128 protein-coding genes, 1 tRNA gene, 2 pseudogenes and 2 riboswitches (2 of these 133 only partly in view) are annotated in these 115,343 nt (G+C 36.6%); of the genes and pseudogenes, 102 read left to right on the plus strand and 29 right to left on the minus strand.

Annotated elements, in window-relative coordinates:
• The 17 genes from yqfD to PLX19_RS01830 form a co-directional block, all read left to right on the plus strand.
• Positions 1-316: the final stretch of a sporulation protein YqfD gene (yqfD, locus tag PLX19_RS01750; protein WP_272186792.1), read on the plus strand. It extends 884 nt beyond the left edge of the window; the window shows 316 of its 1,200 coding nt (coding positions 885-1,200); the start codon falls outside the window, past its left edge; its stop codon occupies positions 314-316.
• A 7-nt stretch (positions 317-323) separates the two neighbouring features.
• Complete coding sequence (locus PLX19_RS01755) at positions 324-1,283, plus strand: PhoH family protein (protein WP_272186793.1); 960 nt, start codon at positions 324-326, stop codon at positions 1,281-1,283.
• A gap of 312 nt (positions 1,284-1,595) precedes the next feature.
• Positions 1,596-3,743 carry an HD family phosphohydrolase gene (locus PLX19_RS01760; RefSeq protein WP_272186794.1) on the plus strand — a complete coding sequence of 716 codons (2,148 nt, stop codon included), beginning with the start codon at positions 1,596-1,598 and terminating at the stop codon, positions 3,741-3,743.
• Complete coding sequence (gene ybeY, locus PLX19_RS01765) at positions 3,744-4,214, plus strand: rRNA maturation RNase YbeY (protein ID WP_272186795.1); 471 nt, start codon at positions 3,744-3,746, stop codon at positions 4,212-4,214.
• Positions 4,211-4,564: a diacylglycerol kinase family protein gene (locus tag PLX19_RS01770; protein WP_272186796.1), complete on the plus strand. Its 354-nt coding sequence runs from the start codon at positions 4,211-4,213 to the stop codon at positions 4,562-4,564. Before ybeY ends, PLX19_RS01770 begins: the two co-directional genes overlap by 4 nt.
• A gap of 55 nt (positions 4,565-4,619) precedes the next feature.
• Positions 4,620-5,018 (plus strand): cytidine deaminase, encoded by a 399-nt coding sequence (locus PLX19_RS01775; RefSeq protein ID WP_272186797.1) that lies wholly within the window; start codon positions 4,620-4,622, stop codon positions 5,016-5,018.
• Entirely contained in the window at positions 5,011-5,919 is a 909-nt protein-coding gene (gene era, locus PLX19_RS01780) for a GTPase Era (RefSeq protein WP_272186798.1), read from the plus strand. The genes PLX19_RS01775 and era overlap by 8 nt, the downstream gene beginning before the upstream one ends.
• Before the next feature lie 151 nt (positions 5,920-6,070).
• Positions 6,071-6,214: a YqzL family protein gene (locus tag PLX19_RS01785; protein ID WP_020062253.1), complete on the plus strand. Its 144-nt coding sequence runs from the start codon at positions 6,071-6,073 to the stop codon at positions 6,212-6,214.
• Between the two features lie 33 nt (positions 6,215-6,247).
• On the plus strand, positions 6,248-6,994 hold the full coding sequence (gene recO, locus PLX19_RS01790) for a DNA repair protein RecO (protein ID WP_272186799.1): 747 nt from the start codon (positions 6,248-6,250) through the stop codon (positions 6,992-6,994).
• A gap of 105 nt (positions 6,995-7,099) precedes the next feature.
• Entirely contained in the window at positions 7,100-7,732 is a 633-nt protein-coding gene (locus PLX19_RS01795) for a helix-turn-helix transcriptional regulator (RefSeq protein WP_272186997.1), read from the plus strand.
• A gap of 29 nt (positions 7,733-7,761) precedes the next feature.
• On the plus strand, positions 7,762-8,574 hold the full coding sequence (locus tag PLX19_RS01800; RefSeq protein WP_242222918.1) for a pyruvate, water dikinase regulatory protein: 813 nt from the start codon (positions 7,762-7,764) through the stop codon (positions 8,572-8,574).
• Positions 8,575-9,098: 524 nt separating this feature from the next.
• Entirely contained in the window at positions 9,099-9,557 is a 459-nt protein-coding gene (locus PLX19_RS01805; protein ID WP_272186800.1) for a YaiI/YqxD family protein, read from the plus strand.
• A gap of 38 nt (positions 9,558-9,595) precedes the next feature.
• Positions 9,596-11,392, plus strand: coding sequence for a DNA primase (gene dnaG / locus PLX19_RS01810; RefSeq protein ID WP_272186801.1), 1,797 nt, complete (start codon positions 9,596-9,598; stop codon positions 11,390-11,392).
• A 59-nt stretch (positions 11,393-11,451) separates the two neighbouring features.
• Complete coding sequence (rpoD, locus tag PLX19_RS01815; protein ID WP_272186802.1) at positions 11,452-12,573, plus strand: RNA polymerase sigma factor RpoD; 1,122 nt, start codon at positions 11,452-11,454, stop codon at positions 12,571-12,573.
• Between the two features lie 385 nt (positions 12,574-12,958).
• Complete coding sequence (gene cccA, locus PLX19_RS01820) at positions 12,959-13,318, plus strand: cytochrome c550 (RefSeq protein WP_272186803.1); 360 nt, start codon at positions 12,959-12,961, stop codon at positions 13,316-13,318.
• Between the two features lie 176 nt (positions 13,319-13,494).
• On the plus strand, positions 13,495-14,202 hold the full coding sequence (locus tag PLX19_RS01825) for a tRNA (adenine(22)-N(1))-methyltransferase (RefSeq protein WP_272186804.1): 708 nt from the start codon (positions 13,495-13,497) through the stop codon (positions 14,200-14,202).
• On the plus strand, positions 14,199-15,320 hold the full coding sequence (locus PLX19_RS01830) for a Nif3-like dinuclear metal center hexameric protein (protein ID WP_272186805.1): 1,122 nt from the start codon (positions 14,199-14,201) through the stop codon (positions 15,318-15,320). The genes PLX19_RS01825 and PLX19_RS01830 overlap by 4 nt, the downstream gene beginning before the upstream one ends.
• 100 nt (positions 15,321-15,420) lie before the next feature.
• Here PLX19_RS01830 and PLX19_RS01835 read toward each other — a convergent pair whose 3' ends face one another.
• Positions 15,421-16,362 carry a 4-hydroxy-3-methylbut-2-enyl diphosphate reductase gene (locus PLX19_RS01835; protein WP_272186806.1) on the minus strand — a complete coding sequence of 314 codons (942 nt, stop codon included), beginning with the start codon at positions 16,360-16,362 and terminating at the stop codon, positions 15,421-15,423.
• 91 nt (positions 16,363-16,453) lie between these two features.
• Entirely contained in the window at positions 16,454-17,092 is a 639-nt protein-coding gene (gene vrrA, locus PLX19_RS01840) for a VrrA/YqfQ family protein (RefSeq protein WP_272186807.1), read from the minus strand.
• A 444-nt stretch (positions 17,093-17,536) separates the two neighbouring features.
• Here vrrA and PLX19_RS01845 point away from each other — a divergent pair, with 444 nt between their 5' ends.
• Together PLX19_RS01845 and PLX19_RS01850 are read left to right on the plus strand one after the other, a co-directional pair.
• The gene (locus PLX19_RS01845; protein ID WP_272186808.1) at positions 17,537-18,847 is read left to right on the plus strand and encodes a DEAD/DEAH box helicase; all 1,311 of its coding nucleotides are present in this window, start codon (positions 17,537-17,539) and stop codon (positions 18,845-18,847) included.
• Positions 18,848-18,945: 98 nt separating this feature from the next.
• Positions 18,946-19,842 (plus strand): deoxyribonuclease IV, encoded by an 897-nt coding sequence (locus tag PLX19_RS01850; protein ID WP_272186809.1) that lies wholly within the window; start codon positions 18,946-18,948, stop codon positions 19,840-19,842.
• A 215-nt stretch (positions 19,843-20,057) separates the two neighbouring features.
• On the opposite strand, the gene PLX19_RS01855 is transcribed toward PLX19_RS01850, so the two are convergent.
• Complete coding sequence (locus PLX19_RS01855) at positions 20,058-20,312, minus strand: DUF2624 domain-containing protein (protein ID WP_272186810.1); 255 nt, start codon at positions 20,310-20,312, stop codon at positions 20,058-20,060.
• A 144-nt stretch (positions 20,313-20,456) separates the two neighbouring features.
• Here PLX19_RS01855 and PLX19_RS01860 point away from each other — a divergent pair, with 144 nt between their 5' ends.
• The 4 genes from PLX19_RS01860 (at position 20,457) to PLX19_RS01875 (ending at position 23,524) form a co-directional block, all read left to right on the plus strand.
• Positions 20,457-21,335 carry a YitT family protein gene (locus tag PLX19_RS01860; protein ID WP_272186811.1) on the plus strand — a complete coding sequence of 293 codons (879 nt, stop codon included), beginning with the start codon at positions 20,457-20,459 and terminating at the stop codon, positions 21,333-21,335.
• Between the two features lie 158 nt (positions 21,336-21,493).
• Entirely contained in the window at positions 21,494-22,267 is a 774-nt protein-coding gene (locus PLX19_RS01865) for a metal ABC transporter ATP-binding protein (protein ID WP_272186812.1), read from the plus strand.
• On the plus strand, positions 22,264-23,097 hold the full coding sequence (locus PLX19_RS01870) for a metal ABC transporter permease (protein ID WP_272186813.1): 834 nt from the start codon (positions 22,264-22,266) through the stop codon (positions 23,095-23,097). The genes PLX19_RS01865 and PLX19_RS01870 overlap by 4 nt, the downstream gene beginning before the upstream one ends.
• Before the next feature lie 13 nt (positions 23,098-23,110).
• Positions 23,111-23,524 (plus strand): Fur family transcriptional regulator, encoded by a 414-nt coding sequence (locus tag PLX19_RS01875; protein ID WP_098914927.1) that lies wholly within the window; start codon positions 23,111-23,113, stop codon positions 23,522-23,524.
• 52 nt (positions 23,525-23,576) lie between these two features.
• Here the strand turns inward: PLX19_RS01875 and ispG are convergent, their stop codons facing one another.
• From ispG to PLX19_RS01890, 3 genes are all read right to left on the minus strand, one after another.
• Complete coding sequence (ispG, locus tag PLX19_RS01880) at positions 23,577-24,668, minus strand: flavodoxin-dependent (E)-4-hydroxy-3-methylbut-2-enyl-diphosphate synthase (RefSeq protein WP_020062652.1); 1,092 nt, start codon at positions 24,666-24,668, stop codon at positions 23,577-23,579.
• Positions 24,669-24,930: 262 nt separating this feature from the next.
• Positions 24,931-25,272, minus strand: a complete 342-nt coding sequence (locus tag PLX19_RS01885) for a hypothetical protein (protein ID WP_272186814.1) — start codon at positions 25,270-25,272, stop codon at positions 24,931-24,933.
• Positions 25,273-25,337: 65 nt separating this feature from the next.
• The gene (locus tag PLX19_RS01890) at positions 25,338-26,105 is read right to left on the minus strand and encodes a DUF1189 domain-containing protein (RefSeq protein WP_272186815.1); all 768 of its coding nucleotides are present in this window, start codon (positions 26,103-26,105) and stop codon (positions 25,338-25,340) included.
• A gap of 211 nt (positions 26,106-26,316) precedes the next feature.
• Here PLX19_RS01890 and PLX19_RS01895 point away from each other — a divergent pair.
• From PLX19_RS01895 to PLX19_RS01965, 15 genes are all read left to right on the plus strand, one after another.
• Positions 26,317-26,390 (plus strand) — tRNA-Ile (locus PLX19_RS01895).
• A gap of 224 nt (positions 26,391-26,614) precedes the next feature.
• Positions 26,615-27,226, plus strand: coding sequence for a superoxide dismutase [Mn] (gene sodA, locus PLX19_RS01900; RefSeq protein WP_272186816.1), 612 nt, complete (start codon positions 26,615-26,617; stop codon positions 27,224-27,226).
• Positions 27,227-27,416: 190 nt separating this feature from the next.
• Positions 27,417-28,694, plus strand: a complete 1,278-nt coding sequence (locus PLX19_RS01905) for an MFS transporter (protein WP_272186817.1) — start codon at positions 27,417-27,419, stop codon at positions 28,692-28,694.
• Positions 28,695-28,802: 108 nt separating this feature from the next.
• Positions 28,803-30,947: a peptidoglycan D,D-transpeptidase FtsI family protein gene (locus PLX19_RS01910; RefSeq protein ID WP_272186818.1), complete on the plus strand. Its 2,145-nt coding sequence runs from the start codon at positions 28,803-28,805 to the stop codon at positions 30,945-30,947.
• A 405-nt stretch (positions 30,948-31,352) separates the two neighbouring features.
• Positions 31,353-32,246, plus strand: coding sequence for a PstS family phosphate ABC transporter substrate-binding protein (locus tag PLX19_RS01915; RefSeq protein WP_272186998.1), 894 nt, complete (start codon positions 31,353-31,355; stop codon positions 32,244-32,246).
• 27 nt (positions 32,247-32,273) lie between these two features.
• On the plus strand, positions 32,274-33,224 hold the full coding sequence (gene pstC, locus PLX19_RS01920; protein ID WP_272186819.1) for a phosphate ABC transporter permease subunit PstC: 951 nt from the start codon (positions 32,274-32,276) through the stop codon (positions 33,222-33,224).
• 1 nt (position 33,225) lies between these two features.
• Positions 33,226-34,092, plus strand: a complete 867-nt coding sequence (gene pstA, locus PLX19_RS01925; protein ID WP_272186820.1) for a phosphate ABC transporter permease PstA — start codon at positions 33,226-33,228, stop codon at positions 34,090-34,092.
• A gap of 29 nt (positions 34,093-34,121) precedes the next feature.
• Positions 34,122-34,937, plus strand: coding sequence for a phosphate ABC transporter ATP-binding protein (pstB, locus tag PLX19_RS01930; protein ID WP_272186821.1), 816 nt, complete (start codon positions 34,122-34,124; stop codon positions 34,935-34,937).
• 65 nt (positions 34,938-35,002) lie between these two features.
• Positions 35,003-35,659, plus strand: coding sequence for a phosphate signaling complex protein PhoU (gene phoU / locus PLX19_RS01935; protein WP_272186822.1), 657 nt, complete (start codon positions 35,003-35,005; stop codon positions 35,657-35,659).
• A 341-nt stretch (positions 35,660-36,000) separates the two neighbouring features.
• Positions 36,001-37,191, plus strand: a complete 1,191-nt coding sequence (locus PLX19_RS01940; protein WP_272186823.1) for a glycosyltransferase family 4 protein — start codon at positions 36,001-36,003, stop codon at positions 37,189-37,191.
• 6 nt (positions 37,192-37,197) lie between these two features.
• On the plus strand, positions 37,198-39,555 hold the full coding sequence (locus tag PLX19_RS01945) for a sugar phosphate nucleotidyltransferase (RefSeq protein ID WP_272186824.1): 2,358 nt from the start codon (positions 37,198-37,200) through the stop codon (positions 39,553-39,555).
• A 70-nt stretch (positions 39,556-39,625) separates the two neighbouring features.
• Complete coding sequence (gene rpmG, locus PLX19_RS01950) at positions 39,626-39,775, plus strand: 50S ribosomal protein L33 (protein WP_012095458.1); 150 nt, start codon at positions 39,626-39,628, stop codon at positions 39,773-39,775.
• A gap of 51 nt (positions 39,776-39,826) precedes the next feature.
• Positions 39,827-40,396 (plus strand): 5-formyltetrahydrofolate cyclo-ligase, encoded by a 570-nt coding sequence (locus PLX19_RS01955; RefSeq protein ID WP_272186827.1) that lies wholly within the window; start codon positions 39,827-39,829, stop codon positions 40,394-40,396.
• Positions 40,397-40,509: 113 nt separating this feature from the next.
• Positions 40,510-40,701, plus strand: a complete 192-nt coding sequence (locus PLX19_RS01960) for a YqgQ family protein (RefSeq protein WP_272186828.1) — start codon at positions 40,510-40,512, stop codon at positions 40,699-40,701.
• 188 nt (positions 40,702-40,889) lie between these two features.
• Positions 40,890-41,867, plus strand: a complete 978-nt coding sequence (locus PLX19_RS01965) for an ROK family glucokinase (protein WP_272186829.1) — start codon at positions 40,890-40,892, stop codon at positions 41,865-41,867.
• Positions 41,868-41,979: 112 nt separating this feature from the next.
• Here the strand turns inward: PLX19_RS01965 and PLX19_RS01970 are convergent, their stop codons facing one another.
• Positions 41,980-42,153: a DUF2759 domain-containing protein gene (locus PLX19_RS01970; protein ID WP_272186830.1), complete on the minus strand. Its 174-nt coding sequence runs from the start codon at positions 42,151-42,153 to the stop codon at positions 41,980-41,982.
• A 268-nt stretch (positions 42,154-42,421) separates the two neighbouring features.
• Between PLX19_RS01970 and PLX19_RS01975 the strand changes: the two genes are divergently transcribed.
• Positions 42,422-43,051, plus strand: coding sequence for an MBL fold metallo-hydrolase (locus PLX19_RS01975; protein ID WP_272186831.1), 630 nt, complete (start codon positions 42,422-42,424; stop codon positions 43,049-43,051).
• Positions 43,052-43,062: 11 nt separating this feature from the next.
• Entirely contained in the window at positions 43,063-44,178 is a 1,116-nt protein-coding gene (locus PLX19_RS01980) for a class I SAM-dependent methyltransferase (protein ID WP_272186832.1), read from the plus strand.
• A gap of 208 nt (positions 44,179-44,386) precedes the next feature.
• Here the strand turns inward: PLX19_RS01980 and PLX19_RS01985 are convergent, their stop codons facing one another.
• Positions 44,387-44,677, minus strand: a complete 291-nt coding sequence (locus PLX19_RS01985) for an ArsR/SmtB family transcription factor (RefSeq protein ID WP_272186833.1) — start codon at positions 44,675-44,677, stop codon at positions 44,387-44,389.
• A 355-nt stretch (positions 44,678-45,032) separates the two neighbouring features.
• On the opposite strand from PLX19_RS01985, the gene PLX19_RS01990 reads away from it, so the two are divergent.
• Both PLX19_RS01990 and PLX19_RS01995 read left to right on the plus strand, forming a co-directional pair.
• Positions 45,033-45,878, plus strand: a complete 846-nt coding sequence (locus tag PLX19_RS01990) for an MBL fold metallo-hydrolase (RefSeq protein ID WP_272186834.1) — start codon at positions 45,033-45,035, stop codon at positions 45,876-45,878.
• Positions 45,879-45,890: 12 nt separating this feature from the next.
• Positions 45,891-46,670, plus strand: coding sequence for a class I SAM-dependent methyltransferase (locus PLX19_RS01995; RefSeq protein ID WP_272186835.1), 780 nt, complete (start codon positions 45,891-45,893; stop codon positions 46,668-46,670).
• A 607-nt stretch (positions 46,671-47,277) separates the two neighbouring features.
• Here PLX19_RS01995 and metC read toward each other — a convergent pair.
• Both metC and PLX19_RS02005 read right to left on the minus strand, forming a co-directional pair.
• The gene (gene metC, locus PLX19_RS02000; RefSeq protein ID WP_272186836.1) at positions 47,278-48,441 is read right to left on the minus strand and encodes a cystathionine beta-lyase; all 1,164 of its coding nucleotides are present in this window, start codon (positions 48,439-48,441) and stop codon (positions 47,278-47,280) included.
• On the minus strand, positions 48,438-49,550 hold the full coding sequence (locus PLX19_RS02005; protein WP_272186837.1) for a methionine biosynthesis PLP-dependent protein: 1,113 nt from the start codon (positions 49,548-49,550) through the stop codon (positions 48,438-48,440). The genes metC and PLX19_RS02005 overlap by 4 nt, the downstream gene beginning before the upstream one ends.
• 74 nt (positions 49,551-49,624) lie before the next feature.
• Positions 49,625-49,744: riboswitch (SAM riboswitch) on the minus strand.
• Positions 49,745-49,945: 201 nt separating this feature from the next.
• Positions 49,946-50,056, plus strand: a riboswitch (SAM riboswitch).
• A gap of 72 nt (positions 50,057-50,128) precedes the next feature.
• Between PLX19_RS02005 and PLX19_RS02010 the strand changes: the two genes are divergently transcribed.
• The 3 genes from PLX19_RS02010 to PLX19_RS02020 are packed head-to-tail and all read left to right on the plus strand — an operon-like array spanning position 50,129 to position 56,455.
• Positions 50,129-51,964, plus strand: a complete 1,836-nt coding sequence (locus PLX19_RS02010; protein WP_272186838.1) for a bifunctional homocysteine S-methyltransferase/methylenetetrahydrofolate reductase — start codon at positions 50,129-50,131, stop codon at positions 51,962-51,964.
• On the plus strand, positions 51,961-55,362 hold the full coding sequence (gene metH, locus PLX19_RS02015; protein WP_272186839.1) for a methionine synthase: 3,402 nt from the start codon (positions 51,961-51,963) through the stop codon (positions 55,360-55,362). The genes PLX19_RS02010 and metH overlap by 4 nt, the downstream gene beginning before the upstream one ends.
• A gap of 34 nt (positions 55,363-55,396) precedes the next feature.
• Complete coding sequence (locus PLX19_RS02020; RefSeq protein WP_272186840.1) at positions 55,397-56,455, plus strand: undecaprenyldiphospho-muramoylpentapeptide beta-N-acetylglucosaminyltransferase; 1,059 nt, start codon at positions 55,397-55,399, stop codon at positions 56,453-56,455.
• 55 nt (positions 56,456-56,510) lie between these two features.
• Here PLX19_RS02020 and PLX19_RS02025 read toward each other — a convergent pair whose 3' ends face one another.
• Positions 56,511-57,059: a DUF3916 domain-containing protein gene (locus PLX19_RS02025; protein WP_334313753.1), complete on the minus strand. Its 549-nt coding sequence runs from the start codon at positions 57,057-57,059 to the stop codon at positions 56,511-56,513.
• Between the two features lie 212 nt (positions 57,060-57,271).
• Here PLX19_RS02025 and PLX19_RS02030 point away from each other — a divergent pair, with 212 nt between their 5' ends.
• The 5 genes from PLX19_RS02030 (at position 57,272) to PLX19_RS02050 (ending at position 61,389) form a co-directional block, all read left to right on the plus strand.
• The gene (locus PLX19_RS02030; protein ID WP_272186842.1) at positions 57,272-58,999 is read left to right on the plus strand and encodes a DUF2339 domain-containing protein; all 1,728 of its coding nucleotides are present in this window, start codon (positions 57,272-57,274) and stop codon (positions 58,997-58,999) included.
• A gap of 267 nt (positions 59,000-59,266) precedes the next feature.
• Complete coding sequence (locus PLX19_RS02035; protein WP_272186843.1) at positions 59,267-59,470, plus strand: DUF3966 domain-containing protein; 204 nt, start codon at positions 59,267-59,269, stop codon at positions 59,468-59,470.
• Between the two features lie 57 nt (positions 59,471-59,527).
• Positions 59,528-59,905, plus strand: a complete 378-nt coding sequence (locus PLX19_RS02040) for a nucleoside 2-deoxyribosyltransferase (RefSeq protein WP_272186844.1) — start codon at positions 59,528-59,530, stop codon at positions 59,903-59,905.
• Complete coding sequence (locus PLX19_RS02045; protein WP_272186999.1) at positions 59,905-60,882, plus strand: HD domain-containing protein; 978 nt, start codon at positions 59,905-59,907, stop codon at positions 60,880-60,882. The genes PLX19_RS02040 and PLX19_RS02045 overlap by 1 nt, the downstream gene beginning before the upstream one ends.
• A 15-nt stretch (positions 60,883-60,897) precedes the next feature.
• On the plus strand, positions 60,898-61,389 hold the full coding sequence (locus PLX19_RS02050) for a hypothetical protein (RefSeq protein ID WP_272186845.1): 492 nt from the start codon (positions 60,898-60,900) through the stop codon (positions 61,387-61,389).
• Between the two features lie 90 nt (positions 61,390-61,479).
• Here PLX19_RS02050 and PLX19_RS02055 read toward each other — a convergent pair whose 3' ends face one another.
• Positions 61,480-61,803, minus strand: a complete 324-nt coding sequence (locus PLX19_RS02055; protein WP_272186846.1) for a hypothetical protein — start codon at positions 61,801-61,803, stop codon at positions 61,480-61,482.
• A gap of 340 nt (positions 61,804-62,143) precedes the next feature.
• Between PLX19_RS02055 and PLX19_RS02060 the strand changes: the two genes are divergently transcribed.
• On the plus strand, positions 62,144-62,359 hold the full coding sequence (locus PLX19_RS02060) for a DUF3912 family protein (RefSeq protein ID WP_272187000.1): 216 nt from the start codon (positions 62,144-62,146) through the stop codon (positions 62,357-62,359).
• 209 nt (positions 62,360-62,568) lie between these two features.
• Here PLX19_RS02060 and PLX19_RS02065 read toward each other — a convergent pair whose 3' ends face one another.
• From PLX19_RS02065 to PLX19_RS02075, 3 genes are all read right to left on the minus strand, one after another.
• Positions 62,569-63,963 (minus strand): L-cystine transporter, encoded by a 1,395-nt coding sequence (locus PLX19_RS02065; protein WP_272186848.1) that lies wholly within the window; start codon positions 63,961-63,963, stop codon positions 62,569-62,571.
• 106 nt (positions 63,964-64,069) lie between these two features.
• On the minus strand, positions 64,070-64,312 hold the full coding sequence (locus PLX19_RS02070) for a DUF2626 domain-containing protein (protein WP_035429676.1): 243 nt from the start codon (positions 64,310-64,312) through the stop codon (positions 64,070-64,072).
• A gap of 114 nt (positions 64,313-64,426) precedes the next feature.
• The gene (locus PLX19_RS02075; RefSeq protein ID WP_272186849.1) at positions 64,427-65,125 is read right to left on the minus strand and encodes a helix-turn-helix transcriptional regulator; all 699 of its coding nucleotides are present in this window, start codon (positions 65,123-65,125) and stop codon (positions 64,427-64,429) included.
• Positions 65,126-65,340: 215 nt separating this feature from the next.
• Here PLX19_RS02075 and comGA point away from each other — a divergent pair, with 215 nt between their 5' ends.
• The 9 genes from comGA to PLX19_RS02120 are packed head-to-tail and all read left to right on the plus strand — an operon-like array spanning position 65,341 to position 70,004.
• Positions 65,341-66,384 (plus strand): competence type IV pilus ATPase ComGA, encoded by a 1,044-nt coding sequence (comGA, locus tag PLX19_RS02080; protein WP_272186850.1) that lies wholly within the window; start codon positions 65,341-65,343, stop codon positions 66,382-66,384.
• A complete protein-coding gene (comGB, locus tag PLX19_RS02085) occupies positions 66,371-67,411 on the plus strand; it encodes a competence type IV pilus assembly protein ComGB (protein ID WP_272187001.1) in 1,041 nt (346 codons plus the stop codon). The genes comGA and comGB overlap by 14 nt, the downstream gene beginning before the upstream one ends.
• 12 nt (positions 67,412-67,423) lie before the next feature.
• Entirely contained in the window at positions 67,424-67,729 is a 306-nt protein-coding gene (comGC, locus tag PLX19_RS02090; RefSeq protein ID WP_020061630.1) for a competence type IV pilus major pilin ComGC, read from the plus strand.
• On the plus strand, positions 67,726-68,160 hold the full coding sequence (comGD, locus tag PLX19_RS02095; RefSeq protein ID WP_272186852.1) for a competence type IV pilus minor pilin ComGD: 435 nt from the start codon (positions 67,726-67,728) through the stop codon (positions 68,158-68,160). The genes comGC and comGD overlap by 4 nt, the downstream gene beginning before the upstream one ends.
• Complete coding sequence (locus tag PLX19_RS02100) at positions 68,150-68,467, plus strand: type II secretion system protein (RefSeq protein WP_272186853.1); 318 nt, start codon at positions 68,150-68,152, stop codon at positions 68,465-68,467. Before comGD ends, PLX19_RS02100 begins: the two co-directional genes overlap by 11 nt.
• Complete coding sequence (gene comGF, locus PLX19_RS02105; protein WP_272187002.1) at positions 68,439-68,894, plus strand: competence type IV pilus minor pilin ComGF; 456 nt, start codon at positions 68,439-68,441, stop codon at positions 68,892-68,894. The genes PLX19_RS02100 and comGF overlap by 29 nt, the downstream gene beginning before the upstream one ends.
• Complete coding sequence (comGG, locus tag PLX19_RS02110; RefSeq protein WP_272186854.1) at positions 68,891-69,268, plus strand: competence type IV pilus minor pilin ComGG; 378 nt, start codon at positions 68,891-68,893, stop codon at positions 69,266-69,268. Before comGF ends, comGG begins: the two co-directional genes overlap by 4 nt.
• Before the next feature lies 1 nt (position 69,269).
• Positions 69,270-69,767 (plus strand): shikimate kinase, encoded by a 498-nt coding sequence (locus PLX19_RS02115; protein WP_272186855.1) that lies wholly within the window; start codon positions 69,270-69,272, stop codon positions 69,765-69,767.
• 36 nt (positions 69,768-69,803) lie between these two features.
• Entirely contained in the window at positions 69,804-70,004 is a 201-nt protein-coding gene (locus PLX19_RS02120) for a YqzE family protein (protein WP_272186856.1), read from the plus strand.
• Between the two features lie 250 nt (positions 70,005-70,254).
• Here the strand turns inward: PLX19_RS02120 and PLX19_RS02125 are convergent, their stop codons facing one another.
• On the minus strand, positions 70,255-70,878 hold the full coding sequence (locus tag PLX19_RS02125) for a VC0807 family protein (RefSeq protein ID WP_272186857.1): 624 nt from the start codon (positions 70,876-70,878) through the stop codon (positions 70,255-70,257).
• A gap of 233 nt (positions 70,879-71,111) precedes the next feature.
• On the opposite strand from PLX19_RS02125, the gene PLX19_RS02130 reads away from it, so the two are divergent.
• Entirely contained in the window at positions 71,112-71,342 is a 231-nt protein-coding gene (locus PLX19_RS02130; protein WP_272186858.1) for a hypothetical protein, read from the plus strand.
• 92 nt (positions 71,343-71,434) lie between these two features.
• The gene (locus PLX19_RS02135) at positions 71,435-71,581 is read left to right on the plus strand and encodes a hypothetical protein (RefSeq protein ID WP_090996252.1); all 147 of its coding nucleotides are present in this window, start codon (positions 71,435-71,437) and stop codon (positions 71,579-71,581) included.
• Between the two features lie 51 nt (positions 71,582-71,632).
• Here the strand turns inward: PLX19_RS02135 and PLX19_RS02140 are convergent, their stop codons facing one another.
• Together PLX19_RS02140 and PLX19_RS02145 are read right to left on the minus strand one after the other, a co-directional pair.
• Entirely contained in the window at positions 71,633-72,427 is a 795-nt protein-coding gene (locus PLX19_RS02140) for a YqhG family protein (RefSeq protein WP_272186860.1), read from the minus strand.
• Entirely contained in the window at positions 72,414-74,096 is a 1,683-nt protein-coding gene (locus PLX19_RS02145; protein WP_272186861.1) for a DEAD/DEAH box helicase, read from the minus strand. Before PLX19_RS02145 ends, PLX19_RS02140 begins: the two co-directional genes overlap by 14 nt.
• A 259-nt stretch (positions 74,097-74,355) precedes the next feature.
• On the opposite strand from PLX19_RS02145, the gene gcvT reads away from it, so the two are divergent.
• From gcvT to PLX19_RS02180, 7 genes and pseudogenes are all read left to right on the plus strand, one after another.
• Positions 74,356-75,456: a glycine cleavage system aminomethyltransferase GcvT gene (gene gcvT, locus PLX19_RS02150; RefSeq protein WP_272186862.1), complete on the plus strand. Its 1,101-nt coding sequence runs from the start codon at positions 74,356-74,358 to the stop codon at positions 75,454-75,456.
• Positions 75,457-75,476: 20 nt separating this feature from the next.
• Positions 75,477-76,820, plus strand: coding sequence for an aminomethyl-transferring glycine dehydrogenase subunit GcvPA (gcvPA, locus tag PLX19_RS02155; RefSeq protein ID WP_272186863.1), 1,344 nt, complete (start codon positions 75,477-75,479; stop codon positions 76,818-76,820).
• Complete coding sequence (gcvPB, locus tag PLX19_RS02160) at positions 76,817-78,292, plus strand: aminomethyl-transferring glycine dehydrogenase subunit 2 (protein ID WP_272186864.1); 1,476 nt, start codon at positions 76,817-76,819, stop codon at positions 78,290-78,292. Before gcvPA ends, gcvPB begins: the two co-directional genes overlap by 4 nt.
• A 271-nt stretch (positions 78,293-78,563) precedes the next feature.
• A complete protein-coding gene (locus tag PLX19_RS02165) occupies positions 78,564-78,788 on the plus strand; it encodes a DUF3929 family protein (RefSeq protein WP_098914792.1) in 225 nt (74 codons plus the stop codon).
• A 58-nt stretch (positions 78,789-78,846) separates the two neighbouring features.
• A complete protein-coding gene (locus PLX19_RS02170; RefSeq protein ID WP_020061612.1) occupies positions 78,847-79,038 on the plus strand; it encodes a hypothetical protein in 192 nt (63 codons plus the stop codon).
• A 111-nt stretch (positions 79,039-79,149) separates the two neighbouring features.
• A pseudogene (locus tag PLX19_RS02175) lies at positions 79,150-79,529 on the plus strand (GntR family transcriptional regulator).
• Positions 79,526-79,666, plus strand: coding sequence for a hypothetical protein (locus PLX19_RS02180; RefSeq protein WP_272186865.1), 141 nt, complete (start codon positions 79,526-79,528; stop codon positions 79,664-79,666). The pseudogene PLX19_RS02175 and the gene PLX19_RS02180 overlap by 4 nt, the downstream one beginning before the upstream one ends.
• A gap of 192 nt (positions 79,667-79,858) precedes the next feature.
• Here the strand turns inward: PLX19_RS02180 and PLX19_RS02185 are convergent, their stop codons facing one another.
• From PLX19_RS02185 to PLX19_RS02205, 5 genes are all read right to left on the minus strand, one after another.
• Complete coding sequence (locus PLX19_RS02185; RefSeq protein ID WP_272187003.1) at positions 79,859-80,092, minus strand: DUF3975 family protein; 234 nt, start codon at positions 80,090-80,092, stop codon at positions 79,859-79,861.
• Positions 80,093-80,131: 39 nt separating this feature from the next.
• Positions 80,132-80,446 (minus strand): DMT family transporter, encoded by a 315-nt coding sequence (locus PLX19_RS02190; protein ID WP_272186866.1) that lies wholly within the window; start codon positions 80,444-80,446, stop codon positions 80,132-80,134.
• A gap of 1 nt (position 80,447) precedes the next feature.
• Positions 80,448-80,780, minus strand: a complete 333-nt coding sequence (locus tag PLX19_RS02195; protein WP_272186867.1) for a DMT family transporter — start codon at positions 80,778-80,780, stop codon at positions 80,448-80,450.
• A 68-nt stretch (positions 80,781-80,848) separates the two neighbouring features.
• A complete protein-coding gene (locus PLX19_RS02200) occupies positions 80,849-81,430 on the minus strand; it encodes a TetR/AcrR family transcriptional regulator (protein ID WP_272186868.1) in 582 nt (193 codons plus the stop codon).
• 101 nt (positions 81,431-81,531) lie between these two features.
• Positions 81,532-82,509 carry a LacI family DNA-binding transcriptional regulator gene (locus PLX19_RS02205; RefSeq protein ID WP_272186869.1) on the minus strand — a complete coding sequence of 326 codons (978 nt, stop codon included), beginning with the start codon at positions 82,507-82,509 and terminating at the stop codon, positions 81,532-81,534.
• A 248-nt stretch (positions 82,510-82,757) separates the two neighbouring features.
• Between PLX19_RS02205 and PLX19_RS02210 the strand changes: the two genes are divergently transcribed.
• Positions 82,758-83,342, plus strand: coding sequence for a DNA polymerase III subunit delta (locus PLX19_RS02210; RefSeq protein ID WP_272186870.1), 585 nt, complete (start codon positions 82,758-82,760; stop codon positions 83,340-83,342).
• Between the two features lie 31 nt (positions 83,343-83,373).
• Here PLX19_RS02210 and PLX19_RS02215 read toward each other — a convergent pair whose 3' ends face one another.
• On the minus strand, positions 83,374-83,763 hold the full coding sequence (locus tag PLX19_RS02215) for a rhodanese-like domain-containing protein (protein WP_272186871.1): 390 nt from the start codon (positions 83,761-83,763) through the stop codon (positions 83,374-83,376).
• Between the two features lie 167 nt (positions 83,764-83,930).
• Between PLX19_RS02215 and PLX19_RS02220 the strand changes: the two genes are divergently transcribed.
• Entirely contained in the window at positions 83,931-84,767 is an 837-nt protein-coding gene (locus PLX19_RS02220; protein ID WP_272187004.1) for a lipoate--protein ligase family protein, read from the plus strand.
• Positions 84,768-84,838: 71 nt separating this feature from the next.
• On the opposite strand, the gene PLX19_RS02225 is transcribed toward PLX19_RS02220, so the two are convergent.
• Positions 84,839-85,687 carry a hypothetical protein gene (locus PLX19_RS02225; protein ID WP_272186873.1) on the minus strand — a complete coding sequence of 283 codons (849 nt, stop codon included), beginning with the start codon at positions 85,685-85,687 and terminating at the stop codon, positions 84,839-84,841.
• Positions 85,688-86,215: 528 nt separating this feature from the next.
• Here PLX19_RS02225 and mntR point away from each other — a divergent pair.
• Positions 86,216-86,644, plus strand: coding sequence for a transcriptional regulator MntR (mntR, locus tag PLX19_RS02235; RefSeq protein WP_272186874.1), 429 nt, complete (start codon positions 86,216-86,218; stop codon positions 86,642-86,644).
• 39 nt (positions 86,645-86,683) lie between these two features.
• Here mntR and PLX19_RS02240 read toward each other — a convergent pair whose 3' ends face one another.
• Together PLX19_RS02240 and PLX19_RS02245 are read right to left on the minus strand one after the other, a co-directional pair.
• Positions 86,684-87,088, minus strand: a complete 405-nt coding sequence (locus PLX19_RS02240; protein WP_272186875.1) for an SA1362 family protein — start codon at positions 87,086-87,088, stop codon at positions 86,684-86,686.
• Between the two features lie 81 nt (positions 87,089-87,169).
• On the minus strand, positions 87,170-88,093 hold the full coding sequence (locus tag PLX19_RS02245; protein ID WP_272186877.1) for a DUF1385 domain-containing protein: 924 nt from the start codon (positions 88,091-88,093) through the stop codon (positions 87,170-87,172).
• A 239-nt stretch (positions 88,094-88,332) separates the two neighbouring features.
• Between PLX19_RS02245 and PLX19_RS02250 the strand changes: the two genes are divergently transcribed.
• Genes PLX19_RS02250 through efp form a run of 4 tightly spaced genes read left to right on the plus strand, consistent with a single transcriptional unit; the run spans position 88,333 to position 90,953 of the window.
• Positions 88,333-88,818, plus strand: a complete 486-nt coding sequence (locus PLX19_RS02250; protein WP_272186878.1) for a YqhR family membrane protein — start codon at positions 88,333-88,335, stop codon at positions 88,816-88,818.
• 51 nt (positions 88,819-88,869) lie between these two features.
• Entirely contained in the window at positions 88,870-89,310 is a 441-nt protein-coding gene (gene aroQ, locus PLX19_RS02255; RefSeq protein WP_272186879.1) for a type II 3-dehydroquinate dehydratase, read from the plus strand.
• A 3-nt stretch (positions 89,311-89,313) separates the two neighbouring features.
• Positions 89,314-90,375, plus strand: coding sequence for a Xaa-Pro dipeptidase (gene pepQ / locus PLX19_RS02260; protein WP_272186880.1), 1,062 nt, complete (start codon positions 89,314-89,316; stop codon positions 90,373-90,375).
• Between the two features lie 20 nt (positions 90,376-90,395).
• Positions 90,396-90,953: an elongation factor P gene (gene efp / locus PLX19_RS02265; protein WP_272186881.1), complete on the plus strand. Its 558-nt coding sequence runs from the start codon at positions 90,396-90,398 to the stop codon at positions 90,951-90,953.
• Between the two features lie 143 nt (positions 90,954-91,096).
• Here the strand turns inward: efp and PLX19_RS02270 are convergent, their stop codons facing one another.
• Positions 91,097-91,417, minus strand: coding sequence for a hypothetical protein (locus PLX19_RS02270; RefSeq protein WP_272186882.1), 321 nt, complete (start codon positions 91,415-91,417; stop codon positions 91,097-91,099).
• A 199-nt stretch (positions 91,418-91,616) separates the two neighbouring features.
• Here PLX19_RS02270 and PLX19_RS02275 point away from each other — a divergent pair, with 199 nt between their 5' ends.
• Genes PLX19_RS02275 through PLX19_RS02315 form a run of 9 tightly spaced genes read left to right on the plus strand, consistent with a single transcriptional unit; the run spans position 91,617 to position 97,005 of the window.
• Positions 91,617-91,898: a YqhV family protein gene (locus PLX19_RS02275; RefSeq protein WP_035429538.1), complete on the plus strand. Its 282-nt coding sequence runs from the start codon at positions 91,617-91,619 to the stop codon at positions 91,896-91,898.
• A 21-nt stretch (positions 91,899-91,919) separates the two neighbouring features.
• Positions 91,920-92,843: a stage III sporulation protein AA gene (gene spoIIIAA, locus PLX19_RS02280; protein ID WP_272186883.1), complete on the plus strand. Its 924-nt coding sequence runs from the start codon at positions 91,920-91,922 to the stop codon at positions 92,841-92,843.
• On the plus strand, positions 92,840-93,355 hold the full coding sequence (gene spoIIIAB, locus PLX19_RS02285; RefSeq protein WP_272186884.1) for a stage III sporulation protein SpoIIIAB: 516 nt from the start codon (positions 92,840-92,842) through the stop codon (positions 93,353-93,355). Before spoIIIAA ends, spoIIIAB begins: the two co-directional genes overlap by 4 nt.
• A 12-nt stretch (positions 93,356-93,367) precedes the next feature.
• A complete protein-coding gene (gene spoIIIAC / locus PLX19_RS02290) occupies positions 93,368-93,571 on the plus strand; it encodes a stage III sporulation protein AC (protein WP_272186885.1) in 204 nt (67 codons plus the stop codon).
• Between the two features lie 20 nt (positions 93,572-93,591).
• Positions 93,592-93,978 (plus strand): stage III sporulation protein AD, encoded by a 387-nt coding sequence (gene spoIIIAD, locus PLX19_RS02295; protein ID WP_081625659.1) that lies wholly within the window; start codon positions 93,592-93,594, stop codon positions 93,976-93,978.
• An 11-nt stretch (positions 93,979-93,989) separates the two neighbouring features.
• Entirely contained in the window at positions 93,990-95,162 is a 1,173-nt protein-coding gene (spoIIIAE, locus tag PLX19_RS02300) for a stage III sporulation protein AE (protein ID WP_272187005.1), read from the plus strand.
• Positions 95,163-95,174: 12 nt separating this feature from the next.
• Positions 95,175-95,804: a stage III sporulation protein AF gene (gene spoIIIAF, locus PLX19_RS02305; RefSeq protein ID WP_272186886.1), complete on the plus strand. Its 630-nt coding sequence runs from the start codon at positions 95,175-95,177 to the stop codon at positions 95,802-95,804.
• The gene (gene spoIIIAG, locus PLX19_RS02310; protein ID WP_272186887.1) at positions 95,797-96,435 is read left to right on the plus strand and encodes a stage III sporulation protein AG; all 639 of its coding nucleotides are present in this window, start codon (positions 95,797-95,799) and stop codon (positions 96,433-96,435) included. Before spoIIIAF ends, spoIIIAG begins: the two co-directional genes overlap by 8 nt.
• A 12-nt stretch (positions 96,436-96,447) precedes the next feature.
• The gene (locus PLX19_RS02315; RefSeq protein WP_272186888.1) at positions 96,448-97,005 is read left to right on the plus strand and encodes a SpoIIIAH-like family protein; all 558 of its coding nucleotides are present in this window, start codon (positions 96,448-96,450) and stop codon (positions 97,003-97,005) included.
• 4 nt (positions 97,006-97,009) lie between these two features.
• On the opposite strand, the gene PLX19_RS02320 is transcribed toward PLX19_RS02315, so the two are convergent.
• A complete protein-coding gene (locus PLX19_RS02320) occupies positions 97,010-97,222 on the minus strand; it encodes a DNA recombination protein RecO (protein WP_272186889.1) in 213 nt (70 codons plus the stop codon).
• Positions 97,223-97,985: 763 nt separating this feature from the next.
• On the opposite strand from PLX19_RS02320, the gene accB reads away from it, so the two are divergent.
• The 17 genes and pseudogenes from accB to PLX19_RS02405 form a co-directional block, all read left to right on the plus strand.
• Positions 97,986-98,462 (plus strand): acetyl-CoA carboxylase biotin carboxyl carrier protein, encoded by a 477-nt coding sequence (gene accB / locus PLX19_RS02325; protein ID WP_272186890.1) that lies wholly within the window; start codon positions 97,986-97,988, stop codon positions 98,460-98,462.
• Between the two features lie 17 nt (positions 98,463-98,479).
• Positions 98,480-99,832: an acetyl-CoA carboxylase biotin carboxylase subunit gene (gene accC / locus PLX19_RS02330; protein ID WP_035429950.1), complete on the plus strand. Its 1,353-nt coding sequence runs from the start codon at positions 98,480-98,482 to the stop codon at positions 99,830-99,832.
• A gap of 22 nt (positions 99,833-99,854) precedes the next feature.
• Entirely contained in the window at positions 99,855-100,247 is a 393-nt protein-coding gene (locus PLX19_RS02335; RefSeq protein WP_272186891.1) for an Asp23/Gls24 family envelope stress response protein, read from the plus strand.
• Positions 100,248-100,593: 346 nt separating this feature from the next.
• Positions 100,594-100,977, plus strand: coding sequence for a transcription antitermination factor NusB (gene nusB, locus PLX19_RS02340; RefSeq protein WP_272186892.1), 384 nt, complete (start codon positions 100,594-100,596; stop codon positions 100,975-100,977).
• A 181-nt stretch (positions 100,978-101,158) separates the two neighbouring features.
• The gene (gene folD, locus PLX19_RS02345) at positions 101,159-102,019 is read left to right on the plus strand and encodes a bifunctional methylenetetrahydrofolate dehydrogenase/methenyltetrahydrofolate cyclohydrolase FolD (RefSeq protein ID WP_272186893.1); all 861 of its coding nucleotides are present in this window, start codon (positions 101,159-101,161) and stop codon (positions 102,017-102,019) included.
• A 27-nt stretch (positions 102,020-102,046) separates the two neighbouring features.
• Positions 102,047-103,405, plus strand: coding sequence for an exodeoxyribonuclease VII large subunit (xseA, locus tag PLX19_RS02350; protein WP_272186894.1), 1,359 nt, complete (start codon positions 102,047-102,049; stop codon positions 103,403-103,405).
• The gene (locus tag PLX19_RS02355) at positions 103,395-103,625 is read left to right on the plus strand and encodes an exodeoxyribonuclease VII small subunit (protein ID WP_098914750.1); all 231 of its coding nucleotides are present in this window, start codon (positions 103,395-103,397) and stop codon (positions 103,623-103,625) included. The genes xseA and PLX19_RS02355 overlap by 11 nt, the downstream gene beginning before the upstream one ends.
• Positions 103,625-104,518: a polyprenyl synthetase family protein gene (locus PLX19_RS02360; RefSeq protein ID WP_272186895.1), complete on the plus strand. Its 894-nt coding sequence runs from the start codon at positions 103,625-103,627 to the stop codon at positions 104,516-104,518. The genes PLX19_RS02355 and PLX19_RS02360 overlap by 1 nt, the downstream gene beginning before the upstream one ends.
• A 306-nt stretch (positions 104,519-104,824) precedes the next feature.
• Complete coding sequence (dxs, locus tag PLX19_RS02365; protein WP_272186896.1) at positions 104,825-106,717, plus strand: 1-deoxy-D-xylulose-5-phosphate synthase; 1,893 nt, start codon at positions 104,825-104,827, stop codon at positions 106,715-106,717.
• Between the two features lie 3 nt (positions 106,718-106,720).
• A complete protein-coding gene (locus PLX19_RS02370; RefSeq protein ID WP_272186897.1) occupies positions 106,721-107,560 on the plus strand; it encodes a TlyA family RNA methyltransferase in 840 nt (279 codons plus the stop codon).
• Positions 107,561-107,715: 155 nt separating this feature from the next.
• Complete coding sequence (argR, locus tag PLX19_RS02375; RefSeq protein WP_028411221.1) at positions 107,716-108,165, plus strand: arginine repressor ArgR; 450 nt, start codon at positions 107,716-107,718, stop codon at positions 108,163-108,165.
• A 279-nt stretch (positions 108,166-108,444) separates the two neighbouring features.
• Entirely contained in the window at positions 108,445-110,184 is a 1,740-nt protein-coding gene (gene recN / locus PLX19_RS02380; RefSeq protein WP_272186898.1) for a DNA repair protein RecN, read from the plus strand.
• Between the two features lie 119 nt (positions 110,185-110,303).
• On the plus strand, positions 110,304-111,605 hold the full coding sequence (spoIVB, locus tag PLX19_RS02385; RefSeq protein ID WP_272186899.1) for a SpoIVB peptidase: 1,302 nt from the start codon (positions 110,304-110,306) through the stop codon (positions 111,603-111,605).
• 344 nt (positions 111,606-111,949) lie between these two features.
• Positions 111,950-112,744 carry a sporulation transcription factor Spo0A gene (spo0A, locus tag PLX19_RS02390; protein ID WP_272186900.1) on the plus strand — a complete coding sequence of 265 codons (795 nt, stop codon included), beginning with the start codon at positions 111,950-111,952 and terminating at the stop codon, positions 112,742-112,744.
• Positions 112,745-112,901: 157 nt separating this feature from the next.
• Positions 112,902-113,878, plus strand: a pseudogene (locus PLX19_RS02395) (tyrosine-type recombinase/integrase).
• Positions 113,879-114,039: 161 nt separating this feature from the next.
• A complete protein-coding gene (locus tag PLX19_RS02400) occupies positions 114,040-114,930 on the plus strand; it encodes a hypothetical protein (RefSeq protein WP_272186901.1) in 891 nt (296 codons plus the stop codon).
• 125 nt (positions 114,931-115,055) lie between these two features.
• Positions 115,056-115,343: the 5' portion of a hypothetical protein gene (locus PLX19_RS02405; protein WP_272186902.1), read on the plus strand. Its footprint extends 117 nt past the window's final position; only the first 288 of its 405 coding nucleotides appear in the window; its start codon is at positions 115,056-115,058; its stop codon lies off the right edge, out of view.

Consider the following 115,343-nt stretch of genomic DNA (forward strand, 5'->3'; position numbering starts at 1 on the left):
GTCTAAAGCTGAGACAGTAAGACATGATGTGAAATTGCTTGGTTTTACACTGCCGATTGCTTATGAGAAAGCGATTGTACGTGAAGAGGAAGAAGCAAACCGTGAATATACAGAAAAACAGGCAATGACGGTGGCGGAGGAAATGGGGCAAAAAGAATTAAAGAAAAAATTGGATGAACGTGCTATGATTATAGGGAAGAAAGTTTTGCATAAACAGGTTGAGAATGGAAATTTAAAATTATTGATGCATTATACAGTGATTGAGAATATTGCAGAGGCTCAACCGATATCTGAATCCGATATTCAAGGAGATTGAGTAATTAATGGCTGAACAATTAGTAGAGATGAATCAACAATTGGAAAACCATAATGAAGCAATTGCTTTGTTTGGAGTAAATGATGCACATTTAAAGATAATTGAGAATGAACTTGAGGTATCGATTGTTACGAGAGGTGAATCTGTTCGTGTTTCCGGAACGAATGAAGCGGTAGCTCTTGTTGAAGGGATATTACAACAACTTCTAGTTGTTATTCGTAAGGGTATATCGATTTCTGAGCGTGATGTAGCCTATGCGATTCAACTTGGACGTCAAGGGAACCTGGCTCATTTTGAAAAGTTATATGAAGAGGAGATTTTTAAAACAGCAAAAGGTAAGTCTATCCGTGTGAAAACAATGGGACAAAGGCAATATATTTATGCCATTAAGAAAAATGACATTGTATTTGGCATGGGACCGGCGGGTACTGGTAAAACATATTTAGCTGTAGTAATGGCTGTTCGAACATTAAAAAATGGTTATGTGAAAAAAATTATTTTAACAAGACCTGCTGTGGAAGCTGGAGAAAGTCTCGGGTTTTTACCTGGGGATTTGAAAGAAAAGGTGGATCCATATTTACGACCTCTTTATGATGCTCTTCATGATGTGCTTGGACAAGAGCATACGCAAAGAATGATGGAACGCGGTATCATTGAAGTAGCTCCGTTAGCGTACATGAGAGGGCGTACACTCGATGACGCATTTGTGATTTTAGATGAGGCGCAAAATACAACGGGTGCACAAATTAAAATGTTTTTAACACGCCTTGGATTTGGCTCAAAAATGGTTGTAACGGGAGACCCATCTCAGATTGATTTGCCAAAAGGTGTGAAATCAGGTCTCTCTATTGCAGCAAATGTGTTAGACCGTGTGTCTGGTCTTTCGTTTATTAAACTTGAGCAGTCAGATGTTGTTCGTCACCCACTCGTACAGCGTATTATTGAAGCATATGATAAAATGGAATGATCCTGCTTGTAAGGATCATTTCTTTTTATCCAGAATGGAAGTCTCACTGTATCTCGCTCAAACGGTTGGTAGCAGCAGAACAAAGAAGTAAGAACAAACCGACTGTAAGAGCCCGATTGGCTCAACTAACCTTCAAGAGAAGAGCACTCTAGAAGGAAGTTTCACTGCATATTTTTTATAGATATTGTGAACAGGTTGGCTAATGCTTTGTTTTTTATTATCATAAATAAAGGGAAGGGCATTTGTCCTTGTGTTTAAATATGTGAAAAGAGAGTTTCACTTAATATTCGGAGAGGAGAAGGTATTGTAATTATGTCAAGGTTTCAAGAAGTTGCTAAGTGGTTTCGTAATTTACAGCATTCGAAAAAACTGAGCTGGATTTCTTATATTTTAATAGGGGCAGTGTTGTTTTTTGCACTGATGAATAATGTAAAACCGGAACAACTCGATATCAAAATGTTATCTATTTCCAAAAAAACAATTCATTCTCCTATAAAAATTGAAGATAAAGTAACGACAGAAAAGAAAAAGAGAGAAGCGGCTCAAAAGGTTGAAGATCAGTATACATATCGAAGCGGATATAAGCAAAACCGGATTGAGGTTGTGAACTCAGTATTTGATGCAATTAAAGAGGTGGATGCAGAGTCAAATGCAACCGCTTCGGCGCCAGAAGGACAACATAAATTATCGGCGGCAGAAAGATTGGACAAGTTAAAAAAGAAACTTCCAACAGAGTTAACGAAAAGCTTGTCTGATCAAGTGTTATTACAATTTTTAGGTGCGACAGAAGATCAGCTTCTTATAGCGAGGGAATCAACTGTTACAGCTGTTAATAGTCTAATGAGCTCTCACATTAAAATGAATGAAGTAGATCAGTTTAAAGACCGCATTACTAACGATTTAAAAAATGTATCTGTCAGCAATGAATTGAAACAAGCAATTACTGCGCTTGGGCAGTATGCGATTATACCGAACTATTTTTATGATTCGAATGCAACGAAAGAAAGAAAGCAAATGGCAATCGATCAAGTAGCTCCTGTTTACATTTTGCAAGGTCAAATTCTTGTAAAAGAAGGAGAGACAATTACAAGAGAAGCATATGAACAATTAAAGTTAGTAGGGTTATTGGATCAAAGTAATTCGTTTCAACCGTATTTGGGACTAGCAATCTTTATTGGGGTTCTTTTATTTTTTATGCATAAGCAATTTGGTGCATTTTTAAAGCAGAGAAGAGAGGACAAGCCATATATTTTAGCTTATACAACAATTGTCGCTATTACAGTTGTTTTAATGAAAATTATTAGTTTGTTTCAAAAGTTAGAATATGTCGGTATTGCTTATATTGCTCCAGTTGCAATGGGAACTATATTAGTCAAACTGATGATTGGTGATCGATTTGTTTTTATCACAAGTGTGATTTTTTCGGTGTGTGGCAGCATTTTATTTAATGAAGGTGTAACGAGTACACTAAATTATGCAGTCGGAATTTATGTGTTGCTTAGCTCGCTTTCGGTTAGTATTTTCTTACGAGAAAAACATCGTCGCACAATGCTGCTGCAAGTTGGGATACTTGTATCGATTTTAAATGTTGTTGTATTAGCAGCTTTATTGCTACTGCGTAACGGAAACTTTTCGGCAATTGAGATTGGAACACATTTATTAATGGCAGCAGCGTCTGGGATTATTTCATCTATTTTAGCGATGGGGATATTGCCGTATTTAGAAAGTGGCCTTGGTCTTGTCTCTAGCATGAAATTAATAGAGTTGGCAAGTCCGAACCATCCGTTGCTTCGTAAAATTCTGTTAGAAGCACCAGGAACGTATCATCATAGTGTTATGGTTGCTAATTTATCGGAAGCAGCATGTGAAGCTGTGGGAGCGAATGGTGTGCTAGCGCGCGTGGGAGCATATTATCACGATATTGGAAAAACGGTGCAGCCGCATTTCTTTATTGAAAATCAAATGGGCATAGCAAATCCTCATGATCGGTTAGATCCTGAAACAAGTAGAGATATTATTATCGCTCATGTTACAAATGGAGTGAAAATGTTAGAAGAACATTATATTCCGCAAGAGATTATTGATATTGCGGCCCAGCATCATGGAACGACTTTGTTAAAATATTTCTATTACAAAGCAATGCAAGAAGATAAAGAGAAATATACAGAAGAAATGTTTCGTTATCCAGGGCCAAAAGCAACATCTAAAGAATCGGCAATTGTTGGAATTGCTGATAGTGTAGAAGCGGCAGTTCGTTCGATGAATGCACCAACACCTGAACAAATTGATCATCTTGTTCGCAGCATTATTAAAGATCGTTTACAAGATGGCCAATTCAGTGAATGTAATTTAACATTTAAAGAACTGCAAATTGTCGAGAAAACATTATGTGAAACATTAAATGGGATCTTCCACTCTCGGATTAAGTATCCAAAATTAACAGAAGAAAAGGTGAAATAAATGGGATTAATAATTGACTTTTTTGATGAAACAGAAGAAGTGAAAGAAGAGTATGTCGAGCTGATTCAACAATTAGTTGAAAAAGCTGCAGAGATAGAATCTGTAGAGGATGGAGCTGAGCTTTCGGTTACATTTGTTAATAATGAACGTATTCAAGAAATTAACCGTGAATATCGTGATAAAGATCAGCCAACAGACGTAATTTCTTTTGCGATGGAAGATATGGGAGAAGGAGAAATGGAAATTGTCGGTGTAGAAATGCCACGCATGTTAGGGGATATTATTATTTCTATTCCGAGAGCGAAAGAGCAGGCTGAAGAATATGGCCATTCTTTTGATCGTGAACTTGGTTTTTTAGCGGTGCACGGCTTTTTACATTTGCTTGGCTACGATCATATGACGGAAGAAGAAGAGAAGGTTATGTTTGGAAAGCAAAAAGAAGTTCTTGCTGCATTTGGATTAACTAGATGAAAAAAGGAAAACTTATAAACAGTTTTCGCTATGCGTTTGCTGGTATTTTCTTTTGTCTTCGCTATGAACGAAATGTACAAATTCATTGTTTAGCAGCGTGTGTTGTTAGTTTTTTCGGTTTTTATTTTCATGTTACAAAAACAGAATGGCTCATTTTGATTTTGACTATTGGTATTGTATTTGCACTAGAAATTGTGAATACAGCAGTGGAAAAAGCCGTTGATTTAGTAACAATGGATGTGAAGCCACTTGCTAAAATAGCAAAAGATGCAGCGGCAGGTGCAGTATTAGTTTTCTCGATTATCGCTGTTGTAATTGGCGCTATTATCTTTGGACCGTATATGATATAGTTGCATTCCAAAGATTTTTATCTTTTCATATTGTGAATGGAAAGGAAGAGAAACAATGAACAACAATGAATTAATTCAAGAAGCGATTGAAGCGCGTAAACAAGCATATGTACCATATTCTAAATTTCAAGTAGGTGCTGCTCTGTTAACGACAGACGGGAAAGTATACCGTGGTTGTAATGTTGAGAATGCATCATATGGTTTATGTAATTGTGCGGAAAGAACAGCGCTATTTAAAGCGATTTCTGAAGGAAGTACAGAATTTACTGCAATTGCAGTTGTGGCAGATACAAAGCGTCCGGTACCTCCATGTGGAGCGTGTCGTCAAGTTATGGTAGAATTGTGTAAGTCAAATACAAAAGTATACTTGACAAATTTACATGGTGACATACAAGAAACAACAGTAGGAGAATTGTTACCAGGAGCATTTTTAGCGGAGGATTTACATGAATAGAGAAGGTTTTAAATCAGGTTTTGTCTCTATTATTGGGAGACCAAACGTTGGGAAATCAACATTTTTAAATCGAATTATCGGTCAAAAGATTGCGATTATGAGTGATAAACCACAAACAACACGTAATAAAATTCAAGGTGTGTACACAGAAAATGATGCGCAAGTCGTATTTATTGATACACCAGGTATACATAAACCAAAGCATAAGCTTGGCGATTTTATGGTTAAAATGGCACAAACGACAATAAAAGAAGTAGATATTGTTCTATTTATGGTCAACGCAGAAGAAGGCTTTGGACGCGGTGAAGAGTTTATCATCGAAAAATTACAAGAAACGAAGCAACCGGTATTTTTAGTTATTAATAAAATCGATCAAGTCCATCCAGAAGAGCTTCTGGGACTGATTGATCGATATCGTACGTTATATAATTTTGCTGAAATTGTGCCGATTTCAGCATTACAAGGAAATAATATTGATGCGTTAATCGGAGCAATTAAAAAGTATTTACCAGAAGGTCCTCAGTATTATCCAGAAAATCAAGTAACGGATCATCCAGAACGCTTTATCATTGCGGAACTAATTCGTGAAAAAGTATTGCATTTAACACGTGAGGAAGTGCCACATTCTGTTGCCGTAGTTATTGATGCAATTCAAAAGCGTGAAGGCGGAGCGATTTACGTTAATGCCACAATTATTGTAGAACGTCCATCACAAAAAGGAATTGTAATTGGAAAACAAGGTAAGATGTTAAAAGAAGTTGGAAAAAGAGCGCGTCTTGATGTGGAGTCGCTTCTTGGTTCAAGAGTATTTTTAGAACTGTGGGTAAAAGTGCAGAAAGATTGGCGCAACAAAATGTCCCAGTTACGTGATCTTGGCTTCCGTGAAGATGAATATCTATAAAGTGAAATGTTTTTACTGCTCGCAAATTGCGGGATAAAAGCTGTATAATTTAGAAAAATTTTTCTCACATGAAAATGAACAAAATGGGTCATTTTAATAGCAAAGAAAGAAATTGGATTACATGAACGCTCACTGAGAAAGGTGGATTCTTATGTTAGATTTTACCTGGAAATTTTTCTCGAAAACAGGAAGCATTGAAACATATCTTCTTTTGAAGGAAATGGAAAAAAATGTAGAAGATGAAATGCAACAGCATGAAGAAATACAAGTAGAGCTAGATTCTCCAATTTCCTAACCCATTTTGTTCGAACCTTGGATGGTGACGAACATGTTTCAAAAAATTGAGGGAATAGTCATTCGAACGATTGATTATGGAGAAACAAACAAAATTGTAACTATATTTTCTCGTGAATTAGGGAAAGTTAGTGCGATGGCAAGAGGTGCTAAAAAGCCTAAAAGTAGATTGTCATCCGTTTCTCAATTATTAACTCATGGCCATTTTCTTATTCAAATGGGTTCTGGTTTAGGAACATTGCAGCAAGGTGAGATTATTTCTTCTATGAGAGAAATTCGTGAAGATTTATTTTTAACTGCTTATGCGTCATTTATTGTTGAGTTGACTGATAAAGCGACAGAAGAGAAAAAACATAATCCGTATTTATTCGAAATGTTATATCAAACGTTGCATTATATGGGCGAAGGGGTTGACCCGGAAATTTTAGCATTAATCTATCAAACGAAGATGCTGCCAGTTCTAGGGCTTAACCCATACTTTGATACATGCGCAATTTGTCACCAGTCAACAGACTTTGTCGCCTTCTCTGTTAGGGAAGGCGGCTTTCTGTGTAAACATCACGCTGAGCAAGATCCGTACCGTATTTCAATTAGCGAAGCTATTCACAAGCTGCTTAGATTATTTTATCATTTCGATTTAGCCCGTCTGGGAAATGTCTCTGTGAAAGCAGAAACAAAAAAACAAATGCGCACAGTATTGAATATGTATTATGATGAATACTGTGGGATATATTTGAAATCAAGACGTTTTTTAGATCAACTTGATAAATTTCAAATATAAAGGACCATATTCGGGTCCTTTTTACATACTTTCTTTTTCGAATGATATATTTAGTATATAATATTTAAGAGATAGTATAACTTTTTTCGTTTTGTAATGAAGGTGGTGATTATCATAGAACTGAATAAGCGCCAAGAACATATCATTCAGATTGTAAAAGACAACGGTCCAATTACAGGAGAAGCGATTGCTGAGCAATTAAATTTAACGAGAGCAACGCTTAGACCAGACTTGGCTATTTTAACGATGGCTGGCTATTTAGAAGCGCGTCCTCGTGTTGGGTATTTTTACACTGGAAAAACAGGTGGACAACTGCTTTCAGAAGCAGTTAAAAAGATTGTCGTACAAGATTATCAATCTAGGCCAGTTGTGGTTGATAAAAATGTTTCGGTATATGATGCGATTTGTACAATGTTTTTAGAAGATGTCGGTACTTTATTTATCGTTGATCAAAATACATTGTTAGTCGGTGTTGTTTCTCGAAAAGATTTGTTAAGAGCAAGCTTAGGAAAGCAGGATTTAGCGTCATTACCGGTAAATATTATTATGACAAGAATGCCGAATGTTACGATGTGTCGTAAGGAAGATAGCTTGTATGATGTTGCAATGGATTTAATAGAAAAGCAAATTGATTCTGTTCCGGTTGTAAAAGATACGAAACAGGGATTAGAAGTTGTTGGTCGAATTACAAAAACCAATATTACGCGTGCATTCGTTGATTTTGTGAATCATGAGTAAAGGCAATTCGTTTAAAGTGAGGTAATGCAATGAATAGTAAAATCGTATATGTCGTGTCTGATTCAGTTGGAGAAACAGCCGATTTAGTTGTTCGGGCGGCTATGGGACAATTTCCATTTGCGCCGGATATTAGACGTGTGCCGTATGTAGAAGATACAGGGACGTTAAAAGAAGTTATTTCTATTGCCAAAAGTAATAATGCTCTTATTTGTTTTACATTAGTAAAGCCTGATATGAGAAAATATTTACGAGAAGAAGCGGCAAAAGAAGGCGTAGAAGTTTACGATATTATCGGTCCTCTTATCGATCAAATTGAAGGTATAACAAAACAAACTCCAAGATATGAGCCAGGGGTTGTACGAAAGCTGGATGAAGAGTATTTCAAAAAAATTGAGGCAATTGAATTTGCTGTAAAGTACGACGATGGTAGAGATTCACGAGGTCTTTTAAAAGCAGATATTGTATTAATTGGAATTTCTCGTACATCGAAAACACCGCTTTCGCAATATTTAGCACATAATAAGCGATTAAAGGTTGCTAACGTTCCGCTCGTACCGGAAGTGGATCCGCCAGAAGAATTATATCATGTACCGAAAGAAAAATGTTTTGGGTTAAAAATAACGCCTGATAAATTAAATCATATCCGCAAAGAACGTTTAAAATCTCTTGGATTAAGTGATGGAGCAAATTATGCAAACATTGAACGTATTAAAGAAGAGATTAAACACTTTGAACGGGTTGTAAGTAAAATAGGTTGCCCGGTTATTGATGTATCGAATAAGGCAATTGAAGAAACGGCAAATATTATTGTGAATGCAGTGCAAAACCAAAAAATGTTTTAGCACATTTACCAAAGGTGAATGTGCTTTTTTCACTCCACTATAAAGTGAAACTTTAATCAGTGGGGGGCCATTCCCCACTGATTATTAGCCCTCACCAATCGGACCTTTACGGGCAGTTTATCTACCACCTAACTTCTTAAGAAAAGCGGAAGCGGCTCGCTCAGAATTGTAGGGCGCCCACGCACCCGACAGAGAGGCACTTTTTGCCTCGCCCGAGGGGGCGAAACGACCGGAGATTCTAGCCGCTAGAGCTGGGCAGTGTTTTCGCTGAATTTTGAGGTGGATTATTACTGCCCACGAATAGCGGGATAAAAATTAAAAGGACATGTAGCTAAGTTTAGGAAAATGTATTATAATAAAAAATTGTGATAAAAACATTCATTTTACGTTTAGACTTCAATTTTTCAGAATAAACTAGTGATAGGTTTTGTAAAGGACATGCTTTTACGTAAAATCGACAAAAATCTGAACAAGAAAACGCACAATGTGGAAGGATTCACAGAAGGGATGTAGAATAGAGAAATATGCAAAACATCACTCGAATTTATGTTGATGCAGATGCATGTCCAGTGAAGGAAGAAATTATGCACGTCGGTGCAAAATTTCATGTCGATATTTGGTTTATCGCATCCTACGCCCATCAGTCAAGAAGTCAGAAGGGAAATTGGGTATATGTAGATTCTGCGCAAGACGAGGTAGACTTTTATATCTATCAGCGTGCAAAAGCAGGAAATCTCGTTATCACACAGGATATGGGACTTGCTGGTCTTCTTGTCAAAAAAGGAGTATATGTATTATCTCCGCGTGGCACAATTGTGACCGATGAGCATATGGATACAATTTTATATAGTCGATACGTATCTGCGAAGTTACGCAGACAAGGAACCTTTACGAAAGGGCCAAAAGCGTTTTCTAAACATGATCGACAATATTTTTTGGCAAATTTAGAAAAAATATTGTCGAATTATAAAGGAATCCTTTAATTTGTATCGAATACAAAATACGACACGGAGATGGAGTTATGGGGAACAGAATTCCCGAAGAAGTTGTAGAACAAATTCGAACATCATCTGATATTGTTGAAGTGATTGGTGAATATGTACAGCTTAAAAAACAAGGTCGAAATTATTTTGGACTTTGTCCTTTCCATGGCGAAAACTCACCATCGTTTTCTGTTTCCGCTGATAAGCAAATTTTTCATTGCTTCGGATGTGGAGAAGGGGGAAATGTTTTTTCCTTCTTAATGAAAATAGATGGACTGGCTTTTGTGGAAGCTGTGCAAAAATTAGGTGAGCGAAATGGTATTCCTGTTGCTAACTTTACATCAGAACTAGAGCAAACACAAAATATATCTGATGATAGCACGATTATGTTGCAAGCTCATGAGCTTTTGAAAAAGTATTATCATCATCTCTTAGTAAATACAGAAGAAGGAAAACAGCCGCTTGCGTATTTATTAGAGCGAGGTATTACAAAAGAAATGATTGCAAAGTTTGAAATTGGATATGCCACTCCTGCTTGGGATGCAGCGGCAAAAATCTTACAAAAACGAGGTTTTTCACTTGCTGTTATGGAACGAGCCGGATTACTTGTTCGCAGTGAGAAAGATGGTAGTTATCATGATCGTTTTCGCGGACGAGTTATGTTTCCAATTCATACACTGCAAGGAAAAGTAGCAGCTTTTAGTGGACGGGCATTAGGTGATGATACTCCTAAGTATTTAAATAGTCCAGAGACACCTATTTTTCATAAAAGCAAGTTGCTATATAACTTTCATCAAGCAAGGTCATTTATTAGAAAACGAGGACAAGTTCTTCTCTTTGAAGGATATGCGGATGTTTTAGCTGCTGTGAAAAGTGGGATTGAAGAATCTGTTGCTACGATGGGAACGGCTTTAACTGAGGAACAGGCAAAGCTTTTGCGGCGCAATGTTGAAACTGTTGTTCTTTGCTATGATGGTGATAAAGCAGGACAAGAAGCAACAATGAAAGCAGGACAATTGTTATTGCAAACCGGTTGCGAAGTGAAAGTTGTCTCTATGCCAGATAAATTAGACCCTGACGAGTATGTACAGCGTTATGGTACAACAGCGTTTCAAAAACTTGTACAAGCGAGTATAAGTTTTGTTGGATTTAAAATAAATTATCTTCGTTTAGGGAAAAATTTGCAAGATGAGTCTGGAAAAGAAGCTTATGTGAAAAGTGTTTTAAAAGAGTTAGCGTCATTGCAAGATGCAATGCAAGCGGAATCGTATTTGAAGGCATTGTCACAGGAATTTGCTTACTCAATGGAAACACTGCTGGGGCAATTGCACCAATATCGCAAAGAACAAAAGGTACAGCAAAAACAGACAAAGCCAATTGCACAGCCTTCTCAAATTGTTCATGTGAAACCGAAATTTTCTGGTTTTGAAAGAGCGGAAAGAGAGCTTATTTATCACATGTTGCAGAGTGAAGATATCGCTTTTCGTATCGAACCTCATATAGAAGATTTTCATACTGAAGAACATAAAGGGATTTTATATGAGCTATACGCATATTATGAAAAGGGAAATGAACCGTCAGTCGCAAACTTTCTAAGTTGGCTTTCTGATGAAAAGCTGAAAAATATTGTAACTAATATTTCAACAGATCAAATGATTAATCCTGAGTTCTCAGAAGAATTGCTTCATGGCAATGTAGACGCGCTGCGTCGGCAGAAGCAAAAGTTAAAGAAAATGGAAAATATCTTTATGCTGAAGCAAATGGAAAAAGAAGATCATTTAGCAGCAGCACGATTTTTCCAAGAATATTTGCAAAAACGAAAAGCAAGAAAATAGCTTTTTGTATAAAAACTTACTATAATCATTGTTTGTATCTCGCGTAAGGAGGGGAACAAATGGCTGATAAACCAGCTCGTTCTAAACAAATTGAAACTGATGTAACACTTGAGCAAGTGAAAGAGCAACTCACAGAGCTCGGAAAAAAACGTGGCGTTCTTACATATGAAGAGATTGCGGAACGCATGAGCGGATTTGATATTGAATCCGACCAAATGGATGAATATTATGAATATTTAGGTGAACAAGGAATCGATCTAGTTGGCGACAGCGATGAAGATCCAAACACTCGTCAATTAGCCAAAGCTGAAGAAGAGTTTGACTTAAATGATTTAAGTGTACCGCCAGGTGTAAAAATTAATGATCCTGTTCGTATGTACTTAAAAGAAATCGGTCGTGTTGACTTACTATCTGCTGAAGAAGAAATTGCTCTTGCAAAACGTATTGAAGAAGGCGATGAAGAAGCGAAACGCCGCCTTGCAGAAGCAAACTTACGTCTAGTTGTAAGTATTGCAAAACGTTATGTTGGCCGCGGTATGCTTTTCTTAGACTTAATTCAAGAAGGGAATATGGGTCTAATTAAAGCAGTTGAAAAGTTTGATTACCGCAAAGGGTATAAATTTAGTACGTATGCAACGTGGTGGATTCGTCAAGCCATTACACGTGCAATTGCGGACCAAGCAAGAACAATTCGTATACCAGTTCATATGGTTGAAACAATTAATAAATTAATTCGTGTTCAACGTCAATTATTACAAGATTTAGGTCGTGAGCCATCTCCAGAAGAAATTGGTGAAGAAATGGATCTTGCTCCTGAAAAAGTACGCGAAATCTTAAAGATTGCACAAGAGCCTGTATCTCTTGAAACGCCAATTGGTGAAGAGGATGACTCTCATTTAGGCGATTTTATTGAAGACCAAGAAGCAACATCTCCTGCAGATCATGCAGCATATGAATTATTAAAAGAACAATTAGAAGATGTACTAGATACATTAACAGATCGTGAAGAAAATGTTCTTCGTCTTCGTTTTGGTTTAGACGATGGACGAACTCGTACGCTTGAAGAAGTTGGGAAAGTATTCGGCGTTACGAGAGAGCGTATTCGTCAAATTGAAGCAAAAGCGCTTCGTAAATTAAGACACCCAAGCCGTAGCAAACGTTTGAAAGATTTCTTAGAATAGAGCTTTGTGTAAAGTTTACTTCATTAATGTGAAGTAAACTTTTTTCTTTTGTTAATTTTTGTTAAGATTTATTTATCAGTAGCAATTACAATTCTTGTAATTTATTTTACAGAATTGTCTTTTGATTTGCAAATAGTCATTTTTCGATTTTTCGATTAATTTCGTGTATTCTTAACAAAAAAATATGGAGAATGTAACTGTTTATGATGAGAAAAGTGGATATTTAGCAAAAAATTACGTGAATTTGTAGCGGAGTAATTAATTGAATATACAGAATCTTTTTGATTTATTGTAGTTTGGTCTTTTCTGGTAGAGTGTTTTCAAGTACAATAGAAATGACTGAATCATCAAACTATTAGGGGATGTAGAGGGGGAGAAGGGAAAAATGAAGCGTAATCCGTTAATTCCATTTGCTCTTATTGCTGTATTGGGAATAATTATTATGTTTGTATTTTCATTTCAAGGCATGCATAAATCAAAGGAACTAGCTGATGCGAAGAAAAACGGGGGAAAAACGACACAAACAGCAGCAAAGCCAGAAGAGATTGTAAAACAGAGTTGTACAAGTTGTCATGGCGATCAATTGCAGGGAGCAGTTGGTCCTAATTTACAAAAAGTTGGCGGTAAGCTATCGAAAGATCAAATTCAAGAAGTGATTGTAAAAGGAAAAGGAAATATGCCACCAGGTATTATTCCAGCGGATCAAGCATCTAAAGTAGCGGATTGGTTATCAAAGAAAAAATAATAGTGGATTACATAGTAGCTCTTTACGCCTAAGTAAAGAGCTTTTTTATTTGCTTAACCATTGAATTTAAAAATAAATGGTTTATAAGCGGAGTAAAATGATTTATCTACTTGCAATTACAACTATAAATTCTTTATCATGGAGACAGACTGAAAGAGAAGGAGTAATTGAAATAAATGAATGAAGTAAAGCTTTCAAAACGATTAGAAGAAGTGGCACTTGAAATTCCAGCAGGTTCCACTGTTGCAGATATTGGTTCGGATCATGCTTATTTACCTTGCTATACAATTTTACATCATATTGCCGTGCAGGCAGTAGCAGGAGAAGTTGTAGAAGGTCCATTTCGTTCTGCGCAAGCTACAGTAGCAGAATGTGGATTGCAAGATAAAGTGAGCGTACGTAAAGGAAATGGTTTAGAAGTCATTACGCCAGGCGAAGTAGATGTAATTACAATTGCAGGTATGGGTGGTGCGTTAATTCGTGATATTTTAGAAAATGGAAAAGAGAAGCTGAAGGGCGTAACTCGTTTGATTCTACAGCCAAACATTGCTGCACATCATATTCGTGAATGGTTTATTGAGAATGGTTGGGAATTAATAAAAGAAAAAATTGTAAAAGAAGACGGAAAGATATACGAAATTTTAGTAGGAGAACTGGGCGATGTTCTAGCACCCTACAAGGAGAAAAAAGAAGAAGCTTTATTCATGGGACCATTTTTAATGAAGGAGAAAAATGAAGTGTTTGTAGAAAAATGGGAAAGTGAACGAAAAAACTTTGAAAATATTTGTAAGCAATTAGAACGTGCAACAGAAACAGAAGAGGCAAAAGCGAAGCGTGCAGAAGTGTTAGAGAAAATCCGTATGATTGAGGAGATTTTATCGTGAGTAAAATACCTAATGGATACGAAATCATTTCTTTGTTTGAAAGTATGTACCCGAAACATTTAGCAGTCGAAGGTGATAAAGTTGGATTGCAGATTGGTGCATTAAATAAACCAGTAGAGAATGTGTTAATTGCGCTTGATGTAACAGAAGAAGTTGTACAAGAAGCAATTGAAAAAGGGGTAAATTTAATTATTGCTCATCATCCGCTTATTTTTAATCCGCTTAAAGCGATACATACAGAGCAAGCGTACGGGCGTATTATTGAAATGTGTATAAAAAACGATATTGCAGTTTATGCTGCTCATACAAATGTTGATATCGCAAAAGGTGGTGTGAACGATTTGTTAGCAGATGCATTAGGATTGCAGGAAACAGAGGTGCTTGTTTCTACTTATACGGAAGAAATGAAAAAGCTAGTTGTATTTGTTCCTTCTTCGCATGCAGAAACAGTACGTCAAGCAATCGGTGATGCAGGAGCAGGGTATATCGGGAATTATAGTCATTGTACGTTTAATAGTAAAGGCAAGGGTATATTTTTGCCACAAGAAGGCACAAATCCGTATATCGGAGAGGCTGGGCGTTTAGAACAGGTAGAAGAAGTTCGGATTGAAACGATTATTCCGGCGTCGTTGCAACGTAAAATCATGAAGGCAATGCTTGGCGCGCACCCATATGAAGAAGTAGCATACGATATTTATCCGTTAGAAAACAAAGGTGAAACGTTGGGGCTTGGGAAAATTGGATACTTGCCACAAGAAATGACATTACAACAATTTGCGGAACATGTGAAACAATCCCTTGAGGTAAAGGGAGCTCGTGTTGTTGGTAACTTACAGCAAACAGTGAAGAAAATAGCAGTACTTGGCGGAGACGGAAATAAGTATATAAAGCAAGCGAAGTTTAAAGGGGCAGACGTATATGTAACGGGAGATATGTATTATCACGTTGCGCATGATGCGATGATGCTCGGATTAAATATCGTAGACCCAGGGCATAACGTGGAAAAAGTAATGAAAAAAGGTGTGCAAAAACAATTACAAGAAAAAGTGGATGAGAAAAAATTTACTGCGCGTATTCATGCTTCCGAATTACATACAGATCCGTTTACATTTGTATAGAATGAAAAAAGTAAAATCCGTTATCTTATGAGATAACGGATTTGCTTATATCAGCTTGTTATTTGCAGGCAATAAAACCTTCAATGATGAAAGTTTTACTTTATTTTGCTTTAACTTTTGGTAAGATTTTTTGTAATGGTACGTTTCTTTTACGCTCCCACGTTGCAGGATTTGTTGGATCGTACTGTTCAAAGAATGCAATTACTTCTTTTGTAATAGGCGTTGGTGTAGAAGCACCCGCTGTAATAGCGACTGTTTCTACGCCTTGTAGCCATTCTAATTGAATCTCACTTACATCGGCAACGCGGTATGCCTTTGTACTAGCAATTTCTTCAGATACTTGTGCAAGGCGGTTAGAGTTATTACTTTTTGGGTCACCAACGACAATTGTTAAATCAGCAACATTTGCTTGTTTTGCAACGGCTTCTTGGCGCACTTGCGTAGCAAGACAAATTTCTTTATGGAACTCTGCTGTTGGAAATTTTTCTTGAATTTTCTCCATAATATGTTGAACATCCCATTGACTCATCGTTGTTTGGTTTGTAACTAAAATCTTATCTGTTGGAATGGTAAGTGCTTCAAGATCTGCATCTTTCTCGATAAGATGGACAATATCTGGAGCAATCCCGACTGCACCTTCAGGCTCAGGATGTCCTTTTTTACCGATATAAATAATATGGTAGCCTTCTTCTTTCTTTGCTTCAATTAAGTCGTGTGTTTTTGTAACGTCAGGGCATGTTGCGTCAATTGTAGTTAAGCCCTTTTCCTTAGCGCGTTGTTTTACTTCTGGAGATACACCGTGAGCTGTGAAAATAACAGTTCCAGACTCAATTTGTTCCAAAATATCTAAGCGGCTTGGGCCATCAAGCGTAATGATGCCATCTTCTTCAAATGCATCTGTTACGTGTTTGTTGTGGACAATCATGCCTAAAATATAAATTGGCCGTGGTAATGTTTTATCGAGCGCTGCATTGCGCGCAATAACCATCGCGTCTACAACGCCGTAGCAATAGCCGCGAGGAGAAATTTTAACGATTTTCATGTAATTAATCCGCTCCTTTAAAAAAGGATTTGTTTTTATAAAGCTAATCCTTTTCATTATAAAGGAGAAGAAAGCAGATGACAAAGAAATGTTACACGTATAGCTTTGGTTTAGGAGTGGTAGAGTGTACGTTTTCTACTGCTGCCTCATCTTCAATTATAATGTTAGGAGCGGGTGGTTTTCCTGTAATAGGTATTTCTTGAGATGGAGTGGAAGGGGAGGCTTCGACTACTTCTGTTTGTTTTTCCTCAGTGCTTTTTTCAGGTGAAAGTATTTTCATGATGCTAGGAATGTTGCGAACAATTGGACCATATTGCTGCACGACTGGTCCAAAGGACTGGGCCATTTGGACAACTTTTTCAACGTTACTTATCATTCCAGTGGGATTTGAAATAAAGTTTGTGAAAAATCCGCCTATTCCACTAGATGCGCTTCCTCCTCGTGTTTCATCTTCTGCCATCATCTGAGGCTGCATCATTTGTTGTTGCTGATTTGGGCGGTGCATATATGGTTGATTCTGCTGGTATGGTGTATTTGGGTATGTTTCTAATTGTCTATAAGGGGGCATCATATACATATAATCTGCAGCGGGATTGCGTTTTTGAAACAATTTTGCAAGAAGTCCTTTTTTTCTAGGCATCATCGGTTGCATGCCTTGCGTCGGGTACATTGTATGAGGATATGGAGACTGAGTGTACATTTGTTGATAGGGAGGAGATTTCATGTACATTAGGAAATCCTCCTTTCTTCAATTAGGTAATATACACTACAATATGCAGTGGAGAGAAAGAAGGTTAGTTTTTCCGTTGAAATGCTAAACTATAGATAAACAAATTGAAAAACAACATAAAAAACCCTCTTTTTTTTAGGCGGGCGAGAGCATCTGGCCATGCATAGAAGCGGTCATGGTGTATTTTGCATAGCAGCGACTTATAAAGAAAAGCGGAGCCGACTGTTTAGGTCTGTTGGCTAAGGTTCTTTCACACAGAAGGTGTTTTTTTACCTTCTTGTGTGGAAGGTTCTTAGACATGAGGGCCTAGGAGGCAGAGCTGGACAAAGATGTTGGAAAATGAAAATGAATATATATAAAGATAGATTTTACGGATAGATTTCGATATAATGGTAACTTGACTGATTAATGAACGCAGTAGAAATAAGAAAGAAGGTGGAATGTATGACATTGCAAACATTTACACAATATGATTTTCAACCGTTTTTAATAGATGCAATTCGTGAATTACGTTTTTCAGAACCAACAGAAATTCAACAAAAGATTTTTCCAGTTGTGAAAAAGGGAGTTAGTATTATCGGACAATCACAAACAGGATCTGGAAAAACGCATGCGTATTTACTTCCAACATTAAATCGTATTGATGCAACTAGAGAAGAAGTACAACTTGTAATTACAGCTCCGACTCGTGAGTTAGCGCAGCAAATTTATGAAGAAATCGTAAAGTTAACAAAGTTTTGTGAAGAAGACAAAATGATTACAGCCCGTTGTTTTATCGGTGGAACAGATAAACAACGTTCAATTGAAAAGTTGAAGAAACAACCACATGTTGTGGTGGGAACACCAGGACGTATTAAAGATTTAGTGGAAGAGCAAGCGTTATTTGTACATACGGCTTCTGCGATTGTTGTCGATGAAGCAGATTTAATGCTTGATATGGGCTTTATTCATGATGTGGATAAAATTGCAGCACGTATGCCTAAAAATTTACAAATGCTCGTTTTCTCAGCGACAATTCCGCAAAAGTTAAAACCATTTATGAAGAAATATATGGAAAATCCGGAGCATATTCATATTAATCCAAAGCAAATAGCAGCGATTAATCTGGAACATCACCTTATTCCGTCAAGGCACCGTAATAAAGTTGAACTTGTAAAAAATCTGTTACTGCAATATCAGCCGTATTTAGCAATCGTTTTTACGAATACAAAGAAAATGGCTGATGAAGTAGCTGATGGTTTAACGGAGCGTGGCTTGAAAGTTGGTCGTATTCACGGTGATTTATCACCACGTGATCGTAAGAAAATGATGAAACAAATCCGTGATTTAGAATTTCAATATATTGTAGCGACAGATTTAGCTGCACGTGGTATTGATATTGAAGGGATTAGCCATGTTATTAACTACGAAATTCCTTCTGATTTAGATTTCTTTATTCACCGTGTGGGTCGAACAGCGCGTGCTGGATATTCTGGTATTGCAGCAACCATTTATGACCAAGCGAATGAAGAAGCATTAGATACATTAGAAAAGCAACGTCATATTGAATTCAAGCATGTGGACTTGCGTGCAGGGGAATGGGTTGAATTGGGACCTCGTCGCCGCCGTCAAAGCCGTAAGAAACCAAATGATGTATTGGATTCTATGGCGCAAAAAGTTGTGAAAAAACCCAAAAAAGTAAAGCCGAATTATAAGAAAAAGCTTGAATGGGAACGCGAAAAAATTAAGAAGAAATATAACAAAAAGAAAAGATAAGGGACTTCCTTATCTTTTTTTTACGAGAAAGTTAACAGTGTCAGATTTCTACAAATTATGCTATCATTATAGCTATTGCATTTATAAGAGGTGATTACATGTTGAAAATTGGATCTCACGTTTCGATGAGCGGAAAGAAAATGTTATTAGCAGCAAGTGAAGAAGCTGTGTCATACGGTGCAACAACGTTTATGATATATACAGGGGCACCGCAAAATACGCGAAGAAAACCGATTGAAGAGTTAAATATAGAAGCTGGCCGTAAACATATGGAATTGCACGGAATTGAAGAAATCATTGTTCATGCACCGTATATCATTAACATCGGTAACACAACGAAACCTGAAACATTCCAACTAGGTGTTGATTTTCTCCGCATGGAAATTGAAAGAACATCAGCATTAGGCGTTGCAAAGCAAATTGTACTCCATCCAGGGGCTCATGTTGGAGCAGGAACGGATGCAGGAATCCAAAAAATTATTGAAGGATTAAATGAAGCATTAACAACCGATCAAACAGTGAACATTGCGCTAGAAACAATGGCTGGAAAAGGAACAGAGTGTGGACGAAGCTTTGACGAGCTTGCGAGAATTATTGATGGTGTAACACATAACGAGAAATTATCAGTTTGCTTCGATACATGTCATACGCATGATGCTGGCTATGATATCGTTAATGATTTTGATGGTGTTTTAAACGAGTTTGATAAAATTATAGGTATTGATCGTTTGCAAGTATTGCACATTAATGATAGCAAGAATGAGCGCGGCGCTAGAAAAGACCGTCATGAAAATATCGGTTTCGGTCATATTGGTTATAAAACGTTACATCACATTGTACATCATCCCCAATTACAGCATGTACCAAAAATTCTTGAAACACCATATGTAGGTGAGGATAAAAACGATAAAAAGCCGCCGTATAAATTTGAAATTGAAATGTTGAAAAATGGTGTGTTTGATGAAGAGGTTCTTCAGAAAATTAAAGGACAATAAAAAAGGGGAGCATCCCCTTTTTTTATTTTATCCCGTTATTCATGGGCAGTCATCCCCTGCTTTAAGATTAAGAGAGAAGTGTTGTCCAGTTCCAGTGGCTAGAATGGTTGGCCTTCCTGCGAGGTAAAAAGTACCCCCATGTCAGGAGCCCTCCCATTCTGAGAGAGCCACTTCCACTTTTCTAAAGAAGATGGTTGGAGGATCTGATAGAAGTTTCACTTTATTAGTTTTTGAAATAGAGTATTAATTTGTTGTGCGGTAGCGGGAGAAGTGACCTTTGCAATTTGTTTTAAAAGTTGTAATCTTTCTTGGTCATCATAAATATTAATTTGTTTTCCTTGAATTAATGTGACAATTTTGTCTGCTTGTTCGTTTGTAATGGACACCCCGTATTCTGCACTATATTTTAATAATTCCTTAGAAGTCATATTGTTTAATTTTTTATTTACAAACTGTTGAATGAGGTTCATGTTGCTCCCTCCTTTATTTTGTCCTCATATCCGAATATATGTAAAATATGCTTGTGTATATTCCAAAGCAGGCAGTTTTCTCATTAAAAAAGGGAGGGTATGTTATAATAAAGGGGAAAATATATAGATACTTGAGGAGGTAGTATGGCAAAACAACAGCATAAAAAAGAAAGTATAATTCATCTTGTGTATCGTCTTGTTATGATTGTCATAGGTGCTGGCTGTGCAGCAGTTGCACTTGAGCTATTTTTAATTCCAAACAAAATTATTGATGGTGGTATTATCGGTGTTTCCCTCATATTAGATTTCCTTACACCAAATATTTGGTGGCTAAGCTTTTCCACTTTAGTTGTGATCCTCAATTTACCGTTTATGTACTCAGGTTATAAGCAAATCGGAAAAACATTTATGTTATCTTCTGTTTTTGCAGTTATATGTTTAGCTTTGATTGAATCAACATTACATTCCCTTCAGCCTTTTACGACAGAGCCAATTTTAGCGACCGTTTTTGGAGGTTTAATTTTAGGTATTGGTGTTGGGCTTGTGATTAGACATGGTGGTTCATTGGATGGCGCGGAAATTCTAGGTATTTTACTAACAAAGAAATTACCGTTTTCTGTCGGTGAATTTGTTATGTTTATGAATATTTTCGTTTTTGCTTGGGCGGCAGTTGTATTTGGCGTAGAACAAGCAATGTATTCTGTCATGACATACTATATTGCCTTTAAAACGATTGATACGGTTATCCAAGGTTTAGATGAAACGAAAGCAGTAATTATTGTTTCAGACCATTATGAAGAGGTGTCAAACGCAATTTTACATCGACTTGGCCGCGGAACAACGAAATTAATTGGAAAAGGTGGCTATACGGATAAAGAAAAAGAAGTGATTTATGCAGTTATTACTCGTTTAGAGGTAACGAAGCTAAAATCGATTGTTCATGAAGTAGATGAAAATGCTTTTATTACCATTATGAATACACAGGAAACAAAAGGTGCAAAATTTAAATCAGCAATTCACTAAAAGCGGAGAGATTTTCTCTGCTTTTTGCTATACTAGATAAGTTATCTAAAATGAAAGGTATATTTTAGGGCAGATTGGTTTACAACTCGTAATGAGCTATAATATAATTTAAACAGAAATAAATCGGAATCATTCTGAATTAAAATAGGTGAGGTATGATGAATTATATATTAGAAATCGAGAATTTAACCTTTCGTTATGAAGAGCGAAATGTGTTAGAGGACATTCACTTGCAAGTTCCTAAAGGAGCTTTTTTAGGTTTAGTAGGACCGAATGGATCAGGAAAATCTACATTATTGAAATGTATATTAGGGATTTTAAAACCGAAACAAGGAACGATTCGGTTGTTTGGTATGGATAGTAAAAAATTTAAAGATTGGAATAAAATTGGCTATGTCTCCCAAAAGGCAAATAGTTTCAACTCTGGATTCCCAGCCACTGTATTTGAAGTTGTTTCGATGGGACTCGTTTCTAAGAAAGGCTTGTTTCGCTTTTTAACAAAGATGGATAAAGCGAAAGTGACAAAAGCGATTGCTGATGTTGGAATGAGTGAGTTTATGAACCGGAATATTGGTGAGCTTTCTGGTGGGCAACAACAACGTGTTTTTATTGCACGTGCGCTTGTAAGTGATCCAGAGTTATTAATTTTGGATGAGCCTACTGTCGGTATTGATGTAAAGAATGTAGAAAGTTTTTATGAAATGCTAGAACATTTAAATAAGCGTTTAGAGATTACACTTATTCTTGTCACTCATGATATGGGAGCTGTGACAGAGAAAGTTACACATGTTGCTTGTTTAAATCAGCGTCTTCATTTCCACGGAAATGTCGATGCGTTCCAAAAGTTAGAAGATGCTGAAATGTCATTATTATATGGTTATCATGTTCATCGTTTAGAGCATGATCACGAGCATCACGGGGGGATACGATGATACAGGATTTTTTGCAATATGACTTTTTACGCAATTCTTTATATGCTGGAATTTTAATAGGACTTGTTGCCCCGATGCTTGGTGTTTTTGTTGTCATTCGTCGTTTATCGTTGATTGCGGATGCATTAAGTCACGTTACGCTATCAGGTATTGCAGCCAGTTTATTATTAGAAAAAACCGTATTTACGGGCGGTTTTTTAAATCCACTATATATGGGGATGATATTTTCTATTGGTGGCGCTCTGCTTATTGAAAAATTAAGAACGGTATATAAACATTTTCAAGAACTAGCAATTCCTATTATTATGTCAGCGGGTATTGGGATTGGTGTAATTTTCATTTCTCTTGCTAATGGGTTTAATACAGATTTATTTAGTTATTTATTTGGTAGTGTAAGTGCAGTTACAAGTAGTGATTTACTTATTATTGGATTCGTTGCTGTAATTGTAGTGGCTGTCATTATATTATTATATAAAGAACTGTTTTTATTATCTTTTGATGAAGAATACGCTGTAGCGACAGGTTTACGCGCAAAATGGATTCACTTTATTTTTATTATTTTAGTTGCACTCGTTATTGCGATTTCAATGCGTGTTGTTGGTATTCTTCTCGTTTCATCGTTAATGACATTACCAGTTGCAGCAAGTATTCGAATTGCGAAAGGTTTTAAACAAACAATCTTTTTCTCCATTGTGTTTGGTGAGATTGCAGTAGTCGGAGGCATGTTAGCTTCTTATCAACTTGACCTTGCTCCAGGTGGTACAATTGTTGTATTATCAGTTCTTATTTTAATCGGTGCAATCTTATGGAAGAAGAAAAAAACTGCGTAAAGTAGGGATAACTATGAATCTTACAGAAGCTTTACACCTTATGAAAGAGAAGGGTTATAAACATACTGGAAAAAGGGAAGACATGTTGCGTTTGTTTGCCAATCATAATAAATATTTAACGGCAAGAGATGTTTTAGCTAATATGAAAGGTGATTATCCGGGACTTAGTTTTGATACCATTTATCGCAACTTAACCCTGTTTGTAGAAATCGGTATTTTAGAACAGACAGAGCTAAATGGTGAAAAACATTTTCGCTTCAAATGTTCTACTATAGAACATCATCACCATTTTATCTGTTTAGATTGTGGAGGAACGAAGGAAATTACATCGTGTCCAATGGAATTTATGAATAAAGACTTTACAGGATATGAAGTAACGGGACATAAATTTGAAATATATGGACGCTGTCCGAAATGTGCACAATAAAAAGCTTGTCAGTTTTCAAACTGACAAGCTTTTTTATTAGCAGCTTTACATTTTATTTTTCTTGCTTTGCTGCGTATTCTTCTGCGATTTTATCAATTTCTTTCTTTAACTCTTCCACCATGGTTTCTTCTGGTACTTTACGTACAATTTCACCTTTGCGGAAGAGAAGACCTTCTCCGCGTGCTCCAGCAATCCCGATATCTGCTTCACGCGCTTCACCAGGGCCGTTTACTGCGCAGCCAAGGACAGCAACTTTAATCGGTGCCTTAATTTTTGAAATATATTCTTCTACTTCATTTGCAATGCTAATTAAGTCAATTTCAATACGTCCGCAAGTTGGACAAGAAATCAATGTAGCGGCATTAGAAGCAAGTCCAAATGATTTTAATAGCTCACGCGCTACTTTTACTTCTTCAACTGGGTCTGCACTTAATGAGATACGTAACGTATTACCGATACCTTTGCTTAAGATTGCACCAAGACCAGCTGCACTTTTTACAGTTCCAGCAAATAAAGTTCCAGATTCTGTAATGCCAAGGTGTAATGGATAATTGAAAGCACGAGATGCTTTTTCGTACGCTTCAATCGCCAAATTCACATCAGAGGCTTTCATCGATACGATGATGTCATGAAAATCTAGATCTTCTAAAATTTTAATGTGATGCAATGCACTTTCTACCATACCATCAGCGGTTGGATATCCATATTTTTCTAGAATATGACGTTCTAATGAACCAGCGTTTACACCGATGCGGATTGGAATACCGCGTTCTTTCGCAGCATTTACAACTGCTTCAACTTTATGACGACGACCGATATTTCCTGGGTTGATACGAACTTTGTCAATACCGCCTTCAATTGCTTTTAATGCTAGACGATAGTCAAAGTGAATATCAGCAACAAGAGGTATATTAATTTGTTTTTTAATATCTGCAATTGCATTTGCAGCGCGCTCATCGGGAACGGCTACACGAACAATTTGACAGCCCGCCTCTTCTAAACGCTTAATTTCAGCAACTGTTGCTTCTACATCATGAGTTTTCGTTGTTGTCATGCTTTGTATAATTAATTCATTATTACCGCCAATTGTTAAATTTCCAACTTTAACAGGGCGTGTTTTTGTACGATGAGTTATTTCATTCACGAATAGATCGCTCTCCTTATAAAAGAAGTTTCTTATTTTGTAGACAAACACATTTATATTGTATGCAGTATTTGTCAAGTGAAGCCAAATGTCTATATAAATCCATTTTGATTTTTCAACATATGAGTTGCTTCTATGCATGGGCCAGATGTTCTCGTCCGACTAAAAAAGGACTGTTGTTTTTTCAATTTGTATTTATATAGCTTCACTTTTACTATTGTATCAGCGCCTTACTGCAATTGACAAGGATTATGTGATGTTATTACGGATAGAGGGGGAATTTGTATTTTTTTCCGACTTGTAATTTTGCTGGCGAATCGTTTTGATTTAAGTCTTTGAAGTCTGTAACAATTTTTTCGATAGAAGGGATTTTTTTCTTATTAATTTCTTCTGTAATAGAGAGAACGGTATCGCCTGTTTTTACTTCAATGACTTTATATTTTGTTAGTGATGTATTTCCTTTTTGTTTATCATTTGAAACTTTAGCTGAAGTTTCTTTTGTTTTGGAATATGTATGAAGCAACGGTAACGTGCCAATTGTCATATCATAGTATAAGACGTAACCGAGAACAAGTAGTAACAAGACAGTGCCAAGCCTTCTCATATTTTTCCACTCCTTTGTAGAGAAATATATGCTTGTCCAAAAAAAAAATGCCTTGAAGGCATTTTTTAAAGTGAATTTTTTTCTTTTGGTTTTGGCACTTCTTTTATTGTTAAGTAAAGAACGATGAGAACAACAACAATGAATATAAATAATGAGAATGGAACATGCACTTTTAATAGGTCCATAATCATAAAGAATATAGTTGGGATTGTATAACTATAGGCAGTTAATGTCCAAACTTGTTTGTAAGATAATTTACGTTCTCCGCTTATTGCAGAGCCGATAAATGCCAATAGCGTAACACCAAGAAATGTAATAAATAGTTCGAATAAGTAAATAAAGATCCCAATTAAGAATATAGCAACTGGTAAGATGTTATCAACGAATGAGACGAATTCTTGGATATCTTTCTTTTCAATAGTTGTATTTCCAAAATCACTATATGGGAAGGATTGTGTTTGTTGTTGTGCCGTTGAAACCATTTTATCTTTTAAAATGAATATACCATCGCGGTTTGGATAAGCTTTTGTGTCTGCTCTGTTTGGATCAAATACAAAAATAAAATCTGTTTCATCTTTTACAATTGGTTTGCTAATGTCTGCGTGAAGTTCACCATTTTCAATTTTAAAATCAGGCACATCTTTTTCGACAGAGCGATCGATTAAATGAACGCCCTCTTGAATGAAATTTCCAAATAAAATCGTTTTTGGAATGGTAGCAAGCAGGCAGAGTAACATTATGTAAAGAATTGTCTTTCCGATTTTTTGAAAACGAAAAAGAGCCATTTCTTTTGGTGCGTATAAGCTTTTAAACAGTTGTATAAATATGGACATGCATTCACTTCCTTCTTTAAATATATTGATTCATAATCTCATTGTAACGTATGTTTTTAAGGAATCACAAGATATATCATGTCGTATGTCAAAATACAATTGACACATTTCTTTTTACTATGGTAAATTTATCTTACATTTTTACATATAATTATCCATTCCATCGTAGTTGAACTGGCTAGAGCATATAGTTGATCACTGCTGTACTTACGGACCCTTAGCTCAGCTGGTTAGAGCAGACGGCTCATAACCGTCCGGTCGTAGGTTCGAGTCCTACAGGGTCCATATCCATTTCGCATATTGATATATGGCGGATAAGCTTCCTTGTAGAAGGGAGCTTTTTTTTACGAAATGTATGAGCATTTCGTTTGAAAAGAAATGGGAAATTTGCTACTTTAATGTTAGCGAGGCAATACGCTAAATTTGTTTTCACCCTTATGTAATTAGGGTAAAATGGATTTGTATGCCAAGTCATTATCGGCAATACATACAATGGGAGGAATATAACAATGGCGAAACATGAATTACCAAATTTACCTTATGCGTATGATGCATTAGAACCTCATTTTGACAAAGAAACTATGAACATCCATCATACAAAACATCACAACACATATGTAACAAACTTAAATGCTGCATTAGAAGGACATGCGGAATTAGCAGAAAAAAGCATTGAAGAGTTAGTTGCAAACCTAAACGAAGTGCCAGAAGCAATTCGTACAGCAGTACGCAATAACGGTGGTGGACATGCAAACCACTCTTTATTCTGGACAATCCTTTCTCCAAATGGCGGCGGACAACCAGTAGGTGAACTTGCAGGTGCGATTGAAGCGAAATTTGGTAGCTTCGATGCATTTAAAGAAGAGTTTGCAAAAGCAGGCGCAACTCGTTTTGGATCTGGTTGGGCATGGCTAGTTGTAAACAATGGTGAATTAGAAGTAACAAGCACACCAAACCAAGACACTCCATTAATGGAAGGAAAAACTCCAGTTTTAGGATTAGACGTTTGGGAGCATGCATACTACTTACATTACCAAAACCGTCGTCCTGACTACATCAATGCTTTCTGGAGCGTTGTAGATTGGAATGCGGTTGAAAAACGTTACCAAGATGCAAAATAATTATAATTGTAAAAACTAGGGGATATTTCTCCTAGTTTTTTTGTTTGCTCTTTTTCTCGGGTGCGGATCGGCTTACCTCAATGCTAGTGAGAAAACTGCTTACTAATGAAAGTTTCACTTTCCGTTTTTCTTCTTTACATAATTGTGACCTTCTTTGGAAGACTAGAACATGAAGTAAAGGAGAGTTTATATGAAATGGAAACATTTAGTTGGCGATGTTGAGGTGAATCGTGATTTAGTTTTATTACTCATAATTGGCGGGTTATATACGTTGGCCATTTCGTTGTCTAATACGTTTGTTAATATTTATTTATGGAAGCAAACGAAGGATTTTATGAATATTGGCTTTTATAATTTAGCAAGCGTTGTTTTACAGCCGCTAACTTTTCTTGTTGCTGGAAAACTAGCGAAACGAGTAGATCGTACGATTTTACTTCGCATCGGTGTAACAACATTAGCTGTTTTTTTTATTGTTGTATTACTGACGGGAACGAATGCTTCGCAGCATATTTTACTTATTGGTGGCATACTTGGGATAGGATATGGATTTTACTGGCTCTCATTTAATTTGTTAACATTTGAAATTACAGAGCCGGAGACACGTGACTTTTTTAACGGATTTCTCGGACTGCTTACCTCATTTTCAGGTATGATTGGTCCAATTGCATCTGGGTTTATCATTTCACGTATGGAAAAGTGGAATGGGTATACGTTCGTTTTTTTCCTATCTTTAACCTTATTTACCATTGCAATCGTTGTCAGTTTTTTTCTGACAAAACGTGAATGTGAAGGACGTTACGAAATTGTTGAAGTAATGAAAGAGAGAAAAAATAATAAAAACTGGGGAAGAATTACGCTTGCTCATTTCTTTCAAGGGCTTAGAGAAGGGACATTTATATTTGTTATTTCTGTATATGTGTATATGGCTTCCGGTAGTGAATTAGCACTGGGGAAATATGGACTTGTAAATTCCGCTGTTTCTTTCATTTGCTATTATATAGTAGCGCGCGTATTGAAAAAGGAATGGCGAAAACAAGCCATTTTACTCGGTGGAATTATTTTATATGCAGTTGTATTTTTAGTTGTCTTTCATGTCACGTATGCGAAATTACTTATTTATGCAGCTTGTATTGCCATAGCGTATCCAATTCTTCTTGTTCCATATGGTTCAATGACATATGATATAATAGGCAGAGCTAAACAAGCAAAGGAGCGGCGAGTAGAATATATTGTTGTTCGTGAACTATGGCTAAACGGAGGAAGAATTTGTTCGGTTTTAAGTTTTTTACTAGCTGTTTCATTATTTCCGGCAGAAAAAAGCTTGCCTATCTTATTATTAATATTAGGTGCTGGACATTTGCTTATCTATTTTGCGATTCGAAATGTCAAATATGATGATGAAAAAGTATGCCATGCAGGACTTGCAGCTGTACAAACGACGCAAAATACAACAGAAGGAGAAGGTTAACTTCTGCGGCATTTTATGTTAAAATGGTAAAACATATATGACAGTAGCGAGGACACCTGAAGAAGGTGTCCCTTTCCGCTTACAAAGCTGTTGGCAGAGGGGGTCCGTATGAGTAAGAAAAAGAAAAAGAAGAAAACCCACGTTCCATTTCGGTTAAACGTGTTGTTTTTCTGTGTGTTTTTACTGTTTTCAACAGTAATTGTCAAATTAGGTATGATACAGATTGTCCATGGTGAAGATTATAAAAATGAAGTAAACAGGAAGGAAAACTTAACGGTAAGTACCCCTGTTCCGCGCGGGAAGATTTTTGACAGGTATGGCCGTGCAGTAGTGGATAATACACCACTTCGAACGATTACGTATACAAGAACGAAGGAATCAAAACCTGAAGAACGTTTAGAAACAGCAAAACAACTTGCAAAGCTGCTTGATGTACCGACAGATAAATTGACGGAGCGAGATAAAAAAGATTTTTGGATTCTGTTAAATGAAAAACGGGCAAAAGCGAAAATTACGAAAAAAGATGACGCTGATTTTAAAGCGAAAAAAATTACTGATAAACAATTGGCACAACGTCAGCTTGATCGTATTACAGAAGCAGAATTAAATGAATTAACTTCTCAAGATTTAGAAGTGTTAGCCATTAAGAGTAAGATGGAAGGCGGCTATGCAATGACGCCGCAAATTATTAAGAAAGATGTTACACCTGAAGAATATGCTGTAGTTAGTGAGAATTTAGCGAAACTTTCAGGGGTAGACACTACAGTTGATTGGGATCGTCACTATGCTTATGGAGATATGTTCCGCACTGTACTTGGCGGTGTAACAAGCTCTGATGAAGGATTACCGCGAGAGAATATCGACTATTATTTAGTTCGTGATTACAACCGAAATGATCGCGTCGGAAAAAGTTATCTTGAGCAGCAATATGAAGATGTATTGCACGGTACGAAAGCACAAGTGAAAAATATTACGGACCAAAAGGGAAATATTCTTGAGACTGTCTATCTTTCTAAAGGAGAAAGTGGAAAGAATGTAAATTTGACCATTGATATGGAGCTACAAAAGAAAGTTGAACAAATTATTGAAGAAGAAATGAAAGCAGCAAAGGCTTCAGGCTCAGCGGAGTATATGGACCGTGCGTTTGTTGTGATGATGAATCCGAAAAACGGAGAAATCTTATCAATGGCTGGTAAACAGTTTGGGGAAGAAAATGGACAAAGAGTTATAAAAGATTATGCACTTGGCACGATGACGAGTGCATATGAAATGGGTTCGGCTGTAAAAGGGGCGACTCTTTTGACTGGATATCAAACAGAAGCTATTAAACCGGAGCAAGTACTTGTCGATGAACCACTTGTATTTAAAGGTACGAAAGTGAAAAAATCGTGGACTGGATCGGGAATGGGACCAATTAATGACTTAACTGCCTTGCAGCGATCTTCAAACGTATATATGTTTAAAACTGCAATGGAAATTGCTGATGCTCCGTATGTGCCGAATGGTACATTAAACATTAAACAAAAAGCTTTTGATACAATGCGTTATAACTTTAGTCAATTGGGTCTTGGAGTACCAACGGGAATAGATTTACCAAATGAAATGGCAGGAGTAAAAGGAAACGCAGTAAGAGAACCTGGTAAGTTACTCGATTTAGCAATCGGACAGTTTGATACGTATACACCGCTGCAATTGGTGCAATATGTGTCAACAATTGCTAACGGTGGTTATCGTATGAAACCACAGGTTGTAAAAGAAATTCGCACTCCGACTTCAAAACCTGAAGAGTTAGGAAAAGTAGTGGAGTCGGTGGAGCCGGTTGTTTTAAATCGAGTAGATATGAAAGATGAGTACATTAACCGCGTTCAAGAGGGCTTTAAAATGGTAATGCAAACACCACAAGGAACAGGCTATGGAACAGGTTATCCTAATGGTTTTGCTGGTGCGACATATGATCCGGCAGGAAAAACAGGAACTGCACAAGCGTCTTATGCTGGTCCAAATGCAAAAGAAGTAAGAGCAAAGTTAGGTGATAGAGACATATATAACTTAACGATGGTTGGATATGCACCGGCATCTGATCCGGAAGTTGCCTTCTCTGTTGTTGTTCCGTGGCTTACCGATGATCACAACCCAGTAAGTAAAAGAATTGCACGCCGAATTACGGACGCATATTTCGATTTGAAAAAGCAAGAAGCAAACGGAAATACTGGAACATTAGAAGATACGAAGAAAACAACAAATGAAGAATAAAAATGTGTAAGATTGGCACACTATCTGTGAAGATAGTGTGCTTTTTTATATATATGTCGCATATAGTGATGATAGAAGTGTACAAGCCTAAAGGAACATTATATACAGTGTTTACTTTCAAAAGGAGGGATGGAGAATAGCGCGTAAATACGTGTATATATATCCGTTTTGTTGTAACGTTGCACGAGACAGGAAAAGGCCCTGACCGTTTCTATGCATGGCCAGATGTTCTCGCGCATTTAAAAAGAAAAGGGTTTATCTTTCGATTTTTTAACTTATATTTACAAAACTTTTACAAACTATTAAAACCGCATTAATAGTTCAACATTATTCTTATATATGTACTCCTGTTAGCAGGAGGCTCCTAGGAGGAAATATTACGTGAAACGTAATAGAGCAAACACCATGGTTTTTATCATAGCACTGTTTTGTTTATCTGTTCATACGTTACCTGCTTCCGCCGCTAGTATGGTAGGAGAAGTACAAATGGATGGATCTTCTACAATTTTTCCAATTATGGAGGCTGTAGCAGAAGAGTATACGAAGCGAGAACCTCATGTGAAACTTTCTATTGGTATATCTGGAACGGGAGGCGGATTTCATCGTTTTGGAAAAGGAGAAGTGGATATAACAAATGCTTCTCGGCCAATGAAATGGGAGGAAGAACAGCTTGCTAAGAAGCACCATATTACGTATACACCATTTCAAATTGCTTATGACGGTCTTACGCTTATTGTGAATCGTGAGAATACGTGGACAGATAATCTTACAATAGAAGAATTACAAACGGTATGGAGTGAAAGTGAAACGCCGAAAAAATGGTCGCAAATTCATCCGAAATGGCCGCATGAAACGATACAATTTTACGCACCAGGCATAGATTCTGGTACGTACGATTATTTTCAAAGTGTAGTGTTGCAACAAAAGCGGATTACAAAAACAGTTACATTATCCGAAGATGACAATGTTTTAATAAGAGGTGTTATGAGTAATAAACACGCAATTGCCTTTGTTGGCTATGCTTATTATGCTGCGAATCGTGACAAAGTAAAGGCCGTAAAAATTAACGGTATTTCTCCGGCGAAAAAAACAATACAATCTGGGGAATATAAGCCGTTGTCTAGGCCGCTTTATGTATATGTAAATAACGCTTCTATCCGCGCAAACAATAGTGTGGCAAACTATGTATCTTTTATGATGAAGCATGCTGGAGAGCTTGTAGAAGAGATTGGATATGTGAAGTTGCCGCAATATAAATATAATGAACAGCTGCAAATGTTAACAGAAATGCAAAAATAATGTCAAGATGGAAAGGGGTTTTCATCTTTGGCTCGTAATAAAAAGGGTCATGTTACGATTTCTGTTCAACATTTGATTGAAAGAAATACAGGCAAGCGAAAGAAAGCACAGCGAATCAATCAAATGGTTCCTTTTGTGTTACGAATAATCGCCAGTATCTCTATTATTACAACAATGGGGATTATTATAACTTTGGCAAATGAAACATTTATGTTTTTTGAAAGAGTATCAATAATTTCCTTTTTTACAGAAAAAGAATGGCTTCCTTTTTTTGAAAATCCTAAGTTTGGTATTTTGCCGCTAATATATGGAACGATGCTTGTTACTGGTATTGCCATGATTGTTGCAATTCCGATTGGATTGGGCTGTGCGGTGTTTTTAAGTGAATATGCGTCTAATGCATCAAGAAAGGTGTTAAAACCCGCATTAGAGCTATTGGCAGGGATTCCAACAATTGTATACGGTTTTTTTGCTTTAACAGTTGTCACCCCTATTTTGCAGCGCATCGTTCCAGATTTACAGTTTTTTAACGCACTTAGTCCAGGGATTGTAATTGGTATTATGATGATTCCGACGATTGCATCTCTTAGTGAAGATGCGATGCGAGCTGTTCCTCATAAAGCGCGAGAGGCTTCTTTTGCAATTGGCGCCACTCGTTTTGAAACGACAAAGCACATCGTGTTACCAGCTGCCTTTACTGGAGTGTTAGCGGCAATTGTGCTAGCTGCTTCAAGAGCGGTTGGAGAAACGATGATTGTCGTCATTGCAGGTGGTTCGACGCCAAGCTTAGCGTTAGATCCGACACAATCTATACAGACGCTAACAGCGTATATTGTGCAAGTTAGCTTAGGAGATGCTCCTTATGGAACAATGACCTATTACAGCATGTACGCTGTCGGAGCGACGCTATTTATGTTTACGTTGATTATGAATATGATTGCACAGCGTATTATGCGTCGTTTTAAGGGGGCAACATAATATGCGAATGCTAAATGAGCGAAACATAGAAGAACATATGCCTCCGCGCTTTTGGAAAGATCGTGTATATAAAACCGTATTTCGCATAGCGATGTTATTTTCACTTTGTATATTGTTTTTTTTACTATACCAAATTTTCCAACAAGGAATAACATATATTTCATTAGATTTTTTAATTCGTTTTGCATCGCGAAATCCAGAGCAAGCTGGGATTGCAGCGGCTTTATCGGGAACGATTTTATTTATGAGTGTTGTCGCTCCTACCTCGTTTTTATTTGGAGTAGGAACAGCCCTTTATTTAGAATACTATGCAAAACAATCATGGTTTACAAAAATAATTGAGGTCAACATTCAAACGTTGGCAGGAGTACCATCAGTTGTGTTTGGGTTATTAGGATTAACAATGTTTGTATATGGCTTACAGTTAGGTGAAAGTATATTGGCAGCGGCATTAACGATGAGCCTGCTCGTCTTGCCAACGGTTGTTGTTGCGGCGCAAGAAGCACTGCGCTCTGTACCCAAATCGTTGCTAGAAGCTTCTTATGGAGTGGGGGCGACGAAGTGGCAAACGATGTACCATGTTGTGATTAGAGCAGCAATGCCAGGGATTTTAACAGGTTGTATTTTAGCGTTGTCTCGAGCGATTGGAGAAGCGGCCCCGCTACTTGTCATTGGGGCACTTGCTTTTGCAAACTATGTACCGCTTGATGTAATGGATAGATTTACAGTTTTACCAATTCAAATCTTTAATTGGATGAATAGGCCGCAAGAGGAGTTTCAACATGTAGCAGCAGCTGGAATTATTGTGTTACTCGTACTGCTATTGTTTATCAATACTTTTGCAATATGGCTGCGAAATCGTAAGTAAGAAGGACTGGATGAAAGGGGATTTTCAAAATGGTATCTACAGTAGTAAAAGTTCAGGTGAAAAATGAAGAAAAGGCAGAACCGCAAACAAAAAAAGTTGTATTTGATACGAAAAATTTAAACTTATGGTATGGGGAAGACCATGCGTTAAAAGACATAAATTTAAGCATTCATGAAAATGAAGTGACAGCGATTATTGGACCGAGTGGGTGCGGAAAATCTACGTATTTAAAAACATTAAATCGTATGGTTGAGCTAGTGCCAATTGTCCGGACAACAGGGGTAATTGAGTATCGTGACCGCAATATTTTTGATAAATCTTATCCTGTTGAAGAACTGCGTACGCATGTTGGAATGGTATTCCAGAAGCCAAATCCATTTCCAAAATCAATCTATGAAAATGTTGCGTATGGTCCGAAAATTCATGGTATTCGAGATAAGAAAACGTTGGATGAAATTGTTGAGAAAAGTTTGCGCGGTGCGGCGATTTGGGATGAATTGAAAGATAGATTACATGATAATGCATACGGATTATCCGGTGGACAGCAGCAACGTTTATGTATTGCGCGTTGCTTAGCGATTGAACCAGATGTCATTTTAATGGATGAACCAACATCAGCATTAGATCCAATTTCTACATTAAAAGTGGAAGAGTTAATTCAGGAGTTAAAGAAAGATTTCAGTATTGTAATTGTTACGCATAATATGCAACAAGCAGCTCGTATTTCTGATAAAACAGCTTTCTTCTTAAGCGGAGAAGTTGTGGAATATACAGATACAAATAAGTTATTTACAACTCCAACTGATAAACGAACAGAAGATTATATTACAGGGCGCTTCGGTTAAGCGTATTTGTTTGAGGCCTTGTCTTATACGGAAGTACGTGTGGAACGAATGAAGGAGGAAACAACATGGTACGCGAACAATTTCAATATGACTTACAATCATTACAGCAAAAAGTTATTGAACTAGGTGAATTAGCAAAACAAGCTCTTGAAATTGCAATGGAAGGATTGCGTACAAGAGATGTAGAGAAAGCAATTGAGGTAATCGATGGTGATTACCGTATGGATAATTTGGAAGAAGAAATTAATGATTTTGCCTTAATGCTCATTACGAAACAACAACCTGTTGCTAGTGATTTACGAAGAATTTTTGTTTCGATTAAAACGGCAACAGATTTAGAACGTATTGCAGATCATGCGGTAAATATTGCTAAGTCAACTATTCGTCTTGGAGAAAAAGAGCTTCCAGTTTCATTACAAAGCCTTGAAAATATGTTTAAAATTGCATTAGATATGTTGCAAAATGTGATTCAAGCTTATGGAGAAGAAAACTTAACATATGCGAAAAAGATTGCTGAGATGGATGATGAAGTTGATGAACTGTATGGAAAATCAATTCGTGAATTTATTTCTTCTATTCCAAATAAGCCGGAGTCCATTGGACAAATTACACAACTATCGTTTATTGCCCGCTATATTGAACGAGTAGCAGATCACGGTACAAATATTGCAGAAAATGTTTTTTATCTTGTAAAAGGAAAGCATTATTTGTTAAATGAATAAGGTGAAACTTCCAGCAGTGGGTGCCTTACTGTCCGCTGATGCGGGATGAAATTTATTACGAGAGGAATGCAAAAGCATTCCTCTTTTTTTAGTCAAAATATGACGAAAAAGTACCATTGTTACTTTCTTATTGCAATGATAATATGGATTATAATGGAATTATTAGAAAACGCTTACTTTTGAGTGGGATGTCCCGCTCTGTCGGCTGGTAAGAATTACGGGCAAAGAGAAAAACAAACCATCCGTAAGAACCCGATTGGTTCAACTAACCTTTCATGAGAAAGGCGTTCATGAAAGGAAGTTTCACTTTAGTCTTCTATATGAAGAGAAAAGAGGGATGTATGGAGCCTTTGCGTATTTTAATGTTGGCATGGGAATATCCCCCGATGATGGTAGGTGGTCTTGGAAGGCATGTGTATGAATTATCACGGGCTCTTGCGCGTAATGGACATGATGTGCATGTAGTAACGATACACGAAGAGCAATGTACGATATATGAAAAGGTACACGATGTACATGTACATCGTGTTGCAGTTGATTATCGCGAAAAGTACCATTTTTATGAGTGGATTGCTCAGTTAAACAAGTCTATGCTTGCTCATGCACAAGAACTATGTAAAGTTTACGCGTTTGATGTGATTCACGCTCATGATTGGCTTGTTGCTATTTGTGCAATGGATTTGCAAAAGCAGCAACAATTGTCTCTCGTCACAACGGTTCATGCAACAGAACGTGGACGAAATAGTGGGATTTATACATCATTGCAATGGAAAATACATATGCATGAAAAAGAACTAGTAAAAGAATCTAATGTTGTGATTGTTTGTAGTCAATTTATGAAAGGTGAAGTTGTGCGGGATTTCGAAGTAAATAGTGAAGCTGTTATTGTGCATCCTAATGGAATTGATCAATATTTTTTCCATGCGGTTACGCCTTCGCTAGAAATCACAAATTATTATAATTTAGTGAATCGATTGGTTGTATTTTCAATTGGCCGTATTGTGAATGAGAAGGGATTCTATACCATTATTGAGGCGGCACCGCATATTATTGAGCGGTACCCGCAGATTTTATTCATTATTGCAGGTCAAGGAACCATGTTAGAGCAATATCGTGCAGCTGTACAGGGGATGGGACTGCAACATTCTATCCATTTTCTCGGTCATATTACAGAAGAAGAGCAGCGCGCATTTCTTCAAAGGTGTGATGTATTATTAATTCCAAGCTTGTATGAACCTTTTGGGATTGTTGCATTAGAAGGGATGCTCGCAAAGAGGCCAGTTTTAGTTTCGCGTGTGGGCGGTCTGCAAGAGATCATTGTAGATGGTGTGAATGGATTTCAAATGCAACCAGGTTGTTCGCAAAGTTTGAGTGAGAAATTAATATGGGTTATAGAACAGCCGAAAATTTCTCAACGCGTCGCGAATAAAGGATATGAAGATGTTCTTGTTCACTATAATTGGGGTGAAATTGCAAGAACAACTGCACAGACGTATGAAAAAGCAGTTCAACATCATAAATGTGGAGGTTGAATGCCGATGAAGGGGGTTATTTTAGCTGGAGGGAAAGGAGTGCGTTTACGCCCGTTAACATGCAACCTTCCAAAACCCATGTTACCCCTACTACAAAAACCAGTGATGGAATACAGTATTGAACTATTGAAACAGCATGGTATTTGTGAAATTGCTATTACTGTTCAATATATGAGTTCTGTTATTCAAAATTATTTTGGTGATGGTAGTAAATGGGGAGTGAAAATACATTACTTTGAAGATACTCCCCCTCTTGGTACAGCGGGGAGTGTAAAACAAGCAGAGAAGTTTTTAGATGAGCCATTTGTTGTAATTAGCGGAGATGCGCTAACAGATTTTCATCTATCGAAAGGAATTGATTTTCATAATAGTCATAATGGGATCGTTACGATGTTTGTTAAAGAAGTAGTTAATCCATCATCGTATGGATTAGTTGTTACAAATCAGCATCAGGAAATTATTAAATATATTGAAAAACCTAGTTGGAATGAGGTAATTTCCAATACAGTAAACACAGGTATTTATATTATGGACCCCGACATTTTTTCTTATATTACACCTCGTACGTTTTTTGACTTTAGTCATCATGTATTTCCTTTATTAGAAAACAAAGAAGCAATGTATGGATATGTAGCAGAGGGATATTGGCTTGATATTGGAACGTTTACACAATATCGCCAAGCTCAATTTGACTTGCTTACAAAGAAAGTTCATGTACCTATTCCATATACAGAAGTGTTGCCAATGGTATGGATTGGAGAAGATGTAACAATTGAAAAAGGAACAAAGATACACGGCCCTGCTTTTATTGGTGAGGGAACAACTGTGCAAACAGGAGTTACTATTGAGCCGTATTCTATTATTGGTAAGCATAGCGTAATTTCTGCGTATACTCGTCTTCAAAAAAGTATTTTACTCGCTCATACGTATGTAGGAAAGCGATGTGAATTAATCGGGACCACAATTGGAGCCAGTACAATTATTGAAGATGGAGTTACTTTATTTGAAAAGAGTGTTGTAGCTGATCATTGTCGAATTGGTCAAAATGCTGTGATTAAGACGAAAGGGAAAGTATGGCCAGAGAAAGTGGTTGAGAGTAGTGCAATTATTGCTTCATCTGGAATTACAGAACATGAAAATATTTCGTGTTTTTTGCAGAAAAGTCGTATATGCGGCAGAAGTAATTTAGATATTACGCCACAAGTTGTTGTAAAATTGGCGATGGCATATGGTTCTTTATTATCAGAAGGAGAAAGTTTGTTGATTGGCAGCAGTACACATGCAGAAGTGCAAATGTTTAAACATATTTTTTTACATGCTGTTCATACAGTGGGAGTGCATACAATGGAATGCCAAGACATGAATGAATCTTGCTTCCGATATGCAACTGGGCAAACAAATGTCGTTGGAGGAGTGTTTTTTTGTAAGGGAAAAGATGAGAAACTTATGATTCAATTTTATAATGAAGAAGGAATGGCATTAACATATAAAAAGCAAAAAGAGATAGAAAATTTGTATATGGCAGAGTCATTTCGTTATGTCGATAGTAAAAAAATTGGGGATAACGAAATCATAGATGTTTGTTCAGAAGCGTATATTGAATCTACTTTGCAATTCATAGATATCCCTGTTATAAAAAGACAACATTTTCACCTTCTTATAAATAAGCCAGATGAACTATTTCAGCCTTTGCTATTTTCTTTTTTACTGGAAATTGGCTGCACAGTAACGTGGATGTATGCTGCAGAGCAAAAAGAACATATTAAGTCATTAATGAAATCAAGCAGAGCAGATATGGCGATTCTATTTCAAGAACAAGGAAATACATTTGAATTATATGATGCTTACGGGAATATTTATAAAAATACAAATTGCGAAGAAATGGATATTCCTAATTTATTATTTGAAAAAGATAAAGGTTTCTACCCATTAGCATTAAAATTAGGAGAATGTTATCTTCTTTTTTATATGCATAATGAAAGTAAGAAATTATTTCAAATGAGATGGCAGCAAGATATTTTATTTCGAGTTGGTAAATTATTGGAGTTAATTGTTCTTCAAGGGAAAACATTGCCAGCAATGTTAGAACAATATCCACCACTATACTTATTATGTGATGAAGTAGTTTGTTCATGGAATGAGAAAGGAAAAGTGTTAGGAATGCTGCTGCGAGACCGGGCACAGCGAGAGTTTGAAGTATTAGAAGGAATTAAATTTACACATGCAGAAGAAGAGTGGTCTTATGTTGTTTCAGATGTAAATCAACCAAAATTTCTCGTGTATTCTCATGCAAGAAATCCAGTCATAGCAAAGGAAAATATGGATACACTTATAGAAAAAATTAGACAATATCAAAAGGTGTAGAATTTTTGTTTTAAAAGTGGTATTATGGTATAGTCTGATTTAAGTTATTAGTGACTGGAGGGAAATAAGAATGCGTGTGAATATTACTCTAGCATGTACAGAATGCGGAGATCGTAACTATATCTCTAAGAAAAACAAACGTAACAACGCTGAGCGTCTTGAGCTTAAAAAATATTGCAAGCGTGACAAGAAGTCTACGTTACACCGCGAAACAAAGTAAGCAGTAGGGATATTTTCCTACTGTTTCTTTTGTATATAGGGGGAATTTATGGTGAAAGAAGAGAAAAAAAGATTACGAACAGAAATATTAGAGCGTATGAATGCTTTATCAGAAGAACAGTATACGACTTTATCAGAAAAAATTGCAGATTCCCTATATAAACAACAAGAATGGATTGAGGCGAAAACAATTGGGATTACTCTTTCTATGGAGCGTGAAGTAAATACATATACAATTATTAAAAAAGCATGGGAAGAAGGAAAAGTAATTGTTGTTCCAAAATGTAATCGTGAAACGAGAACAATGACATTTCGTCAAATTACAAGTTTTAAACAATTAGAAACCGTTTATATGAATTTACGAGAGCCCGCTCCGTCTATGACAGAAGAAGTATTAACAGAGGAGATCGATTTACTTGTCGTACCAGGTGTTGCCTTTACAAGAAAAGGCGAGCGTGTAGGATATGGCGGAGGATATTACGATCGTTATCTTGTGAACTATAAAGGGAAAGCGCTATCATTGGTTTTTGATTTTCAAATGGTTGCTCATATCCCAGTTGAACCATTTGATAAAACTGTACATAAAATTATTACAGAAAAAGAAACATTTTCTATTTTATAACCTATATAGATAAATTAGAAATTGACGATTCTTTTTTATGTTTATTATAATAAATTATGTGAACGTTTTCTTATTATGTTTTTATAGTAAGTAGACATTTAGAGGGTGAAAAAATGAAAACTATTTATGATATTCAGCAATTATTAAAGCAATTTGGAACGATTATTTATACAGGAGATCGTGTTGCGGATTTGCAATTAATGGAAGATGAGCTTCGTGAATTATATAAATCACAGCTTATTGAGCCGAAAGAGTATCAGATGGCTTTATTTTTATTGAAGCAAGAAATTCAAAAAGCGACATAAAAACTCTTTCTTTTTAGAGGAGGACAAGAGCGTCTGGTCATGCATCGAAGTGGTCAGGGCCTTTTCCTGCCACATGCGAGGTTTAAAACAAAGGGAGCAAGCGAGTACAGGTGATTGTGTATTCTGCATAGCAGTAATTTATATGTTGAAATTTCTATTGAAGAAATAGAGGGAAGAAGGAGAACAATATGGAAGAGAAATGGTTGGTTGGTGTTGATCTTGGTGGAACAACAACTAAATTGGCATTTATTAATATTTATGGTGAGTTTATACATAAGTGGGAAATCCCAACAAATACAAGTGAACAAGGAAAACATATTACACTTGATATTGCAAAAGCAATTGATAAAAAGTTACAAGAACTAGGTGAACTAAAAAGTAAGTTGGCTGGAATTGGAATGGGTGCTCCGGGGCCTGTTCATGGTGCTTCTGGAATGATTTATGAAGCAGTAAACTTAGGATGGAAAAACTATCCTCTTAAAGATTTATTAGAAGTAGAAACTGGTTTGCCAGTTGTTGTTGATAATGATGCGAATATTGCAGCACTTGGAGAGATGTGGAAGGGTGCTGGAGAAGGATCAAAAGATATAATTTGTATGACGCTTGGGACGGGCGTTGGTGGCGGTGTTATCATAAATGGTGAGGTCGTCCATGGTGTAAGCGGAGCAGGTGGTGAAATTGGTCATATTACAGTTGTAACAGAAAATGGCTTTGCTTGTAACTGTGGGAAATCAGGATGCTTAGAAACTGTTTCTTCTGCAACTGGTATTGTACGGGTTGCGATGCAAAAACTGCAGGAAACGGATGAGGTTAGTGTACTACGTAGGGTGCTAGAACAAGAAGGGCATGTTACATCAAAAGATGTGTTTGAGGCCCTTGCACAAGGTGATGCAATAGCGAAACAAGTAGTTGAAAAGGTTGCCTCATATTTAGGATTAGCAGTCGCAAATTTAGCTAGTACATTAAATCCAGAGAAAATTGTTATTGGCGGTGGTGTATCAAAAGCAGGTGATGCATTGTTACAACCAATTCAACGCTATTTTGAACAATATGCATTTTCACGTGCTTTTAAAAGTACAAAACTAGCAATTGCGACACTTGGTAATGATGCGGGAGTAATTGGCGGTGCATGGCTTGTGAAAAAATATATTTATGAAGCAAAGTAAAATGAAGTTTTCTATTTATAGAAGGTGAGCGGGAAAAGAAAAAGGAAGGGAGCGCCCTTCCTTTTTTTATATGCTAGAAATCATGATGTATGTAGAGATTGTAAACAATTGCTTAATGTGTTGGTGGATAGCCATTGTTCAGTACTGTCATGATTGTAAACCATCCAAAAACAAGTACAGTTGCAATGGAAAAACCTCCAGCAAGAAGGTTCTTGTCTCGCAATGTTTTAAGAGAAGAGTATACAGCTAACAGAGTGACTAACGCAAAAATAATAACAAGACCCATACATATCCCCTCTACTCTCTTGATTTGTTTGACTTTTTATAATATTTTTTCATTTTCATTGTACATGTTTTCAATAGGGTTGTCGAGGTTTCGTTTCTTATGGAAAGAAAATGTTGTATCATAAAGTGAAGCTTCTATCAGTGGAGGGCTTTGTTCAAAGCTCTCACCAATTGAGCGCATACTAGCCCCTTACTTAGATTGTATATATTTAAATTTTGAGGTGGGGTTGCAGTACAAAAGTGAGTGTAATGACTGGAGGAGATTGAGAGTGAATTGGATTCAAATGCCATTAGGGCCACTGCAAACAAATGCATATATTTTAAGTAATGATCAAAAAGAATGTATTATTTTTGACCCGGGCAGTGAGGGAGAAAAACTTGTAAGTTACATAAAACAACAACAATTAAAGCCATTAGCTATTTTATTAACACATGCACATTTCGATCATATTGGTGCAGTTGATGAAGTACGCACTGCGTTTCAAATTCCAGTGTATGTTCATCAAGAAGAAGCGGATTGGTTAGGAGATGCTACTGTTAACGGTTCGCAAATTTTTATGATGAATCGTAGTATTACGGCAAAACCTGCAGATCACATCATTGAGGGAGAAGGAACATTGACAATTGGTTCGTTTACGTTTGATATGTTTGAAACGCCGGGACATTCACCAGGAAGCGTTTCGTACTATTGCAAACAAGCAAACGTTATAATCTCAGGTGATGTTTTATTTCAAATGAGTATTGGCCGCACTGATTTGCCGGGAGGTAGCTTTCAAGAATTAATCATGAGTATTGAAGAAAAGCTATTTGAACTACCTGATGATACAACTGTGTTATGTGGGCATGGTCCAGACACAACAATTGGCTTTGAAAAAGAAAACAATCCATTTTTACAATAAGGGGAACAGTGATGGAGCACGTTCTAAAGCAAGCGATGGAAAAGGAAGAAGACCGGTCTATTTCTTATAGTACATATATGAGCCTTGCATTATATGATGTAAACAATGGTTATTATATGAAAGAACGTGAAAAAATTGGCAGACAAGGAGACTTTTTTACAAGTAGTAATGTGTCTTCTGTTTACGCAAAAACATTTGCTCATTTTTTTATTCAGCTTGTAAAAGAAGGAGTAGTTGCACCTCATATATGTGAAATTGGTGGTGGAACGGGGAGATTTGCATATGATGTATTGCAAGAGTGGCAAACGATATCGCCTGATACGTTTGTAAACCTGCAGTATTCTCTTATAGAAGTGAGTCCATTTCATAGAAGGTTGCAAAAGCAACAACTTCTTTCTTTTTCAAATGTTTCGCAATATGCATCCTATGATGAATTAGGCGCCGCTTTTACAGGAATTGTTTTTTCTAATGAGTTGTTTGATGCGTTTCCTGTAGAAGTAATTGAGAAGCGGGAAGGTATGTTATATGAAGTACGCGTAAAGTATAACTGTGAAGGTGGACTTATAGAAGTGTTGCGTCCATTAGATAGTGAACATATTGTAAATTATCTGCACAGACATCAAATCGGGCTGTATGAAGGACAACGATTTGAAGTGCCTTTACAAATGAATGTTTATGTAGAACAACTCACAAGTTGGCTGCAAGAAGGCATACTTATAACGGTCGATTACGGCTACACAAATGAAGAATGGATGCACCCAGCTCGTCGTGAAGGAAGTTTGCGAAGTTATTATGAGCATCAACTGATTCGTAATCCTCTTCAACTTCCAGGAGAGATGGATATAACAACTCATATTCATTGGGATGCATTGAAGGCTGCTTGCGAAGAACAAGGTTTACAAACAGTATGGCATACGAAACAAAGAGAATTTTTGCTTGCTGCAGGAATTTTGGAACAACTTGTTGATCATGCAGATCGTAATCCGTTTTCTGATAGTCAAAAGAAAAACCGTGCAATTCGTTCTATGATTTTACAAGGTGGAATGAGTGATGCTTTTGAAGTTGTTATTCAGAAGAAGGGGTTGCCACATTTCAATTTAGATCATTATTTGCATATCTTTTCATAAAGTGAAACTTCCGTCAGTGGGGGGGTACTGCCCGTTAATGCGGGATAAAACGAGGCGCAGTGTAAAATACTGCGCCTCATTCCATAGGTAAATACGACATTTTGTTTAGGATTATGTAGTATGTATATATTTTACCTCATGATATATATTTATATTAAAAATATGAGATAAAAGATACATAGTACACCTATTGTTTAATTGAATACACCTAACCTAGTAAAACGCGAACTAGTTGAATAATTGTTTCGTTTTCTACTTTGTAGTAAATTTCCAATCCTTTTCTTTCGCTTGAAACAATTTTAGCGCTTTTTAGCTTCGCTAAATGCTGAGAAATTGTAGATTGTGGCATGTTTAAGCCCGTATACATTGTAGAAACGTTACTTGGTCCTCGCTCAATCAATCCTTTTACAATACATAAACGCACTGGATGAGCAAGTACTTTTAATAATTCTGCATTGTTTTCATATAGTTCTATTTCTTGTTGAAATGTTTCTAACATATTTTCTCCACCTCCATGTGTGCTGTTATACCAATACTATACATAACAAAATTTTAAACCAAAGAAAATAGTTTTTGCAAAAAAAATGCTCTAAAGTAAAGAAATTGTAAGAAAAGAGACCGTCATGTAACTAAATTGGATAAATCTAGATATTTTTCCATTAGGATAAAACAGTACTAGCCGACTTTAATAACGAATTTCTAAGTTCTCAACAAAAAAACATTTTCAATTATATTACAATCTTACCATATTTTATTTTTCTTTCAATAATATAAATGAAAAAATTTTTCGATAATTTAAGAGGAATTATATATATCAATCTGGAAATTATTAGGGATAGAAAGAAGGGGTAGTCATGAGAATAGAATTTTTAGGAACAGGTGGTGCGACACCAACTCCAAGACCAGGGAGTTATAGCAAAGTAAGTAAAGAGGCGAGAGAAAAAGGGTTGCCATATAGTAGAATGGGACCGAGTATTTTTATTCACGATCTCAGCCTATTAATTGACACGCCGGAGGAAATACGCTTGCAATTAGAGCGATCTCAAATTTTGAAAGTAGAGGCCGGGATTTACTCTCATTGGCATCCAGATCACACAATGGGACGGAGAATTTGGGAAACGATGGCGTTTGAAACGAACAGAGCTTGGAGTACGGCGGTATACGTACCGAAGCAAGTAGCAGAGGATATGAAAACATTTTTAGGACTGTGGGATCATTTGCACTTTATGCAGCAGCAAGGATGGATTGATGTAATTGTATTGCGAGATGGGCAATCTTTTGTGAAAAATAAAATTAAAGTTACACCATTTCGTTTACATGAACAATATATGTATGCATTCTTATTAGAGAAAAAAGAAAAGCGAGTACTTATTGCAATGGATGAATTATATAAGTGGGAGCCGCCTGCTCATTTGGTTGGTAATTTAGATGTAGCTATTTTACCAATGGGCATTGCCGAGTTTAATTGGAAGACGAAAGAGCAAATAAGAGATCGGGCTTTTATTGAACATATACGCGAGGCGACGTTTGAAGATACGCTAGAAGTAGTGAAGCAATTACGAGCAAAACATACAATTATTACGCACATTGAAGAAGTAGAGAACATTGGATATGACGAATTGAAAGAAATTGAAGCTGAATTACGAGTAGAAGGTATGAATATAACGTTTGCTTACGATACGATGAAAATCGATGTGTGAGGTGCAAAGTACATGGCTACATCACAAGGGAATCTCTATGGAAACACCGCTAGATTTTATGATTTAGAAGAGAGACAGGATCATAGAGAGGTATTATTTTATCTTGAAAGAGCTTCTAAATTATCAGGTGATATTTTAGAAATTGCTTGTGGGACAGGAAGAATTACTTTGCCATTAGCTCAAGCTGGCTTTTCGGTATGGGGAATTGATTTATCCGAATATATGTTGCACTTACTTCAAGAAAAGCTACACGCTATGTCTAGTGAAATTCAGAAGAAGATTCATCTTCAGCAAGCAAATATGACGAATTTTACTATGAATAAGCGCTATGATTTCATCTTAATTCCGGGTATTTCATATCAAGCATTGCTCAAAAAAGAAGATCAAATCGAATGTTTGAAAACGGTATATAACCATCTTAAGGCTGATGGAGAATTTATCCTTAATGTATTTCGCCCTTTTAAGCAATTAGATCAAACTTGGGTTCAACCTGAAGCGGTGCAATGGGAGAAGGTAGATCCGCAAACAGGAAGTGCAATTCAAAAGTCTCATATTGCTAAAGCTATTGATGTAGAAAATCAAATTATTTATCCAGAATATATATTTCGGGTTACACATGAGGATGGGACAAAAGAAGAATTAAGAGAACAGTTGTCTCTTCAATATTACTACCACGAACAAATAACGGATATGATTCAGGCTGCTGGATTTACAATCGCTGAGCAATATGGGAATTACGAGGGTGGCTCTATTGAAGATGGGGCAGAGATGATTTTTGTTTGTAAGAAGTAAAAAGGAAAATTTGCTTAAAACTAGCTGAACTCTCATCTTCTATTTCTACTAGAGGTAGTTATGTAAAAAAAGTTCCTTCAGCCTTCTGGAGGAACTTTTTGAATCTATAATTCTTCAATAATTACAGTTTTGATTTTTCAACATGGAAGTCCCTGCTATGCAGAACAAAACATGACCGCTACTTGCTTGTTCTTTTTTTAACCTTACATGTGGCAGAAAAAGGCCCTGACCGCTTCTATACACGGCCAGATGCTCTCGCCCGCATAAAAAGAAGGAGGGTTTTTATGTTGTTTTTTAAATTTGTATTTATCCCGCTATTCGTGGGCAGTAATACTCCCACCTCAAAATTCGGCAAAAGCATTGTCCAGCTTCATTAGCTAGAATGTTCGGTGGCTTCGCTTCTTCCTATGAGGTAAATAACACCTCTATGTCAGAAGCTCCATTCCCCTCACATTCTGAGTGAGCCGTTTCCGCTTTTCTTAAGAAGTTAGGTGGGAGATAAACTGCTGGCATGCGCTCGATTGGTGAGGGCTAATAATCAGTGGGGGATGAAGAATCCCCCACTGATTAAAGTTTCACTTTATATCATTCTCTAGTTTAACTTTTTTTACGAGGTAACGACTTCTTCTACATACGTAAGCGCATGCTCAAGGTCCGCAATTAAATCGTCTGCGTTTTCTAATCCAACCGATAAGCGCAGCAGTGCATTTGAAATTCCTCGTTTTTCACGTTCTTCTTGTGGCATGGAAGCGTGTGACATTTTTGTTGGATACGAAAGAATCGATTCAACTGCTCCTAAACTAACCGCAAATACCGGAAGTTGAATGTGTGCTAGAAACTGCCTTAGCGCATGTTCAGATTCTAGTGTAAAGGAAAGGACTGCTCCTGCTGATTTTGCTTGATTGTGCTGTGTTTCATATCCGGGATGGGATGGTAACCCGGGATAATAGATATCTTTAATTTTTGGATGATGCTTCAAATAACAGGCAATTTTTTCAGCGTTTCGTGAAGAGTGCTCTAAGCGCACGTGCAATGTTTTTAAACCGCGAAGCACAAGGGAGCAATCTTGTGGTCCTAATATAGCCCCAAAAGAATTTTGTAAAAACCTCACTTTTTTTGCGAGTTCTTCATCTTTTACGACTGCTAATCCTGCGGTAACATCACTATGACCTGCGAGGAATTTTGTTGCGCTATGGAGAACGATATCAGCCCCAAGTTCTAACGGTTTTTGGTAAAGGGGTGTTAAAAATGTATTATCAACAAAAGTGAGAGCACCAATAGATTTTGCAAGTGCACAAACGGCTCTAATATTTGTTACTTTTAATAATGGATTTGATGGTGTCTCAACGTAAAAAACTTTTGTATTGGGTCTAATGGTTTGTTTAATTTCTTCTAAATTTGTCATGTCAACGAATGTGTGTGAAACCCCGTAACGAGAGAGGACTTCCGTTATAATTCGGTATGTGCCACCGTACACATCTTCAGAAATAAGGACATGGTCTCCTTGCGATAAAAGAAGAAAGGCTGTTGAAATAGCAGCCATGCCAGATGAAAAGGCAAATCCCTTGCTTCCGCCTTCTAGTAAAGCGATTAGTTCCTCGAGAGCATCGCGTGTTGGATTTCCAGAACGACTATAATCATATTGTCCAAATGAATCTACATCAAATTGATGAAATGTAGATGTATTATAAACAGGAACATTGACAGCACCTGTTTGTTTGTCATGCTTAAAACGATTATGAAGTAAAAGCGTATCTAGGGAATAACTCATATTCTCACTCCTTCTTTTACTTGTTTTAAAGTTTGCTGCAAGTCTTGAATTAAATCATCTTGGTTTTCAATTCCTACGGAGAAGCGAAGCAGACGATTACAAACACCTCGTGCAGTGCGAATATCTTCTGGTATATCGGCATGTGTTTGTGTTGCAGGGTATGTAATAAAGCTTTCTACACCGCCAAGACTTTCTGCAAACGTAATAAGAGAAAGTGATTGTAAGAACGGATCAATCCACGCTTCTTCTCGTAGTTTAAAAGAAATCATACCGCCTTTTCCTGGATAATACACATCGGTTATGGCTTCTTCTTCTTGTAAATAGGCAACAATTGCTTTTGCATTCTCTTCATGTTGCCTCATGCGCAGCGCTAATGTTTTCATGCCTCGTATTAAAAGCCAAGAATCAAATGGGCTTAACACGGCTCCAGATGCGTTGTGATAGTGCGTGAGTTCTTCACGTAATTTTTCCCCTTTTGCAACAACAAGTCCGCTTAATACATCATTATGACCGCCTAAATACTTTGTAGCGCTATGCAGGACAATATCAGCTCCTATTGTTAATGGTTGTTGTAAATAGGGTGTGTAAAATGTGTTATCAACAATAAGGAGCAAGTCGTGGCGTTTTGCAACGGCAGCAACTGCGGCAATGTCTGTTACTTGCATCAGTGGATTTGTTGGTGTTTCTATGAAAATGGCTTTTGTTTTCGAAGAAATTGCTTTTTTAATTTCTTCTATATGCTGCGTATCTATATATCTACATCGAACATCCCATTTTTGCTCGTGCTCTGTAAATAAACGATATGTTCCGCCGTATAAATCTTCAGATACAATCAGTTCGTCACCAGAGCGGAATAGTGAAAGGACAAGAAGAACAGCGGCCATTCCTGAGCTACAGGCATAGCCTTGTTCGCCATGTTCTAAGTCAGCAATCGCGCGTTCTAATAGAAGGCGCGTTGGGTTTCCGGTTCGGGAATAATCAAACCCCGTTGACGTTCCAATTCCTTCGTGGCGATAAGCGGTGGAAAAGTAAACGGGTGGGTTGACTGCTCCAGTTGTTGTTTCACTACGATTTCCAATTTGGGCAAGCTTTGTTTCGATTGTAGACATAATAGAATTCCTCCTTAGTGCAAAATAAAAAAGCCTTCTAAGAAGAAGGCTTATATACGGCAAATATAGTCTTCTTCTTATCTGTCAAATCATTTCTCAATTTGCTGGAATTAGCACCTTATTAACAAATAAAAAGCTTGTTAATGGTTGCTGAGGCGTCATTGGGCCAGTCCCTCGACCTCTCTCGATAAGAATTCAAAATATGAAGTTTTTGATTATGTTTTTTACTTTACAATAAATTCAGAAAGAATTGCAACCATATTTTGAATAATTTTATTTTTCTTTCTTTTTGTTGACTTTCATAATTTAACATGCTAAATTAGTGAAAAAATTAACAAGGATTGTTAATAAGTGAACGAATGATGTTTGCTTTTTGTAATCATAATCGAATGAAACTCTTATCAAGAGTGGTGGAGGGAAAGGCCCTGTGAAACCCAGCAACCTTCAAATAACATGTTTGAAACGGTGCTAATACCTGCGGAACAAAGTGTTCTGAATGATAAGAGGAGGATAAAAAGCTGTCCCCCTCTTCATTGAGAAGAGGGGGCTTTTTATATTGAAAGAAGAGAGGGAGACATGTGAAACTACTAGATTTATTGCAAAGAGGAATTGTGATTGGGGACGGAGCGATGGGAACGTTGCTGTATTCTCATGGTTTACAAAGCTGCTTTGAAGAATTGAATATATCTGAACCAGAGCGAATTATTTCGATTCATAAACAATATGTTGCAGCAGGGGCAGATATTATTCAAACCAATACATATGGAGCAAATGAAGGGAAACTTCGCATGTACGGTCTTGAGGATCGCGTAAGGAAAATTAATCGGGCTGCTGTAAGACATGCAAAAGCAGCTGTGACAGAAAAGAATGCAATCGTTGGGACCATCGGTGGAATGAAACATATTGGAGCAGTTACAACCACTGATATGGAGCGTGAATTTATGCTCTTAGAGCAAGCGGAGGCCCTGCTAGAAGAAAGTGTTGACGGGTTATTATTAGAAACGTTTTACGATGAATTTGAATTACTTCATGCAGTAAAAGTATTACGTAAGCAAACAAATGTCCCTCTTATTGCGCAGCTTGCCCTTCATGAAGCTGATACAACTCAAAATGGAAATAGTGTAGATGATGTCTTGAAGCGACTCATAGAGTATGGTGCAAATGTGGTCGGATTAAATTGTCATTTAGGACCGCTTCATATGATTGAATCTTTTAAAATGATAGAAATTCCCCAATATGGTTATTTATCCGCGTATCCAAATGCTGGTCTTCCTAAATATGTAGAAGGTCGTTACGAATACGAAGGAAGCCCGGCTTATTTTGAAGAGATGGCACCGGCATTTATTAAGCAAGGCGTTAGACTGCTTGGAGGCTGTTGCGGAACAACCCCTGCCCATATCGAAGCGATGAAGCGAGCGCTTGAAAATGAGCGTCCTGTAATAGCCAAAGAAGTTGTAAAGAGAGCCGAAGTAATAACAACGCAGCGTGTAAATGCAGTAAATCGAATTACATTAGCAGAAAAAGCGAAAAAGGAAACGACGGTGATTGTTGAGCTAGATCCGCCTAAAACGTTGGATACACAGAGATTTTTTGAAGGAGCAAAGGCGTTGAAGCGGGCCGGAGCAGATGCCATTACGTTAGCAGATAATTCTTTAGCATCGCCTCGCGTATCAAATATGGCAATGGGAGCGTTATTAACAAAGTACGATATCCCTATATTAACTCATTTAACGTGCCGTGATCATAATGTGATTGGGCTGCAGTCTCATTTACTTGGATTAGCAGCGCTCGGTATGGAGGAAGTATTGGCATTAACCGGAGATCCTGCGAGGGTTGGTGATTTTCCTGGTGCAACTTCTGTATACGACCTCTCTTCTATAGAACTCATTAAAATGATTACAGAAATGAACAATGGCCGGTCTATTTTAGGAAAAACAATTGGAGCAGCAACCCGTTTTTCGGTTGGTGGGGCTTTTAATCCGCATGTCAGACATATCGAGGCAGCTGTAAAACGTATGGAGAAAAAAATTGCAGCTGGTGCGGAGTATTTTTTAACACAGCCCGTTTATGATGCAGCGCTCATTAGAAAGTTGTATGAGGCAACGAAGCATATCGAACAACCGATTTTTATTGGTATTATGCCGCTCATAAGTAAACGAAATGCAGACTTTTTACATTTTGAGGTGCCAGGCATTACGCTTCCAGAAGAAGTGAGAAGGCGTATGGATGGACATAAAACATCAGAAGAAGCAGTGATAGAAGGAATTCGTATATCTAAAGAATTAATCGATGTTGCGATGAAGTTATTTAATGGTATTTATTTAATGACACCATTTTTAAAATATGAAGTGACAGAAACGCTCATTCGATATATTCAAGTAAAGAAAGAGCAGAAAGAAGGAATGAATGCATGAGACAAATCGAGGAAAGATTGCAGCAAGAAATTTTAATATTAGATGGTGCAATGGGAACGATGATTCAGCAAGAAGACCTTTCAGCTGCAGATTTTGGCGGAGAAGAATATGAGGGCTGTAATGAATATTTAGTAAAAACACGGCCGGACGTTATTTTACATATTCATAAAGCGTATATTGAAGCAGGAGCAGATATTATTGAAACGAATACATTTGGTGCAACGAACATTGTACTCAGTGATTATCACCTTTCTCACTTAGATGAGGAATTAAATGAAAGGGCGGCTAGGTTAGCGAAACAAGCTGTCAAAGAGAGCGGAAAAGAAGTGTATGTAGCTGGTGCTATGGGTCCAACGACAAAAGCGATTAGTGTTACGGGGGGCGTTACTTTTGAAGAGCTTATTGAGGCGTATACAAGACAAACACGCGGTTTACTGCGCGGCGATGTGGATTTATTACTTGTGGAAACAAGTCAGGACATGCGTAATGTAAAAGCAGCCTGTTTAGGAATTGAAAAGGCATTTATTGAGGCAGAGAAAAAAGTTCCGCTTATGATTTCAGGAACAATTGAACCGATGGGAACGACGTTAGCGGGGCAAACAATTGAAGCATTCTACTTATCGATAGAGCATATGAATCCATTATCGGTTGGGCTAAACTGTGCTACAGGACCAGAGTTTATGAGAGAACATATTCGTTCACTTGCAGAGTTATCCGAGTGTTACATCTCTTGTTATCCAAATGCTGGACTTCCAGATGAAGACGGGCATTATCATGAATCTCCGCACTCCCTTGCTCATAAAGTGGAACAGTTTGCAGAAGAAGGCTGGGTGAATATTGTTGGTGGTTGCTGCGGGACAACGCCAGCGCACATTCGTGCGATGAAAGAGGCGCTGTTATCATTTGAGCCCCGTGTGAAACGAGAACGAAAAGGTCATGGGATTAGCGGGCTTGAAGCGCTACAATATGAAGATTCCATGCGCCCGTTATTCGTTGGAGAGCGCACGAATGTAATTGGTTCACGCAAATTCAAACGTCTTGTTGCAGAAGGGAATTTTGAAGAAGCAGCGGAAGTCGCAAGAGCACAAGTAAAGAAAAATGCCCATATTATTGATATCTGCATGGCAGATCCAGACCGGGATGAAATAGAAGATATGGAAAATTTCTTGCAAGCTGTGACGAAAGTATTAAAGGTACCAATTATGATTGATTCGACAGATGAGAAAGTGATGGCGCGAGCTCTTACTTATTTGCAAGGAAAAGGAGTGATTAACTCTATTAACTTAGAAAATGGAGAAGAGCGTTTTGAAAAAGTGATTCCGCTTATTAAACAGTACGGATCGGCTATTGTTGTGGGAACAATTGATGAAATTGGTATGGCGGTAACGGCTGAGAGGAAGCTTGAAATTGCCAAAAGAAGTTATGAACTCTCAACAATAAAATATGGAGTACGTCCGTCAGATATTATTTTTGACGCACTTGTCTTTCCGGTTGGAACAGGTGATGAAGAATATATCGGTTCAGCTGCAGCGACAATTGAAGGCATTCGGCTCATAAAAGAGGCGATGCCTGAATGTTTAACAATATTAGGTGTAAGTAATATTTCATTTGGTTTACCGCCAGCAGGACGCGAAGTATTAAATTCAGTCTTTTTATATCATGCGACAAAAGCTGGTTTAGATTATGCCATTGTGAATACTGAAAAGCTAGAGCGTTATGCTTCTATTTCTGAAGAGGAAAAGGCATTGGCGAATGCTCTTTTGTTTGAAACGACGAAAGAGACTTTGGAGGAATTTACAAATTTTTATCGAAATGTGAAGAAAAAAGAAGTCGTGGTGACTGAAACGTTAACGCTTGATGAGCGGTTATCTCATTATATTGTAGAAGGGACGAAACAAGGATTACATGATGACTTGCAATTTGCACTAGATGAAGGAAGAAAGCCGCTTGACATTATTAACGGACCACTTATGGCTGGCATGGATGAAGTGGGACGTTTATTTAATAATAATGAGCTTATTGTTGCAGAAGTGCTGCAAAGCGCGGAAAGTATGAAAGCAGCCGTTGCGTATTTAGAGCCGTATATGGAGACCGGTGATAGTACGAAGAAAGGGAAAGTACTACTTGCAACAGTAAAAGGTGATGTACATGACATCGGTAAAAATTTAGTGGAAATTATTTTATCGAACAATGGATATGACATTGTAAACCTCGGTATTAATGTGCGATCTGATCGTATTATTCAAGAGGTGAAAGAACAGAAGCCAGATATTATTGGTTTATCAGGATTACTTGTTAAATCTGCGCAGCAAATGGTAACAACAGCAGAAGACTTAAAAGCGGCAAATATTGACGTTCCGATTGTTGTAGGAGGTGCCGCGCTGACGCGGAAGTTCACAGAAACGCGGATATCTTCTTCATATCAAGGTCTTGTTCTATATGCAAGCGATGCGATGACAGGATTAGATCTTATCAATCGTCTGCAAAACGAGGCGGAACGGGAAAAGATGAGTGAGGAAAAAGCGAAACGTCATTTACATGTTGTTGTAGAAGAAGAGAAAAGACGAGTAGAAGTACCGATTCAAATTGAAAAATTACTGCCAGCATCAGTAATGGCACCGCATTCTACAAAACGTGTCGTTCTGCGTGATATTTCAGTAGCACATCTTGCTCCGTTTTTAAATCGACAAATGTTACTTGGACACCACTTAGGTTTAAAAGGGAATGTGAAAAAGTTGCTGCAAGAAGGAGATAGAAGGGCCCATGAACTGAATGACTTAATCGATGAATTGCTTCGCGAGGAACAATCATGGTTACGTCCGAGCGCTGTATATCAATTCTTTCCAGCGCAAAGTGAAAACCAAGATATTTTAATTTATGATCCAGAAGATCAGGGGCGTGTATTAGAGCATTTTACATTCCCAAGACAAGGAAAAGCACCGTGTCGCACGCTTGGCGATTACTTGCGCCCAGTTGGAGATGAAATGGATTATGTTGCTTTTTTAGCTGTAACGGTTGGAAAAGGTGTCCGTGCTATAGCAGAAAAGTGGAAAGAACAAGGCGATTATTTGCGCAGCCATGCGATTCAGTCACTTGCGCTGGAACTTGCAGAAGGATTAGCTGAAAAAACGCATATGCTCATCCGTGATCGCTGGGGATTTCCAGATTCACCAAATATAACGATGGAAGAGCGGTTCCGAACAAAGTATCAAGGAATTCGCGTTTCTTTTGGCTATCCTGCGTGTCCAGAACTTGCTGATCAAGAAAAGTTATTCCGGTTGCTTCGTCCTGAAGAAATTGGAATTTCCTTAACGGAAGGGTTTATGATGGAGCCAGAGGCTTCTGTAACAGCGATGGTGTTTGCTCATCCAGAAGCGCGTTATTTCAGTGTGTTATAATAAAAAGCAAATCTTTATTAAAAGGAGACATACTGTGAAGACGATTATATTTACTGGCGGAGGTTCTGCAGGTCACGTTACGCCGAACTTAGCGCTTATACCACATTTTCAAAAGAGTGGTTGGAAGGTGTGTTATATTGGTTCGCATAATGGAATCGAAAAGACAATTATTGAAAAAGAAGAGATTCCTTATTATGGAATAGCGAGTGGGAAGCTTCGTCGTTATTTTGATTTGAAAAATATAAAAGACCCATTTCTTGTTATGAAAGGGGTTATGGATGCGTATTTCCTTATTCGGAAGTTAAAACCGGATGTTATTTTTTCAAAAGGCGGCTTCGTGTCTGTACCGGTTGTAATTGGTGCGTGGCTAAACCGTGTTCCTGTTTTTTTACACGAGTCTGATATGACGCCTGGGCTTGCAAATAAAATTGCTCTTCGCTTTGCTTCAAAAATATTTGTTACCTTTGAAGAAGCGAAAAAACATTTGCCGAAAGAAAAAACAGTATTTACTGGTTCACCTGTGCGAGAAGAGGTATTGCAGGGAAGTAGAAACAAAGGACTGCAATTTTTACGATTCACTGCATCAAAACCAGTTATTACAGTTATGGGAGGCAGCTTAGGAGCGCGACGAATTAATGAAGCAGTACGCGGTGCATTGCCAAACCTCCTGCAAACCTATCAAATTGTTCATTTGTGCGGGAAAGGCAATATTGATGAAAAACTTGAGAATACACCAGGATACAAGCAGTTTGAATATGTTCACGGTGAACTTCCTGATATATTAGCGGCAACTGATATTGTCATTTCTCGTGCAGGATCCAATGCGATTTTTGAGTTTTTAACATTACAAAAGCCAATGTTATTAATTCCTCTTCCGAAATCTTCGAGCCGAGGAGATCAAATTTTAAACGGACAGTCTTTTGAAAAACAGGGATATGGACGTGTGTTATTTGAAGAAGATATAACAGAAGCGTTGCTAATTGAACATATAGAAGAATTGTATAAAAATCGTTTGCAGTATAAAAGATCGATGCAGCAATATAGCGGACGAGAAGCTTTGCAAACGATTATTGATTATGTAACGAAAGCATGATTTCATAGAAATCATGCTTTTGGGGCTGTTTGGAAAGCTGTTAACACCTTTTTGCTTAATCTAGTTCGCCTATAAACCACATTTCTTTGTCATTGTAATCAGGATGAGTAAAAATTTCCGTATATCCTTTTACTTGTAATTCTTTAGGTATATGTAAACCGAATTCTTTTACGATATCGCGTTCTTGTGGTAATGAAACCCACTGTGGCCCATCCATGTATCTACCTAGAATGCCTTCAAAAAATCGTTCTATACCTTGTTTGCTAAATACAATTAAGATATTAGAAGTGTGTAAGTTAGGAAAAGAGACACCAAAACAAATACGATATTCTTTTTCATTCACAGTTTTTAGACGAATTAAATGTTCTACTCGATTGATTGCTGTCTGTAAATAAAATCGTTTAATTGAGTTGGAGTTACGTTTTGCATGCATATAAGAAGGATTGAAGGGAAGATGAATGGAACAGCAACCTAACTCAGAATGGTCGTTAGCATTTGGTAAAGAGCTTGTATGCATAGTAGTATACTTCAAGAAATTTCGAAATGCGCGCCTTAGACCACGAGTTTTCTTTTTTGAGCCATTGTTCCGAATCGATTGTTTCAAAGAAACACCTCATAAGCAATATTTTCTATTTTTCTAGTTAAGTTAAGAAATAGAATGGGAATGCTAGTTGTTACTATAATAGCAGAAATTGGATAATACCAGAAAAAATTCTCTTAAAAAATGAATAAACTAATAGTATGATGTAGTTAATTGGAAATTAAACTAATTATAGGTATATTTCTATTTAACAGCATGATTAGAGGGGGGAGAAAATGAAACAAGATTTGAACAAAAAAATAGAAGCTCTAGAAACAGCAATTGATACATTGCAGGAGACGCTCTATGAGTTAAAAGCACAGCAAAGGACAATGGACGTAGAAACAGTTCAACAAGTAAAGGAACCTCTTGAGAAGAAACAAGAAGTTAGTATCCCTGTGCAAAATGTACGACAAGAAGAAAGAGTCATTAACAAAGAAAGTGTGAAGGAGCCGGAGGAAAAACAGGTAGATATATCTGCGTTTAAGCCTGAACCATTTGATATTGTGAAATTTTGTCAGACATGGCTACCACGTATTTTCGTCGCCATTATGCTTCTTGGAATAATTTGGATATTTAAAGCGGGAGTAGATGCAGGATTACTTACTCCAGCAATTCGTATTGTATTTGGCGTAGTAGTATCAGTTGTTTTCTATTATGTAGGTGATATACAGATAAAAAAAGAACGTCAAGCGTTAGGTTTAGTATTAGCTGGAGGAAGTATTACAAGCGTTGTTTTAACAACATTCGCTGCGCATTATTTGTATCATTTCTTTCCGGCAAGCATTGCATTTATATTCAACATTGTTTGGATTATACTCGGTATCTATTTATCTAAGCGATATCAATCGGAGTATCTCGCTATATTTGTATCTGTAGGAGCCTTTTTTGTACCGTTCTTATTAAATAGTACAACACCTAATTCGTACATTTTCTTTGGATATGAAACAGTGTTAACGATTAGTTTATTATGGTATGCGTATAAAAATCGCTATCAATATTTATATATGGTATCTTACTCTGTTTCTGTACTTGTAACGTTTGTCTTTTTTGTAATCATGACCGTGTTACTAGGGAATTTACAGGTACAATTAACAATTGTTTATGGATTAATTCATATTTTGCTTTTTTGGCATATGTTGATTGATCGAAGCTTTATTTATCAACCTAGAATGGCTTTGTTTAGTGCTAATGCACTCTTCTTTATTATGGCAATTGTAAAAATTCCAGACTTTACAACATGGGGATTGTTAATTAATACAATTGTACATACTGTAATGTTTGTAGCTGACTATATGAAAAATAAAAAATCAGCATTTGCAGATCTTTTATTTGGTTTTGCGATGGGGTCGTTTAGTTTAGCAGTTTTATATGAATTTAGTTTAGTGAATGGAGCAATTGTATTGATGTTACAAGGTTTTGTAGGTATCGTTACTTCTGCGAAATTAAAACAAGAAATCAAGTTTTATATCGGTGCAGTTATTTATGCAATCAGTATGTTGCAAACGCTTGTTAGTCCATTTGAGACATTCATGTCAGCAGCTTTTGTAGCCCATCTCATTTTAGTTGGAACATTTTATTATGGAATGATAAAAGTGAAACCAATGTTGCAACATTTTGGGAAATATGTGTATTCGATTACGTTATATGGCTTTATGGTACTTGTATTTATTACGATTACTAGAATAGGAGAGGTTCTTTCGACAGACGGAAGTATTATCAGTGTATTTGTCTCTCTTTTATGGATGATATATGCTTTAGTTTCAGTTTGGTTTGGACGTAATAGAGAAATGAATGAAATATTATATGCCGGATTAGTTGTGTTAGTTGTGACAGTAATCAAGTTATTCTTCTTAAATTTACCAGAAGCATCAATGATGATTCGTGCAGTATTATTCTTACTTATTGGTGGGCTAGGGATTGTTATTTCTAGAATGTTTTTCTCGAAAGAAGAAGGTGAGTAGTAAAAAAAGTAATCCATTTAGGGTTGCTTTTTAAGATAGAGATAAAAGTACACTTTATCCCGCATTAACGGGCAGTAAGATCCCCACCCCAAGATTCAGAGATAAGCAAAGAAGATAGGTGGAGGATAACTGCCCGTAAAAGCCCGATTGGGCGGGCTTTCGGTCAGTGGGGGATGAAGAAATCCCCCACTGACGGAAGTTTCACTTTATGTTACAATAGCATAGATTTGACAGACGAATTCTAATTATTGACGCGTGTAAATACGGATGAGATTAGGAGTGACTACATTGGGACTAAGTCTCTGTGAAAATATTGCTCTAGTTGTTTGTTTAGTATTGTATATTGGTAGTATTATAGTTTATATGGGACGGAATTTTTCACAAGAACGAAAATTAGAAAAATCAGAAATTACAGCTGAATTAGATATGTTAAATGATAAAATTGATAAAAAAGTAAAAAAAGAGTCGTAAATGCCCTTTTTCCCTAAGATTTTCCTGCCTATTTTGTATATGAAGGAGAGAGGTAGCGTGAAATTTTACATCGCTTCAACCTTTACAAATAAACACATTGTCCACCTTGTAGCAGATAAACTGAAACAAGCAGGGTGGATTCATACATATGATTGGACAAAAAATGAAAAAGCGACAAATAGATTAGAATTACAAAGTATTGGACAAGCAGAAAAACAAGCTGTACGAGACGCAGACGTTTTTCTGCTTTTATTAGATGGAGGAAAAGGAAGTCATACCGAATTCGGAATGGCGCTTGCTTGGGAAAAGAAAATATTTGTGTATAAAGGAAATAGTCCGTTGGATACAACATTTTATCATTTACCAGAAGTGTGCATCGTTGAAGATAACCTAGATGGATTTATTGAACAAGTGCTAGAGGGGGCAGGAGCATGATTACAATTCATGATTCTATATACGGTGAACATAATATAGATGATGTGCTTGCGGAACTATTGCAATCAAAGGCGGTGCAGCGTTTACAGAAAATCCATCAAGGCGGCGCAAGCTTCCTTGTGAATCCAATGTGGAACGTAACACGCTATGAACATTCTGCCGGTGTTATGCTTCTTGTGAAAATGTTAGGTGGCAGTATAGAAGAACAAATTGCAGCATTGCTTCATGATGTATCTCATACAGCATTTTCACACATTGTTGACCATGTATTAGAAGAGCAAGATGAGGATTATCATGAACAAATTTTTATGGATGTTATTGAAGCTTCAGATATTCCATCTATTTTGCAGAAATATGGCTATGATTATAGAATGATTGAGAAATGGGAACAATGGACGTTGTTAGAGCAACCTCTTCCGAATTTATGTGCAGATCGTATAGACTATACGTTACGGGATTTACATACATATGGAATGATTTCAAAGCAAGAAGTGTCTTCTTTTTTAGAAGATATAACAGTTCATGACGGACAAATTTGTATACAATCTGTGCAGGCAGCAGAATGGTTTACAGATGCTTATTACAAAGAAACGATTAATTTCTTTTTGCATCCGTTGAATTCATATGGTTACTATAGACTAACAGAGGTATTAAAATACGCGTTACAAAGAAATATTTTACATCTATCTGATTTTTCAACTGATGATGAAACGGTATTACATCTATTACGAAATTGCGGTGATTGTGTAATGGATAAGATGTTGAGTTCGCTGCATTCGAAAGTAGTATTAGAAGAGAGTGATACAGAATACGACATTTGTTATAAGGGTGGAAAAGAACGATTAATTGACCCGCCTATTTATATAAACGGCAAGACGCAAAGGGCATCTGTCGTATCTTCATTTGTTAAGCAGTGCAATGAGAAAGCGAAAAAGCAATTGCAGCAAAATATATATTTAAAAATAAAGAGTGTATAAAAGGAGCTATAAAACATGCATTTAGAACAAGGATGGAAAATAAATTTCTTAACAATTGTACAGCAAGGTGAATATAAGAAAGGTGCAACTTTAGCACAATTATTATTTGAAGACGGGGAAGAAGTAGAAGAACTTGTCGATGATTATGGATATGAAGAAATTATTAATCGTGAACATGATGAGGAATTAGAAGAGATTTTAGGTGAAGAATTATTTTATGAACTTGAGCGTAACGTCTTTTTATCATCGCAGTCAAAAGAGAAGTTCATCTCTTTTATAAATGGTTTAGGGTTTCAATTATTAGATTACATTGTGCTACTCGAATCAGAATTTCGTGTAGATAGTGCGATGTTTTCATCTGATATAATCAAAAAAATGGAGAAACGTTTTCCAAAGTTTCCTTATGTAGAAGGTAACAAAACAATTTTTGAGATGACATTAGAAGAAGCAATTGAGTTAATAGAAAATGTGTCAGGTCTTCAGATTAAAGAAAATATGAATGTATAAAAAAGAACGTGCCCAGCACGTTCTTTTTTATAGCATAATTGTATGTTCTGCGTTTTTATCCCGTAAAAGCCCGATTGGTTCAACTAAATGTCAGTGGGGATGAAGAACCCCCGCTGACGGAAGTTTCACTTTATATTGCTTTTCAATAATCGTATTTAAATACTCAACCTTTCGGATGCAAGATTGTATATGCCTCTCGACTTCTTGCAATTCTGTAAGGTGATGCGTTTCAATAGGGTGGATTTGTAAGCTGAACTTTTCAAATTGAGCGCTATATGTTATTTCTGCATAACCGCTCATAATATCTGCCCTGTTTTGAAACAAATATTGCTTTGTTTTTTTGCAATAAGCTACATTTTGAAATCCGTATGATTTTAAAGTCTTAATGATTTTTGTAATTGTTACTGTATCCATTGTTTTTCCTCTTTAAGAAGTTCGATTTTATCCCGCTATTCTTGGATAATAAGACCTCCACCTTAAGATTCAAAGAAAATGAAAAAGATAGGTAGGAGATAAACGTCTGTAAAAAACGATGTGTAAAACTAAACGGTAATGAAGCAAGTTGTTACTGTATTAGTATAACATGAGCGCACTGAAGAAAGCGCTAACAATTTATTTTGAAGAGGAATCTTTATATGTATTTTATGAAATTAAAATAAATGAAAAATAATTGTAATAAAGCAAAAAAGTAGGGACTCTTTTGATCTTTCATCATATACATAGATAAGTAGAGCAAATGAAAGAGGTGAAGATGTTGAACTTTGATATTACAGGACAAAAAGCATATGTAAAAGATGGACCGTATCGAAATCAAATAGGGATTATAAAACGAAATAGTACAGAGAACGGTGCAAAATATGCGATTGTAATTGACGGCATGGATATTGATATTGAATTAAAAGATATTGTTTTAATTGATGTAGATGTTCGGCAATTTCATGATTGGTGTGAAGAGCAAGGGTATTTGTAAAAAATGGATATGTATTGAAAAGAATAAAAAGTCTTTTTAATAAATTGATGTAGTGAGGCTTAAATATTTAATTTCCATTTTAACTACTATCTAAAAGTTAGAAGATTTGAACCAAAATAAGAAAACACCCTAAACAATTCAGGGTGTTTTCTTATTTGGTTCAACTAACCATTCGGAGGAAAAAGCACCTCCGAATGGTTAGTTGAACTTTATAATGCAATTTCTTCAGTTTTATTATCAACTTCGTTGTACACATGTGTGTCTAACTCTCCAAGCCATTTGCTAGAAATAAGTCCAGCTGTCATAGAACCGCTCACGTTTAAAGCTGTGCGTCCCATATCAATTAATGGTTCAACAGAAATTAATAACGCGACAATTTCAATTGGTAAGTTCATAGTGGAAAGTACGATGAGTGCTGCAAATGTTGCTCCGCCTCCGACACCAGCAACGCCAAATGAACTAATTGCAACAACAGCGATTAACGTTAAGATAAATTGCGGTTGCAATGGATCTATGCCAACAGTTGGCGCTACCATCATGGCAAGCATAGCAGGATAAATACCAGCACATCCATTTTGACCAATTGATACACCAAAGGAAGCAGCGAAGTTTGCAATTCCTTCCGAAACACCGAATTTTTCTTTTTGCGCTTCAATATTTAATGGCATTGTACCTGCACTTGAACGTGATGTAAACGCAAATGTTAAAACAGGAAATGCCTTTTTCAAATATTGCACTGGGTTTAAACCAGAAAGGGCAATCAGTAATAAGTGAATAATAAACATAACAATAAGTGCCACATAAGATGCCAAAACAAAATTACCAAGTTTTAAAATCGCTTGCACATCACTTCCAGAAACTGTTTTTGCCATAAGAGCAAGTACACCGTATGGGGTAAGGCGTAAAATTAATGTGACCATGCGCATGACCACTGCATATACAGCATCTAGTATATTTTTAAATTGTTCCGCTTGTTCTGGATATTTCTTTTTCACTCCTAAGAAGGCGATCCCAATAAATGCTGCAAAAATGACAACAGAAATGGTTGATGTTGGACGAGCACCTGTTAAATCTAGAAATGGATTTGCAGGAAGTAATTCCAATAATTTTTGCGGGATGGGTGTTTGCTCAATAGAAGTAAGTTTTTCTTGTACTAATTTCAGGCGAGTTGCTTCTGCACTCCCTTGCTGCAAGCCAGTTGCTTGTAAGTCAAAACCAGCACTTGTTGCAATTCCGACTGCAGCAGCAATTCCAGTTGTAAGAAGTAAAATGCCGATAATAAGACCGCTAATTTTGCCGAGATTACTAGTTAATTTTAATTTTGTAAACGCTGAAATAATGGAAACTAAAATAAGTGGCATAACAATCATTTGTAATAACTTAACGTAACCACTTCCGATTAAGTTAAACCAATTATTAGACTGGATAATGACTTCAGAAGTTGGTTTATAAAAAAATTGTAAAATAAGTCCAAATATAATTCCGAGTCCGAGTGCGGTAAATACACGTTTGTTAAAAGAAAGGTGTTTCCGTTGCATATAATACAATACACCGAGTAATAGGAGCATAATCATGATGTTTATGCTAACTAACAATGTACTCATACTGTTTTCCCCCTTCAAATCTGTTACAAATAAATATATTCCAATAAAACCTATAAGTCAACTATGTAATTAGGTTGATATAAAAAAAGATGGCGTGTATGCCATCTTAATGTCCAACTCCTGGTGTAAGAAGGAATGTCGTATAGTATGTAAATCCAATGAAGAAGACTGTTAAATATGCGCCAAATACATAAATGTACATGCGCTCTGTTAATTTTAAATAGCTTAAAAGTACAAAAAATCCTGTTTGTCCTAAAAATAAAAGTGCTGCCCCATACATATCCCCTAAGTAAAACATCACGGAAAAAATACCAGTCCAAAAGCCGAGAACGCGAAACATGCGCTCCATCCCATTCCCCTCCCTTTGTATGAACTCAATACTCTCCTTAATTATAATGCACTTTTCTAACTATTGTAAACATTTACAAAATAATAAGAAGCCAGTATAATCTGGCTTCTTATTTTACACATGAAGATGATAATTACAAGACTTACAACCTGTTTCGAACATATTATCATTACGTGCTAATTCCATGTTCGGAAATAGCACTTCAAAGATCCCTTTCATCATATCGACGTGCATGTTACAAACTTCTTTTGGATGATGAATGGCAACTTCTTTAAATGGACAATTGTATACGTCATAGAAAATTTTTGATCCATCGGTGCTTAATTCAAATTCTGGAGATAAGCCCGCTGTTGTTAAAGCTTCTTTGGCAATTTGTACTTTTTGTTCAACCGTTAATTCATTTTCATTAATGTTTAAGCGATTTAGCTGTTGTTCCATTAATTCTTTACCAAACTTTTTACCCGTTGCATAAAGTGCTTTTTCACCAACTTCACCTAAGCTAAGTAATGTATTGCAAGCAATTTGTGCTAACAATTGATAATCGCGAAACGGAAATTGCAGTTGAATGACATCATCTGATAAGACATATAACCGGCTAGGTCTACCGCCTTTACCTGTTTTTTTTGTTTCTGATTTTAACATATTTACATCTTCTAGCTTTGAAAGATGTAAACGCGCAACATTCGGATGAATATCAAATTCGTCAGCAATTTCTTGTACGGTAACCTCTGTGTGTTTTTGAGAAATATATTTATAAATATAATAGCGTGTTGGATCAGAAAGTACGTTTGTAATTTTTAAAGCTTGTTCCATGAGGATCGCCACCTTTATCGGTTTATCTGAGATAACAATATTATAATATAGATAACGTTGTATAACATGTTTTTGGGCAATGATTCATTAATTGTTCATAATTTCACAAACTTTTTAGGTATGTAAAATTAGAAAATATCGCCATGAAAATAGAAACTTCGCTATTTTTCTTTTCGTGATGGTCGTGATATATAAAGAGTAAGGAGGCGATAACAGTGAATGCTGTCGAACAATTTGCTGACACAATTATGAAAGAAGCATGTAGGTTGCGGGCATCAGATCTTCATATTGTGCCGCGTCATGAAGATGCTGTTGTACAATTGCGTATTGGAAAAGACTTAGTAACAAAGCATCATACTTCAAAAGAATTTTGTGACCGACTTGTATCACACTTTAAGTTTTTAGCAGCTATGGATATTGGTGAAAGGAGAAAGCCGCAAAATGGTTCATTGCAGATGAAAGTTGATGATGAGGAGGTATATTTACGTCTTTCTACTTTGCCAACTGTGCATCATGAAAGTCTCGTTATTCGGTTGCATTTACAAACTACGGTTCCGAACCTCTCTCATCTCTCATTATTCCCAAATTCCGCAAAAACACTTCTCTCTTTTTTACATCATTCGCATGGATTAATAATTTTTACAGGTCCGACCGGCTCCGGAAAAACGACAACGATGTATGCCCTTTTAGAAGTAGCAAAGAAGGAGCAGACTCGCCGCATTGTGACACTAGAAGATCCAGTTGAGAAGAAAAAGGATGGACTATTACAAATTCAAATTAATGAAAAAGCAGGTATTACGTATGCAACTGGATTAAAAGCGATTTTACGTCATGACCCAGATATTATATTAGTGGGAGAGATCCGAGATGAAGAAACAGCAAAGGTGGCGGTTCGGGCAAGTTTGACGGGACATTTAGTTATGACAACATTGCATACGAATGATGCGAAGAGTGCAGTGCTACGTTTAATGGATTATGGTATTACATTCTTAGAAATTGAACAATCGCTACTAGCGGTAGCGGCGCAGCGACTAGTGGAATTAAAATGTCCATTTTGTAAAGGAAAATGCTCACCATTATGTAAAAAAATGCGTCACGTACGCCGAGCGAGCATTTATGAATTATTGTACGGTGATGAATTAAAAGAAGTCATTTATGAAGCAAATGGAAAACAAGCAACGTATCAATATACAACGCTTCAAGATGAATTAAGAAAAGGATATGCACTAGGGTTTATTGAAGAAGATGTTTATGTGTAAGAAAGAAAAGTGGCGCTTACATGAACAAGCATTGCTACTTCGAAGGCTTGGCGAACTTTTAGAGAAAGGATATTCTTTATTACATGCATTAGAGTTTCTACATTTTCACTTAACTCCGCGTAAACAAGTGCAGCTTCAAGATGCTGCTGAAGAATTTAAAAAGGGAAGCAGTTTACATGATGTGTTTGATAAACTTGCATTTCATCCCGATATTTTAAGTTATTTATTTTATGCAGAGCGGCATGGTGATATTGCCTTTGCCTTGCAGCAAGGGAGCTCACTCCTCAGCAGAAAAGATAAACATCAAAAAAATATGATGAAAGTGCTGCGCTATCCATTCGTTCTTTCTTTGTTTTTATTAGGGATTCTCCTTGTATTTAATCTAGTTCTTCTGCCGCAGTTCTCTACTTTATACCGTTCCCTTCGCGGATCATCTACTTCATTTACAGACAGTATTTTAACCGTTATTCAAGCACTTCCGTATGTTATGGGGGGCGTTGTTGTTGTAATTGGTGCTGCAGTTCTTCTATATATGCTGTATGTAAAGAGGTTGCATCCAGTTACGAGAATGGATATTTGTATGAGAGCACCTCTTATACAAATGTTTTTTAAATTAACGAACTCACACTACTTTGCAATCCAATTAAGCGGCCTTTTACAAGGCGGGCTATCTATATTAGAAGCGCTAACCTTAATGAAGGAGCAAAAGCATCATTTGTTTTTTCAATGCGAAGCTCTCAAAATACAGGAGTTATTAACAATAGGGGAGCACCTTGATTCTATTATGATGAATCGTTCCTATTATGAACGGGAGCTTGCTTACATTATTAAACATGGACAAGCAAATGGTAATTTAGCAACTGAACTTGCCGATTATAGTGAAATGACAATAGAAAAAATCGAAGAGAAAATTAATCGTATTTTGTTTGTGATACAGCCCCTTTTATTTGCATGTATTGGAATGGTGGTTGTGCTTATGTATTTAGCGATGATTATGCCGATGTTTCAAATGATGGATTCTATTTAGGAGGCGTGTTCTGTGAAAAATGAAAAAGGATTTACGTTATTAGAAATGTTGCTTGTTATGGTTGTAATCTCTGTGTTACTACTGCTCATTATTCCAAATGTGGTAAATCAGCGCTCTTCCGTACAAGGAAAGGGATGTGATGCCTTTGTAAAGTCTGTTGAATCACAAGTACAAGCATATCAATTAGAACATAATAAAATCCCGACAGTGGACGATTTGTATACAGGTAAGTATATTACATCTAAAACTTGTCCAAAAGGGGAGAGCATTACAATTGATGCTGCAAATGGAGAGGTTAAAGTTGTAGGGAAATCGTGAAGAAAAATGGCTTTACGCTATTGGAAATGCTCCTCGTATTAAGTGCCATTTCCATTTTAAGCGTTGTAACGTATTTTAATTTATCGTCGATTTATGAAAAGCAAAGGATGAATCAGTTTATGCATCAGTTTTCTCAAGACATCCTTTTCATGCAACAAGTAGCGATGAGCTGCCATAACCGTCACACATTACGGTGGTTTCCTAATCAAGCCTCATACAGCATTACATCGTCAGGAGAAACAGATCCTGTTCTAGTTCGTTACTATTCATCTGATATACAAGTGAATATAAACACATTCCCTAATCCAATGAGTTACGGGCCGGATGGTAATATTAATAGAGGCGGAACAATTATTATTTCTTATAAATCCAAAACGTACCATGTTGTATTTCAACTTGGGAGAGGAAGATTTACGTATTATGAAGTGTGACAAAGGTTCGGTTATGCTAGAAATTCTTGTGTCGCTGAGTTTATTAATGATGGCGGTTTGGCTTTTGCTTCCGCAAACGCTTCTTATTATGCAGGAAAGAAAAAATATCCAGCTTCGATACAGAGCGCAGCTACTTTTGAAAGAAGCGGCAGCGGTATATATGTATGAGCATGTTGTTTCGCCAGTAATAGAAAAGCGCTATGAAAATACGGTATATACAATTCAATGGAAGACCGAGAAGGTGTGCGTAATGTGGAAAGATAGTAAACAGCGTGAGAATGAACGGTGTCGTTATGTTAAAAAGTAAGCAAGCTGGGTTTACGTTATTAGAAGTTATGATATGTTTTCTATTTTTATCTGTATTTTTTCTTCTTCTCCCGCGTCTTCATGTCTTCTTTATAGAACCGCCGTACCCTAAACAAATTACGAATTGGGAATGGAACGTTTTTTTAGAGCAAGTACAAATTGAATTTCGGGATGTAGAAGAAGGCGATAATGGGGAAGGAAAATTATTTTTCAAAACAAAGAAAGGAGAACATATCACATATGTTAAGTCTGGAAATAATGTTGTTCGAAAAGTAAATGGGGCAGGACATGAAGTTCTATTACAAAAAGTAGAGAACATTTCTTATCAATTAGCAGCTCATACATTAATGATACGTGTGCGGGATATAAGCGGTAAAGTATACGATGGTGTTGTTACTCGTTATTCTGCTATTGAGGTGAAAGGATGAAATCGGAAAGTGGATTTACAATGCCGGGAACAATCATCCTCATATTTTTACTTATGTCTTTTTTAGTATACGAGACAAATATATTCCTATCAGATCAAAAGTTTTATACAGAAGCAGAAGAATTGTTTATATTAGAAGAAATAACGAGCCAAGCTGTTGCGGATGTAAAACAAGAATTAAAAGCTAAAATGGAAAAAAGAGAATTTTTTTATACGTATGAAAAAGGAGAAGCAAAGGGAGATTACACAATAGTAGATGGGAATGTTTATATTACTTTACAATGTATAACAAAACGAAAGCGCGCAAGTAAAGTTAGCTTTCGTTATAATACAAATAACGAAGAGATTACGAATTGGCAAGAGGAGAGAGGATAACATGCAAACATTATATATAACAGGTTTTATGGGAGCAGGGAAAACAACAGTTGGTAAAGCGTTAAGCAGTGCACTTCATTTGCCTGTTATTGATACAGACCAACGTATTGAAGAGAAGACAAAGAAAGTTATTCGGGATATCTTTTCAGAAGAAGGAGAGGATGAGTTTCGAAAGTATGAAAGTGAAGTGCTGCAATCATTACCGACCGATGATTACATTATTACAACTGGAGGAGGAATCGTTGAAAAAGCTGAAAATCGAGAGTGGATGAAAGGACATGGCACGGTAATTTATCTGTACTGTGATCCACATGTGATTGCAGAACGAATTGTTGGGGATACAACAAGACCGTTATTTCAAAAAGAAAATATAGGGTCGTTTATCGAGAAATTTGAAAAGCGTCAAGTTTATTATGAAGAAGCAACAGTGAAGATCGATACGACAAATAAAAATGTTGAAGCAATTGTTCAAGAAATTCAAGGGCTGATTAATAAATAAGAAAGTGGGCATACTAATCTAGTAGAGGTGATAGGTATGTCTACAAATGATTATATAAAATATGTCACACAACAATTTGTATCATATATGGATGCTCCAAAAGAGGATCGAAAACAAAAACGGCAGCAGCGTCGTGAAGAGAGAGAGCCATTTTTGAATCGTTGGTTTGGTATGTTGCCGTTAAGCGCCGCAATTTTTTATCGCCAAATGAAGAAAAAGAGGAAGAAATCAAGTTAAGTATTTCTTTGGAAACATTTACAACTAGAATAGGGTTTCATGTCATAGTACAATTTCTACGGCGAGTTGAACACGCCGTATATTCGACAATATAACCTAGAAAAGAAGCTCCACCGCTTACAAGTAGTGGAGCTTCTTTTTCATCCTACTTTAACGAGCAGTAAGACTCCCACCTCAAGATGTAGAGAGAAACAAGGAAGTAAGGTGGGAGATAAAAAAACTCCCACTGATAGAAGTTTCACTTTATGCGTTAAACTTCAGCTTCAGTCACCTGTTTAATTTTATTACTAATCCAAAGGAACCCAGCTCCAATTCCGATTGAAATGCACCAACCAACTCCTGTCATAATCGCTTTCATTTCTCCGTATCCGTCTACTCCAAATTTAGAAATCATATAAATCTTAATACTGCTAAGTACAATAAATTGTAAGCCAAAAAAGAAAGTAAAGTATTGGAATGATGGAAAGAGGCGTGGGTCACGATATAACAATTGCGATTTCTTTCGATTATCCCCTTGTAATGCAGCAAGGTCGGCTGCGAAATATAGCATGAGTGGTTGTTTGATAAAGATGGTACATATCACAACAATACCAAGTACAATGTGATAGTACACGTCGTTCCATAACATCTTTTCAGCTGATCCGGAAAGTAAATCTACGCTTGTATTTACAATCATCGTGATGAGGATAAAAAAGCCGGTCACATGAAATTGCCGTTCTTTCTTAAAACAATACAGTGTATAAAAGATGCCTGGCACAGAAGAAATGAGCATGGCATAATATGCATCCATATATTGTTTACCGAATTTCCAAATAACAAATGGAAAGATGAGATAAAAAATAATATCGTAGATTGCTTTATTGTTTTGTTTCATTGAAATCCCCCTTTGTTTGTATTGTACAACAAGTATTCTGAATATTAAACTTGTTTGCATAATAATTAAAACGCTTTCATTTTTTAGATTTGTTCACAGAATTGTCTAAAATACACTTTGATACTATGGCAATGTTGTTTTATAATGGAACTAATCATCTATACATGCATACATTGATTGTGAAATGAATAACATATTGAGTTTATATAAATGTAAACGTTATCAAAGGAGAGGTGGTACAAATGAGTAAATTTTTCTTTGATCAAAATCCTGCAACAGTTGAGGATGGAAGATTGATAGAATATGCAGAAACGATTTATGGAAAGGGCGGACGTTCTGTATTAGAGAACTTAGTTTTAAAGGCATCTATTCGACTACGTGATCGTTATCCTCATAAGTCAGATGAGCAGATATCTTATCTTGTGAATCAACAGTTGCATGATATGTTTCAAAAATATGTGTAAGGAGAGGTAATTACCTCTCCTTATTTTTTTGTATAAGGGGAATATGGATTGCGAAAACTAATGTTGAAGTATATACAAGTGGGGTGAACAAAATGAGTAACGGAGCAGGCGGTTCAAAGAAGAATAGAGAAACAGATGCTAATCATGTAAGTGCAAAAGATAGAGAATATCAAAAGAGAATGACAAAGATTCATCAGCAAGAACATAACGATGGCCGGAAATATAATGGGAAAATTTAAAATGAACTTTTACTTTTTAACATAAAAAAGCTCCTTGTAGAAGGAGTTTTTTTATATTAAAAAATGGTTCGCTGTCACATAAAAGAGTCCGCCGTTTATAATTTGCATCGTAATGCGCGGCTCATATTGTTCTTGCAGGGCTCGTTTTTCTATCTCAAAGCTTTCTGGTAATTTATCACTTTCCTCATAAAAACGGTTTAGTAGTTGTAAATCGTGATTCCAACGAACTTTTGCTTCTTCAGCCCATGTGTGATCGTCTGATGCAATGATACGTTTCATGGCTTCTTCAATTCTAGATAACCCGCTTTGCGGTTTAATAATTGGCGTTAATGTAAAACAAAAATCAGGAATTTTTGGTGTAAGACGAAGCGATGTTAATGCCTCGTGAAAATTTGTAATCATCGCACCAGAAATAAGGTGAATCCCGATGGAATACAACATATCTTTTTTTCGATCACATTGATAGGAGATTTTTATATTAACACCAAGCCAAGGGTGAAGCGGAGTGCTTGTTTTTCCGTTTAAATGTACATCTTCAAATAAACGAATGTAAGCACCTAATTCTTTTGTTGCTTGAAAAATTTGATGTAAGCGCGGAGAACCGTAGTGAATGAATTCACCTTCTTGCTCCTCATGTTTTGCATCAGTAATGAATGTAAGACGCATCGGATTTGGTATACCGCCCGTTTTTTCAAGATAATGCCAGTAAAATGGGCGATTCATCAGTAGTTTGTCCATTTCAGTTGTTAATTGAACGTCTAATAAATGAGGAAAACGCTGCAAAATTTCACAGCCGTTTGCCTCAAAAAAACAATGTAGATAGTGATGAATTTCATGTTGCTGCATAGCCATGCACCTCAGCTTCATTTCGTTTGGCAAATTCAATAATCGACGTTAAATTTTCCATTTTAATTCGGATTTCTCCTTCACTTTTGGAATGAGCAAAAATATCATGAATGTGAGCATCGATGTTTTTCATATTAATTCTTGTTAAAATTTCATCTAAATCACCAATGACACGTTCAAATAAGTCAATTTTTTCATACAGCAGTTTTAAAATATGCTCTTCTACGGTATGTTTCGTTGCCAAATTATAAATATGAACGTCATGCTTTTGTCCAAGACGATGAATCCGTCCGATTCTTTGTTCAAGGCGCATCGGATTCCAAGGAAGGTCATAGTTGATCATGTAATTACAAAATTGTAGATTTATTCCTTCACCGCCTGCTTCTGTCGCAATTAACACTTGGGCATGGTTTTGAAACAATTCTTTCATCCAATCTTTTTTGCCGCGCTTAAATCCGCCACGAAATGGTACAGATGAGATGCCGTGCTGCTTTAAAAACCATTGCAGATACATTTGAGAAGCACGGTATTCTGTAAAAATAACAACTTTATCATTAACTTCCTTAATAATTTCTAATGCTTTATTTGCTTTTGAATTAGCAGAAATACCATTAATTTTCTCCATTAACACATCTATGTATGGATCTACTGTATATTGCTCATTTTCTTTTTGCCGCTTTTCTACATGCTTTTTGAGTGAGAAATAAACAGCTTCGCGGCTACTGCACGCTTCACGCTTCAATGTTAAAGCAGAAAATGCTGAGGTAAATACATCTTGTCTTTTCCATCCTTCAATTGCATCGTATAAAGCTTTTTCTTGCTCATTGAAATCGACAAAGAGCGTATGAACGTGTCGTTTTGGCCATTCGATGCCAGTGTCGTGCCGTCGATTCCGTACCATTACTTTATTAATGAGTTCTTTTAAATGTTCATCTGTTTCAGCCGTGCGATTTTTCGAAGCGTAATATTCTTCAAAATTAGACTGGTTGCCGAGATGTCCAGGTTTTAATAACGAGACAAGATTAAAGATTTCATCAATGCGATTTTGAACCGGTGTTGCTGTAAGTAATAAGCAAAATTTTTTCTTTAATAGTTGCGCAAATTCATAGTTTTTCGTTTTGTTGTTTTTTAGTTTATGTGCTTCATCAATAATAATGAGATCATATTCTAAATTTAAAACGATATCACGGTGCGGCGAGCGCTTTGCTGTATCGATAGACGATACAATAACATCAGCTTGCTCCCAGGAGTAGCTTTTTCTCTGCATGGCGGCTGGAATGAAAAATTTTGTATTTAGTTCATATGCCCATTGTGAAACGAGAGATGCAGGGACAAGAATGAGCACTTTTTTCACAAGTCCGCGCACCATATATTCTTTTAAAATAAGTCCAGCTTCAATTGTTTTTCCAAGTCCAACTTCATCTGCTAAGATTGCTTTCCCGTTCATCTGTTCAATGACGGTTTGCGCAACTTCTAATTGATGTGGAAGCGGCGTGAAATTAGGTAAATGTTTAGGCGCCTGTAGCCCGTCAAATGTAGGAATGAGAAGGGACTGTTCAGTTTGATATGCGAGATGAAATAGTTCCCAGTTTGTCCACGGGCCATCTTCTTCTATTCGTTTTAAGAAGTTTTCTTGCCAAGAACGCTCTATTGAAATTTCGACATTCATGGATAAAATCTCACCTTCTATAAATTCTAAATTATTTTTTTAGCTAGAATATTGATGAAACGGCTCGAAAAATGTTAGGATAATGGTGTGAAATGTGTGGGATCTTTCGTATTTTATCCAAGAAAGCACTTTTTTATTTACGCTTTCATAAAAAAATAGAATGAGATTCCGTATATCCCATCTTTTAATAATGAAAATGTTTAGAAATGGGAAGCCAATTTTTATTGATTTGTCTTAGAAGGCGTAAGGGGGAGAGAGCATGATTACGTTACAACGTACACCGCTATTTGATGTATACGCGAAGTATGGTGGGAAAACAATTGATTTTGGTGGTTGGGAATTGCCAGTTCAATTTTCAAGCATTAAAGAAGAACATGAAGCTGTTCGCACAGAAGCAGGTCTTTTTGATGTTTCTCACATGGGAGAAGTAGAAGTAAAAGGTGCAGATAGTTTAGCATTTTTACAACGTGTAGTTACAAACGATGTCTCTATCTTAAAGGTAGGCGGCGCACAATATACGGCAATGTGTTACGAAGATGGTGGTACAGTAGATGACTTATTAATCTACAAACGCGGCGAAGAAGACTATTTACTAGTAATCAATGCATCAAACATTGAAAAAGATTATGAGTGGTTAGCTTCTCATGTAAGCGGCGATGTGCAAGTAGTCAACGTTTCTAGTGAAATTGCACAACTTGCAATTCAAGGACCAAAAGCAGAGGGCATTTTACAAAAAGTTGTATCAGAAGATTTGAAAGAAATTAAGTTCTTTAAATTTAAAGACCATGTTCTTGTGGATGGTGTAGAAGCACTTGTATCTCGTACTGGTTATACAGGTGAAGATGGGTTTGAAATTTACTGTAAGAGCGAAGAGGCTGCGAAGCTTTGGGAAAAACTTCTTGAAGTAGGCGAAGAAGACGGTTTAAAACCATGTGGCTTAGGCGCGCGTGATACACTTCGTTTTGAAGCAACACTACCTCTTTATGGTCAAGAGTTATCAAAAGATATTACACCAATTGAAGCTGGAATTGGTTTTGCAGTAAAACCAAATAAAGAAATGGACTTCTTTGGAAAAGAAACGTTAAAGGAACAAAAAGAAAATGGTGCACCTCGTAAATTAGTCGGCATCGAAGTAATTGAACGTGGTATCCCGCGCACGCATTACCCAGTATATGTGGGCGAAGAAAAAATCGGGGAAGTTACAAGTGGTACACAATCTCCAACGTTAAAGAAAAGTATCGGTTTAGCGTTAATTGATGTGAAATATACAGCAGTTGATACAGAAGTGGAAATTGAAATTCGTAATAAACGCGTCAAAGCAGTTGTTGTTCCAACACCATTTTACAAACGTTCAAAGTAACGGGGAGAGGGGAAAATTTCATGTTGCATCGTTATCTTCCAATGACAGAAGAAGACAAAAAAGAAATGTTACAAACAATCGGCGTTCAAACGATTGATGAGTTATTTTCTGATATTCCAGAAAGCGTTCGTTTCCAAGGAGATTTAAATATTAAACAAGCAAAGTCAGAACCAGAACTTTTAAAAGAACTGTCTGAGCTTGCTAGTAAAAATGCAAACTTAAAAGACTATGCTTCCTTCTTAGGAGCAGGTGTATATGATCATTATGCACCAGTAATTGTAGATCATGTTCTTTCTCGTTCAGAATTTTATACAGCTTATACGCCATACCAACCAGAAATTTCACAAGGGGAATTACAAGCAATCTTTGAATTCCAAACAATGATTTGTGAACTAACAGGTATGGATGTAGCAAACTCTTCCATGTATGACGGAGGTACAGCGTTAGCAGAGGCGGCAATGCTAGCAGCGGGTCATACTCGTAAAAAGAAAATTCTTGTTTCTAAAGCAGTTCATCCGGAATCAAGAGCAGTTCTTGAAACATATGCAAAAGGTCAACACCTTGAGGTTGTTGAAGTTGATTATAAAGATGGTGTAACAGATTTAGACGCATTACAAAGCAAAGTAGATGATACAGTAGCTTGCGTAATCGTTCAATATCCAAACTTCTTTGGACAAGTGGAGAAACTGGCTGATATTGAGAGAATCGTTCATCAGCAAAAATCATTATTCATCGTTTCTTCTAATCCATTGTCATTAGGGGCATTAACACCACCTGGTAAATTTGGTGCTGATGTTGTTGTAGGCGATGCGCAGCCATTTGGTATTCCAACACAGTTTGGTGGCCCGCACTGCGGTTATTTTGCTACAACAAAAGCGTTTATGCGTAAAATTCCAGGACGCCTTGTTGGACAAACAGTGGATTCTGAAGGACAACGTGGTTTCGTATTAACGCTGCAAGCACGTGAGCAACATATTCGTCGTGATAAAGCGACATCTAATATTTGTTCAAACCAAGCGTTAAACGCATTAGCAGCTTCTGTTGCAATGACAGCACTTGGGAAACAAGGTGTGAAGGAAATGGCACGTCAAAACGTTTCTAAAGCACAATATGCAAAACGTCAACTTGAAGCAAAAGGCTTTACAGTAACATTTTCTGGACCGTTCTTCAATGAATTTGTTGTAGATTGCAAACGTCCAGTACAAGAAGTAAGCGATGCATTATTATCCAAAAATATCATCGGTGGTTACGACCTTGGCCGTGATTATAAAGAACTTACAAATCATATGCTTCTAGCTGTAACAGAGTTACGCACAAAAGAAGAGATTGACACACTTGTAAACGAAATGGGGGCTATCCAATGAAGAATCAAGACCAAGCACTTATTTTTGAAATGAGTAGAGAAGGACGCGTAGGATATAGCTTACCCCAATTAGATGTAGAAGAAGTAAAATTAGAAGATGTGTTTGAGAGTGAGTATATTCGCACGGAAGATGCAGAGCTTCCTGAAGTATCAGAACTTGATATTATGCGCCATTACACAGCACTTTCAAACCGTAACCACGGTGTTGATTCTGGGTTTTATCCACTAGGATCTTGTACGATGAAGTACAACCCAAAAATCAATGAAAATGTAGCGCGTTTCCCTGGCCTTGCACACATTCATCCACTTCAAGATGAAAAGACAGTGCAAGGTGCAATGGAATTAATGTATGACTTACAAGAGCATTTAATAGAAATTACAGGTATGGATACTGTAACGCTTCAACCAGCAGCTGGTGCACACGGTGAATGGACAGGATTAATGTTAATTCGTGCATATCACGAAGCAAATGGCGATTATAAACGTACGAAAGTAATTGTTCCTGACTCTGCTCATGGAACAAACCCAGCTTCTGCAACAGTAGCAGGATTTGAGACGATTACAGTGCAATCAAATGAAAATGGTCTTGTTGATTTAGAAGACTTAAAGCGCGTTGTGAACGAAGAAACAGCAGCGCTTATGTTAACAAACCCAAATACACTTGGACTATTTGAAGAGAACATTTTAGAAATGGCAGAAATCGTCCATGATGCAGGCGGTAAATTGTACTATGATGGTGCAAACTTAAATGCAGTATTAAGTCAAGCGCGCCCAGGAGATATGGGATTTGACGTTGTGCATTTAAACCTTCATAAAACATTTACAGGCCCGCATGGTGGCGGTGGTCCAGGTTCTGGTCCAGTAGGTGTAAAAGCAGATTTAATTCCGTTTTTACCAAAGCCAGTTTTAGAGAAAACAGAGAGCGGCTACCACTTTAATTACGATCGTCCACAAGCAATCGGACGCGTGAAACCGTTCTATGGTAACTTCGGTATTAATGTTCGTGCGTATACGTATATTCGCTCTATGGGTCCAGATGGACTTCGTGCCGTAACAGAATATGCGGTATTAAACGCGAACTATATGATGAGAAGATTAGCTCCATTCTACGATCTTCCATTTGATAGACATTGTAAGCATGAATTTGTATTATCTGGCCGTCGTCAAAAGAAACTTGGCGTGCGTACGCTTGATATTGCAAAACGTCTGCTTGATTTCGGCTACCATCCACCAACAATTTACTTCCCGTTAAATGTGGAAGAATGTATTATGATTGAGCCGACAGAAACAGAATCAAAAGAAACATTAGATGGATTTATCGATACGATGATTCAGATCGCAAAAGAGGTAGAAGAAAATCCAGAAGTGGTTCAAGAAGCGCCACATACAACAGTAATTAAGCGTCTTGATGAAACAATGGCAGCACGTAAGCCGATTTTACGTTATCAAAAACCATCTATGGTTCAAGTTTAATCATCAATAATAATTTGTAGAGAACTCGCTATATGCGAGTTCTTTTTTCATATTGTCGAAGAAAGTGTCATTACCTAAAAAAGATGTTACAAAATTGTAGGTTTTATGTAAGATTGGAGAATTATCGCACTTTCTCAACATTTTTGTTGAAAAAGTCCCTTTGATAAAAGTGTGTATTTTTGTTAGAATTTTATTGAAATTAAAGTGAATGAGAAGCAAGAATGTCAATTTTTCATACATATGTGAAGAAATGAACAAGGGGATGAAAAAGATGGGCTATAAGCGTTGTAGGATGGTGTACCATTTAGAAAATGGTGATATGATTAAGGATATTAAAGAATTTTATTACCAAGATACAGAAAAAATGTTAGAGAGAGTGAAGCATCACGTATTAGATAACAAAAGTGTAACTGCAATTGATAGTAAAGGAACACTTATTCCAATCGCTTGTCATGATATTGTGAAAGTTGAGCTAGATCATTTACAGGAAAGTTAGTCTTGAGTCATAGGGGATAATTCGTTACAATAAATGAGTAAGTAGAGAGGAGTTCGTTATGGGTAGTAAAAGACATTTCTATATGTTTATTGTTGCATTTTTACTTGTTGCAGCATTAACGGTATATTTAATTATTGATAGCCATTGGTATAACACAGTACATCCAGCATTTCTTATTTTTATGTATGTTGGGATTGCGATTGTGAGCTTTGGTATGAGAGATGAGATGTTAAATCGCTTTGAGAAGTGATACATATATGAAAGACCAACAGGAAATTGTTGGTCTTTTTTTTGTTGCCAAAATAGAATGTGTATACTGTATATATAATATATATGGTATATACACGTTGTGGAGGGAAATATGAATATTATTATTTCAAACTCCTCACCAGATCTTATTTATGAACAAATTAGTAAGCAGCTTCGGCACCTTATTTTAAATGGGGATTTACAAGGTGGAGAGCAATTACCGTCTATCCGAAGTTTAGCGAAGGAATTACAAATTAGCGTAATTACGACGAAACGAGCGTATGAAGAGCTTGAAAAAGAAGGGTATATTGAGATGAGACAGTTGCTGGAAAAGGGACGTATGTTTCTGTGCAAAATAATGAGCTCATACGAGAACAAAGGTTGCGATTGTTGGAAAGTAAAGCTGAAGAAGTAGTAAATGAAAGTAAACTTCTCCAGCTGTCTCTTAAAGAGTTGCAGCATATGATTGCGTTTCTATATAAGGGGGAATGAGACACATGCTGGAATTAAAAAATGTTTGTAAAGATTATCAAGGTTTTTCAGTCCGATTAGAAAAAAGAAAATCATACGTTATGAAAGGTGTCTCATTACGAGACACCTTCTTTATTGCAACAAACTATGCACAATAATTTTATAAACCGATACCATACTCGGCGAGTAAACAGGTACGTTATATGTATGTAAGAGGAAACTAAAAAACACAACAAACATAATAAAGACGAAAAATAGCAGTAAAATCTGCTTATGTACAGAAGTTTGCATATCATCAGCTCCTTTTTTGTAGTATGTCCAAAGGAGGAAATGATATGAAAAAAAGACAGTTACTTCTTGTGAATTGAAGAACTGTCTTTTGAAAAGATCTTTTTCCAGAGTTTTGCGATACTCCAAATGATAATAATCCCAATAGAAGCGATAATGGACCAAATAACAGAAGCGACCTCAAGAGCCATGTTTGGGAGAAACGTGAGGATTGCAAACGCTTTATGAAATAACCATTCTGCAATATGGAATATAGCTTGCAATAAGAATACAATGGCAATTATGATTCCGGTCATAATTTGTGGTACTCTTTTTTCCACACTGCATTCACCTCATTAACTCATTAATTTTAAACCAACTGCACCGCATAAGATACAGCTTAAAAAGGCAAGGCGGCGCCAATCAGCGGATTCGCGAAAAATGAGAATACCAAGTAATGCACTTCCGGCGGTTCCGATTCCAGTCCAAATTGCGTAAGCCGTTCCCATTGGCAGTGTATCCATTGCGAGAGATAAGAAGAAGAAACTTACTGCGAAGTTGGCGATTAACATAAGCTTTGGCATCCAGCCTTTTTTTTCATTGGCTATCTTCATAAAGATAACACCAGTTACTTCACAAATACCAGCAATAATTAAATATACCCACGCCATTTTATGCGGCCTCCTTCTGTTCTTGTTCACCTGTTACTCGTTTTAAGCCGATAACACCTACGAAAATTAATCCGATAAATAAGATTTTTGTTATTGAAAAAGGTTCACCAAATACAAAAATTTCTGTTAGGACAATACCTCCAGCTCCAATTCCTGTGAAAACAGCATATACAGTTCCAACAGGAAGTTTTGCATAAGCCTTAAATAAAAGAAAAAAGCTAATAGCAATTGCAAGTACAACACCAATCCATTCTAGTGGTGTTGTGGCATGCTTTAAGCCAATTACCCACACAATTTCAATGAGTCCTGCGATAACAACATAAATCCATTCCATCATTTATTCCCCTTCCTACCAATCGTTAGGTAAAGGGCGCGAAAATGACGTATTGCGTGTGCAATCCGTCAGCTTGACAAGCCGCGCCAAAATACTTTCCACGATGCATATAATCGATTTTCAAATGGTTGTATTCCAGCAAATAAAAATTCAACCATTAATCCGTCCATTAAACATAAATAAGCTGCAACAGCTTCCATTACTTCGATGCTACAAAGTTCTTTCTTTTCTTGTGCCTGTTCAAATATAGGTACTAAAAGCTGTCCGATGCTTTCGATGTATGCATTTGCTTTTTCAACAATTTGCTCGCGAAAGGCATCTGGTGGAAAAAATGAAGTGCGTAGCCAAAACATTGCTTCAATACTTTCTTGAAAGCGATGGCCATAATCTTTAAGAAGATGAAATAAAAAGTCTCCAAAGGGAGTTTCTTCTGACTTTTTCACATATTGTTTAAAGAATGCAAGATCCTTTTGTAAAGATTCTTCTAAGCAAATAAAATATAGCTCTTCTTTTCCTTTAAAGTGTGCATATATTGACGGTTTCTTAATTCCAACTTCATGTGCAATATTTGCTAGTGAAGTTCCTTCATAGCCATATCGTGCAAAGTGTGAAAGTGCTACAGATTTAATACGGTTTGCTGTCATACTCATCCCCTACCTACCGTTCGTTAGTTAAAGTGTAAAACAGAATAAGTGTATAGTCAAGAAGGGCAATCATGCAAAATTAATAAAAGCTCCAGTAATAGGAGCTTTTACACTGTTCCTCGTTCAATGAGACGAAACGGTAACTCTTCAGAAGTCCCTGTAATTTGTTCCTGTTGTACTTGTTCATAAAATAAGGAAAAAGCACGATTTCCCATTGCTAAGCCAGGATTTTCAATTGTTGTTATCTCTAATGCTTCAGAAATAGGATGGTTATCAAATCCTAAGATTGCTAAATCCTCTGGTACTCGCAGCCCCTGTTTTTTCGCTTCTGTTAATAATCCAGAAGCAACTTGATCGCTTGCAGCAAAAAGAGCGGTAGGACGATTTTTCATCGTTAGTATGCTTTGGATGATATTCGCACCGTCTTGAATTGTGTAGCATTGATAAAACTGCCAGTCTGTTTGCGAACGTTTACCTGCTGCATGAAGAGTGTCAAAGAAAGCTTGCTCACGCTGCTTCGTACTCACGCTTTTTTTGCGTGCTAAACAAAATCCAATGTGTTCGTGTCCGTTTTGTAATAAATATTCTGTTCCAATCCGAAAGCCGTCGTAATGATTAACATAGATAGATGATATAAGCGGATGCACCAGCTTTTCGCATGAAATGATAGGTGCAAATTTTGCATAAGGTTCAATTGCTTCCCATGAGCTCGTTCGGGAGCAAATAATCATACCATCAAATTGTTTCATTTTCATCATTTCAAGAACACGCATTTCTTCGATGCTATCGTAGCTTGTTTGACAGAGGTTAATGCGATATCCAGCTTCAAGTGCTTTCGTTCCAATACCTTCTATAATTGTACTAAAGTAAGGCAGATTAATAAAAGGAAGCATGACACCAATTGTATGTGTTTTTCCTTTTAGAAGATGAACCGCATTTACATTTTTGGCGTAATTTAATTCTTCAACAGTTTCTAGGACGCGTTGTCGTTTTTCTTCACTGACATATGGATGCTCATTTAAGACGCGTGAAACAGTCGTAACGGAGACGCCAGCCGCTTTCGCGATTTGTTTTATATTTACCATATGTTTCACCTCTATTTCTATTATACAAGAAAAGGGTCAAAGAAATCTTGTGAAACTCTTGACATGAAAAGCGTTTCATATTCTATCTTGTTAATAAAGCTTTTGTTATTCGCGTAACGATTAAATTCGGCGTGAGAGTAGCAAAAGCTTTTTTGTCAAATTGTGTGAGATAAAAGGGGAAAGTTTTCAAAGGTAGAGCAGTAAGAAAAAGAGAATATGAACATAACATACGAAAGCCTGAAAAGAGAATGTTAGGAAAGGGCGGATGCAAGTTGAAAAAACGGATGATATGTTTCGTATTTTCTAGTATGGTGTTAAGTGCATGTTCTTTTCAGCAAACTATGGTCGAAGAAAAAAAATTTGCTGAAAGTTTAGAGGCAAATGAAGATATGATGTCTGACCCAATGCCGGTACAGTCTGTAAAGAACGTTCTTCCTTTTTCTTTTTACACACCATCATTTTTACCGTATGACTCAACAGATAATCCAAAAGCAGTAGTTCGAAAAATGGGAGATAAGCGGATTGCTCTTGATATTAAATATGAACGGCAAGAGAAAGGCATGCGAGATTATATTGAATTAACAGTGGCAAACTTTTCGTACAATTTTCCTTATATCGTAGAACAAAATCGTTTTCAGGAGAAAGTAAGGCTTGCAAATGGTATAATAGCCTATTTTAAAAATAGTAACGAAGAAATGGACGGGGAAGATATGGCGACGCTCACATGGAAAGAAAAGAATGTGGAATATCAGTTGCTTTATCGGAATGTTCGTGATCAAGATAGTGAAGATGTTAAGAAAAATTTAGTATATATTGCTAGTAAAATGCAATAGCTAGCTTGTGTTCGACAAGCTAGCTATTTTATTATGAGTTTTTCTTTTTCACTTTACCAGACCAAGTTTTAAAGCCGCCTTGTAATTGATAAAATTCTTTATAGCCGTGTTTTTTTAAGAATTGTGCTGCGCGGCCTGTTCGGAAACCGTTTTGGCAGTACATATAAATCGGCTGATCAGTACGAAGTTCTTTGTAACGAAGACGTATTTGTGAAATCGGAATATTGCGCGCTCCTAAAATGTGACCAGCAGTATATTCGTCCGCTTCACGAATATCGATAAGCTGTGCCTTACGGTAACCAGCGCGAAATTCTTCTTCTGAAAGTGTTTTAATTAATTTCTTCTGATAGAAATACATCCATACAGAGTAGCCGATGAATCCTGCAGTTATGGCTAGTAAAATAATAACATTTGTTGACACGATTATATCGCTCCCTTTTTCTTATCCTACTCTCCATATTATAATGCCCATATGTATTTATGCAACAAGTTCATTTTGTATTAGAAGAAATTTCGTATTCTTTCACAAATTTTATCGAATTTGATAGACTAGAGAATGTGAAAAAAATTAGTTATATGAGGTGTGGGATGGAAAAGGAAAAATGGTGTTATATAAATTCCGGTAAATGCTCTCCGGCGTTTAATATGGCGTTAGATGAATGTTTGTTAAATTGGCAAAGTGAAAAGAAAATGCCGCCAACAATTCGTTTTTATGAATGGGAAGTTCCGACGTTAACAGTTGGTTATTTCCAGCGTGTTTCAAAAGAAATTGATATGGATGAAGTAAATAGAAATGGTTTTGGTTTTGTACGTCGTCAAACAGGTGGACGAGGCGTTCTTCATGATAATGAATTAACGTACAGTGTCATTGTGTCTGAAGAGCATCCAAACATGCCAAAAACAGTGACCGAAGCATATCGCGTTATTTCACAAGGATTGTTAGATGGCTTTAAAGCATTAGGTTTAGAAGCTTATTTCGCAGTACCAAAAACAGCTGAGGAGCGTGATAATTTGAAAAATCCACGTTCAGCAGTTTGTTTTGATGCTCCATCATGGTATGAAATTGTTGTAGAAGGGCGCAAAATTGCTGGAAGTGCACAAACTAGACAAAAAGGTGTTATTTTACAGCATGGTTCAATTCCGTTAGAAATTGATTTAGACGTGTTGTATGATTTGTTCCTGTTTCCAAATGAACGTGTGAAAGAACGCATGAAAAAAATGTTCTCTTCAAAAGCAATTGCAATTAATGAATTAACAGATCGTACTTTTACGATTCAGCAACTTATCGATGCATTCCATATTGGGTTTGAAAAAGGATTAAATGTGGAGCTTGTACCATATGAGTTAACAGAAGAACAACTTCATGAAGTGCAAACATTAGCAAAAGAAAAGTATGAAAGTGATAAATGGAATTATAAGAAATAAGGAGATGGATACCCATCTCCTTTTTTATATGAATGAGAGCTCTCCAGCAGGAGAAAGCTTTTCTTTATTAATTATAATAAGTTCAATACTTTTTCCACTTTAATGCCTTTTTGTTTTAGTGAACGCAAACGGTTTACAACATCCATAATTTCTGCATCGAATGCTACCGATATTCCTTGTTTTTGTAACTCATTTTTTAAATTCTCGATAGAATCATCTACATCCATACCAAGTTCGTAATCTTGACATACATCTACAGCTTGCTTTACAAGACGAATATATTTTTCTTGTAATTCAGAATTTGGTTGATTTGTTACAGGTTGTTTAACTGAAGGTGTTGGCTTTGCTGGAGTTGATACCGTTACTACCTTTTGTACTGTAGTTGGTGCAACTACTTCTTTTTGTACAGGTGTTGGTGTTGCTTTAACGACAGGCTCTGGACGCACCGGCTTTGGAATTGGTACCTGTGTAGGTGCAACATTTACAACTGGTTTTGTTACAGGTGTCGTTTCTTTTGAAGTTTCAACTACTGTTTCTTTCTTAGGCGCCGATGTTTCAACAACGGATAGGGAGTTTTCTTCCAATTCTACCGTTTCTTCTTTTGTTTCTTTACTCCACATCACGCGTTCAATTTGCAGTGAAACATTGTTTTTGTTCATGGCGCTTAATGTCACTTTCCCAACTTCGGCATTGCCAGTAAAATCGACAATTTTATAAATAACGCTCTTGTTCCAATCTACTTTTCCGCTCAAAAATAATTCTTCGTTACATTTTGGTGTTAAGCCCTCGATTTTAATTTCTGCGTTTACACCGTTTTCACTATACACCATAATTAGCGAAGCATTTACATCTTCGTCGGCTAACATTAGTTCACGTACCATTTTGCCGGTGCGTACTTGCGTTTTCTTCTTAAGTGACATCAAATTTCCCCTCTCAAAAATTTAGTAACAATAAAAATCTCATATAACGAAAAATAATTGCTCACGAAGAAATATGATACCGATAATAAAAGCATCACGTCAACAATTTACTTTAATTATTTTGCATTTTTCTTTTTTGTTTATGAAATTTTTTAATTTGTAAAATTAGACAGGAGAAAAACAGCCCTCAAAAAGAGCTGTTAAAATTTAGAATTTTATATAGGGATTTATTATGAAACGTAAAAGAAAAGGGTTAATAGAGAACCTTGCCAAATTGGTGAGTGATAGGATAGATAGCTTTGCTTTTTAAAATAAATATTAAAAAATACAGATGAACAAAATGGAATTGAAAAAGCTAAGCCAAATGTAATTCTTTGTTTCCAATTCATTGTTTGGTTAAATGAATCTCGTTTTGTGTGTTGCGGAAAATGGGGTTGTTTATCCCCTTGTCACAATATCCTTTCTGTTGTATCATTTTATTGATTGCTTGGTGCGGAATTTATAAACTGAATTGGATGGAGGAAAACGATGCCTACTCCTAGTATGGAAGATTATATCGAACAAATTTATTTGCTAATTGAAGAAAAGGGATATGCCCGTGTATCTGATATTGCTGAAGCGCTTAATGTACATCCATCCTCTGTAACAAAAATGGTCCAAAAACTTGATAAAGATGAATATCTTATTTATGAAAAATATAGAGGGCTTGTATTAACAACAAAAGGGAAAAAGATTGGTAAGAGCCTTGTTTATCGTCATGAATTGTTAGAACAGTTTATGCGTATTATCGGTGTAGATGAAAGTAAGATTTATAATGATGTAGAAGGAATTGAACATCATTTAAGCTGGGAAGCCATTGATCGTATTGGCGATTTAGTGCAGTATTTTGAGCAAGATGAGCTTCGCATTGAGGAGCTTCGTAGTGTTCAAAAGGCAAATGAAGAACAAGCGCAGTAATTGAACATATGAAACGATAAAAAAGAAAGACCACACTTCTTAAAAAGAAGCGCGGTCTTTCTTTTTACCTTTTTTACCTTCAATAACTGTTAAATGGGATTGCTTTCTTTTTCGTTTTAGGAAGGAAGTATTTCCTTTCTTTCCTTTCGTATCGGAAGCATTTTTCTTTAACAGATTGTTACTTAGGGGTGTTACATTTTGTTTTCCATATTTTCGGTTCGATTGTTTTGCAGCACGTTTGTAGGAAGATTTTGAGTTATTAGCTGAACTGCTCGAACTTGTAAGCATTTTATAAAGTAAATAAAAGACACCAACAACACCGAGCATGATCAGAATGTTTTTTACAACTCCCATTGGGTCTTCAATTGTGAATGATACAAGGTTAAATATTGCCAATCCAACAATTACAACAAATAGGGCGAACATAAATGAGCGACCGTTCATAAGGAACACCTCCTAAAAAGAAAGATATTTTAATTAGTTTATTAACGAAAGGCTAAGGAATTGAATAACATTACGAAAAAGTTATTGTTGTTTTCCTTCTAGACGCAGTAGTTCTTCAAATGATGCAATTGCTACTTCAACTTGATCATCTGTTGGTTCTTTCGTTGTTAACAGCTGAAGCCATAGACCAGGATATCCTAATGCGCGGAGCACTGGAACGTCCCGTAAGCTGTTTGTAAATTGCAACACTTCAAATGAAATGCCTAGCACTACAGGGATGAGCAAAATACGATTTAAAACGCGAACCCAAAGAGGATCGGTTGGAACGAGAAAATATACAAACATTCCGATAATAACAGTAAATATAATAAAGCTGCTGCCGCACCGGTAATGGAGGCGGGGTTGTTTTTGTACATTTTTTACTGTCAATGGAAGATTGTTCTCATAGGCATTAATTACTTTATGTTCTGCTCCGTGATATTGAAATACACGTTTAATAAGCGGAGTCAATGAAACAAAATAAATGTAACTAAGCAATAACATAAGTTTAATAACACTTTCAACAATGATTTGCCCTGCATGAGATGGAAAAACAGGTCTTGTTAGTTCTGCTAAAAGTGCAGGAGCTGCCGTGAAAATCACTTTTCCAAAGATAAAGGATAAAACACCGACTGCTGCAACGCTAAGTATCAGCGTTAACTTCGACTGCTCTTCTTTTTTCTGTGCGAATTGTGCATCCTCTGAAGGATCTACATCAAAGCGTTCTGAAGCAAAATTTAAATGCTTTGCTCCGTTTGCACTTGCATCAATAATTGCTGCGATTCCGCGTAGAAATGGAATTTTTTTAAACATAGATGATACTTTATTACGAACGCGTGGTAATCGATAAAATTCGATAGATTTATCTTTACGGCGAATCGCTGTAACAGTATATTCTCTACCGCCAAACATAACTCCTTCTACTACCGCTTGACCGCCGTAGATTTGTTTTGTCTCCTCTGCCATGTCAACACCAACCTGTATTTGTTTCTCTCTTATCAGAAAAGAGGTAGCGACTCTAGGTGATGTCAATATATTGTATGACATCACTACAGTTCCCTTTATTTTATCGACAAAAGTGCACTTCTGACAAGAAAAATCAGCAGGATGGGCGGACATTTCCTATTCTTTTTATAGACAAATTTCGCAGTATTTAAACATGCTTTAAATAAGTTTCGGACATACTAGTAGGCGGAGGTGTGGATGTGAAACAAGAACAATCTGTTACGAAAAAAATTGTCCAAATAGGTGTGTTTGGAGGTTTGTTTTGGGGATCTGTTTGGTACTTTCTTCATATTTTTTCTTTTACTGCCCTGGGACCTAATTATTTATTACTTCCGTTTGCGTTTGGAGATTGGAAAGAAGGAGTATGGGGAAATGTAGCTGGTATTATATGTATGGGGATACTTTCAATTCTTGTGGCGTTTATATATAAAGCAGTTTTGGGTAAGTTAGAAGGTCTCATTCCAGGTATTATATATGGACTTGTGTGGTGGGGATTATTATTCTTTGCAATTCCACCTGTTGCACCAGTTATAAAAAGCATGATGAAAATGCCTAAGGAAACGATTGTAACGACAGCATGTATTTTTATTTTATATGGTGTTTTTATTGCATACTCCGTTTCATTTGAAGTGAGTAACAACACTAGTACAACGGATGAGGAAAAGACAAACTATTCAAATAAGTGAGAGGTATGGTAGAATATTATATAGACATTTTTTTATTAAGGAGTTAGATATATGGAGAAGTTGCTCCTCGTTAATGGTCCTAATTTAAACCGTCTTGGTGTGCGAGAGGTTAATGTATATGGTACGGGGACGTTAGCGTCGTTAGAAATAGATATGAAGCAACAAGCAGAAAATTTGGGAGTGGAGCTAGAATGTTTCCAATCTAATCATGAGGGTGCCATTATTGATATCATTCATGAGGCTGAAGATACATATAAAGGAATTATTCTAAATCCAGGGGCATTTACGCATTATAGTTATGCAATTCGCGATGCAATTGCCAGTGTTTCGATTCCTGTTATCGAGGTACATATTTCAAATATTCATCAACGTGAATCGTTTCGCCACGTATCTGTTACGGCGCCGGTCACAGCGGGACAAATTGTAGGATTCGGTTTGTATGGCTATCATTTAGCGTTACTTGCATTAGTGGAGAAAATTCGGGAGGCGTAATTCATGGAGAAACTTACAAAATTAAGAAGTGCATTTGGAGAAGCGGGTATTGATGGTATTTTATTAACGAATCAACATAGTCGTAGATATATGGCAAACTTTACAGGAACAGCAGGCGTTGTATTAATTTCAAATGAACGTGCTTTATTTATTACAGATTTCCGTTACGTTGAACAGGCGCAAAAGCAAGCGGTTGGTTATGAAATCGTACAGCATACAGGTACGATTATTGAAGAAGTTGCAAAACAAGTAAAAGACTTAGGAATTCAAAAACTTGGTTTTGAGCAAGATATTCTTACATACAGCTCTTATACGGCATATAAAGAAGAGGTTGATGCAGAATTTGTTGCAACTTCTGGTATTGTAGAAAAGTTACGCTTGATTAAGACTGATTCAGAGATTAAGATATTAAAGGAAGCTGCACAGATTGCAGATGCTGCCTTTGAACATATTCTATCATTTATTCGCCCGGGAGTATCTGAGATTGAAGTGTCAAATGAACTTGAATTTTTCATGAGAAAGCAAGGGGCAACATCTTCTTCGTTTGATATTATCGTTGCTTCGGGACTTCGTTCAGCATTGCCGCACGGCGTGGCATCTGAAAAATTGATAGAAAAGGGAGATTTTGTTACATTAGACTTCGGTGCTTACTATAAAGGATATTGTTCCGATATTACTCGTACAGTTGCAGTAGGTGAGCCGTCTGATAAGTTAAAGGAAATTTATAATATTGTATTAGAAGCACAACTGCGTGGTGTAAACGGTATTAAAGCTGGTTTAACTGGTCGTGAAGCAGATGCTTTAACACGTGACTACATAACTGAAAAAGGATATGGTGAATATTTCGGGCATTCTACAGGTCATGGAATTGGTCTTGAAATCCATGAAGCACCAAGTTTAGCATTCCGCTCTGAAACGGTATTAGAGCCAGGAATGGCTGTCACTGTAGAGCCAGGAATTTATATTCCGAATGTAGGCGGAGTTCGCATTGAAGATGATATTATAGTAACGGCTGAAGGTAATGAAGTGTTAACTAAATCTCCAAAAGAACTTATCATTTTGTAATACACAGGAGGATTTTTTGCATGATTTCAGTAAATGATTTTCGTACAGGATTAACAATTGCGGTGGACAACAGCCTATGGCAGGTTATCGATTTTCAACACGTAAAACCAGGTAAAGGTGCTGCATTCGTTCGCTCTAAATTACGTAACCTTCGCACAGGTTCTGTTCAAGAAAAAACATTCCGTGCTGGTGAAAAAGTTGAAAAAGCGCATATTGAAAACCGTCGTATGCAATATTTATATGCAAGCGGTGATGCTCATGTATTCATGGATAACGGAACATATGAGCAAATCGAGCTTACTGATAAGCAAATTGAACATGAATTAAAATTCTTGAAAGAAAACATGGAAGTAGCGATCATGACATACCAAGGCGAAGTACTTGGTGTAGAACTTCCAAACACTGTTGAGTTAAAAGTTGTTGAAACTGAGCCGGGCATTAAAGGCGATACAGCTTCTAACGTAACAAAACCAGCTACATTAGAAACTGGTCTAGTTGTACAAGTACCGATCTTCATTAATGAAGGTGAAATGCTTATTATTAACACAGGAGAATCAAAATACGTTTCTCGTGCGTAATGAAAAAACACTCGTGGGTAATCAATACCACGAGTGTTTTTTTTATCCCACTATTCGAGGGCCGTAATACTCCCACTTTAAAATTCGCTAAAATAAAGAAGTATGGTGGGAGATAAACTGCCCCCACTGATTAAAGTTTCACTTTATGTGAAATAAGGCAGGTAATAAATAACAGTTACAATAAAGCTAATGGTAAGTAGTAAAAGAGTCCCAGTCATATAGGGGTTCATTCGAATTTGAAAAGGTGTTACTTCTCCGCCGTCAAGGCCCGTCAAACCTTTTGTGATGACACGGTCTACATTTGCGTTTCGGTTCATATTTAAAAGAAAAAGCCATGTGAGTCCGAAGATGGCCACACTCCCCAAAAAGAAACTTTCCATAAATGTCCAGTTAACAAATTTAGCAAATAAGAAAATAAGAGCTACTTCTAAAATGAGTGCAAGAGATATTTTTAGAATTTTCATTTATTTCCCCTTTTGATTTTAATATACTATATTTTCACAAAAAATGACTTAACTTTATTTGATAATCAAAAAATTCCTTTTTCACTTCTGAAATAGACAGCCTGTGCATATGGTTGTACAAACGTACTCTTTCATCTTGTTTAATGGGGTATATATGTGCTGTTAGGACGGTGTAAGGATAACGAGAGAAGGTGAGAGGATGAAACAATGGCTAGCGGCATTTGAAACGTCTGTGCTCGTAATGGCGCTTCTTAGAATCTTCTCGGGAAGTATGGAGATTTTCGCCGCGTTGCTTATGTTGTATTTCAATGATGCCAAAAAAGCATTGTTTGTAAATGGCATGCTTGCATTTGTTGGCCCAACCGTTTTAATTGTAACGATGTCGATTGGAATTGCGAGCGTTACGAATGAAATTTCTTTTTTGAAATTATTTTTTTTGGCGCTTGGAATTGGCTGTATTTTTATTGCGGTACTGAAATAGCGATATGATGGGGAGAGAGCTATGAAAGAAGTATTAGAGATGTTGCCAAAGCAAATCGAACATTTTATACAGGACTATAAAGAATGTGACGGATTAGAAGAAATACGGATTCGGATCGGAAGGCCGCTTGAATGTATTGCGCGCGGGGAAGCGCATTTTTATAACTATATTGTGACGAGAGAAGATGCAGCGTATTTGCTGAATAAGCTGAGTCAATATTCACTTTATACGATGGAAGAAGAATTAAAGCGAGGGTATATTACACTGCGCGGAGGACATCGCGTTGGTCTAGCGGGCAAAGTTATTATGGAAAAGAGCGCAGTGAAAATGATTCGGGATGTGGCGTCATTTAATGTTCGAATTGCTCGGCAAAAAAAGGGGATTGCTGAGCCGCTTATACCATATTTATATGAGAATCATTGGCTGAATACGATGATTATCGGTCCGCCGCAAACAGGAAAAACAACATTATTGCGTGATGTAGCACGCCTCATGAGTGCAGGTGTTCCAAGGCAACATATTCCATCTTGTAAAGTTGGTATTGTAGATGAAAGGTCAGAAATTGCGGGGTGCGTGAAAGGTGTGCCGCAATATGAGTTTGGAACAAGAGTGGATGTGCTAGATGCATGTCCAAAAGCAGAAGGTATGATGATGATGATTCGCTCAATGAGTCCCGATATATTAATTGTTGATGAAATCGGCCGGCCGGAAGATAGTGAAGCAATTATGGAAGCTGTTCATGCTGGTGTTCAATTGTTTACGAGTGTGCATGGACAAGGACATGAAGATATACTGAAACGCCCTTCGTTAAGGGAAATCGTAGAACTAGGCGTGTTTGAACGCTTTATTGAGCTTTCTAAAATAAAAGGACCAGGAACGATTATGGATATGAAGGATGGCAGCGGAAGGCCAATTCGCCGTGGAGAGAAGGTGCTGAGCGGATGATTAAATTTTTTGGTGCGGCACTTATTGTGGCTGTATCAACATTTTTTGGTTTTTCATATGCGAAGAAATATAGTGAGCGACCTCGCCAATTGCGGTTGTTAAAGGCGGCGCTGCAATCACTTGAGGCGGAAATTATGTATGGACATACCCCGTTGTCAGAGGCAGCTGCACGTCTTGTAAAACAAATGCCAAAGCCTTTGAACTGGTTATTTGATAGTTTTCATGAACGATTAGAAAGGGGAGAGCAAACAGTTCGGGAAGCATGGATGGATAGTTTACAAGAAAATTGGAAACTTACAGCATTGAAGCAAACAGAATATGAGATTTTACAACAATTTGGAGAAACGTTAGGACAACACGATCGTGAGTCACAGCAAAAGCATATTCGTTTATGTATTACTCATTTAGAGAGAGAAGAAGGAGAAGCAAAGGAAATGCAAATTCAGTACGAAAAGATGATGAAAAGTTTAGGAGTATTAGCAGGATTACTTATCGTTATTTTACTGTTGTAAGGGGGAATGGCGATGTCAATCGACGTTGGGTTAATTTTTCAAATTGCAGGAATTGGTATTATTTTAGCTTTCATTCATACTGTGCTGAAAGAACTAAAACGAGAAGATATTGCCAACTGGGTGATACTCGTTGGTTTTGTTGTAATTTTATTCCAAGTTGCCTTTCTAATTAACAGTTTATTTGACAAGATAAAAAGCGTCTTTCTTTTTCAGTAAAGGGGGCGATTTGAATCGAAATATTACAAATTGTAGGGCTTGGACTTGTAGCGACTTTTTTGGCAGCAGTATTGAATCAACATAAATCGAGTGTAACTTCATTGTTTATTGTATTTGTTAGTAGCGTTATGTTTTTACTTGTAATTGATCAAATTCATTCTATTTTAACGATGATTGAACGCATTGCAAATGAAGCGAAAGTGAGCAATGTGTATGTGGAAACGCTGCTGAAAATTATTGGAATTGCTTATATTGCAGAATTTGGTGCACAAATTACGAAAGATGCAGGGCAAGGAGCAATCGCTTCAAAAATTGAATTAGCGGGAAAGATTTTAATTTTAGTGATGGCGATTCCGATATTAACGGTTGTAATTGAAACGATTCTCGGTTTTTTACCAACCGGATAAAGGAGGGGTGAATTGTGCGCCTGTTTGGAATGAAGCTTTTGTTTGCTTTTTTCCTCTTTTTTTCTTTTCCAATTATCGTACAAGCTTCTCCACCAGCACAAAATGTCGTAGATGAACAATTAGGAAAGCTTGGGATAGAGGATGTAAAGAAGTATTGGGATGATTTAGTTGCAAAGTACGGCGGATATTTACCAGAAAGTCAAAAGGGAAGTTTTATGGAGTTTGTCAAAGGGGAAAAAGAGTTTTCAATTAACGAGTGGATGATTGGATTACTAAAGTATTTATTTCATGAATTAGTAGCTAACGGAAAGCTGCTTGGGACACTCATTATGCTTACTATTTTCAGCGCGCTTTTGCAATCACTTCAATCTGCTTTTGCGAAAAGTAGCGTCGGGAAAATAGCGGATGCTGTTGTATATATGGTGCTTATCGTCTTTGCTTTAAATAGTTTCTACGTTGTTATGACGTATACAAGAGACACCATTCAAACAATGATCGATTTCATTTTAGCACTTCTCCCTATTTTGTTGGCGCTCATTGCGACAGGAGGCGGTGTTGTATCTGTTTCCTTTTTTCATCCAATTATTGTTTTTCTTATGAATACGAGCGGAATGCTTATGAATTATATTGTTTTACCGCTTCTTCTCCTTGCTACAATTTTAAGTATTGTCAGTACAATGAGCGATCAATATAAAGTTACAAAATTGTCCAAGATGCTGCAAAATGTTAGCGTTAGCATCATTGGGATTTTTTTAACAATCTTTCTTGGCGTGCTCTCTGTACAAGGAACGACAACAGCAGTAGCGGATGGAATTGCTGTGAAAACAGCAAAGTTTGTAACAGGAAACTTTATCCCAGTTGTCGGTCGAATGTTTACTGAAGCAGCAGACACTGTACTTAGTGCATCGGCGCTATTAAAAAATACAGTGGGGATTGTTGGGGTTGTTATTTTATTACTTATCGTTGCTTTTCCTGCCATTCAAATTTTCTGCATTGCGTTTATTTATAAATTTGCAGCAGCAGTGTTGCAACCTGTCGGTGGAGGAGCAATTATTCAATGCCTGGATATTATTGGGAGGAGTATTATATACGTGTTTGCTTGTTTGGCCATTGTATCATTTATGTTTTTTCTAAGTATCACGATTGTTATCGCAGCTGGAAATATTACGTTAATGATGCGTTAGGAGCTGAGAGGGTTGCAATTTGTCGTGGAATGGATTCGAAATATCATTGTGTTTCTCTTATTAGCAACGATGCTTCATATGTTACTTCCTAATTCGAATTTACAAAAGTATGTCAAATTTGTTGTAAGTTTACTTCTAGTCGTTCTAATCTTAACCCCCTTATTTAAATTGTTTCAAACAGATATTCAAGATGTGATTGCAAATGCTAGTCAGGACAAGTATATAGCAAACGGATCAATAGAAAATAAAATTAGTGAAAAGAAAAAAGAAATACAAGCTTCACAACGTGCATATATTTTAGAACAGATGGCTGTCCAAATGAAAAAACAAGTTGGAAAAGAACTAGAAGAACAATATGGTATGGCCGTTACGAAGTTACAGATAAAAGTACCAGAAGACAAAAAGGAAGTGAAATCCCAGCAGGATATTCAGTCTGTTGTTGTATCGCTTAAGGAAAATGAACGAAGTCGAACAGGAGCTATTGAAACAATCCAAAAGGTAGAAATTAATTCGAAAGAACCTCAAAAGACGTTAAAACAAAATACAGCTGAAATGAAACAATTTTTCTCAAACAAATGGCAATTAGAAGAGAACAAAATTAAGGTTCAGGTGGAAGGGGGGATAGGCAAAGTAAATGAATAATAAATTTCAATTTCTTCGCAATCTTTTTAAAGGAAATGAAAAAGATGAGAAAGAGAAAAAAATTTCAGCAAAGTTTTTAATCATTTTACTCATACTTGGGATCATCCTTATGTTTTCTAGTAACCTTTTCCAAGCAAAAAAACCAGAAGTACCTGTTCTTAAATCGCAAACAGAACAAGTAAAAGATGTACCAACATTTGGACAAAAGAATAGTGACAACAAATCTAACATTGATAGATACGAAAAAGAATATGAACAACAATTAAAAGAAGCATTAGAAAGTGTTGCAGGCGTTAAAGAGGTAACAATTGAAATTAATCTTGATTCATCAGAAGAAAAAATACTTGATAAAAATAAAGTGAAACGATCGCAAACGACAGATGAAACAGATAAAGAAGGCGGAAAGCGAAAAGTTGAAGATGAATCGACAGATGAAAAAACAGTGATTGTACGTCAAGGTGATAAAGAAGCTCCGATTATACTTCGAGAAAATAAGCCAAAAGTTCGTGGCGTTCTTGTTGTTGCGAAAGGAGTGGATAATTTACAAGTGAAACAGATGGTAATAGAAGCAGTTACACGTATGTTAGAGGTTCCAAGTCACCGTGTATCTGTCTTGCCAAAAAAGAATTAGGGAGGAAATAAAGTGTTAAAAAAACAAACAGTTTGGTTATTAACAATGCTAAGCTTGGTTATTGTACTTTCGGTATACTATGTGATGACGCCAGATAATAAAACAAAGGAAGTAGCGACATCATTAGGAGAGGGAGCGAAGGAGAAGCAAGGCTCTGAAAAGGAAACGAGTAAAAAAGAAACAAGCCAGAAAGAAGGAAAAGTAACGAGCCATTCTGCAAGTGATGATAATTTTACAGCACTTCGTTTGAAAATGGAAGATCAGCGCAGTGAAGTGAAAGAAAAATTGCAGGATGTAATGAATTCAACAAACGCTTCTGCTGAAGAGAGAAATAAAGCCAAAAATGATTTTGATGCATTGACGGATATAGCGGCAAAAGAAACGTTATTGGAAACCTTAATTAAATCAGAAGGCGGTTATAAAGATGCGCTTGTGCGTAAAGATGGAAATGATATTAAAGTGACAGTAAAAGCAGCAAAACTTTCTGCAAAAGATGCAAATAAAATTATACAGCTTGTAAAAAGTGAGACGGGTTTAATGGCAGACGTTCGATATGAAATAGCAAAGTAAAAAGCTATCGATTTCTTCGATAGCTTTTTTTATCTGCTAGAAGTTCATCTAGCAATTGTAGTTCTGTTTCTGGGGTTTTTATAGGAGAGATTTGTTGTGAATGAAAAATTATCGGTTCTTGACAAAAGTGATTACTTTTTCCGCATTTCATTTGAAAAAAGAGTGCTAAGCTCCAAATAATAACAGCTGGTAGAAAGAGAATAAGCCAAATGTTCATGTCCCTCACCTCACTGTATATGATTCTACTTTTACGATACTATTCTTATATGAAGGGAATATGAAGTGGATGTAAATAAACTTCAAGTATTTAGTAAAAAATATATAAACTCACATAAATAAATGCAAATTGAAAAAACAACATAAAAACCCTTTTTTTTTTCGAGAGGCGAGTGCACCTGTCCGCGTATAGAAGCGGTCAGGTTATATTCTGCATAGTTGCGATTTGTGGGTTGAAAAATCAAAGTGGATTTATATAAATGAAGTGGATGAGAGTGTTTTTTAGGAAGTGGTCTTGCCAATTTTGAGTGAAACTTGGTATTATTACTAGGTAGTAAAATAGCATACTGTTATTTTCACAGGAATTTTCATACATTATACAGAAGAAATAAAGTTGGAATGTTAAAAATATTTATCGTAAGATGAATATATATATAAATGCATTTTAATTATTCTGCATATAAGTCGCTCTATGTAGAATAAAAAGTGATTGTCTCTCTTTATTTTCATATTGCACGTGTTAGGAAAGGGATCTGACCGTTTCAATACCTAGCCAGACGATCTCCCCCGCTTAAAAAACGGTGGTTTATATGCAGGTTTTCAATTTGTATTTATATAGTATGAAACTTCATAGTAGTTTTTCATTGACAGTACGAGAAGGAATTTATGATTGACTGTTCTAGCTGGATTCAGTAAATGGTATTTATTACTGATGGATTGAGCTGTTACAACAGGAAAAACAAGTATATAGGAGTGGATTTTACATGTTTAAAATTCAAGAAGTTCGCGAGTTAATTAAGCTAATTGATGATTCTAATATTGATGAATTTGAATACAAAAAAGATGGTACCACAATTAAGATGAAAAAGCGTGGCAATGAAGTGATTGCTGTGCAGCCTGCTCCAGCAGTGCAGAAACCTATACAAGCTATAGCGCCAGAAGTAGTTGCTGCGCCAGCTCAAGTTGAAGCTCCAAAGCAAGAAGAGAAACACGTAGATGAGAACTTACTTAAAATTACATCTCCAATGGTTGGAACGTTCTATGCTTCTCCATCACCAGATGCACCAGCATATGTAAATGTAGGAGATCGCGTTACAGAAGGGAAAATTGTTTGTATCGTAGAAGCAATGAAACTCTTTAATGAAATCGAAGCAGAAGTAAATGGAGAAATCGTTGAAATTCTTGTGAATAACGGTCAGCTTGTTGAATATGGACAACCGCTATTTCTTGTAAAAGCATAATAAGGGAGTCTAGAATTATGATTAAAAAAGTATTAATTGCAAACCGTGGGGAAATCGCGGTACGAATTATTCGTGCTTGCAAAGAAATGAATATTGAAACAGTTGCAATTTATTCTGAAGCAGATAAAGAAGCGCTGCATGTACAAATTGCAGATGAAGCGTACTGCGTTGGTCCGACTGTCTCAAAGGAAAGTTATTTAAACTTAACAAACATTATTAGCGTTGCAAAATTAACAGGTTGTGATGCAATTCACCCTGGATATGGATTTTTAGCAGAAAATGCTGATTTTGCAGAGCTTTGTCGTGAATGTAACTTGATTTTTATCGGTCCAAGCCCAGAAGCTATTTCAAAAATGGGCACAAAAGACGTTGCACGTGATACAATGAAGGAAGCAGGGGTTCCGATTGTACCGGGTTCGCAAGGAATAATTAAAAATATCGAAGAAGCAGTAGCACTTGCAGAGAACATTGGATATCCTGTTATTATTAAAGCAACAGCGGGCGGCGGCGGAAAAGGGATTCGCGTTGCACGTACAGAAGAAGAGCTTGTAAAAGGAATTCAAATTACACAGCAAGAGGCAAGTACCGCTTTTGGAAACCCTGGTGTATACTTAGAAAAGTATATTGAAGATTTCCGTCATGTAGAAATTCAAGTGATGGCAGATAATCATGGTAACGTCATTCATTTAGGAGAGCGTGATTGTACAATTCAGCGTCGTTTGCAAAAACTGTTAGAAGAGTCACCATCTCCAGCTTTAGATGCTACGATCCGTCAACAAATGGGAGAGGCAGCAGTAAAAGCAGCAGCAGCAGTAGATTATACAGGTGCTGGCACAGTTGAATTTATTTACGAATATAAAACGAAAAGTTTCTATTTCATGGAAATGAATACGCGAATTCAAGTTGAGCATCCTGTAACTGAAATGGTGACGGGAGTAGACCTTATTAAAGAGCAAATTCGCGTTGCATCAGGAGAGCAGTTATCACTGCAGCAAGAAGAAGTACAATTTAACGGTTGGGCAATTGAGTGCCGAATTAATGCGGAAAACCCTGCCAAAAACTTTATGCCATCTCCAGGAAAGGTAGAAATGTATTTACCGCCAGGAGGATTCGGTATTCGCGTTGATTCAGCTGTATATCCTGGGTATACGATTCCACCTTATTACGATTCGATGGTTGCCAAGCTTATTGTTTATGGTAAAACACGTGAAGAAGCAATTGCGAAAATGAAACGAGCATTAAGTGAATTCGTCATTGAGGGTGTACATACGACGATTCCGTTTCATTTACAACTTCTTGACCACCCTGAATTTGTACAAGGTGAATTTAATACGAAGTTTTTAGAACAGCATGATTTAACGGCGCACTGATACATTTAAAGGAGGTTTTTTCATGGCTGATCATATGTTAGACATGGGACAAGATACAACTCTTGGTAAAGTAGAAATCGCACCGGAAGTAATTGAAGTAATTGCAGGTATTGCTGCTTCTGAAGTAGAAGGTGTAGCAGCAATGCGTGGTAACTTTGCAACAGATGTTGTTGAGAAGTTAGGAAAGAAAAATCATGGAAAAGGCGTAAAAGTAGAATTAGCAAATGATGATATTATCGTTGATGTATACGTATTAATGTACTTTGGTGTAGCGATTCCAGTTGTTGCACAAAACATTCAAGATAACATTCGTCAAGCGCTGTTTACAATGACAGGTCTTGAACCGAAAGAAATAAACGTTCATATCGTTGGTGTAACATTCGAGACACCAAAAACAGAAATTGAGCCAGTGTAATACTGAAAAAGGTGCCTTGTGATTCAGGCGCCTTTTTTATCGTTTGTATTCTTCATATTTAAATGGAAAAGATATTATATTATTTAAAAAAATGAAAAATTTTTAAAGGTGAACTTGTGTTTTTGAAAAAAACGTACATTGTGGTATGATATGGAACCTGAAGTTAATCTTTTTATTATTTTTCCGTTAGGGAACTCGTGTATGAAACGATAAATTGTGGTATTATCATTGTATTATAAGATTGAAAGCTGAGCAAAAATTATAAAGAATAAGTAATTCGATGGCTTATAAATTATAATAATATAACAAAACATAAGAAAGACTTGAAGCACAAAGGAGAGTTATAATGAAACGTAGGACGGCTAGAGAAAGAGCGATGCAAGCACTCTATCAAATGGATATTACCGGAGACTACAATCCGAAAGCAGCAGTAGAAAACACACTTGATGAAGGCGAAAATACAAATGAATTTTTAGAAGCGCTTGTCTTCGGATGTGTAGAGCATAAAGAAGCAATTGATGAGCTTATTCGTCAGAATTTAAAAAAGTGGAAATTAGAACGCATTAGCATTGTTGATCGCAGTATTTTACGAATTGCTGTGTATGAAATGAAATACATGGAAGATATTCCACATAGCGTGTCTATTAATGAGGCAATTGAAATTGCAAAGGCATATGGGGACGAGGAATCTCGTCGTTTTATTAACGGCGTTTTATCTAGCATACAGTAAACCTTTCTTGAGCGAGAAAGCTTCATCATAGCTTAAGAAAGCCCTTACCAATCAAGCTTTTACGGGCAGTTATCTTTCATCTTTATTCTTTCTTTTTTCGGAATGTTAACGTGGAAGCTATACTGCCCGTTAGAGCGGGAGAAAAAAGTAGCTTTGTCATTTTTAAAGGGGGAATTTTGATATGGTAGCAGTAATCATCAAAGGAAATGAAGTTGCAGAGAAAAAGAGATCACAGTTAAAAGAGAAGGTTGCAGAACTAAAAAAACAAGGAATTGTACCAGGGCTAGCTGTTATTTTAGTCGGAGACGATCCAGCTTCTCATTCGTATGTAAAGGGGAAAGAAAAAGGCTGCGAACAAGTTGGGATTTATTCTGAGTTAATTACATTTCCAGATTCCATTACACAAGATCGTTTATTAGCGGAAATTGACCGTTTAAATAATGATGATCGTATTCATGGTATTTTAGTGCAATTACCGTTGCCAAACCATATTGAAGAGAAAGCTATCATTGAAAAAATTTCTCCAGAGAAAGATGTGGATGGTTTCCACCCGATTAGTATTGGTCGTATGATGACAGGACAAGATACGTTCCTACCATGTACACCACATGGTATTTTAGAATTAGTAAAAGAAACAAACCTTGATATTACAGGAAAGCATGTTGTTGTTATTGGACGAAGCAATATTGTTGGAAAACCGGTCGGACAACTGTTTTTAAATGAAAATGCAACAGTGACGTATTGTCATTCAAAAACAGCGAATATAAAAGAATTAACGAAATTAGCTGATATTTTAATTGTTGCAGTTGGAAGAGCGAAAATGGTAACAGCTGATTACGTAAAAGAAGGCGCAGTTGTAATTGATGTAGGAGTAAACCGTTTAGAAACAGGGAAACTGTGCGGTGATGTTGATTTCGACGATGTATTAAACGTTGCAAGTCACATTACACCAGTACCAAAAGGTGTAGGCCCAATGACGATTACAATGCTATTAGAAAATACAGTATTATCTGCACAGCGCACAGGTGTTGTTTGTAAATAATTGTAGGGCGGCTATGAGGAGAGAGAAATGGAAAAGCAATATTTAACCGTTACAGCGTTAACTCGTTATATGAAAACTAAAATAGAGTATGACCCTCATCTACAGTCTGTTTGGTTAAAAGGAGAAATTTCAAATTTTAAATATCATAGCCGTGGTCATATGTATTTCACATTAAAAGATGAAAATGCAAGAATTGCTGCGGTCATGTTTGCGAGTCATAATCGCAATGTAAAGTTCAGACCAGAAGACGGGATGAAAGTACTTGTAAAAGGGAAAATCTCTGTTTATGAAGCAAGTGGTTCATACCAAATCTATATTCAGGATATGCAGCCAGATGGAGTAGGGAATCTTCATTTAGCGTATGAGCAATTAAAGACTCGTTTAGAAGAAGAAGGGCTGTTTTCACAAGTATATAAACAAATGATTCCTGCTTATCCAACAACAATTGGTGTGATAACTTCACCAACGGGTGCGGCAATTCGAGATATTATGACGACAATTGCCCGGCGTTATCCGGTTGGAAAAGTACTTGTATTTCCAGTTTTAGTACAAGGGGAATTTGCGGCTCCCTCAATTGTACAAGCTATCGAAAAGGCGAATGAAATGCAAGCTATCGATGTGTTAATTGTTGGACGCGGCGGAGGTTCAATTGAAGAACTGTGGGCGTTTAACGAAGAAACAGTAGCCCGGGCAATTTTTGCTAGTCAAATCCCAATCATTTCTGCTGTGGGACATGAAACAGATTTTACAATTGCAGATTTTGTTGCGGACTTAAGAGCTCCAACGCCAACAGCGGCAGCTGAACTGGCAGTTCCTCATATTCTTGAATTAGAAGAAAAAGTGATGCAGCGTACACTTCGCTTGACGCGAGCGATGCGTGAGATGTTGAACTCTAAACAAGAGCATTTGCATGCATTACAAAAATCATATGCGTTTCGCTATCCAAAGCAATTGTATGAGCAAAAGGAAGAACAATTGGATCGTACAATTGATAAGTTGATACAAACGAAAGAGCGTTACATAGAAAAGAAGACGAATCAATTTCAACAACTGTCATTTTATTTAGGGAAGCATCACCCCACGCAAAAAATTGAACAAACAAGGCTTACGTTAGACACATTGCAAAAGCAGTTGCAACGTGAAATGCAGTCTCTATTGCAAGGAAAAGAGTTTGCTTTTACAAGAGCGATAGAAAAGTTAGAAACGTTAAGTCCACTTAGAGTGATGATGCGAGGTTACGGTCTTGTTTATAATAATGAAAAACAGGTGCTAAAAAGCATAAAAGAAATTGGGCTTGGAGATGAAGTTACAGTACATATGCAAGATGGTGTACTAGACTGTAATGTATGGGGAATAGAGGAGCGTGAACTAGGCGATGGAAAATAAAGTAAGCTTTGAAGAAGCGATTGCAAAGCTTGAACAAATTGTTTCCAAGCTCGAACAAGGTGATGTTCCACTTGAAGAAGCAATTTCGTATTTCAAAGAAGGTATGGAACTTTCTAAACTATGCGATGAAAAATTAAAAGATGTGCAAGAACAAATGGCTGTCATACTTGGTGAAAATGGCGAACTTCGTCCGTTTTCTACTTTGGGAGAGGAAGTATAATGACGCATTTAACTTTTGATGCTTTTATGAAAGAAAGTAAAGCATTAGTAGAAGAAAATCTTGTGCGTTATGCAAACGCCTTGCAATGTCCAAAGGTACTTCGTGAGGCGATGGTGTATTCATTAGAAGCGGGCGGAAAGCGTCTCCGTCCGTTACTTTTATTTGCGACGCTGCAAGCGTTTGGAAAAGATAGAGAATTAGGGATAGGTACAGCTTGCGCATTAGAAATGATTCATACATATTCTTTAATTCATGATGATTTACCTTGTATGGATGATGATGACTTACGCCGCGGGAAACCAACAAATCATAAAGTATTTGGTGAAGCGATGGCAGTACTAGCTGGTGATGGGTTGTTAACATATGCATTCCAGGTTGTAACAGAGCAAGACCATAAAGAAATTACTTCCGAAACAAAATTACGCATCGCACTAGAACTTGCTAAAGCAGCAGGGCCAGAAGGAATGGTTGGTGGACAAGTTGCGGATATGGAAGCGGAAGGTAAGCAATTAAACCTTCGTGAGTTAGAATATATTCATAAGAATAAAACAGGACGTTTATTAGAATTTGCCGTATTAGCTGGTGCATTATTATCAAGGGCTACGGCTAGGCAACAAGAAAAATTACTTGCCTTTGCGAAATATGTCGGACTTGCTTTTCAAATTCGTGATGATATTCTAGATGTAGAAGGAATAGAAGAAGAGATTGGAAAACCAGTCGGAAGCGATATGACAAACGAAAAAAGTACATATACAACGTTATTTACAGTGGCGGAAGCAAAGCAAATTTTAGAAGAAACCATTACGAAAGCAAAAGAGGCCATTTCTTCTTTACAATTACAAGACGAATATTTGTTAGTAATTTGTGATTTAATTGCAAAGCGCAACCACTAGTATAAGAATGTTTTCATTTGTTGAGCCATTCAAGATTTTATGGTATAAATGTAGACAAAGGTTTTTCTTTTCTTTTTTTGGCAAAAATATACGTAGATTACATTGCCGTTATCACTTTGTGTTAGCGGCTCTTTTTTCATCGTATAAAGTGAAACTTCCAACAGTGGGGTTTTCTTTATCCCAGTTAAGGCGGGATAAAATAAAGAATATGCTTGATTTTTGTAATACAATTAAGTGCAACTATATTTTACGGATGTATAGTAGTTGACATGATGAAAGATTATGAAACGAAAGTGAGTGATCCTGGTGGATCTGACGCAAATTCAAAATCCTAATTTTTTGAAGGATATGTCTATAAGCGAGCTAGAAGCTTTAAGTGAAGATATTCGAAAGTTTTTAATTGAAGAGCTTTCTCAAACAGGTGGACATATTGCTCCAAATCTAGGTGTAGTAGAACTCACAATTGCTTTGCATAAAATATTTGATAGTCCAAGAGATAAATTTTTATGGGATGTAGGACATCAATCCTATGTACATAAAATTTTAACGGGACGTGCAAAGGAATTTGGCACATTGAGACAATATAAAGGTTTATGTGGTTTTCCAAAGCGTTGTGAAAGTGAACATGATGTATGGGAAACGGGACATAGTTCTACTTCCTTATCTGCTGCCATGGGAATGGCACTTGCTCGTGATTTAAAGAAAACGAAAGAGTACATTGTTCCTATTATTGGTGATGGTGCATTAACAGGTGGTATGGCACTTGAGGCACTCAATCATATTGGACATGAACAAACAGATATGACGGTTATCTTAAACGATAATGAAATGTCGATTGCCCCAAACGTTGGTGCATTGCATAACGTACTTGGACGTTTGCGTACAGCAGGGAAATATCAATGGGTAAAAGATGAACTAGAATACTTATTGAAAAAAATCCCAGCTGTCGGTGGTAAAGTAGCTGCAACGGCCGAAAAAGTAAAAGATAGCTTAAAGTATTTACTCGTTTCGGGTGTGTTTTTTGAAGAGTTAGGCTTTACATATTTAGGACCTGTTGATGGGCATGATTATGAAAGTTTATTTGAAAATCTTCAATATGCCAAGAAAACGAAAGGGCCTGTTCTTGTTCATGTCATTACGAAAAAAGGAAAAGGCTATAAGCCAGCTGAAAGTGATGTAATTGGAACTTGGCATGGTACAGGACCGTACAAAATTGAGTCTGGTGATTTCGTAAAGCCAAAAGAAGCTGCACCGGCATGGAGTTCCGTTGTTAGTGAAGCAGTTCGTAAATTAGCGAAGAATGATCAGCGTGTCGTTGCTGTGACGCCAGCAATGCCGGTTGGGTCGAAGCTTGAAAAGTTTGCAAAAGAATTTCCTAATCGTATGTTTGATGTAGGGATTGCTGAGCAGCATGCAGTAACGATGGCAGCTGGTCTAGCAACGCAAGGCATGAAGCCGTTTTTAGCGATCTATTCTACATTTTTACAACGCGCTTATGATCAAGTTGTTCATGACGTATGTCGCCAAAATTTAAATGTCTTTTTCGGGATTGATCGAGCAGGATTAGTAGGAGCTGACGGAGAAACGCATCAAGGTATATTTGATATCGCATTTTTACGTCATCTTCCGAATATCGTTTTGATGATGCCAAAAGATGAAAACGAAGGTCAACATATGGTATATACAGCAATCAATTACGAAGATGGACCAATTGCGCTTCGTTACGCGCGTGGAAATGGACTTGGCGTGCCTATGGATGAAGAGTTTAAAGAAATTCCAATCGGTACATGGGAAACGCTTCGTGAAGGATCACAAGTAGCGATTTTAACATTTGGTACGACAATTCCAATGGCCATGGAAGCGGCAGAGTCCCTTGAGAAGAAAGGGATTTCTGTAAAGGTTGTAAATGCCCGCTTTATTAAGCCAATGGACGAAGCATACTTGCATGAGTTATTAGGAAAGAATATGCCGATTTTAACAATTGAAGAGGCTTGTTTAATTGGAGGATTTGGTTCTGGTGTGTTAGAGTTCGCTAGTGAACATGGATATCATAATGCGCTAATTGAGTGTATGGGTATTCCAGATCATTTCATTGAACATGGCAGTGTCTCTAAACTTCTCGAAGAAATTGGTTTAACAACAGATGCTGTTGTTGAACGTATTTGTACAATGATTCCATTAAAACAAAAAAGGGCGTAACAAATGAGCGGAAAAAAAGAACGAGTAGATGTACTATTAGTAGAACGAGGACTTGTTGAAACAAGAGAAAAGGCGAAGCGTGCCGTTATGGCAGGGCTTGTATATGCAAATGAAATGCGTTTAGATAAACCTGGTGAAAAAATACCGCAAGATACAGAAATTACATTAAAAGGGCAAGTAATGCGGTATGTAAGCCGTGGTGGATATAAATTAGAAAAGGCGTTAGAGATATTTCATATAGATTTGCAAGATAAAATTATGCTGGATATTGGTTCATCAACGGGTGGATTTACGGATTGTGCCTTGCAAAATGGTGCGAAGCTTTCATACGCTTTAGATGTAGGGTATAACCAACTTGCATGGAAATTAAGACAGGACGAGCGTGTTGTCGTAATGGAGCGGACGAATTTTCGCTATGTAACACCTGCTGATTTGCAAAAAGGATTACCGCAATTTGCAAGCATTGATGTATCGTTTATATCTTTGAAATTAATTTTACCTGTATTGAAAACGATGTTAACACCTGATGGTGAAGTTGCAGCACTTATTAAGCCGCAATTTGAAGCTGGGCGAGATCAAGTGGGGAAAAAGGGAATTGTTCGGGACCGTAAAGTACATGAAGCAGTTATAGAAATGATTGTCGATTTTGCGCTAGCAGAAGGTTACGATGTTCAAAACTTAACATTTTCTCCAATTACAGGCGGAGACGGGAACATTGAATTTTTAATACATTTAAAATGGTATGGTGAGCGTGAGCAGGGAGAAAATCAATCACCTGTTCAAGCGGAGGAAATTGTGAAAGAAGCTCATGAAGCCTTGAAACAAAAAGGAAAAGAGGAATAACAATTGTTATTCCTCTTTTTACTCATATAGAAAGTTAGAATTGTATAACGATTGTAAAAACAATTATGTACAAGTAGCCGATTATACGTTAACATAAATAAGTGAAGTATAACAATGGTAAAACTACGGTAAGAGATAGTGCGAGGTGCAAAAATATGAATAAAGGGCAGCGCCATATTAAAATTCGAGAAATTATTGCAAATAAAGAAATTGAAACACAAGACGAGCTAGTGGATATTTTACGTAACGAAGGTTTTAATGTAACACAAGCAACGGTATCACGAGATATTAAAGAATTACACTTAGTGAAGGTACCACTTCATGATGGACGCTATAAATATAGCTTACCAGCTGATCAACGTTTTAATCCACTTCAAAAATTAAAACGCAATCTGGTTGATTCGTTTGTTAAATTAGATACAGCTGGTCATATGCTTGTGTTAAAGACATTACCAGGTAATGCACATGCTCTCGGTGCGCTGATAGATCATTTAGAATGGGATGAAATTATTGGCACAATTTGCGGTGATGATACGTGTTTAATTATTTGCCGTACACCTGAAGATACAGGAGTTGTATCGAATCGCTTTTTAAATATGCTGTAACAAAAAGAATCTTGTTTGTTTTATTACTCAGAAGAGTAAATAAGCAAACAAGATATTTTTGTTATGGAGACATAAAAATCATAGAATAGCATGTGAAAATGTATATTTCCAGATAAGAATATCATTATTGCTGCATTGACCGTAAAAACAAATGTTTGGTACAATGAAGCAGGTTACATAACATATTCTCCATCAAAAAGAAGTAACGGAAGAATGTATGTGTAAATAGTTTAAGCCTCCCATGCGGAGTGTGAATGAAATAACGAGGTGAATGAGGCATTGTTATCGGAATTATCGATTAGAAACTTTGCTATTATAGAATCATTAAACATTTCTTTTCAAAAAGGGCTCACTGTATTAAGTGGTGAAACGGGCGCTGGAAAATCCATTATTATTGATGCAATTAGTCTTCTTGTTGGGGGACGTGGCTCAGCGGAATTTGTACGTTATGGGACGGATAAAGCTGAAATTGAAGGGTTATTTTATATTGAAGATGAACAGCATCCTTGTGCTATGAAAGCAGAAGAACTTGATATTGAAATTGAAGATGGCATGATCATTTTAAAACGGGATATCTCTGTCAGTGGAAAAAGTGTATGCCGTGTCAATGGAAAGCTTGTTACATTGAGTACGTTAAAGGAAATAGGGAAAACGCTTGTCGATATTCATGGACAGCATGAAACGCAAGATTTGATGAATGAAGACCGCCATTTATTTATGCTTGATCATTTTGAGGGAGATCATATTTTAGTTCAGTTAGAAAAATATCAAAATGTGTATAGGGAATATGAGCAATTAAAAAGACAATTGCACTCTTTAACAGAGAATGAGCAACAAATGGCACATCGTCTAGATTTAATTCAATTTCAACATGAAGAGATTCGAAATGCGGACTTGAAAATAGATGAAGAGCAAAATTTATTAGAAGAACGATTGAAGATTTCGAACTTCGAAAAGATTTATAAGGTATTGAGTGATTCGTATCGTTCATTAACGGAAGAACGTTCTGGTTTAGATCATGTTCGAAATGCAATGAATCAAATGGAGAGCATTACGGATTTGGATATTGCATATCAAGAAAATTACGATGCGATTGCAAATAGTTATTATTTATTAGAAGAAGTAGCTTATCAGCTCCGTGAAAAATTAGATATGATGGAGTACGATCCAAATCGTTTAGATGAAATTGAAACACGTTTAAATGAAATTCGTATGTTAAAGCGTAAATATGGAAATACTGTAGAAGAGATTTTAGCGTATGCGGATGAAATTGAAAAAGAGATATTTACGATTGAAAATAAAGATGTACACATTGAAACGACGAAAAAGAAACTAAAAGAAATCGAACAGCTTATAGTGAAAGAGGCGACGTTACTAAGTGATTTGCGTCATGATCTTGCGAATCGATTAACAACGGCCATTCATCAAGAATTAAAAGAGCTGTACATGGAAAAAACAAAATTCGAAGTAATGCTAAAGAAAAAAGAAGGAACAATTGACGATCCTCTTGTTGAGGGAGCTCCTGTCAAAATGACATATAATGGGTATGACAATGTAGAATTTTATATTTCCACGAATCCAGGAGAACCGTTAAAGCCACTTTCTAAAGTAGCTTCAGGAGGGGAATTATCCCGTATTATATTGGCGTTAAAGAGTATTTTCTCTAAACATCAAGGAGTTGCCTCTGTTATTTTCGATGAGGTAGACACCGGAGTAAGCGGACGTGTTGCGCAGGCGATTGCTGAAAAGATTTATCGCGTTTCTGTCAATTCACAAGTGCTATGTATTACACATTTACCACAGGTTGCATCCATGGCAGATTCTCATTTATTTATTCGTAAACAAATTGCGAATGAACGCACGGTTACATCTGTTACTGTACTCAGTCAAGATGAAAAGGTAACTGAAATTGCTCGTATGATTTCTGGTGTGGAAATTACTGACTTAACAACGGAGCATGCAAGAGAGTTGCTTTCGCAGGCGCGTTGTTTTAAACAAGCAGCAGAAGCTATCCAGTAATGGATAGCTTTTTTGTTAACAGTAATGATTTCTTAATTCTTCCGGTTATAAAGAGATGATAGCAAGGAGACATTAAAAAGTGAAGCCGCTTGGCTGAATGTGGGTTAGGAGCGAGGAGAGTGAAAAGTTTGAAATTAGAGAAATTTCGAAAAATCATAGGGATTTGTCTCCTTGTTTCACTTGTCTTTATTGGGTGTTATAAACCGCTTCGTGAGTTTATTTCATTTCCAAAGCAACTTGTTATATTTCAAAATCAAGATTCAAAAGTATCTTCTTTGCCTGTATTTCAAACAAAATCAACTGATGAAACAATTTTTACGATTGCTTCTGGGCTTGCTAGTGAAAAAACAATTTCAGTAAATGCACATCAAAGTGGAGAAGCTGATATGGTTTATGAGCTTGCAGGATTACCTGTGAAAAAAGTAAATGTGAAAGTACTAAAAGATTTCAAAGTAATTCCAGGTGGACAATCAATTGGTGTGAAATTAAATGCAAAAGGGGTACTTGTTGTAGGACATCATTTAATTCAAACAGAAAAAGGAAAAGTATCTCCAGGTGAGCTCGCAGGTGTACAAGTAGGGGATATGATTACTGAAATAAATGGTAAAACAATTGAACGAATGAGTGATATTGCACCATTTATTCATAATAGCGGGAAAACAGGGGAATCGCTTAATCTTGTTTTGCTAAGAGAGGGAAAATATATTCGAACAAAATTAACTCCACAAAAAGATGGTGGAGAACAGTCGTATCGAATTGGGTTGTACATTCGTGACTCAGCTGCAGGTATTGGAACGATGACATTCATTCATCCAGAATCAATGAAATACGGCGCGCTCGGTCATGTGATTTCTGACAATGATACGAAAAAACCAATTCAAGTTGAAGATGGACAAATCGTTCGTTCGACAGTAACATCTATTGAACGTGGGAGCAATGGAGATCCAGGTGAGAAATTAGCAAGATTTTCACCAGATCATGAAGTTGTTGGTAATATTACAACGAATAGTCCATTTGGTATTTTTGGTAAGTTAAATACAGAAATGAAAAATGGAATTATGGATGAAGCGCTTCCGATTGCCCTTTCTCATCAAGTGAAAGAAGGACCTGCGAAAATCTTGACAGTTATCGATCAAGATAAAGTAGAAGCGTTCGATATAGAAATTGTAAGTACAGTTCCGCAAAAGTTTCCTGCAACAAAAGGAATGGTTGTAAAGATTACAGATAAACGCTTATTAGAAAAAACAGGTGGAATCGTACAAGGAATGAGTGGTAGTCCAATTGTACAAGATGGAAAATTAGTTGGGGCTGTAACGCACGTATTCGTAAATGATCCAACATCTGGATATGGTGTTCATATTGAGTGGATGCTACATGAAGCAGGGATCAATATTTATACAGATCAGAAAAAAGCAAGCTGAACTTTGTATTCAGCTTGTTTTTTTGTTTGTTTTTTAAAGTTGGGAAGAGAAGAAATCTCCTGATTGATAAAAAATTTCTTGTAAAGCCGTTGAAATGTTACAAAAGATTCGCAACGGGTGTTTTTTGTTGTAAAATAAAAGTAGAGCATGCATATTCGGCTGTAATCATATGATGGAATATGTAAAAGAACACTAAGAAATGGACGATAAAAATCTTTTTTTGTGATTTTTTCGGAATTTAAGAAAGTTTTAAAGGGGATTTTCACATAATTGTCGAACAATTCATGTAGTCTAGAAGGTAATACTTTCTGCCGGGAGAAATCATTAGTTAGGGAGGAAAAGCTGTGGAGAAAATTAAAGTGTGTCTCGTGGATGATAATAAAGAACTTGTATCTATGTTAGAGAGTTATGTTGCTGCTCAGGATGATATGGAAGTGATTGGTGTAGCGTATAATGGTCAAGAGTGCTTAAATTTATTAAAAGAAAGACAACCGGATGTACTTGTTCTCGATATTATTATGCCGCATTTAGATGGTCTCGCAGTACTAGAAAAAATGCGTCATATTGATCGTTTTAAACAACCGAATGTAATTATGTTAACAGCGTTTGGACAGGAGGATGTGACGAAAAAGGCTGTTGATTTGGGGGCGTCATATTTTATCTTAAAACCATTTGATATGGAAAATTTAACGAGTCATATTCGTCAAGTTAGTGGAAAATCAAGCGCTACCATTAAACGACCGCTATCAGCTTTTCGTTCTGTAACAACATCTGATGGAAAACCGAAAAATTTAGATGCGAGCATTACGAGTATCATTCATGAAATTGGTGTACCAGCTCATATTAAAGGATACATGTATTTGCGCGAGGCAATTTCTATGGTCTATAACGACATTGAATTGCTTGGATCAATTACAAAAGTACTATATCCTGATATCGCAAAGAAATATAATACAACAGCAAGTCGTGTAGAACGTGCAATTCGTCATGCGATTGAAGTTGCTTGGAGCCGTGGGAATATTGAGTCCATTTCTTCTTTATTTGGCTATACAGTATCCATGTCAAAAGCAAAGCCGACGAATTCCGAATTCATCGCGATGGTGGCGGATAAGTTAAGGCTTGAACATAAAGCGAGTTAAAGGTAGACATAGCAAAGGATTTACTCTTTAGTGAAACCGACGAATTCTTGAAATCTATACTCAATATCAATTTTAAAACCAATAAACTTTTCACTCAATGACCAATGAATTTTATGATTCGTTGGTCTTTTTATTTTGTCAAAAAGGAGTGAAGAAATTGAAGTTAACTGAGTTAGAATTCCACTTGGAGGATTTTTTAGTGTACTGTCAATCCAAAAATTTATCTCGAAAAACTTTGTCATCTTATGAACAATCATTGAAGTTATTTATTCTCTATTTAAAGAATGAATATGAGATTGGGGACCCAAACAAAGTGAAGACTGGACACATTAGACAGTATATGAAGTATGTACAAGAGAGAGGGAAGTATACAGTCATTGGGAATGAGAAGAACAGGAAGAAAAATTGTCCAGAAAATAGAACGGATTATAAAAAAAAGTAAGTAATGTGACAATAAATAACTACATTAGAAATATAAAAGTTTTCTTTAATTGGTTAACTAGTGAGAATGAAATTAGAAAGAATCCTGTCGAGACAATCGAGCAAATAAAAACTGAAAGAAGACAAAAAGTTGGAATCTCAGAAGAAGAATTTAGATCATTATTGGATCAATTTGATTTCACGAAATTTCATGGTTATAGAAACAAAGTTATTGTTATGTTACTTCAGGATACAGGAATGCGTATAGGAGAATGTCTAGCGTTGGATGTAGAGAGTATCGACTTTAAACATCGAATGATACTGCTAACGCAGACAAAAGGAAGAAAGGAACGGTATGTATATTTTAGCCAACAAATGGGACGAGAGTTAAGACATTATATAAAGTTTAAAGATAGACATACATCAGTAAGCCTTCTTTTTCCTACAACTAAAAATACTGAAATGACCATTCCATCATTTGAAAAACAGTTAAAACAAGCAGGAGCAAGAATTGGATTAGCTGTGCATCCTCATCAACTAAGAAATAACTTTGCAAGACAGTTTTTGATGAATGGTGGAGATTTATATACTCTAAGTAGAATTTTAGGACATTCGTCTGTAACAGTTACAGAACAAGCTTATTTAGATTTAACTAGGGAAGAAATAGCGAAAAAATATCAACAGCATTCTCCTTTAGCAAAGTGGAGGATTTGAAGTGTTTACGAACGTTTGTTCGTGTATTAAAATAAATAAAAGAGATGGTATATGAGTTTGGCCGCTCCACCATCTCTTAATAAATAAGAGCAGAAGAATAACTTCTACATCAGTATTATATGTAGTCTTTTTCTTCTGTGTCAAGGAGAGTAGAGAGAAGCATGAAACTAATATCAGTTTTAAGTGGGAACGGATTTGTCATGTATAACAAAGAGCTAGCTCATACGGTATCAGTTAACGGAGCTATTATTTTTGGACAGTTATGTTCAAGTTACGAAAGCTTTGCTAATAAAGGTATGCTAACAGTTAAAGAGGGAAAAGAGTATTTCTTTTTAACGAGTGACACTTTGGAAGAAGAAACAGCTCTGTCATATAAACAGCAGTTAAAAGCTATTAAGGAATTAGAGCAAGCTGGTTATATTGAAACTAAGGTTATGGGAGTACCTTCTAAGAAGTACTTTAGTATCACAGACAAGATTGTTCAAGAATTACTTTCGGAGGTAAATCCTAGCTCTGACAAAAGGGAAGACCTGGATGTATCAACAAATCCAGAGATAGCACAGCAAGATGGGAGCTCTAGCCTTGACCAAAGGGAAACCCTAGCATTACCCAAAGGTGACGGCAAGCCTGTACAAAAGGGATCAACTATTAAAAAGAAAAATAAAAAAGAACAAGATAAAAATAATAAAGATAATATTATTGTTAACAATAACGCTGACGCTCAATTTAACAATTCTACTTTGAATATGAATAAAATGTCTCTTTTTAAACAGAAGACTTTAGAAGCGGTACATAAATATCAATCAGAATTTAGTATTGGAAGATGGGATAAGAAAACATACTTAGATATTGTAAATAAATTTATGTCCGAAGCTATTGAACGAAGAATTCATTTAGAAGTTAAATGCGTTGATTCGTACGTTTATGGATTCTTGAAGAAAACAGCTCATCATCATGATATGAAGTATGGGAAAAAGAAATTTGAAGGAAAGAGCGAGCGAATACCTTTGTATAACTGGCTTGAAGACAATAATGACGAGTTACCTTTTTAGTCATTAACTAGAATAGCCCTCAGAAGATTCAGAAAGCCCACGATTGCATTTTAATTTGAGGGATATATATTTAATTGTATTTTATTTGAAAATCATACAGATGAAAATTAGGAGGGAGAATAAAAATGGTAGATGAAAAAGTGATTTTAGAGAAAATTATAAGAATTAATCGGAATACGGTTTCAGGCATCCATGAACACTTTGACAAGATTGATTCTGAAATTGGAAGAAGAATAGCTGTAATTGAAATAAATACTGATTCGCTTGTGAAAACATTAGATACGTTAGGAAAAGAGCTTAGAGAACAATATTATTCTCTAGGAAGGAGAATTGATCTTTTAGAAATGCAGGTGATTAAATATCAAAATGGGAAGGAGTTAAACGGTAAACAAGTAACATCTAAAGAAATATTA

Source organism: Bacillus sp. BP-3, assembly GCF_028401955.1.
Lineage (GTDB): Bacteria > Bacillota > Bacilli > Bacillales > Bacillaceae_G > Bacillus_A.

What these genes read in the sequence shown, in the direction of transcription:
- PLX19_RS02050 (WP_272186845.1), top strand. Translation starts at nt 60,898, where the DNA reads ATGCATTTAGAACAAGGATGGAAAATAAATTTCTTAACAATTGTACAG.
- dnaG (WP_272186801.1), top strand. Translation starts at nt 9,596, where the DNA reads ATGGGGAACAGAATTCCCGAAGAAGTTGTAGAACAAATTCGAACATCA.
- PLX19_RS02030 (WP_272186842.1), top strand. Translation starts at nt 57,272, where the DNA reads ATGAAACAAGATTTGAACAAAAAAATAGAAGCTCTAGAAACAGCAATT.
- vrrA (WP_272186807.1), bottom strand. Translation starts at nt 17,092, where the DNA reads ATGTACATGAAATCTCCTCCCTATCAACAAATGTACACTCAGTCTCCA.
- PLX19_RS02055 (WP_272186846.1), bottom strand. Translation starts at nt 61,803, where the DNA reads ATGGATACAGTAACAATTACAAAAATCATTAAGACTTTAAAATCATAC.
- PLX19_RS01845 (WP_272186808.1), top strand. Translation starts at nt 17,537, where the DNA reads ATGACATTGCAAACATTTACACAATATGATTTTCAACCGTTTTTAATA.
- spoIIIAG (WP_272186887.1), top strand. Translation starts at nt 95,797, where the DNA reads ATGAATAATAAATTTCAATTTCTTCGCAATCTTTTTAAAGGAAATGAA.
- PLX19_RS01850 (WP_272186809.1), top strand. Translation starts at nt 18,946, where the DNA reads ATGTTGAAAATTGGATCTCACGTTTCGATGAGCGGAAAGAAAATGTTA.
- PLX19_RS01785 (WP_020062253.1), top strand. Translation starts at nt 6,071, where the DNA reads ATGTTAGATTTTACCTGGAAATTTTTCTCGAAAACAGGAAGCATTGAA.
- PLX19_RS02205 (WP_272186869.1), bottom strand. Translation starts at nt 82,509, where the DNA reads ATGGTAAATATAAAACAAATCGCGAAAGCGGCTGGCGTCTCCGTTACG.
- PLX19_RS01825 (WP_272186804.1), top strand. Translation starts at nt 13,495, where the DNA reads ATGAATGAAGTAAAGCTTTCAAAACGATTAGAAGAAGTGGCACTTGAA.
- PLX19_RS01985 (WP_272186833.1), bottom strand. Translation starts at nt 44,677, where the DNA reads ATGTTAGAAACATTTCAACAAGAAATAGAACTATATGAAAACAATGCA.
- PLX19_RS01915 (WP_272186998.1), top strand. Translation starts at nt 31,353, where the DNA reads ATGGTTTTTATCATAGCACTGTTTTGTTTATCTGTTCATACGTTACCT.
- PLX19_RS02210 (WP_272186870.1), top strand. Translation starts at nt 82,758, where the DNA reads ATGTTAGGAAAGGGCGGATGCAAGTTGAAAAAACGGATGATATGTTTC.
- PLX19_RS02360 (WP_272186895.1), top strand. Translation starts at nt 103,625, where the DNA reads ATGACGCATTTAACTTTTGATGCTTTTATGAAAGAAAGTAAAGCATTA.
- comGF (WP_272187002.1), top strand. Translation starts at nt 68,439, where the DNA reads ATGAACGGTGTCGTTATGTTAAAAAGTAAGCAAGCTGGGTTTACGTTA.
- xseA (WP_272186894.1), top strand. Translation starts at nt 102,047, where the DNA reads ATGGAAAAGCAATATTTAACCGTTACAGCGTTAACTCGTTATATGAAA.
- PLX19_RS01800 (WP_242222918.1), top strand. Translation starts at nt 7,762, where the DNA reads ATGAATAGTAAAATCGTATATGTCGTGTCTGATTCAGTTGGAGAAACA.
- recO (WP_272186799.1), top strand. Translation starts at nt 6,248, where the DNA reads ATGTTTCAAAAAATTGAGGGAATAGTCATTCGAACGATTGATTATGGA.
- PLX19_RS01940 (WP_272186823.1), top strand. Translation starts at nt 36,001, where the DNA reads ATGGAGCCTTTGCGTATTTTAATGTTGGCATGGGAATATCCCCCGATG.
- PLX19_RS02065 (WP_272186848.1), bottom strand. Translation starts at nt 63,963, where the DNA reads ATGAGTACATTGTTAGTTAGCATAAACATCATGATTATGCTCCTATTA.
- gcvT (WP_272186862.1), top strand. Translation starts at nt 74,356, where the DNA reads ATGATTACGTTACAACGTACACCGCTATTTGATGTATACGCGAAGTAT.
- PLX19_RS02335 (WP_272186891.1), top strand. Translation starts at nt 99,855, where the DNA reads ATGGCTGATCATATGTTAGACATGGGACAAGATACAACTCTTGGTAAA.
- gcvPB (WP_272186864.1), top strand. Translation starts at nt 76,817, where the DNA reads ATGAAGAATCAAGACCAAGCACTTATTTTTGAAATGAGTAGAGAAGGA.
- PLX19_RS02005 (WP_272186837.1), bottom strand. Translation starts at nt 49,550, where the DNA reads ATGTCTACAATCGAAACAAAGCTTGCCCAAATTGGAAATCGTAGTGAA.
- folD (WP_272186893.1), top strand. Translation starts at nt 101,159, where the DNA reads ATGGTAGCAGTAATCATCAAAGGAAATGAAGTTGCAGAGAAAAAGAGA.
- phoU (WP_272186822.1), top strand. Translation starts at nt 35,003, where the DNA reads ATGGTACGCGAACAATTTCAATATGACTTACAATCATTACAGCAAAAA.
- PLX19_RS02100 (WP_272186853.1), top strand. Translation starts at nt 68,150, where the DNA reads ATGAAGTGTGACAAAGGTTCGGTTATGCTAGAAATTCTTGTGTCGCTG.
- nusB (WP_272186892.1), top strand. Translation starts at nt 100,594, where the DNA reads ATGAAACGTAGGACGGCTAGAGAAAGAGCGATGCAAGCACTCTATCAA.
- PLX19_RS02120 (WP_272186856.1), top strand. Translation starts at nt 69,804, where the DNA reads ATGTCTACAAATGATTATATAAAATATGTCACACAACAATTTGTATCA.
- spoIIIAA (WP_272186883.1), top strand. Translation starts at nt 91,920, where the DNA reads ATGAAAGAAGTATTAGAGATGTTGCCAAAGCAAATCGAACATTTTATA.
- PLX19_RS02275 (WP_035429538.1), top strand. Translation starts at nt 91,617, where the DNA reads ATGAAACAATGGCTAGCGGCATTTGAAACGTCTGTGCTCGTAATGGCG.
- PLX19_RS02185 (WP_272187003.1), bottom strand. Translation starts at nt 80,092, where the DNA reads ATGACCGGAATCATAATTGCCATTGTATTCTTATTGCAAGCTATATTC.
- PLX19_RS01885 (WP_272186814.1), bottom strand. Translation starts at nt 25,272, where the DNA reads ATGAGAAGGCTTGGCACTGTCTTGTTACTACTTGTTCTCGGTTACGTC.
- cccA (WP_272186803.1), top strand. Translation starts at nt 12,959, where the DNA reads ATGAAGCGTAATCCGTTAATTCCATTTGCTCTTATTGCTGTATTGGGA.
- argR (WP_028411221.1), top strand. Translation starts at nt 107,716, where the DNA reads ATGAATAAAGGGCAGCGCCATATTAAAATTCGAGAAATTATTGCAAAT.
- PLX19_RS02355 (WP_098914750.1), top strand. Translation starts at nt 103,395, where the DNA reads ATGGAAAATAAAGTAAGCTTTGAAGAAGCGATTGCAAAGCTTGAACAA.
- PLX19_RS01860 (WP_272186811.1), top strand. Translation starts at nt 20,457, where the DNA reads ATGGCAAAACAACAGCATAAAAAAGAAAGTATAATTCATCTTGTGTAT.
- PLX19_RS02170 (WP_020061612.1), top strand. Translation starts at nt 78,847, where the DNA reads ATGGGTAGTAAAAGACATTTCTATATGTTTATTGTTGCATTTTTACTT.
- metH (WP_272186839.1), top strand. Translation starts at nt 51,961, where the DNA reads ATGAGACAAATCGAGGAAAGATTGCAGCAAGAAATTTTAATATTAGAT.
- spoIIIAB (WP_272186884.1), top strand. Translation starts at nt 92,840, where the DNA reads ATGATTAAATTTTTTGGTGCGGCACTTATTGTGGCTGTATCAACATTT.
- PLX19_RS02225 (WP_272186873.1), bottom strand. Translation starts at nt 85,687, where the DNA reads ATGTCACTTAAGAAGAAAACGCAAGTACGCACCGGCAAAATGGTACGT.
- PLX19_RS01945 (WP_272186824.1), top strand. Translation starts at nt 37,198, where the DNA reads ATGAAGGGGGTTATTTTAGCTGGAGGGAAAGGAGTGCGTTTACGCCCG.
- PLX19_RS02125 (WP_272186857.1), bottom strand. Translation starts at nt 70,878, where the DNA reads ATGAAACAAAACAATAAAGCAATCTACGATATTATTTTTTATCTCATC.
- PLX19_RS01760 (WP_272186794.1), top strand. Translation starts at nt 1,596, where the DNA reads ATGTCAAGGTTTCAAGAAGTTGCTAAGTGGTTTCGTAATTTACAGCAT.
- PLX19_RS02220 (WP_272187004.1), top strand. Translation starts at nt 83,931, where the DNA reads ATGGAAAAGGAAAAATGGTGTTATATAAATTCCGGTAAATGCTCTCCG.
- PLX19_RS02245 (WP_272186877.1), bottom strand. Translation starts at nt 88,093, where the DNA reads ATGGCAGAGGAGACAAAACAAATCTACGGCGGTCAAGCGGTAGTAGAA.
- accB (WP_272186890.1), top strand. Translation starts at nt 97,986, where the DNA reads ATGTTTAAAATTCAAGAAGTTCGCGAGTTAATTAAGCTAATTGATGAT.
- PLX19_RS02190 (WP_272186866.1), bottom strand. Translation starts at nt 80,446, where the DNA reads ATGGCGTGGGTATATTTAATTATTGCTGGTATTTGTGAAGTAACTGGT.
- PLX19_RS01755 (WP_272186793.1), top strand. Translation starts at nt 324, where the DNA reads ATGGCTGAACAATTAGTAGAGATGAATCAACAATTGGAAAACCATAAT.
- PLX19_RS01965 (WP_272186829.1), top strand. Translation starts at nt 40,890, where the DNA reads ATGGAAGAGAAATGGTTGGTTGGTGTTGATCTTGGTGGAACAACAACT.
- PLX19_RS01890 (WP_272186815.1), bottom strand. Translation starts at nt 26,105, where the DNA reads ATGTCCATATTTATACAACTGTTTAAAAGCTTATACGCACCAAAAGAA.
- PLX19_RS01905 (WP_272186817.1), top strand. Translation starts at nt 27,417, where the DNA reads ATGAAATGGAAACATTTAGTTGGCGATGTTGAGGTGAATCGTGATTTA.
- PLX19_RS01980 (WP_272186832.1), top strand. Translation starts at nt 43,063, where the DNA reads ATGGAGCACGTTCTAAAGCAAGCGATGGAAAAGGAAGAAGACCGGTCT.
- PLX19_RS01875 (WP_098914927.1), top strand. Translation starts at nt 23,111, where the DNA reads ATGAATCTTACAGAAGCTTTACACCTTATGAAAGAGAAGGGTTATAAA.
- sodA (WP_272186816.1), top strand. Translation starts at nt 26,615, where the DNA reads ATGGCGAAACATGAATTACCAAATTTACCTTATGCGTATGATGCATTA.
- PLX19_RS02320 (WP_272186889.1), bottom strand. Translation starts at nt 97,222, where the DNA reads ATGAACATTTGGCTTATTCTCTTTCTACCAGCTGTTATTATTTGGAGC.
- era (WP_272186798.1), top strand. Translation starts at nt 5,011, where the DNA reads ATGAATAGAGAAGGTTTTAAATCAGGTTTTGTCTCTATTATTGGGAGA.
- PLX19_RS01805 (WP_272186800.1), top strand. Translation starts at nt 9,099, where the DNA reads ATGCAAAACATCACTCGAATTTATGTTGATGCAGATGCATGTCCAGTG.
- PLX19_RS02370 (WP_272186897.1), top strand. Translation starts at nt 106,721, where the DNA reads ATGAGCGGAAAAAAAGAACGAGTAGATGTACTATTAGTAGAACGAGGA.
- PLX19_RS02070 (WP_035429676.1), bottom strand. Translation starts at nt 64,312, where the DNA reads ATGGAGCGCATGTTTCGCGTTCTCGGCTTTTGGACTGGTATTTTTTCC.
- PLX19_RS01855 (WP_272186810.1), bottom strand. Translation starts at nt 20,312, where the DNA reads ATGAACCTCATTCAACAGTTTGTAAATAAAAAATTAAACAATATGACT.
- ybeY (WP_272186795.1), top strand. Translation starts at nt 3,744, where the DNA reads ATGGGATTAATAATTGACTTTTTTGATGAAACAGAAGAAGTGAAAGAA.
- PLX19_RS01835 (WP_272186806.1), bottom strand. Translation starts at nt 16,362, where the DNA reads ATGAAAATCGTTAAAATTTCTCCTCGCGGCTATTGCTACGGCGTTGTA.
- aroQ (WP_272186879.1), top strand. Translation starts at nt 88,870, where the DNA reads ATGGAGAAGTTGCTCCTCGTTAATGGTCCTAATTTAAACCGTCTTGGT.
- comGG (WP_272186854.1), top strand. Translation starts at nt 68,891, where the DNA reads ATGAAATCGGAAAGTGGATTTACAATGCCGGGAACAATCATCCTCATA.
- PLX19_RS01770 (WP_272186796.1), top strand. Translation starts at nt 4,211, where the DNA reads ATGAAAAAAGGAAAACTTATAAACAGTTTTCGCTATGCGTTTGCTGGT.
- metC (WP_272186836.1), bottom strand. Translation starts at nt 48,441, where the DNA reads ATGAGTTATTCCCTAGATACGCTTTTACTTCATAATCGTTTTAAGCAT.
- PLX19_RS02240 (WP_272186875.1), bottom strand. Translation starts at nt 87,088, where the DNA reads ATGAACGGTCGCTCATTTATGTTCGCCCTATTTGTTGTAATTGTTGGA.
- PLX19_RS01910 (WP_272186818.1), top strand. Translation starts at nt 28,803, where the DNA reads ATGAGTAAGAAAAAGAAAAAGAAGAAAACCCACGTTCCATTTCGGTTA.
- PLX19_RS02145 (WP_272186861.1), bottom strand. Translation starts at nt 74,096, where the DNA reads ATGAATGTCGAAATTTCAATAGAGCGTTCTTGGCAAGAAAACTTCTTA.
- spoIIIAC (WP_272186885.1), top strand. Translation starts at nt 93,368, where the DNA reads ATGTCAATCGACGTTGGGTTAATTTTTCAAATTGCAGGAATTGGTATT.
- PLX19_RS01960 (WP_272186828.1), top strand. Translation starts at nt 40,510, where the DNA reads ATGAAAACTATTTATGATATTCAGCAATTATTAAAGCAATTTGGAACG.
- mntR (WP_272186874.1), top strand. Translation starts at nt 86,216, where the DNA reads ATGCCTACTCCTAGTATGGAAGATTATATCGAACAAATTTATTTGCTA.
- PLX19_RS02075 (WP_272186849.1), bottom strand. Translation starts at nt 65,125, where the DNA reads ATGGAACAAGCTTTAAAAATTACAAACGTACTTTCTGATCCAACACGC.
- PLX19_RS02035 (WP_272186843.1), top strand. Translation starts at nt 59,267, where the DNA reads ATGAGATTAGGAGTGACTACATTGGGACTAAGTCTCTGTGAAAATATT.
- PLX19_RS02165 (WP_098914792.1), top strand. Translation starts at nt 78,564, where the DNA reads ATGGGCTATAAGCGTTGTAGGATGGTGTACCATTTAGAAAATGGTGAT.
- PLX19_RS01995 (WP_272186835.1), top strand. Translation starts at nt 45,891, where the DNA reads ATGGCTACATCACAAGGGAATCTCTATGGAAACACCGCTAGATTTTAT.
- PLX19_RS01990 (WP_272186834.1), top strand. Translation starts at nt 45,033, where the DNA reads ATGAGAATAGAATTTTTAGGAACAGGTGGTGCGACACCAACTCCAAGA.
- pepQ (WP_272186880.1), top strand. Translation starts at nt 89,314, where the DNA reads ATGGAGAAACTTACAAAATTAAGAAGTGCATTTGGAGAAGCGGGTATT.
- rpoD (WP_272186802.1), top strand. Translation starts at nt 11,452, where the DNA reads ATGGCTGATAAACCAGCTCGTTCTAAACAAATTGAAACTGATGTAACA.
- gcvPA (WP_272186863.1), top strand. Translation starts at nt 75,477, where the DNA reads ATGTTGCATCGTTATCTTCCAATGACAGAAGAAGACAAAAAAGAAATG.
- comGB (WP_272187001.1), top strand. Translation starts at nt 66,371, where the DNA reads ATGTTTATGTGTAAGAAAGAAAAGTGGCGCTTACATGAACAAGCATTG.
- PLX19_RS02195 (WP_272186867.1), bottom strand. Translation starts at nt 80,780, where the DNA reads ATGGAATGGATTTATGTTGTTATCGCAGGACTCATTGAAATTGTGTGG.
- pstA (WP_272186820.1), top strand. Translation starts at nt 33,226, where the DNA reads ATGCGAATGCTAAATGAGCGAAACATAGAAGAACATATGCCTCCGCGC.
- PLX19_RS01970 (WP_272186830.1), bottom strand. Translation starts at nt 42,153, where the DNA reads ATGGGTCTTGTTATTATTTTTGCGTTAGTCACTCTGTTAGCTGTATAC.
- PLX19_RS02135 (WP_090996252.1), top strand. Translation starts at nt 71,435, where the DNA reads ATGAGTAACGGAGCAGGCGGTTCAAAGAAGAATAGAGAAACAGATGCT.
- pstB (WP_272186821.1), top strand. Translation starts at nt 34,122, where the DNA reads ATGGTATCTACAGTAGTAAAAGTTCAGGTGAAAAATGAAGAAAAGGCA.
- PLX19_RS01775 (WP_272186797.1), top strand. Translation starts at nt 4,620, where the DNA reads ATGAACAACAATGAATTAATTCAAGAAGCGATTGAAGCGCGTAAACAA.
- accC (WP_035429950.1), top strand. Translation starts at nt 98,480, where the DNA reads ATGATTAAAAAAGTATTAATTGCAAACCGTGGGGAAATCGCGGTACGA.
- PLX19_RS02140 (WP_272186860.1), bottom strand. Translation starts at nt 72,427, where the DNA reads ATGCAGCAACATGAAATTCATCACTATCTACATTGTTTTTTTGAGGCA.
- efp (WP_272186881.1), top strand. Translation starts at nt 90,396, where the DNA reads ATGATTTCAGTAAATGATTTTCGTACAGGATTAACAATTGCGGTGGAC.
- rpmG (WP_012095458.1), top strand. Translation starts at nt 39,626, where the DNA reads ATGCGTGTGAATATTACTCTAGCATGTACAGAATGCGGAGATCGTAAC.
- PLX19_RS02200 (WP_272186868.1), bottom strand. Translation starts at nt 81,430, where the DNA reads ATGAGTATGACAGCAAACCGTATTAAATCTGTAGCACTTTCACACTTT.
- PLX19_RS02270 (WP_272186882.1), bottom strand. Translation starts at nt 91,417, where the DNA reads ATGAAAATTCTAAAAATATCTCTTGCACTCATTTTAGAAGTAGCTCTT.
- PLX19_RS02400 (WP_272186901.1), top strand. Translation starts at nt 114,040, where the DNA reads ATGAAACTAATATCAGTTTTAAGTGGGAACGGATTTGTCATGTATAAC.
- PLX19_RS02180 (WP_272186865.1), top strand. Translation starts at nt 79,526, where the DNA reads ATGAGACACATGCTGGAATTAAAAAATGTTTGTAAAGATTATCAAGGT.
- PLX19_RS01865 (WP_272186812.1), top strand. Translation starts at nt 21,494, where the DNA reads ATGAATTATATATTAGAAATCGAGAATTTAACCTTTCGTTATGAAGAG.
- PLX19_RS01870 (WP_272186813.1), top strand. Translation starts at nt 22,264, where the DNA reads ATGATACAGGATTTTTTGCAATATGACTTTTTACGCAATTCTTTATAT.
- PLX19_RS02115 (WP_272186855.1), top strand. Translation starts at nt 69,270, where the DNA reads ATGCAAACATTATATATAACAGGTTTTATGGGAGCAGGGAAAACAACA.